This is a genomic window from Nocardia rhizosphaerihabitans (assembly GCF_014646295.1).
In the GTDB taxonomy this organism is placed as follows: domain Bacteria; phylum Actinomycetota; class Actinomycetes; order Mycobacteriales; family Mycobacteriaceae; genus Nocardia; species Nocardia rhizosphaerihabitans.
Genome location: NZ_BMNE01000012.1, coordinates 1 through 115,343, shown reverse-complemented (window position 1 = coordinate 115,343; position 115,343 = coordinate 1). Strand labels below are relative to the sequence as shown.

General features: G+C 68.6%; 104 protein-coding genes and 1 pseudogene (1 of these 105 running past the window's edge). 45 read left to right on the top strand and 60 right to left on the bottom strand.

The features are described from left to right. From IEY60_RS32835 to IEY60_RS32825, 3 genes are all read left to right on the top strand, one after another. Positions 1-686, top strand: the 3' portion of a protein-coding gene (locus IEY60_RS32835) for a crotonase/enoyl-CoA hydratase family protein (protein ID WP_189034425.1). 61 nt of this gene lie to the left of the window's left edge; the window shows 686 of its 747 coding nt (coding positions 62-747); the start codon falls outside the window, past its left edge; the stop codon is at positions 684-686. 171 nt (positions 687-857) lie between these two features. Next, positions 858-1,964 (top strand): glycoside hydrolase family 183 protein, encoded by a 1,107-nt coding sequence (locus IEY60_RS32830; RefSeq protein ID WP_189034424.1) that lies wholly within the window; start codon positions 858-860, stop codon positions 1,962-1,964. A gap of 24 nt (positions 1,965-1,988) precedes the next feature. After that, positions 1,989-2,678, top strand: a complete 690-nt coding sequence (locus tag IEY60_RS32825) for a class I SAM-dependent methyltransferase (protein WP_189034423.1) — start codon at positions 1,989-1,991, stop codon at positions 2,676-2,678. Here the strand turns inward: IEY60_RS32825 and IEY60_RS32820 are convergent. Together IEY60_RS32820 and IEY60_RS32815 are read right to left on the bottom strand one after the other, a co-directional pair. Next, a complete protein-coding gene (locus tag IEY60_RS32820) occupies positions 2,658-3,122 on the bottom strand; it encodes a flavodoxin family protein (protein ID WP_189034422.1) in 465 nt (154 codons plus the stop codon). The genes IEY60_RS32825 and IEY60_RS32820 overlap by 21 nt on opposite strands. 38 nt (positions 3,123-3,160) lie before the next feature. Beyond that, on the bottom strand, positions 3,161-3,754 hold the full coding sequence (locus IEY60_RS32815) for an alpha/beta hydrolase family protein (RefSeq protein WP_189034421.1): 594 nt from the start codon (positions 3,752-3,754) through the stop codon (positions 3,161-3,163). A 233-nt stretch (positions 3,755-3,987) separates the two neighbouring features. Between IEY60_RS32815 and IEY60_RS32810 the strand changes: the two genes are divergently transcribed. Further along, entirely contained in the window at positions 3,988-5,823 is a 1,836-nt protein-coding gene (locus IEY60_RS32810) for an acyl-CoA dehydrogenase (RefSeq protein WP_189034514.1), read from the top strand. A gap of 397 nt (positions 5,824-6,220) precedes the next feature. After that, positions 6,221-6,934 carry a helix-turn-helix domain-containing protein gene (locus tag IEY60_RS32805; RefSeq protein ID WP_189034420.1) on the top strand — a complete coding sequence of 238 codons (714 nt, stop codon included), beginning with the start codon at positions 6,221-6,223 and terminating at the stop codon, positions 6,932-6,934. A 77-nt stretch (positions 6,935-7,011) separates the two neighbouring features. Here the strand turns inward: IEY60_RS32805 and IEY60_RS32800 are convergent, their stop codons facing one another. The 3 genes from IEY60_RS32800 to IEY60_RS32790 form a co-directional block, all read right to left on the bottom strand. Then, complete coding sequence (locus IEY60_RS32800; protein ID WP_189034419.1) at positions 7,012-7,281, bottom strand: hypothetical protein; 270 nt, start codon at positions 7,279-7,281, stop codon at positions 7,012-7,014. 545 nt (positions 7,282-7,826) lie between these two features. Continuing rightward, complete coding sequence (locus tag IEY60_RS32795) at positions 7,827-8,078, bottom strand: hypothetical protein (protein ID WP_189034418.1); 252 nt, start codon at positions 8,076-8,078, stop codon at positions 7,827-7,829. 286 nt (positions 8,079-8,364) lie between these two features. Beyond that, complete coding sequence (locus tag IEY60_RS32790; RefSeq protein WP_229740329.1) at positions 8,365-9,405, bottom strand: GlxA family transcriptional regulator; 1,041 nt, start codon at positions 9,403-9,405, stop codon at positions 8,365-8,367. Positions 9,406-9,431: 26 nt separating this feature from the next. Between IEY60_RS32790 and IEY60_RS32785 the strand changes: the two genes are divergently transcribed. After that, a complete protein-coding gene (locus tag IEY60_RS32785; protein WP_189034417.1) occupies positions 9,432-10,022 on the top strand; it encodes a cysteine hydrolase family protein in 591 nt (196 codons plus the stop codon). Positions 10,023-10,094: 72 nt separating this feature from the next. Here the strand turns inward: IEY60_RS32785 and IEY60_RS32780 are convergent, their stop codons facing one another. From IEY60_RS32780 to IEY60_RS32755, 6 genes are all read right to left on the bottom strand, one after another. After that, positions 10,095-10,592: a hypothetical protein gene (locus tag IEY60_RS32780; protein WP_229740328.1), complete on the bottom strand. Its 498-nt coding sequence runs from the start codon at positions 10,590-10,592 to the stop codon at positions 10,095-10,097. A 491-nt stretch (positions 10,593-11,083) separates the two neighbouring features. Beyond that, on the bottom strand, positions 11,084-11,446 hold the full coding sequence (locus tag IEY60_RS32775) for a hypothetical protein (protein ID WP_189034416.1): 363 nt from the start codon (positions 11,444-11,446) through the stop codon (positions 11,084-11,086). A 425-nt stretch (positions 11,447-11,871) separates the two neighbouring features. After that, positions 11,872-12,258, bottom strand: coding sequence for a hypothetical protein (locus tag IEY60_RS32770; RefSeq protein ID WP_229740327.1), 387 nt, complete (start codon positions 12,256-12,258; stop codon positions 11,872-11,874). 5 nt (positions 12,259-12,263) lie between these two features. Further along, entirely contained in the window at positions 12,264-12,500 is a 237-nt protein-coding gene (locus tag IEY60_RS32765; protein WP_189034415.1) for a BrnT family toxin, read from the bottom strand. 130 nt (positions 12,501-12,630) lie between these two features. After that, positions 12,631-13,500, bottom strand: a complete 870-nt coding sequence (locus tag IEY60_RS32760) for a MaoC family dehydratase (protein ID WP_189034414.1) — start codon at positions 13,498-13,500, stop codon at positions 12,631-12,633. Further along, the gene (locus tag IEY60_RS32755; RefSeq protein WP_189034413.1) at positions 13,500-14,855 is read right to left on the bottom strand and encodes a 3-oxoacyl-ACP reductase; all 1,356 of its coding nucleotides are present in this window, start codon (positions 14,853-14,855) and stop codon (positions 13,500-13,502) included. Before IEY60_RS32755 ends, IEY60_RS32760 begins: the two co-directional genes overlap by 1 nt. Positions 14,856-14,956: 101 nt before the next feature. Here IEY60_RS32755 and IEY60_RS32750 point away from each other — a divergent pair, with 101 nt between their 5' ends. Continuing rightward, positions 14,957-16,279: an acetyl-CoA C-acetyltransferase gene (locus IEY60_RS32750; RefSeq protein WP_189034412.1), complete on the top strand. Its 1,323-nt coding sequence runs from the start codon at positions 14,957-14,959 to the stop codon at positions 16,277-16,279. Positions 16,280-16,346: 67 nt separating this feature from the next. Here IEY60_RS32750 and IEY60_RS32745 read toward each other — a convergent pair whose 3' ends face one another. The 4 genes from IEY60_RS32745 to gnd form a co-directional block, all read right to left on the bottom strand. Further along, positions 16,347-16,574 (bottom strand): hypothetical protein, encoded by a 228-nt coding sequence (locus IEY60_RS32745; protein ID WP_189034411.1) that lies wholly within the window; start codon positions 16,572-16,574, stop codon positions 16,347-16,349. A gap of 117 nt (positions 16,575-16,691) precedes the next feature. Beyond that, positions 16,692-17,648, bottom strand: a complete 957-nt coding sequence (locus IEY60_RS32740) for an alpha/beta hydrolase (RefSeq protein WP_373291799.1) — start codon at positions 17,646-17,648, stop codon at positions 16,692-16,694. A 132-nt stretch (positions 17,649-17,780) separates the two neighbouring features. Continuing rightward, positions 17,781-18,482, bottom strand: a complete 702-nt coding sequence (locus IEY60_RS32735) for a hypothetical protein (protein ID WP_189034409.1) — start codon at positions 18,480-18,482, stop codon at positions 17,781-17,783. Positions 18,483-18,763: 281 nt separating this feature from the next. Beyond that, the gene (gene gnd / locus IEY60_RS32730; protein ID WP_189034408.1) at positions 18,764-19,795 is read right to left on the bottom strand and encodes a phosphogluconate dehydrogenase (NAD(+)-dependent, decarboxylating); all 1,032 of its coding nucleotides are present in this window, start codon (positions 19,793-19,795) and stop codon (positions 18,764-18,766) included. A 334-nt stretch (positions 19,796-20,129) separates the two neighbouring features. On the opposite strand from gnd, the gene IEY60_RS32725 reads away from it, so the two are divergent. Next, on the top strand, positions 20,130-21,992 hold the full coding sequence (locus IEY60_RS32725) for a VanW family protein (protein WP_189034407.1): 1,863 nt from the start codon (positions 20,130-20,132) through the stop codon (positions 21,990-21,992). Positions 21,993-21,999: 7 nt separating this feature from the next. Here IEY60_RS32725 and IEY60_RS32720 read toward each other — a convergent pair whose 3' ends face one another. Next, positions 22,000-23,178, bottom strand: coding sequence for a DUF5685 family protein (locus IEY60_RS32720; RefSeq protein WP_229740326.1), 1,179 nt, complete (start codon positions 23,176-23,178; stop codon positions 22,000-22,002). Positions 23,179-23,311: 133 nt separating this feature from the next. Here IEY60_RS32720 and IEY60_RS32715 point away from each other — a divergent pair, with 133 nt between their 5' ends. Then, a complete protein-coding gene (locus IEY60_RS32715; RefSeq protein ID WP_189034405.1) occupies positions 23,312-24,505 on the top strand; it encodes an RNA-guided endonuclease InsQ/TnpB family protein in 1,194 nt (397 codons plus the stop codon). Positions 24,506-24,545: 40 nt separating this feature from the next. Here IEY60_RS32715 and IEY60_RS32710 read toward each other — a convergent pair whose 3' ends face one another. Continuing rightward, positions 24,546-25,145, bottom strand: coding sequence for a TetR/AcrR family transcriptional regulator (locus tag IEY60_RS32710; protein ID WP_189034404.1), 600 nt, complete (start codon positions 25,143-25,145; stop codon positions 24,546-24,548). Between the two features lie 84 nt (positions 25,146-25,229). Beyond that, positions 25,230-26,399 carry a glycoside hydrolase family 3 N-terminal domain-containing protein gene (locus IEY60_RS32705; protein ID WP_189034403.1) on the bottom strand — a complete coding sequence of 390 codons (1,170 nt, stop codon included), beginning with the start codon at positions 26,397-26,399 and terminating at the stop codon, positions 25,230-25,232. A 113-nt stretch (positions 26,400-26,512) separates the two neighbouring features. On the opposite strand from IEY60_RS32705, the gene IEY60_RS32700 reads away from it, so the two are divergent. The 4 genes from IEY60_RS32700 to IEY60_RS32685 all read left to right on the top strand — a co-directional run bounded on the left by IEY60_RS32700 (position 26,513) and on the right by IEY60_RS32685 (position 32,754). Continuing rightward, complete coding sequence (locus tag IEY60_RS32700; protein ID WP_189034402.1) at positions 26,513-26,980, top strand: universal stress protein; 468 nt, start codon at positions 26,513-26,515, stop codon at positions 26,978-26,980. A gap of 57 nt (positions 26,981-27,037) precedes the next feature. Next, positions 27,038-28,216 carry an isochorismate synthase gene (locus IEY60_RS32695; protein WP_189034401.1) on the top strand — a complete coding sequence of 393 codons (1,179 nt, stop codon included), beginning with the start codon at positions 27,038-27,040 and terminating at the stop codon, positions 28,214-28,216. A 67-nt stretch (positions 28,217-28,283) separates the two neighbouring features. Then, on the top strand, positions 28,284-28,454 hold the full coding sequence (locus IEY60_RS32690) for a DUF2613 domain-containing protein (protein ID WP_022566695.1): 171 nt from the start codon (positions 28,284-28,286) through the stop codon (positions 28,452-28,454). Next, a complete protein-coding gene (locus tag IEY60_RS32685; protein WP_189034510.1) occupies positions 28,435-32,754 on the top strand; it encodes an alpha-(1->3)-arabinofuranosyltransferase in 4,320 nt (1,439 codons plus the stop codon). Before IEY60_RS32690 ends, IEY60_RS32685 begins: the two co-directional genes overlap by 20 nt. 32 nt (positions 32,755-32,786) lie before the next feature. Here IEY60_RS32685 and IEY60_RS32680 read toward each other — a convergent pair whose 3' ends face one another. Continuing rightward, positions 32,787-33,989 carry an acyltransferase family protein gene (locus tag IEY60_RS32680; RefSeq protein WP_189034400.1) on the bottom strand — a complete coding sequence of 401 codons (1,203 nt, stop codon included), beginning with the start codon at positions 33,987-33,989 and terminating at the stop codon, positions 32,787-32,789. Between the two features lie 146 nt (positions 33,990-34,135). Between IEY60_RS32680 and pgfA the strand changes: the two genes are divergently transcribed. After that, positions 34,136-35,338, top strand: a complete 1,203-nt coding sequence (gene pgfA, locus IEY60_RS32675) for a cell envelope lipid trafficking protein PgfA (RefSeq protein WP_189034399.1) — start codon at positions 34,136-34,138, stop codon at positions 35,336-35,338. Between the two features lie 286 nt (positions 35,339-35,624). Here pgfA and IEY60_RS32670 read toward each other — a convergent pair whose 3' ends face one another. After that, complete coding sequence (locus IEY60_RS32670; RefSeq protein WP_189034398.1) at positions 35,625-36,983, bottom strand: polysaccharide biosynthesis protein; 1,359 nt, start codon at positions 36,981-36,983, stop codon at positions 35,625-35,627. 389 nt (positions 36,984-37,372) lie between these two features. Here IEY60_RS32670 and IEY60_RS36115 point away from each other — a divergent pair, with 389 nt between their 5' ends. After that, on the top strand, positions 37,373-39,622 hold the full coding sequence (locus IEY60_RS36115; RefSeq protein WP_229740325.1) for an MmpA family trehalose lipid delivery protein: 2,250 nt from the start codon (positions 37,373-37,375) through the stop codon (positions 39,620-39,622). Here the strand turns inward: IEY60_RS36115 and IEY60_RS32660 are convergent. Further along, positions 39,588-40,757 (bottom strand): glycosyltransferase family 4 protein, encoded by a 1,170-nt coding sequence (locus tag IEY60_RS32660; RefSeq protein ID WP_189034397.1) that lies wholly within the window; start codon positions 40,755-40,757, stop codon positions 39,588-39,590. The two genes, IEY60_RS36115 and IEY60_RS32660, sit on opposite strands and share 35 nt — an antisense overlap. Before the next feature lie 153 nt (positions 40,758-40,910). Between IEY60_RS32660 and IEY60_RS32655 the strand changes: the two genes are divergently transcribed. Beyond that, the gene (locus IEY60_RS32655) at positions 40,911-41,783 is read left to right on the top strand and encodes a class I SAM-dependent methyltransferase (protein WP_189034396.1); all 873 of its coding nucleotides are present in this window, start codon (positions 40,911-40,913) and stop codon (positions 41,781-41,783) included. 435 nt (positions 41,784-42,218) lie between these two features. Then, positions 42,219-43,667, top strand: coding sequence for an aldehyde dehydrogenase (locus IEY60_RS32650; protein WP_189034395.1), 1,449 nt, complete (start codon positions 42,219-42,221; stop codon positions 43,665-43,667). Here IEY60_RS32650 and IEY60_RS32645 read toward each other — a convergent pair. Both IEY60_RS32645 and IEY60_RS32640 read right to left on the bottom strand, forming a co-directional pair. Continuing rightward, positions 43,664-43,843 (bottom strand): hypothetical protein, encoded by a 180-nt coding sequence (locus IEY60_RS32645; protein WP_189034394.1) that lies wholly within the window; start codon positions 43,841-43,843, stop codon positions 43,664-43,666. The genes IEY60_RS32650 and IEY60_RS32645 overlap by 4 nt on opposite strands. A 282-nt stretch (positions 43,844-44,125) precedes the next feature. Continuing rightward, positions 44,126-45,076 (bottom strand): GlxA family transcriptional regulator, encoded by a 951-nt coding sequence (locus tag IEY60_RS32640; RefSeq protein ID WP_189034393.1) that lies wholly within the window; start codon positions 45,074-45,076, stop codon positions 44,126-44,128. 114 nt (positions 45,077-45,190) lie between these two features. Between IEY60_RS32640 and IEY60_RS32635 the strand changes: the two genes are divergently transcribed. Beyond that, entirely contained in the window at positions 45,191-45,946 is a 756-nt protein-coding gene (locus tag IEY60_RS32635; RefSeq protein WP_189034392.1) for an HD domain-containing protein, read from the top strand. A 55-nt stretch (positions 45,947-46,001) separates the two neighbouring features. On the opposite strand, the gene IEY60_RS32630 is transcribed toward IEY60_RS32635, so the two are convergent. The 3 genes from IEY60_RS32630 to IEY60_RS32620 all read right to left on the bottom strand — a co-directional run bounded on the left by IEY60_RS32630 (position 46,002) and on the right by IEY60_RS32620 (position 50,706). Then, positions 46,002-47,831: a phosphoenolpyruvate carboxykinase (GTP) gene (locus IEY60_RS32630; protein ID WP_189034391.1), complete on the bottom strand. Its 1,830-nt coding sequence runs from the start codon at positions 47,829-47,831 to the stop codon at positions 46,002-46,004. A 252-nt stretch (positions 47,832-48,083) separates the two neighbouring features. Further along, on the bottom strand, positions 48,084-49,610 hold the full coding sequence (locus IEY60_RS32625) for an amino acid adenylation domain-containing protein (protein WP_229740324.1): 1,527 nt from the start codon (positions 49,608-49,610) through the stop codon (positions 48,084-48,086). Further along, positions 49,597-50,706 (bottom strand): hypothetical protein, encoded by a 1,110-nt coding sequence (locus tag IEY60_RS32620; RefSeq protein WP_189034390.1) that lies wholly within the window; start codon positions 50,704-50,706, stop codon positions 49,597-49,599. The genes IEY60_RS32625 and IEY60_RS32620 overlap by 14 nt, the downstream gene beginning before the upstream one ends. Before the next feature lie 167 nt (positions 50,707-50,873). On the opposite strand from IEY60_RS32620, the gene trmB reads away from it, so the two are divergent. The 3 genes and pseudogenes from trmB to IEY60_RS36700 all read left to right on the top strand — a co-directional run. Continuing rightward, positions 50,874-51,731 (top strand): tRNA (guanosine(46)-N7)-methyltransferase TrmB, encoded by an 858-nt coding sequence (gene trmB / locus IEY60_RS32615; RefSeq protein WP_189034389.1) that lies wholly within the window; start codon positions 50,874-50,876, stop codon positions 51,729-51,731. 23 nt (positions 51,732-51,754) lie between these two features. Beyond that, complete coding sequence (locus IEY60_RS32610; RefSeq protein ID WP_373291798.1) at positions 51,755-52,450, top strand: NYN domain-containing protein; 696 nt, start codon at positions 51,755-51,757, stop codon at positions 52,448-52,450. Continuing rightward, positions 52,451-54,691 (top strand): annotated as a pseudogene (locus IEY60_RS36700) (MMPL family transporter); the annotation flags it as partial. Between the two features lie 3,012 nt (positions 54,692-57,703). Here the strand turns inward: IEY60_RS36700 and IEY60_RS32600 are convergent. From IEY60_RS32600 to IEY60_RS32575, 6 genes are all read right to left on the bottom strand, one after another. Then, complete coding sequence (locus tag IEY60_RS32600; RefSeq protein ID WP_189034387.1) at positions 57,704-58,552, bottom strand: LLM class flavin-dependent oxidoreductase; 849 nt, start codon at positions 58,550-58,552, stop codon at positions 57,704-57,706. Positions 58,553-58,713: 161 nt separating this feature from the next. Continuing rightward, on the bottom strand, positions 58,714-60,336 hold the full coding sequence (locus IEY60_RS32595) for a DUF2339 domain-containing protein (RefSeq protein WP_229740341.1): 1,623 nt from the start codon (positions 60,334-60,336) through the stop codon (positions 58,714-58,716). Between the two features lie 680 nt (positions 60,337-61,016). Beyond that, complete coding sequence (locus IEY60_RS32590; protein WP_189034385.1) at positions 61,017-61,682, bottom strand: DUF1707 SHOCT-like domain-containing protein; 666 nt, start codon at positions 61,680-61,682, stop codon at positions 61,017-61,019. A gap of 67 nt (positions 61,683-61,749) precedes the next feature. Further along, a complete protein-coding gene (locus IEY60_RS32585; protein ID WP_189034384.1) occupies positions 61,750-62,406 on the bottom strand; it encodes a response regulator in 657 nt (218 codons plus the stop codon). Positions 62,407-62,420: 14 nt separating this feature from the next. Further along, positions 62,421-63,599 (bottom strand): MacS family sensor histidine kinase, encoded by a 1,179-nt coding sequence (gene macS, locus IEY60_RS32580; RefSeq protein ID WP_189034383.1) that lies wholly within the window; start codon positions 63,597-63,599, stop codon positions 62,421-62,423. Next, entirely contained in the window at positions 63,580-64,818 is a 1,239-nt protein-coding gene (locus IEY60_RS32575) for an AI-2E family transporter (RefSeq protein WP_189034382.1), read from the bottom strand. The genes macS and IEY60_RS32575 overlap by 20 nt, the downstream gene beginning before the upstream one ends. 72 nt (positions 64,819-64,890) lie before the next feature. On the opposite strand from IEY60_RS32575, the gene IEY60_RS32570 reads away from it, so the two are divergent. Together IEY60_RS32570 and IEY60_RS32565 are read left to right on the top strand one after the other, a co-directional pair. Further along, the gene (locus IEY60_RS32570; protein WP_189034508.1) at positions 64,891-66,411 is read left to right on the top strand and encodes an adenylate/guanylate cyclase domain-containing protein; all 1,521 of its coding nucleotides are present in this window, start codon (positions 64,891-64,893) and stop codon (positions 66,409-66,411) included. 4 nt (positions 66,412-66,415) lie between these two features. Continuing rightward, positions 66,416-67,498 (top strand): lysylphosphatidylglycerol synthase transmembrane domain-containing protein, encoded by a 1,083-nt coding sequence (locus IEY60_RS32565; RefSeq protein ID WP_189034381.1) that lies wholly within the window; start codon positions 66,416-66,418, stop codon positions 67,496-67,498. 7 nt (positions 67,499-67,505) lie between these two features. On the opposite strand, the gene IEY60_RS32560 is transcribed toward IEY60_RS32565, so the two are convergent. Next, positions 67,506-67,862 (bottom strand): DUF3054 domain-containing protein, encoded by a 357-nt coding sequence (locus IEY60_RS32560; RefSeq protein ID WP_189034380.1) that lies wholly within the window; start codon positions 67,860-67,862, stop codon positions 67,506-67,508. 84 nt (positions 67,863-67,946) lie between these two features. Continuing rightward, positions 67,947-69,626: an NTF2-like N-terminal transpeptidase domain-containing protein gene (locus IEY60_RS32555; RefSeq protein WP_229740323.1), complete on the bottom strand. Its 1,680-nt coding sequence runs from the start codon at positions 69,624-69,626 to the stop codon at positions 67,947-67,949. 398 nt (positions 69,627-70,024) lie between these two features. Here IEY60_RS32555 and abmR point away from each other — a divergent pair, with 398 nt between their 5' ends. Together abmR and aroQ are read left to right on the top strand one after the other, a co-directional pair. Next, the gene (gene abmR, locus IEY60_RS32550) at positions 70,025-70,603 is read left to right on the top strand and encodes an ATP-binding transcription factor AbmR (protein WP_189034378.1); all 579 of its coding nucleotides are present in this window, start codon (positions 70,025-70,027) and stop codon (positions 70,601-70,603) included. A 19-nt stretch (positions 70,604-70,622) separates the two neighbouring features. After that, complete coding sequence (gene aroQ / locus IEY60_RS32545) at positions 70,623-71,072, top strand: type II 3-dehydroquinate dehydratase (RefSeq protein WP_189034377.1); 450 nt, start codon at positions 70,623-70,625, stop codon at positions 71,070-71,072. On the opposite strand, the gene IEY60_RS32540 is transcribed toward aroQ, so the two are convergent. Next, on the bottom strand, positions 71,069-71,515 hold the full coding sequence (locus IEY60_RS32540; protein ID WP_189034507.1) for a nitroreductase family deazaflavin-dependent oxidoreductase: 447 nt from the start codon (positions 71,513-71,515) through the stop codon (positions 71,069-71,071). The two genes, aroQ and IEY60_RS32540, sit on opposite strands and share 4 nt — an antisense overlap. Positions 71,516-71,695: 180 nt before the next feature. Here IEY60_RS32540 and IEY60_RS32535 point away from each other — a divergent pair, with 180 nt between their 5' ends. From IEY60_RS32535 to IEY60_RS32525, 3 genes are read left to right on the top strand one after another with little or no spacing between them, the layout of a single operon-like run. Beyond that, entirely contained in the window at positions 71,696-72,625 is a 930-nt protein-coding gene (locus IEY60_RS32535) for an ABC transporter ATP-binding protein (RefSeq protein WP_189034376.1), read from the top strand. Then, a complete protein-coding gene (locus IEY60_RS32530; RefSeq protein WP_189034375.1) occupies positions 72,622-73,458 on the top strand; it encodes an ABC transporter permease in 837 nt (278 codons plus the stop codon). The genes IEY60_RS32535 and IEY60_RS32530 overlap by 4 nt, the downstream gene beginning before the upstream one ends. Beyond that, positions 73,448-73,684 (top strand): helix-turn-helix transcriptional regulator, encoded by a 237-nt coding sequence (locus IEY60_RS32525; RefSeq protein WP_189034374.1) that lies wholly within the window; start codon positions 73,448-73,450, stop codon positions 73,682-73,684. The genes IEY60_RS32530 and IEY60_RS32525 overlap by 11 nt, the downstream gene beginning before the upstream one ends. A gap of 46 nt (positions 73,685-73,730) precedes the next feature. Here the strand turns inward: IEY60_RS32525 and IEY60_RS32520 are convergent, their stop codons facing one another. Beyond that, positions 73,731-74,660, bottom strand: coding sequence for an NAD(P)-dependent oxidoreductase (locus IEY60_RS32520; protein ID WP_268241501.1), 930 nt, complete (start codon positions 74,658-74,660; stop codon positions 73,731-73,733). 93 nt (positions 74,661-74,753) lie between these two features. Between IEY60_RS32520 and IEY60_RS32515 the strand changes: the two genes are divergently transcribed. Beyond that, on the top strand, positions 74,754-75,137 hold the full coding sequence (locus IEY60_RS32515; RefSeq protein WP_189034372.1) for a winged helix-turn-helix transcriptional regulator: 384 nt from the start codon (positions 74,754-74,756) through the stop codon (positions 75,135-75,137). A 25-nt stretch (positions 75,138-75,162) separates the two neighbouring features. Here the strand turns inward: IEY60_RS32515 and IEY60_RS32510 are convergent, their stop codons facing one another. Further along, positions 75,163-76,290, bottom strand: a complete 1,128-nt coding sequence (locus tag IEY60_RS32510) for a glycerate kinase (RefSeq protein WP_189034371.1) — start codon at positions 76,288-76,290, stop codon at positions 75,163-75,165. Positions 76,291-76,446: 156 nt separating this feature from the next. Here IEY60_RS32510 and IEY60_RS32505 point away from each other — a divergent pair, with 156 nt between their 5' ends. Beyond that, positions 76,447-76,758, top strand: coding sequence for a GNAT family N-acetyltransferase (locus IEY60_RS32505; RefSeq protein WP_189034370.1), 312 nt, complete (start codon positions 76,447-76,449; stop codon positions 76,756-76,758). Here the strand turns inward: IEY60_RS32505 and IEY60_RS32500 are convergent. Beyond that, positions 76,752-77,513: a lysophospholipid acyltransferase family protein gene (locus tag IEY60_RS32500; protein ID WP_189034369.1), complete on the bottom strand. Its 762-nt coding sequence runs from the start codon at positions 77,511-77,513 to the stop codon at positions 76,752-76,754. The genes IEY60_RS32505 and IEY60_RS32500 overlap by 7 nt on opposite strands. Positions 77,514-77,619: 106 nt before the next feature. Here IEY60_RS32500 and IEY60_RS32495 point away from each other — a divergent pair, with 106 nt between their 5' ends. The 3 genes from IEY60_RS32495 to IEY60_RS32485 all read left to right on the top strand — a co-directional run bounded on the left by IEY60_RS32495 (position 77,620) and on the right by IEY60_RS32485 (position 79,531). Further along, a complete protein-coding gene (locus tag IEY60_RS32495) occupies positions 77,620-78,258 on the top strand; it encodes a YqgE/AlgH family protein (RefSeq protein ID WP_189034368.1) in 639 nt (212 codons plus the stop codon). A 68-nt stretch (positions 78,259-78,326) separates the two neighbouring features. Then, positions 78,327-78,836 (top strand): sigma-70 family RNA polymerase sigma factor, encoded by a 510-nt coding sequence (locus IEY60_RS32490; protein WP_189034367.1) that lies wholly within the window; start codon positions 78,327-78,329, stop codon positions 78,834-78,836. Beyond that, on the top strand, positions 78,833-79,531 hold the full coding sequence (locus tag IEY60_RS32485; protein WP_189034366.1) for an anti-sigma factor family protein: 699 nt from the start codon (positions 78,833-78,835) through the stop codon (positions 79,529-79,531). Before IEY60_RS32490 ends, IEY60_RS32485 begins: the two co-directional genes overlap by 4 nt. A 160-nt stretch (positions 79,532-79,691) precedes the next feature. Here the strand turns inward: IEY60_RS32485 and IEY60_RS32480 are convergent, their stop codons facing one another. From IEY60_RS32480 to IEY60_RS32470, 3 genes are all read right to left on the bottom strand, one after another. Further along, positions 79,692-80,474, bottom strand: a complete 783-nt coding sequence (locus IEY60_RS32480; protein WP_189034365.1) for an ABC transporter permease — start codon at positions 80,472-80,474, stop codon at positions 79,692-79,694. After that, a complete protein-coding gene (locus tag IEY60_RS32475) occupies positions 80,471-81,430 on the bottom strand; it encodes an ATP-binding cassette domain-containing protein (protein ID WP_189034364.1) in 960 nt (319 codons plus the stop codon). Before IEY60_RS32475 ends, IEY60_RS32480 begins: the two co-directional genes overlap by 4 nt. A gap of 112 nt (positions 81,431-81,542) precedes the next feature. Beyond that, on the bottom strand, positions 81,543-82,070 hold the full coding sequence (locus tag IEY60_RS32470; protein WP_189034363.1) for an EXLDI protein: 528 nt from the start codon (positions 82,068-82,070) through the stop codon (positions 81,543-81,545). 165 nt (positions 82,071-82,235) lie between these two features. On the opposite strand from IEY60_RS32470, the gene IEY60_RS32465 reads away from it, so the two are divergent. From IEY60_RS32465 to IEY60_RS32450, 4 genes are read left to right on the top strand one after another with little or no spacing between them, the layout of a single operon-like run. Beyond that, on the top strand, positions 82,236-83,921 hold the full coding sequence (locus IEY60_RS32465) for a thiamine pyrophosphate-binding protein (RefSeq protein ID WP_189034362.1): 1,686 nt from the start codon (positions 82,236-82,238) through the stop codon (positions 83,919-83,921). Further along, complete coding sequence (locus IEY60_RS32460) at positions 83,918-84,577, top strand: SRPBCC family protein (protein WP_189034361.1); 660 nt, start codon at positions 83,918-83,920, stop codon at positions 84,575-84,577. The genes IEY60_RS32465 and IEY60_RS32460 overlap by 4 nt, the downstream gene beginning before the upstream one ends. Further along, on the top strand, positions 84,574-85,593 hold the full coding sequence (locus IEY60_RS32455) for a 3-oxoacyl-ACP synthase III family protein (RefSeq protein WP_189034506.1): 1,020 nt from the start codon (positions 84,574-84,576) through the stop codon (positions 85,591-85,593). The genes IEY60_RS32460 and IEY60_RS32455 overlap by 4 nt, the downstream gene beginning before the upstream one ends. Continuing rightward, complete coding sequence (locus tag IEY60_RS32450) at positions 85,590-86,618, top strand: pyridoxal phosphate-dependent aminotransferase (protein ID WP_189034360.1); 1,029 nt, start codon at positions 85,590-85,592, stop codon at positions 86,616-86,618. Before IEY60_RS32455 ends, IEY60_RS32450 begins: the two co-directional genes overlap by 4 nt. Positions 86,619-87,126: 508 nt before the next feature. Here the strand turns inward: IEY60_RS32450 and IEY60_RS32445 are convergent. From IEY60_RS32445 to IEY60_RS32430, 4 genes are all read right to left on the bottom strand, one after another. Next, entirely contained in the window at positions 87,127-87,507 is a 381-nt protein-coding gene (locus IEY60_RS32445) for a hypothetical protein (RefSeq protein ID WP_189034359.1), read from the bottom strand. 108 nt (positions 87,508-87,615) lie between these two features. Next, positions 87,616-87,918 carry a hypothetical protein gene (locus tag IEY60_RS32440; protein WP_189034358.1) on the bottom strand — a complete coding sequence of 101 codons (303 nt, stop codon included), beginning with the start codon at positions 87,916-87,918 and terminating at the stop codon, positions 87,616-87,618. Between the two features lie 31 nt (positions 87,919-87,949). Then, a complete protein-coding gene (locus tag IEY60_RS32435; RefSeq protein WP_189034357.1) occupies positions 87,950-88,246 on the bottom strand; it encodes a hypothetical protein in 297 nt (98 codons plus the stop codon). Positions 88,247-88,320: 74 nt separating this feature from the next. Next, positions 88,321-88,728, bottom strand: coding sequence for an SdpI family protein (locus tag IEY60_RS32430; RefSeq protein ID WP_189034356.1), 408 nt, complete (start codon positions 88,726-88,728; stop codon positions 88,321-88,323). A 159-nt stretch (positions 88,729-88,887) separates the two neighbouring features. Here IEY60_RS32430 and leuS point away from each other — a divergent pair, with 159 nt between their 5' ends. Next, positions 88,888-91,734 carry a leucine--tRNA ligase gene (leuS, locus tag IEY60_RS32425; protein ID WP_189034355.1) on the top strand — a complete coding sequence of 949 codons (2,847 nt, stop codon included), beginning with the start codon at positions 88,888-88,890 and terminating at the stop codon, positions 91,732-91,734. 91 nt (positions 91,735-91,825) lie between these two features. On the opposite strand, the gene IEY60_RS32420 is transcribed toward leuS, so the two are convergent. The 4 genes from IEY60_RS32420 to IEY60_RS32405 all read right to left on the bottom strand — a co-directional run bounded on the left by IEY60_RS32420 (position 91,826) and on the right by IEY60_RS32405 (position 95,656). After that, positions 91,826-92,695, bottom strand: coding sequence for an SGNH/GDSL hydrolase family protein (locus IEY60_RS32420; RefSeq protein ID WP_189034354.1), 870 nt, complete (start codon positions 92,693-92,695; stop codon positions 91,826-91,828). A gap of 108 nt (positions 92,696-92,803) precedes the next feature. Beyond that, positions 92,804-93,949, bottom strand: coding sequence for a transposase domain-containing protein (locus IEY60_RS32415; protein WP_189034353.1), 1,146 nt, complete (start codon positions 93,947-93,949; stop codon positions 92,804-92,806). Between the two features lie 41 nt (positions 93,950-93,990). After that, positions 93,991-94,767, bottom strand: a complete 777-nt coding sequence (locus IEY60_RS32410; protein WP_189034505.1) for a polysaccharide deacetylase family protein — start codon at positions 94,765-94,767, stop codon at positions 93,991-93,993. A gap of 199 nt (positions 94,768-94,966) precedes the next feature. Further along, a complete protein-coding gene (locus IEY60_RS32405) occupies positions 94,967-95,656 on the bottom strand; it encodes an SDR family oxidoreductase (RefSeq protein ID WP_189034352.1) in 690 nt (229 codons plus the stop codon). Between the two features lie 146 nt (positions 95,657-95,802). Here IEY60_RS32405 and IEY60_RS32400 point away from each other — a divergent pair, with 146 nt between their 5' ends. Both IEY60_RS32400 and ggh read left to right on the top strand, forming a co-directional pair. Next, positions 95,803-96,306, top strand: a complete 504-nt coding sequence (locus tag IEY60_RS32400) for a DUF6069 family protein (protein ID WP_189034351.1) — start codon at positions 95,803-95,805, stop codon at positions 96,304-96,306. 54 nt (positions 96,307-96,360) lie between these two features. Next, positions 96,361-97,701 carry a glucosylglycerate hydrolase gene (gene ggh / locus IEY60_RS32395; RefSeq protein ID WP_189034350.1) on the top strand — a complete coding sequence of 447 codons (1,341 nt, stop codon included), beginning with the start codon at positions 96,361-96,363 and terminating at the stop codon, positions 97,699-97,701. A gap of 1 nt (position 97,702) precedes the next feature. Here ggh and IEY60_RS32390 read toward each other — a convergent pair whose 3' ends face one another. From IEY60_RS32390 to IEY60_RS32375, 4 genes are all read right to left on the bottom strand, one after another. Beyond that, entirely contained in the window at positions 97,703-98,392 is a 690-nt protein-coding gene (locus IEY60_RS32390) for a pentapeptide repeat-containing protein (protein WP_189034349.1), read from the bottom strand. A gap of 108 nt (positions 98,393-98,500) precedes the next feature. Next, a complete protein-coding gene (locus IEY60_RS32385; protein WP_189034348.1) occupies positions 98,501-100,555 on the bottom strand; it encodes a PhoX family protein in 2,055 nt (684 codons plus the stop codon). Between the two features lie 132 nt (positions 100,556-100,687). Then, the gene (locus IEY60_RS32380; RefSeq protein ID WP_189034347.1) at positions 100,688-101,488 is read right to left on the bottom strand and encodes a hypothetical protein; all 801 of its coding nucleotides are present in this window, start codon (positions 101,486-101,488) and stop codon (positions 100,688-100,690) included. A 41-nt stretch (positions 101,489-101,529) separates the two neighbouring features. Beyond that, a complete protein-coding gene (locus IEY60_RS32375) occupies positions 101,530-102,042 on the bottom strand; it encodes a lipoprotein LpqH (RefSeq protein WP_189034346.1) in 513 nt (170 codons plus the stop codon). 145 nt (positions 102,043-102,187) lie between these two features. Between IEY60_RS32375 and IEY60_RS32370 the strand changes: the two genes are divergently transcribed. The 4 genes from IEY60_RS32370 to IEY60_RS32355 all read left to right on the top strand — a co-directional run bounded on the left by IEY60_RS32370 (position 102,188) and on the right by IEY60_RS32355 (position 107,841). Then, positions 102,188-103,588: a hypothetical protein gene (locus IEY60_RS32370; protein ID WP_189034504.1), complete on the top strand. Its 1,401-nt coding sequence runs from the start codon at positions 102,188-102,190 to the stop codon at positions 103,586-103,588. Next, the gene (locus IEY60_RS32365; RefSeq protein ID WP_189034345.1) at positions 103,588-104,964 is read left to right on the top strand and encodes a hypothetical protein; all 1,377 of its coding nucleotides are present in this window, start codon (positions 103,588-103,590) and stop codon (positions 104,962-104,964) included. Before IEY60_RS32370 ends, IEY60_RS32365 begins: the two co-directional genes overlap by 1 nt. A gap of 97 nt (positions 104,965-105,061) precedes the next feature. Then, positions 105,062-106,576 (top strand): tetratricopeptide repeat protein, encoded by a 1,515-nt coding sequence (locus IEY60_RS32360; RefSeq protein ID WP_189034344.1) that lies wholly within the window; start codon positions 105,062-105,064, stop codon positions 106,574-106,576. A 47-nt stretch (positions 106,577-106,623) separates the two neighbouring features. Further along, a complete protein-coding gene (locus IEY60_RS32355) occupies positions 106,624-107,841 on the top strand; it encodes a CHAT domain-containing protein (RefSeq protein ID WP_308426151.1) in 1,218 nt (405 codons plus the stop codon). A gap of 1 nt (position 107,842) precedes the next feature. Here the strand turns inward: IEY60_RS32355 and IEY60_RS32350 are convergent, their stop codons facing one another. From IEY60_RS32350 to IEY60_RS32330, 5 genes are all read right to left on the bottom strand, one after another. Then, the gene (locus IEY60_RS32350; RefSeq protein WP_189034342.1) at positions 107,843-108,910 is read right to left on the bottom strand and encodes an alpha/beta hydrolase; all 1,068 of its coding nucleotides are present in this window, start codon (positions 108,908-108,910) and stop codon (positions 107,843-107,845) included. Positions 108,911-109,063: 153 nt separating this feature from the next. Next, the gene (locus IEY60_RS32345) at positions 109,064-109,363 is read right to left on the bottom strand and encodes a hypothetical protein (protein WP_189034341.1); all 300 of its coding nucleotides are present in this window, start codon (positions 109,361-109,363) and stop codon (positions 109,064-109,066) included. A gap of 105 nt (positions 109,364-109,468) precedes the next feature. After that, positions 109,469-110,194, bottom strand: a complete 726-nt coding sequence (locus IEY60_RS32340) for an amino acid ABC transporter ATP-binding protein (protein WP_308426150.1) — start codon at positions 110,192-110,194, stop codon at positions 109,469-109,471. Between the two features lie 70 nt (positions 110,195-110,264). Beyond that, positions 110,265-112,058, bottom strand: coding sequence for an ABC transporter substrate-binding protein/permease (locus IEY60_RS32335; RefSeq protein ID WP_189034339.1), 1,794 nt, complete (start codon positions 112,056-112,058; stop codon positions 110,265-110,267). Between the two features lie 71 nt (positions 112,059-112,129). Beyond that, positions 112,130-112,924, bottom strand: coding sequence for an LLM class F420-dependent oxidoreductase (locus IEY60_RS32330; RefSeq protein ID WP_189034338.1), 795 nt, complete (start codon positions 112,922-112,924; stop codon positions 112,130-112,132). A 144-nt stretch (positions 112,925-113,068) separates the two neighbouring features. Here IEY60_RS32330 and IEY60_RS32325 point away from each other — a divergent pair, with 144 nt between their 5' ends. Next, on the top strand, positions 113,069-114,151 hold the full coding sequence (locus IEY60_RS32325; protein WP_189034337.1) for an ABC transporter ATP-binding protein: 1,083 nt from the start codon (positions 113,069-113,071) through the stop codon (positions 114,149-114,151). 40 nt (positions 114,152-114,191) lie between these two features. On the opposite strand, the gene IEY60_RS32320 is transcribed toward IEY60_RS32325, so the two are convergent. Both IEY60_RS32320 and IEY60_RS32315 read right to left on the bottom strand, forming a co-directional pair. Continuing rightward, on the bottom strand, positions 114,192-114,542 hold the full coding sequence (locus tag IEY60_RS32320; RefSeq protein WP_229740322.1) for a MerR family transcriptional regulator: 351 nt from the start codon (positions 114,540-114,542) through the stop codon (positions 114,192-114,194). A 393-nt stretch (positions 114,543-114,935) separates the two neighbouring features. Beyond that, positions 114,936-115,151: an Rv3202a family protein gene (locus tag IEY60_RS32315; protein WP_189034336.1), complete on the bottom strand. Its 216-nt coding sequence runs from the start codon at positions 115,149-115,151 to the stop codon at positions 114,936-114,938. Positions 115,152-115,343: the final 192 nt, after the last annotated feature.

The window sequence follows — 115,343 nt, the reverse complement described above, 5'->3', positions numbered from 1 at the left end:
CCGGCAAACACAATGGGCTCACGCTGGAAATGCTGCGCGATCTGGTCGCCGCGGCCCGAAAAGTGGCCGAGCACAAAGAAACCCGGGTCGTCATCGTGAGCGGCAACGGGCCGAGTTTCAGTAGCGGACTCGATATCGCGGCCGCCACCCGCGACCCTCTGGCTATCGTCCGCGAATTCCTGCCACGACCGTGGCGCGGCACCAACACATTCCAGGAAGCCTGCTGGGCCTGGCGACGCCTGGACGTTCCGGTGATCGCCGCCGTGCACGGCCGCTGTTTCGGCGGCGGATTGCAGCTCGCGCTGGCCGCCGATTTCCGCATCGCCGCGCCGAGCGCGGAATTCTCGGTCATGGAGGCCGCGCACGGCCTGATTCCGGACATGTCGGGCGCCGCCTCGTTGTCCCAGCTCATCGGCATCGACCAGGCCCTGCTGCTGACCATGACCGCCGACCCCGTCGACGCCGCGCACGCTCGGAAAATCGGCCTGATCACCGACATCGCGGACGACCCGCAGGCGGCGGCGGAAATCCTCGCCGACCGGATCACCGCCCGCGATCCGCGCGCCGTCGCCGCGGCCAAGCGCCTATTCGACCGCTCCTGGCAGCGGAATTCTCGCGCGACCTTCGCCGCCGAACGAGCGGCCCAGGTGCCATTGCTGCTGCGTAAGGCACTGACTGGTAGCTAGCGCCAGGCAATTGGACAATTGTTCATGCCGACTCACGAATCGAGGTAGCCCACACGGCTCCTATCCACTGTTAACATCGCTGCGATTCATCCATCAGTCGAAATGTGGTACGCGACACAGCTGAACCTGGAGCGTCCCCGATTTCGGCGTGACCTGGAGGCGCCGACGACCGTGAACAAGACCGGTTCCATCCTGCTGGCCGCACTGGCGGGTGCCACGGCCTTGCTGGTGAGCGGAGCGACGCCCGCCGTGGCAAATCCGAACGCGATCAACCCGATTCCCGTCCTCAACGGCACCCACGGCTTGCCAGCGCTGCACGGGCGCACGCAAGCCGTCTTCCAGGTCACGGGCATGGCGAGCCCGAACAACACCCAGAACTACAACGTCCTCGGCACCGACCTCGGCATCATGTGGGACAACGGCCGCGGCGAGATGCTGACCGCCTTCGGCGACACCGCCGGCATCGGCTTCCCGAACCTGCTGGCGGGCAGCACCTGGGCGTGGCGGTCCAACATCCTGGTCCGCAGCCACACCAAGGACCCGGCGAGCGGCATCTTCTTCGACAGTGTCGTGCGCGATGTCATCGGCCAGGCGCGCGATCTCATCCCCAGCCCGAAGATCCCGTTCCTGGAGATCAGCCGCATCCCGACCGCGGGCATCTCCGCCAACGGCGTGCAGTACCTGTCGCTGATGTCGGTGAAGACCTGGGACGCGCCGGGCGAGTGGACAACGAGCTACTCGGGCCTGGCCGCCTCCGCCGACAACGGCGAGACCTGGGCCGATCTCGCCCACACCCGCCGCCCCGACGAGGGCGGCAACAGCAACTTCCAGATGAACGCCTTCCTCAAGGACGGCGGCTTCGTCTACGAGTACGGCACCCGCTCGGGCCGCAACAACGACGCGTTCATCGCGCGCGTCCCGGAAGCCGAGATCGAGAACCTCGGCGCCTACGAGTACTGGGACGGCAGCGGCTGGAAGCTCAACGACGTGAACGCCGCGGCCCCGATCATGGGCGGCGTCGGCGAGCTGTCGGTGATGTACAACGAGTACCTCGGCCAGTTCATCTCTCTGACCACCGACCCGTTCAACTCCGTGGTGATGCGCCGCGCGCCCTCTCCGGCAGGCCCGTGGAGCGCCCCCGAGGTCCTGATCGACGCCCGCGAACTCCCCACCGCCTACGCCCCGTCGATCTTCCCGTACCAAACCGGCCGCGACCTCTACTTCATGACGACCATCCACACCCAATACAACGTCGTCCTGATGCGTACCCGCCTGTAGCGTCGCCCCCATAGACTGCATGGCATGGACGCGGCGGAGTGGGATGCTCGATATGCCCAGAGTGAATTGGTTTGGGGCGCACCGCCGAACAGCACGGTGGTCGAGTATGTCTACGGCCTCGATCGCCGCGTTCCCCTACTGCCCGACGAAACCGGTGGCACACCACCTCCCCTGCCACGCGCACTCGACCTGGCCTGCGGCGAGGGCCGCCACGCGCTCTGGCTGGCCACCCACGGCTGGCACGTCGACGCCGTCGACTTCTCCCAGGTAGGCATCGACAAGGGCAGAACGGTCGCCGCGCGCCTGTCCCGCTCGGTCCGCTCCCGGGTGAACTGGCACTGCGCCGACATCACCGACCTCGCCGCAGCCGGGATCACCGGCCCGTACGAGCTGATCCTGATGGTGTTCGTGCACCTGCCCGCCGAGGAGCGCGGCGCCCTGCTGCGCGAACTCGCCGCCATGATCTCCCCCGGCGGCATGCTCCTGGTCCTCGGCCACGACACCCGCAACCTCACCCAGGGTTACGGCGGCCCGCAGGACCCGGCGATCCTGTTCACGCCCGAGGACATCCGGGCCGAGCTCGGCGCGGCGGGCGACCATCTCACGATTCGCATCGCCGACGCGGTTCTGCGCCCGACCGAGGGGCCCGACGCGATCGACGCCCTGGTGGTCGCCGAACGCGACCTGCCGGAATCAGGCGAAGCGTCCGCGTAGCTGCTCGGCGAATTCGCGCGCCGAAGTCAGGTCGTCGGCGCTGGGCCGCCCCTTGTTCAGCCCGCCGACGAGCCCGAGCGGCCCCATCGTGTCGAGCCCGCGGCAGGCGAAGCCACCGACCACCTCGAACCCCTTGTCGACCAGCTGGTCGCCGAGATTGCGCAGGTAGGGGCGAAATCCCGGCTCGGGCAGCCCGCTGGAGGCGAAGACGAACGCCTCCTGGCCTGCTCCGACGGGCAGCGCGTCGACGAACTCGCGCAGCCGTGCGTCGAGCGTCATCCAGTACACCCCCGACCCGAAGCCGACCAGGTCGTACTCGCCGAGCTCGGCCGCGCTGATCTGCGCCGGGTCGACCACCCGCGCGTCGAGCACCGACCCGATGGCCTCGGCGACTTTCCTGGTGTTGCCGTGCGACTTGGACGTGCACACGATGAGCGCTTTCATGGTCCCCCTGCCTCTCGAACGAAGCTGTCCGCAGAAGCCTAGCGCCAGCGGGCGAACCAGGGTTCCACTGTCGCCGCGATCACGTCGAACCCGGTCCGGAACGAATGCGCCTGCTTCGGAATCACTGTCACCTCGGCCGCGTCGGCGGCATCGGGCACCCCGAACGGGTCGCTGCCACCGTTGATCACCACGACCTCGATGTCACCGGGCGCGAGCAGCTCCTCGCGCCTGCTCTTCTCCGGTTTCCCGGGCGGATGCAGCGGGAAAGACAGCGCGATCACCCCGCGCGCACCCACCGCGACGGCCGTCCGACACGCCACCCGCGCCCCGTTGCTGCGACCCCCCTGGACAACCGGCACCCCGGCAAACCGATCACGCAACGCGGCGACGATCTCGAGCCACGCCTCGTCCTGCTTGTCCGCCGACCCCGGCGCCCGGCGCCCGGCGACCCGGTACGGCTGCACGACCCGAGCGACCGTTCCACCGGCCTCGATCGCCGAATCTCGCACCGCCAGAATGTCTTTCGCGTCGACACCGCCGCCGGCGCCGTGCGTGATCACCAGTAAGAAGGCCGGCTCGGCGATCTCGTCGAGCTCGATCTCGGCGGGTCCGGCACTCGTCTCGATGCGCACACCTCACGGTAGCCCCGCGCCCGCGGCGAGCAACATCTCCGCGCTCGCGCGTGTTTTTCACGTCACATTGCTCCCAGCCCCTTTGCCGAGAGGATTACCCACCGGTAATATGGTCGGTAAGTTACCCGCGAGTAGCATGCGGAAAACCGGCAAGGCTACCCCGGTGGACGTCAGACGGGCGGGAACGGCGCACAACCGACCGCACCAGAACTCAACGGAGAGTGAGTACTCACATGGGCCACTACAAGGCAAACGTTCGCGACCTCGAGTTCAACCTCTTCGAGGTCCTCGGCATCGACAAGCTGCTCGATGCGGGCACCTTCGGTGACCTGGACACCGACACCGTCAAGGAGATGCTCTCCGAGGTCCGTCGCCTGGCCGAGGGCCCGCTGGCCGAGTCGTTCGCCGACGCGGACCGCAACCCGCCCACCTTCGACCCGAACACCCACACCGTCACCCTGCCCGAGTCCTTCAAGAAGTCCTACAAGGCGCTCGAAGAGGGCGAGTGGGCCAAGGTCGGCGTCGTCGAGGAGCTCGGCGGCCTGAACGCTCCCTCCGCCATCACCTGGGCGCTGTCCGAGATGGTTCTCGGCGCCAACCCGCCGATCCAGATGTACGCCGCGGGCGCCGGCTTCGCCCAGGTGTTCTTCAACAACGGCACCGACGAGCAGAAGCAGTGGGCTGCCAAGATCGCCGACCGTAACTGGGGCGCCACCATGGTGCTGACCGAGCCGGATGCCGGCTCCGACGTCGGCGCGGGCCGCACCAAGGCGATCAAGCAGGAAGACGGCTCGTGGCACATCGAGGGCGTCAAGCGCTTCATCACCTCGGGTGACTCCGACGACATGTTCGAGAACATCATGCACCTGGTGCTGGCTCGCCCCGAGGGCGCGGGCCCGGGCACCAAGGGCCTGTCGCTGTTCTACGTCCCGAAGGTCCACTTCGACTTCGAGACCGAGACCTACGGTGACCGCAACGGCGTGTTCGTCACCAACGTCGAGCACAAGATGGGCATCAAGGCCTCGGCCACCTGTGAGGTCACCTTCGGCGGCCACGGCGTTCCCGCCAAAGGCTGGCTGGTCGGCGAGATCCACAACGGCATCGCGCAGATGTTCGACGTCATCGAGAACGCTCGCATGATGGTCGGCACCAAGGCCATCGCGACCCTGTCGACCGGTTACCTGAACGCGCTGGAGTACGCCAAGACCCGCGTCCAGGGTGCCGACCTGACCCAGATGACCGACAAGGCCGCGCCCCGCGTGACCATCACCCACCACCCGGACGTGCGTCGTTCGCTGGCCATGCAGAAGGCGTACGCCGAGGGCCTGCGCGCGATCTACCTCTACACCGCCGCCCACCAGACCGAAGAGATCGCCGCCGCGGTCTCGGGTGCCGACAAGGACGTCGCGTTCCGCGTGAACGACCTGCTGCTCCCGATCGTCAAGGGTGTCGGCTCCGAGCGCGCCTACCAGTACCTGACCGACTCGCTGCAGACCTTCGGTGGCTCCGGCTTCCTGCAGGACTACCCGATCGAGCAGTACATCCGCGACGCGAAGATCGACTCGCTGTACGAGGGCACCACCGCCATCCAGGCGCAGGACTTCTTCTTCCGCAAGATCGCGCGTGACCGCGGTGTGGCCCTGGCCCACGTGGCAGGCCAGATCCAGAAGTTCATCGACGCCGACTCCGCCAACGAGCGCATCAAGGGCGAGCGCAAGCTGCTCGCCACCGCCCTCGAGGACGTCCAGACCATGGCCGCCACCCTGACCGGCCACCTGATGGGCGCCCAGGAGCAGCCGACCGAGCTGTACAAGGTCGGCCTCGGTTCGGTCCGCTTCCTGATGGCCGTCGGCGACCTGTTCATCGGCTGGCAGCTGCTGCAGCAGGCCGAGATCGCCCTCGCCGCCCTGGACAACGGCGCCACCGGCTCCGATGTCGCCTTCTACACCGGCAAGGTCGCCTCGGCGCAGTTCTTCGCCCGCAACGTCCTGCCCGAGCTGACCGCCACCCGCGCGATCCTGGCCAACCTGGACAACGACATCATGGAACTGGACGAAGCCGCCTTCTGAGCTGTTCCGCCTCTCCGCGTATTCAGGCCAGACCCAGGTGGGTGATCGGCCTGGTACGCGGCCGGCGGTGAGGGACGTGGGGAGTTAGCCGGTTCCCGGTGAGTTACCCATGTTCTTACGAGACTGTTCTTACGAGACCAGTTGAACGGTCCGGAGTCTCTTGACTCCGGACCGTTCGTCGTTGCGGTCTATTGGGCGAACCAGCCGGAAGGGCCCGCCGAATGGCAACGCCTGCAGCATGTTCGCGACACGCACCACCCGGCCGGGTGCGGGTGGCCGCGCACGCCGTGGGCTGACACCGATCCGGCGACGATGTCGCGCGAACGAGGGGTTCGCGCGACATTCCACGGCGTACCCTGGGAATTACCGTCGGTGCGGGGTGAGCTCGGGGGTCGTGATGGGTGAAAGTACTGCGCTCAGTGTGTATTTGCGCGAGCGGCGGATGGCGGCGGGTCTGGCGCGCACCGAGCTCGCGGTGCGGGCGCAGATGGCGCCGTTGCTGATCAGTCAGATCGAGTCGGGTGCGCTGGTGCCGAATCCCGCTATGTTGCAGCGACTTTTCGATTCGCTGGATGTGCCGCTCTGGTATCGCAAGCACATCCTGGTTCTCGGCCTGCCCGCCCTCGATTCCGGCACGGCGCCTGCGACACCGTCCGCGGAGGACCTCGCCGATCTGGCCAGCCTCACCCATCCGGCCTGCCTGCAGCGCTTCCCCACCATGGACCTGCTCGCCGCGAACGCCGACTACCAGCGTCTGTTCCCCGGCCTCGGTGCGGGCGTCAACATGCTCGAGTGGATGTTCCTCGATCCGGCGGCGAAGAAGGTCTTCATCGACTGGACCACCGAAGCCCAGATCCTTGTCCATGCCTTCCGCATGCTCGCCCCGCTCTCGCCCACCCAGCGCGTCACCGCGATCACCGAATCCTGCGGCCAATCCCCCGACTGGGATCCCGTGTGGACCAGCGACGTCCGCCCCCAGGACATCGCCCGCCGGCACCTGCGTGTCCGCGAACGCAGCACCGGCATCGAACGCCGGTTGCTCCTGCGCATCTACGACCCGGCCTTCCCCACCCGTCCCTGGTGGCTCTACCGCCTGATCCCCGCGCGGTAACCCACCGCGGAAACGAAAAACCGCCGCAGAGATGCCAGCAGGCACTAACCACGGCGGCTTCGCACGCGTGTGGCTGATTACGGCAGCGGCTTGGTCTCGCCCGAGCCGGAGCTCAGCAGGTTGCTCAGACCGGTAACCAGGTTGGCGGAGCCCGAAACGACCTCGTCGTCGGCAACGGCGGTCGGCAGCGGCTTGGTCTCACCGGAGCCGGAGCTCAGCAGGTTCGACAGGCCGGTAACCAGGTTGGCCGAGCCCGAAACGGTCTCGTCGGCCGAGGCGACACCCGTGCCGCCGAAGATGATGCCCGCCGCGATGGCGACAATGCCGAGGGTACGCATCTTGCGCATTGATAATCTCCTGAAGTTCTGTCACCGAACCGGAAATCGGCTGGCGCGAATATGTTTAGCAGACCAGATGTTCGGGTACATACGTGTCTATGAACACGAGTGAAACGTGAGGCGTCCAATTGCCTTCGCTCACTTTCACCGACCAGCGAATACATCGCCAGAAGTAGACCTGCGTCACACCTAGGCATTTCGCGCATAACAATCGCCGTGCGGAAAACTATCGCCGGAATCCATCCCGAGCACTATCGGGCAGATTTCCCCTGCACACAGCACCGGCGCCCGCCGAGTATTCGACGGGCGCCGGTGAAGCCTGACTCAGGCCAGCAGCAGGCTGCCCGAGGCCGAGGACATCAGACTCAGGAAGTTGACGATGTCCAGCAGTTCGGTTGCGGAACCGGTATCGGCGATGATGGCGTTGTTCACATTCTCTCCTTCAGACGTATCGCCGAATTTATATCACGAGAGAATTACGGAAGCAGCGCCTGAAGTGAACAGCAAGAAAACTCGGCGCCCGCCGACCAGCGACGGGCACCCGCGCATCCGCATTACTCGGCCGGAGCCTCACCCGAGCCACTGGACAGCAGCTCGAGCAGCGCGGCCAGATCCAGACCCTCGAGCGAACCGGCGGGCTCCTCGGCGACCGCGTCGGTCTCCGCTGTGCCCGTGGTCAGCCCGGACAGAAGCGCCTCGGCCGAGCCGGTGGTGGGCTCATCCGCGGCCACCGCGACTCCCGCGCCGAGCAGCGAGATGCTCGCCGCCGCTGCCACAGCCGCCCCGAAGACACGAATCTTGCTCATTGTGAACACCTCATATTTCAGATTTCCGGCGGAGTTCATTCCGCCCATACGAGATGTCTAACAGCGGCCGCACGGCACCCGGGAGACCGATGAAATGGGGGCAAGACAGCCCACACCGAGCCGACGCGCTCAGCCGCCCTCGCCCGACCAGCGTCTATACGACATATCGACCACTCCCCAACGACTCACGAGCCCGACCACCCCTGGCCGTTCGCCGAATTCCGGACCTACCGGCCCGAGCCGTCGATACAGTTCGCAGCACTTCTGTGCCTATCGCCCCGGCGCCTCATCCGCCGATCCGAAACCTGTTGCGATACTCCGCCGGAGTCGTATCCAGCCGTCGCCGGAACGCCCGCGTCAAGGTATCGACCGTATTGAAACCACAAGCGGCAGCGACACGTTGGAGTGTTTCGTCCGTCGTTTCCAGCCGATGCCGAGCCACTTCCACCCGCGCCGATTCGATGTAGGCCGCAGGCGTCATACCGAGCTCGGTGCGAAAGATCCGCGTGAGTTGCCGTTCACCGACATGCGCATGCTCGGCCAGATCCGTCACTGTGAGCTGACGCGCGATATTTCCGGCGATGTAGAGCCGCAGATCGTCGATGCGCCGCGTAGTCGAGACCGGCTCGAGCGAAACACTGAATTGGCTTTGACCGCTCGGCCTTTTCAGATACATCACCAACTGCCGCGCCACCCGCAGAGCGATCTCGTCCCCGAAGTCATCGGCGACGAGCGCCAGCGTCAGATCGAGGCACGCCGTGAGACCCGCTCCGGTCCAGATGTTTTCGTCCCGAATGTAGATCGGATCGGCATCCACCTCGACCGCCGGATGCTCGGCCGCGAGCTGCTGCGCGGTCGACCAGTGCGTGGTGGCCCGCCGCCCGTCGAGCAGCCCGGCCGCGGCCAGAATATGCGCACCGACGCACACCGACGCCACCCGCCGAGCCCCCTTGGCCAGCACCGACACCGCGTCGACAACCTCGGCATCGACCACCGCCCGCACCCGGCGACCACCGTCCGTCTCCACCGCCCCCGGGACAACCACCGTGTCGATCCGCCGCCCCGAAACCTCCGCGAACGTCACATCCGGCAGCACCCGAACGCCCGCCGAGGTGGTCACCGGCTCCATACTCTCGGCTGCCAGCACCACCTGATACCCCGTCGGCCCGTCCATCTCCCGCTGCAACAACGAGAAGACCTCCGGCGGCCCGGTGACATCGAGCAGATCGACCCGATCGAACAACACGATCACGACAAGCCGATCCGTCGTCGCCATCAGCCCTCCTCGGCATGTCCGAATCTGCAGGTTACATGACATTGCCGACATCCCCGCCGCTCCATACCGTGAAGATCATGACTTCGACGACCCTCCGCCAGCTCAACGGCTTCGACGAAACCCCCGCCACCCTCGCCGACTCCACCCTGATCCTGGTCGACTACCAGAACACCTACACCCAGGGCATCATGGAACTCACCGACTGGTCCCCCGCCCTCGACGCCGCCGCCGAACTGCTCAGCAAGGCAAGAGAATCCGGCACCACAGTCATCCACGTCATCAACGACGGCGGCAAAGACACCCCCTACGACATCACCGCCGAAATAGGCCAGATCCACCCCGAAGTCGCCCCCACCCCCGACGAAAAAGTAGTAGTCAAAACCGTCCCCAACGCCTTCGTAGGCACCGACCTCGGCGACCTGGTCGACGCCGCAGGCAACGACACCGTCATCATCGCCGGCTTCATGACCCACATGTGCGTCACCTTCACCACCGAAGGCGCCTTCCTCCGCGGCAACAAACCCACCGTCGTTGCCAACGCCTGCGCCACCCGCCCCCTCCCCACCTCAGCAGGCGATATCCCCGCCGAACAGCTCCACCGCAGCGCCCTCGCGACCCTGACGGACCTCTACGGCGTAGTCGTACCAAGCAGCGCAGACCTGAATTGAGCGCACCACCCCACGGAAATGCAGAATGCCCCGCCTTCAGCGGGGCATTCGCTGTTTCACGCCCGGATCACCCTAGGACGGGCAGTTGACCGTGTACTCCCATTGGGTGTCGTCCATGCCGCTGACGCGGACGGTCACTGTCGTCGTCGAGCCCGCGGGGAGGGAGACGACTGCGGAGCCGGTGCCCTGGTTGATGTTGTCGCCGATGTAGCCGGTGTCGAGTACCTGGCCGCCCTCGTAGAAGACCTGGATTCGGTCGGGGATGTTCAGGGTTTCGTAGGACAGGACGAACGAGGTCGGGCCGGTGACGCCGAGCTGGTGGGTGGTGTTGGTGACGCCCTCACCGCCGGACTTGGTCGAGGTGTTGCACGGCTGGACGGTTTCCGACGAGCCGCCCGAGCTTCCGCCGAGAATGCCGCTGCCGGTGTCGAGTAGGTCGCCGAGGATTCCGCTGCCGGTGTCGATCACGCCGCTTCCTGTCGTGCCGCTGCCGGTGTCGGCGCCGGCCAGGCCGGGCACCATCATCAGCGACCACGACGCCGCCAGTGCGATAGCTACTGTCTTTTTCAACGCTTCCTCCACACCACTTCTCGCCAAAGGATCATCAGGTGAAACGCGTTGGGCGGCCGCATGTTCGCCACCCGAGCGGGGGTTTCGAAATTCCCTGTTTGCCAGTCCCGCGGACTGGGCACAGAAGTTCTAACACGCGTTTCGGGCGACGAGGAGCGGCAGGAATTCGGGCAGTGGGCTGTTCAGATGCCGGTGAGTTGCCGCATTTTTCCGGCCGGAATGTTGGCGCCGTGGCAACACTGGATCGGCCGCCCAGAATGGGTCAGGCAACTTCTTAGCTCGTGGAACAAAACACTGGTCGGTAGACCAAATCGGCGCCAAATCGACTGTGCCGCAATGGTTCAGCAATCAGTGTTGTCGGAAATGAGTAATCTCACAGCGAATTCGCGTAACGGCGGGTCGGAATCCACCGATCGGGGCGCGATGAATCCGCTGCCCGGAACCGACGAATGCCCCGCCGAGTGGCAGGGCATTCGATGTACAGCCGGTTATCAGTCGACCGGGTCGGTCTCCGGCTCCTCGGCACCTCCGGAGCCCGTGGTCAGGGCCTCGAGCAGGGCGGCGAGGCCCGAAGCGGAACCGGTGTCGGTGCCGGTCTCGTCCTCTTCCTCGTTGATCGCCGTCGCGTCCTCGGTCTCGGTGTCGGTACCGGCCGAGCCGGTCGCCAGGGACTCGAGCAGCGCGGCCAGTCCGTCCGCCGAACCGGTGGTGGTCTCCTCCTGACCGCCACCGGTCTCCGGCTCCTGGGCGGTAGCCACGCCGGTACCGAACATTGCCAGACCTGCCGCGATGGCGATGCCGAAACCGAGCGTGCGGAACTTCTTCATGAAGTGAAACCCCTTGGTAGTAAGCATGATTGCCGACGTTGTTGCCGACTGGAAAGTTTTAACACGACCTACCGACACCACCCCAGCCCGTGCAATTCGGGGCATTAGCCAGACGTGCGCCGAAAGTTTGCCGGGACCGATCAGGGCGACCAACCCGGAGTGAGGATTGCACTTCGGTCCTTCGTCACGTGATACTCGGAGCCACACCGAGCGGCTTCGACCGCGGTAAACCCGCTGGATAGCAAGTCGAGAGCGAGGGTGCGTGGACTACACACGCGGATGAACGGCAGGGGAGAAATGTCGACTCAATGCCGAACATCGGTGATTACCCAGCTATCCCTGCTCTAGGCCATGATTGATCTCACAGCGAAAAGGTGTAACGCGCAGCCGCCGCGAACACGACATCTTCGCAATACTTTGCGGGCACACGGATTAGATAGCACGAATCCAGCTCAGTCCTTGCCGAACCGCTGAAAGGCTGCTTGGCGCGACGTGTCCAGCGCCATTCCGATAACCGTCCAGGAATCACCTGCCGCATGCGCAGCTTTCACCGCATCACGCAACTCGGCTTCTGCTGCTGCAACTTGTTTGCGGGCTTCGATGATTCGTCGAAAGTGCTTGGCGTCCCGAGCAGGAGAGCCTTGCGGTTCGAGGCCTTCCAAGCCGGAGCTCGACTCCTCGATCACAGTCTTCGACTTGGGTTCAATTGCGTGGGCAGCACGAGACTTAGCCGGCTGCCGCGTGACACGGGGCTTGATCGTCTTGACGTGAGATACCGCACCGATCGGAGTGCGCACCGGGCGCTTGGTCGTCCCCTTCTTGTTCTTGGTCGTAGACATATGCATCACCTCAGATAGTCGTGAAACTTGGGCCGCAGCCTGTCAGCGTGGATGATCCGGCTCGGTCCCGCCACCGGAACAGCCACGAGCTCGAGTAGCCGCCCGGCCATGTCAGGGCCGATGACCAATACGCGGTCTTCACCGTCGTACTCGAACTCCACGAGTCGCAGAGCGTTGTCCCATGCGTGAATGATGTCCGCGTCGGCCACTCCGTGCTTGCGGGCCGATTGCGTAATCTGCACGTGTCAAGACTACCTTTACAGCGAGCACTGTCAAGACTGTCTTTACAGCCACTGTCCGGCGGGGTCGAGCGCCACCAAACGCAACGGGCCGCACACCCTTGCGGATGTGCGGCCCGTTGGGACCCTGGGCTCAGCGCAGGGTTGCGGTGAGGTGGGGGTAGCCCTTTTTGGGGTTCAGGATGGAGAGGTCCCAGCCGGATCCGACCTGGTCGGCGTAGACGTTGACCGAGGACGGGAGGAAGATCGGCTTGCCGAATTTGACCGCGTAGGTGGTCTTTTCGGGGACGCGGCCCTCGATCGTGGCGAGGATGTTCGCGGCCGACCACATGCCGTGGGCGATGGTCTTCGGGAAGCCCATCGCTTTGGCGCCCAGGCTGGAGACGTGGATCGGGTTGCGGTCGCCCGACGCGGCGGCGTAGCGGTTGATCATCTTCTGATCGACGCGCTGCACGCGCAGCGGGGGCGGGGGGACCTCGTCCGGCGGGGGCGCCGACTTCGGGCCGCCCGAGAGCGAGGTGCGCTGCTGGTGCAGGAGGGTGGAGACCTGACGCCAGACCAGCTCGCGGCCGACGCGGATCTCCGTGACCGCGTCGACCAGCAGGCCTTTCGGGTGCTCGCGGAGGTTCTCGATGTGGGCGGTGAAATCGAGAGGCTCGGCGACCGAGATCTCGCGAGTGCGTTCGATGACGTTCTCGAAGTGCACCGCGCCGACCGCGGTGAACGGGAAGTCCCGTGCCACAACCAGTTCCATCATCAGCGGGAACGCCAGGATGAACGGGTACGTCAGCGGCAGGGTGTCGCTGAAACGCAGGCCGGTAGCGTGGCAGTAGGCCGCCAGGTGATCGGGATCGACCTGGAAGCCGTCCAGCACGACCCGGCGGTCGGGCAGGACGGGCTTGCGACCCGACAGCGGGCCGGGCAGCGGGACGGCGCCCAGCGCCGCCTTCGCGTAGAGCCCGCCGTTCTTCGGAACCTCGGTGAGGGTGATCGTCTGGGTCATCAGGCGCCGATCAGGCTCTGCCCGCAGACGCGAACCACGTTGCCGGTCACCGCGTTCGACGCCGGGCTGGCGAAGTAGGCGATGGTCTCGGCGACGTCGACGGTCTGGCCACCCTGCAGCAGCGAGCTCATCAGGCGGCCCGCCTCGCGGGTGCCGAGCGGGATGGCGGCGGTCATCGCGGTCTCGATGAAGCCGGGGGCCACCGCGTTGATGGTGACACCCTTCTCCGCCAGCAGCGGGGCCTCGGCGTCGACCATGCCGATGACGCCGGCCTTGGAGGCGCCGTAGTTGGTCTGGCCGCGGTTGCCCGCGATGCCCGCGATGGAGGACACGTCGATCACGCGGCCGCCCTCCTTGAGCACGCCCTTGGCGACGAGGCCGGAGGTGATGCGGTGGGGCGCGGCGAGATTGACGTTGATGACCGAGTTCCAGCGGCCCTCGTCCATGTTCGCGAGCAGCTTGTCGCGGGTGATGCCGGCGTTGTGCACGACGATGTCGATGCCGCCGAAACGCTCGGTGGCGAACTCGGCGAGACGCTCGGCGGCGTCGGGGGCGGTGACGTCGAGGGCGAGGGCGGTGGCACCGACCTTGTTGGCGGTCTCGGACAGGGCCTCGCCGGCGGCGGGGATATCGGCGACGATGACGGTGGCGCCGTCACGGGCGAAGACCTCGGCGATGGTGGCGCCGATGCCGCGGGCGGCGCCGGTCACGACGGCGACCTTGCCCGCGAGCGGCTTGTCCCAGCTGGCGGGGGCGACGGAATCGGCCTTGCCGACCCGGATGACCTGGCCGTCGACGAAGGCCGACTTGCCTGAGAGCAGGAAGCGCAGGGTCGACTCGAGGCCGGTCGCGGACGCGCCCGCCTCCGGGTGCACGTAGACGAGCTGGCCGGTGGCGCCGCGCAGCAGCTCCTTGGCGACCGAGCGGGTGAAGCCCTCGAGCGCGCGCTGGGCGATCTGCTCGTCGACCGAGCCGACCAGTTCCGGGGTGGTACCGATGACCACGACACGCCCCGAAGGTGCGAGGTTACGCATCGCGGGCTGGAAGAATTCGAACAGCTGCGAAAGCTTGTCGATGGAGTCGATGCCGGTGGCGTCGAAGACCAGCGCGCCGTACTTGGTGCCCGAGTCGAGCGAGTCCGCGACGGTGTAGTCGGAGAGCAGCGCGCGGACCGGCTCGGCGAGACGGCCCTTGCCGCCCAGCAGGACCGGGCCGGGAAGTGCGGGCTCGCCTGCCTTGTACCGGCGCAGCTCCGCCGGCTGGGGCAGGCCCAGCTTGCTCGCCAGGAACGCGCCGGGGGCGGAGTGGATGAAGGATCCGTAGAGGTTGGGTGCACCCTTGCTCTTGGCTGCCACTGTTCCTACCTTCACATTTGCGGGTTCGGTGTCGACAATGAACTTACTCCAGAGTAAGTTATATGTAAACCGATCACCCGACGAGACCATGGAGAACTCGAGTGACAAGCAAAGCCCGCTCGGCGAAGGCCCCGGCAAAGACCGCGAAGACCCAGCGCCCGGTCGCGATCGTCGGCGGTAACCGAATCCCGTTCGCTCGCTCCGACAAGGCCTACGCGAAGGCGTCGAACCAGGACATGTTCACCGCCACCCTGGACGGGCTGGTCAGCCGGTTCGGGCTGCAGGGTGAGCGCCTGGGCATGGTCGTCGGCGGCGCGGTGCTCAAGCGCGTCGGCGAGCACAGCCTGATCCGCGAGAGCGTGCTCGGCTCCAAGCTCTCGCCCTACACCCCGGCCCACGACCTGCAGCTCGCCTGTGGCACCGGCCTGCAGTCGGTGGTCACCGTCGGTGACGCGATCGCGATGGGACGCATCGAGTCGGGTATCGGCGGCGGCGCCGACACCACGTCCGACGCGCCGATCGGCGTCAGCGAGGACATGCGGGAGTGGATGCTCACCGCCAACCGCGCCAAGTCCAACAAGGACCGGCTCAAGCTGGTCGGCCAGCTGCGTCCCTCGATGCTGGGCATCGAGATCCCGCGCAACGCCGAGCCGCGCACCGGGCTGTCGATGGGTGAGCACGCCGCCATCACCGCCAAGGAGTTCGGCATCGCCCGCGAGGCGCAGGACGAGCTGGCCTACCTCTCGCACAAGAACATGGCCGCCGCCTACGACCGTGGCTTCTTCGACGACCTGATCACCCCGTTCCTCGGCCTGACCCGCGACGACAACCTGCGTCCCGGCTCGACCGTGGAGAAGCTGGCCACGCTGAAGCCGGTGTTCGGCACCAAGCTGGGCGACGCCACCATGACCGCGGGCAACTCGACCCCGCTGACCGACGGCGCCTCGGCGGTGCTGATGTCCAGCGACGAGTGGGCCGCCGAGCGCAAGCTCCCGGTGCTCGCGCACCTGGTGGACTCCGAGGTCGCCTCGGTCGACTACATCCACGGCCCCGACGGCCTGCTGATGGCGCCCACCTACGCGGTGCCGCGCCTGCTGGCCCGCAACGGCCTGACCCTGCAGGACTTCGACTACTACGAGATCCACGAGGCCTTCGCCTCCGTTGTCCTCTCGACGCTGGCCGCGTGGGAGTCCGACGCCTACTGCAAGGAGCGTCTTGGCCTGGACGGCGCGCTGGGCTCGATCGACCGCAGCAAGCTCAACGTCAACGGCTCCTCGCTCGCCGCGGGCCACCCGTTCGCCGCGACCGGCGGCCGCATCGTCGCCTCGACCGCGAAGATGCTGGCGGAGAAGGGATCCGGCCGCGCGCTGATCTCCATCTGCGCCGCGGGCGGCCAGGGCGTCGTCGCGATCATCGAGCGCTAGTCACTCGCTGACATACGAGAACGGCGGGTGGTTTCCGGTTTCGGAAGCCACCCGCCGTTCTACGTTCTCAGCGGCACATCGGGTTGGGGTGCGGCTGGCTGGAGCCCCAAGGCCCGCAGATGAGGAGCTTGAGGAAGCCGAGAGGGAAGTCGACGAGGGCGGAACCCGTACCAGCGGAACCCGATTCGGCGATGACTGCTGGGGTCGCGGGGGCGGCGACGGCAGGGGACGCGCCTGCGGCGATTCCGGCGACGGCTGCGGTGGCGACCAGGATTCGGACCATACGACGTTGCATGACGAGCCTTTCGAAACAAGCTGAGCAGAACTAACAACTAGATCGGGTCACTCGACCAGTTCGTTATGCACTACTTTTCGGGGCTTGACCAACCGAATTCCCTTGCGCTATAGGCGATTATGACGCGCCGATGGCCGCGGCGAGCAGCGGCCAGGAGTTGTGGAGGTCTTGTTCCCAGTACTTCCAGGTGTGGGTGCCCGCGGCACGGAAGACGGTCTGGGCGGGGATGTTCAGTTCCTGGAGGCGAGTGGCCAGGCGCTGGGTGCAGAGGTTGGTGGCGGCCTCGATGGCGCCGCCGAGGAGGATCTGGTCGGTCATGCCGATGACCTTGCCGGGGCTCGCGCCCGGGGGAAGGGTCTCGGCGATGCCGGGGAGGCCGGTCGCGCTGGAGAGGTAGATTGCCTTGCCGCGCAGGCGTTCCGCGTTGAGGTAGGCGTCGTTGGCGCGCCAGGCCGGGTCGCCGGGCGGGCCCCACATGTTGGCGGGGTCGGCGCCCGCGCGGGCGAAGACCAGATCGACATAGGCGCGGCCCATCGGGTCGGCGACCGAGGCGCAGCCGCTGTAGGCGCCGACGGCGCGGTAGCGGTCGGGGGCCGCGATCGCCAGGTTGAGGACGGCGGTGGCCGACATCGACAGTCCGGCAATGGCATTGACACCCGTGGTGTTCAGCGTGGCGTCGATGATCGGCGGGAGTTCCTCGGTGAGGAAGGTCTGCCACTTGTTGCGGCCGAGTTTGGGGTCGTCGCGCAGCCAGTCGGTGTAGTAGGAGAACTTGCCCGCGGCGGGCGTGACGACGTTGACGTTCTTGTCGGCGAAGAACTGCACGATGTCGGTCTGGTTGTACCAGTTCGCCTTGTCCTCACCGCCACCCGCGCCGTTGAGCAGGTACAGCGTCGGCGCAGGCACGCCGGCGTCGGGCGCGGTGATGACCTGCAGCGGGATCACCCGGTCCATCGACGCGGAGTACACGTGCAGCGTCTGCTGACGCTGGCCCGGCCGATCGATGCGGTCCAGGCGCGAGGCGTCGGCGCCCGCGGTGCCGATCGAGGCGACCGACAGCAGCACCAGCGCCATGGCCGACACCGCGACCGCGCGGGTACGGGTGAACACGAACATGAATCCTCACTACAGATGGGGCGATATCCGGCGAACCCGGAACGCCGGGACGGCAGCGCGAGACCGTCCCGGCGACCAGGTGCTACGCGATCAGCTACCGATCAGATTGCGCAGCACGTCGGAGATGATGTCGCTCATCGAGCCGGTGGAGCTCAGCTGACCGTCGGAGGACCCGAGGCCGTTGTCGCCGAGGCTGCCGATCACGGTCTCGCCCGCATTGGCGCCGCGCGCGGTGAAACAGGCGGTGAGACCGGGCATTTCGTTGCTGACACCCACGGTGCCCGCGACACCGACGCCGCCGCTGGTGATCATCTGGCCCGCCTTGACGCTGTCCGGCACCGGGTAGGTGATGGTCAGGGTGACCGGGTTGCCGGAGTTGACGAACCAGCCCGTGCTGGTGACCTTCCAGCCGCCCGCGTTCGGCTCGGGGGTGACGTCCTCGGTCACCTGGCCGCCGACCGCGTGGTAGGCGGTGATGGTGGTTTTGGTCGGGGCGCCGAAGCCGATCGGCGGGAAGTCGGTGATGGTGTTGACGTAGGGGTTGCCGATCCCGGTCGTACCGACGACCACCTTGTAGGTCACCGAGGTGCCGACGCCGATCTGCTCGGCGCTGGCGGTCTTGTCGTAGACGTGCGTGACACCCCAGGTGCTGACGTCCTGCTTCTCGGCGTGGCTGCTGACCGCACAGGTGCCCTCGGCGGCGGCGACGCCGGAACCGAGGCCGACGCCGACACCGGCGACGACCAGAGCGGTGGTGGCGACGCCGGCGGCGATACGCGAAGTCCGGAACATGATTTTCCTCCAAGCCCCGGCATTCTCGGCCGGGACGAATTCCTCATCGAGTGGTCTATCCCCCCTCTGACCAGAAGGTATCCGGTGGACTGGACGGTTGTCCTGGAAAAGAAGAACGTGTTCCTATTTTTGTGGAACATTGTCGTTTTACTCTTTGGGCGGGCGTTTGGCGGGTACCATCCGGACTTTTTCGGCCGATCCGGAAGCCCCCCGAACAGCGACCACCGGCCTCCCGTCGGACGACGGAAGGCCGGTGCTGAGCGTCAAGCGCCCTCGACGGACTACTGCTGCGGCAGCTCGTTGTGGCCGCCGAACGCCTGGCGCATCGCCGAGAGCATCTTGTCGGCGTAGAGGGCCTCACCGCGCGAGGAGAAGCGCTGGAACAGGGCCGCCGACAGCACCGGGACCGGCACGGCGGTGTCGATGGCGGCGTCGATCGTCCAGCGGCCCTCGCCGGAGTCCGAGACGCGACCGCTGAAGCCGTCCAGGTTCGGGTCGGCGTACAGGGCGCCCGCGGTGAGGTCGAGCAGCCAGGACGCGACGACCGAACCGCGGCGCCACACCTCGGTGATGTCCGGAATGTCCAGGTCGTACTGGTAGTACTCGGGGTTCTCCAGCGGGGTCTCCTCCGCCGAGTGCTCGCCGCCGCCGTGGTCGGCGCCCATGTTCGCGTGCTGGAGGATGTTCAGGCCCTCGGCGTAGGCGGCCATCGCGCCGTACTCGATGCCGTTGTGCACCATCTTCACGAAGTGACCCGCACCGGCCGGACCGCAGTGCAGCCAGCCCTGCTCAGCCGGGGTCGGCTCGCCGGTGCGGCCGGGGGTGCGCGGGGCGGCGTCGACACCGGGGGCGATCGACTTGAACAGCGGCTCGAGGTAGCGCACCTGTTCCTCCTCCCCGCCGATCATCAGGCAGAAGCCGCGCTTCAGGCCGAAAACGCCACCGGAGGTTCCGACATCTAGGTAGTGGATGCCCCTGGGCGCCAACGCCTTCGCGCGCTTGATGTCCTCGTGGTAGCGGCTGTTGCCGCCGTCGATGATGATGTCGCCCGGCTCGAGGAGATCGGCCAGCTCGTCGACGACGGCACCGGTCGCACCGGCCGGGACCATCACCCAGACGGTGCGCGGCGCGTCGAGCATGGCGACGAATTCCTTCAGGTCGGTGCTGCCCTTGAAGCTGTCGCCGAGCTCTTTCTCCAGCTCGTCGATGTGACCCTGATGGCGTTCGTGACCGACAGCGGTGTTCCCGTCCCGCACGATGCGGCGCACGATATTGGCGCCCATCCGGCCGAGGCCGATCATTCCCAGCTGCATCAGTTCTCCCTCGTTGTCCGGTACCTGGTGTCGAGTCTCACGTCAGATTGTCCCGGGTGGGCCCACCAAGCCGCAGGGCGGCGTCCGTGCGCGCCGCGAAACTCCTCGGAAACAGGCTGTAACGCCCCGGAACGGGCCGCGATAAACAGATCGGCTCCGTGTAGTTGCCAGACCCCCGACCCGGCAACTACGCGGAGCCTTCCTGCTGTCCATCCACTGTTGCCAGGGTGCCGAGGGCGACGAACACCATTACCCTTGGCCGGGGCCCCGCAAACACCAGGGCCGGGCGCACCTGATCCAGGACGACGCCATAACACCCAACGGAAGGACCTCCGTGCCCAGCGAGTCGAACGCCGGACAACCGGCCGACCGGAGGGGCGAGGTCGGACTACGCAAGCTGCTCGAAGCAAATCGCACTTTCGATGCCGACACCACCGCCCTGCCCACCCAGCCACTCACCACCGTGACCCGTGATCGCTGGTCGCCCGCGCCCCCACCCACCGGCGCGCAGCCGCCGACCGGCTCGGACATCCCCCTGCTGACCAAGCGGATCGGCATCGCCGTCGGTGCCGTACTCGCCCTCGGCACCGCCGCCTACCTGGCCGACCTGGCGCTCAGCGCCGGTGACGTGCCGCGCGGCGTCGTCGTCGCCGGCGTCGACGTCGGCGGCATGGACAAGGCCGAGGCCGACGCCTTACTCCACTCCCAGCTCAGCCCCAAGGCCGATCGCCCGCTCCCGGTCCGCATCGGTGACGTGCAGGCGACCATGGTGCCCTCCGCCGCCGGTCTGGCGGTGGACTGGGACCGCACCTGGGACGCCGTCGGCGACCAGCCGATCAACCCGGTGAGCCGGCTCGTCTCCCTGTTCGGCTCCCGCGACGTCCAGGTGGCGAGCACGGTCGACGCGGCCGCGCTCGATCAGCAGCTGGCCGGCTTCCGGGTGCACGACAACCCGACCGTGGAGGGCACGGTGCGGTTCGAGAACGGCAGGCCGGTCGCGGTCGCGCCGGTACCCGGCCGGGTACTCGACACCGAGGCCGCCCGCACCACGATCACCGAGCGCTGGGCTTCGAGCGACGAACTGGACCTGCCCGTGGTGGCCGCGCCCGTCGCGGTGCGCAACGAAGCGGTGCAGGCCGCGTTGCGCGATATCGCCACCCCCGCCGTCGCGTCGCCGATCACGGTGAGCGGCAAGGATTCTCGTGCCGTGCTCACCCCCGAGCAGATCGCCAGCGTGCTCAGCTTCGTTCCCGACGGGAACGGCGGCCTGGCGCCGAAGATCGACAACGACGCCGCGATCGCTGTTCTCGCACCGCAATTGGTGGCCTCCGAGGTGGAGCCCAAGGACGCCACCTTCACCGTCGGCGCGGGCAAGCCGACCGTGGTGCCCGCCGTGGTCGGCAACAAGGTCGACTGGCCCAAGACGCTGGAGAAGCTGCCCGCGCTGCTGGCCCAGCCCGGCGACCGGACGGCCGAGGCCGTCTATCAGCGCATCGAACCGAAGCTCACCACCGAGGCCGCCAACGGGCTCGGCATCAACGAGATGGTCGGCCAGTTCACCACCGGTGGCTTCAGCGGCCCGTCCGGCGTGAACATCCGCACCGTCGCCGCGAAGGTGAACGGCGCGGTGGTGAAACCGGGAGAGACGTTCTCGCTCAACGAGTTCACCGGTCCGCGCACCGCCGCGGAAGGCTATGTCGAGTCCGGCATCATCGACAAGGGCAGGCCGAGCACCGCGGTCGGCGGCGGCATCAGCCAGTTCGCCACCACGCTCTACAACGCGGCCTACTTCGCCGGCATGGAGGACGCTGGCCACACCGAGCACAGCTACTACATCTCGCGGTACCCGGCGGCACGCGAAGCCACCGTGTTCGACGGGGCGATCGATCTGGCGTTCCGCAACAACAGCCCGTCCGGCATCTACATCGAGACCGTCGCGACGGGCTCGGACATCACCGTGCGGCTGTGGGGCACCAAGACCGTCGAGGTGGAGTCCATCACCGGCGAGAAGTCGAAGCCGACCGAGCCCACCGAGATCACCCTGCCCAAGGGCAAGGACTGCATCGCCTCCGAGGGCGCGCCGGGGTTCACCATCTCCGATACGAGGGTGATCACCGATCGCAAGACCGGTGCCCAGGTGTCGCGGCACACCAGGACGGTGAAGTACGACCCGATCCCGATCGTGAAGTGCGAGTGAGGGTTTCCTAGCAGCTGCAATCGCAGCCGCAGTCGCCGCAGCAGCCGTCCTCGCCACCGCAACTGCAGCAGTTGCCGCAGCACTCGCCACAGTCGCCGCAACCGTCGCAGCCGCACCGCTTGGCCCAGGCTTCCTTCTCCTCGCCGGTGCACGGGCTGGTGTGGTCGGCACAGCAGGCCACACCGGTGCAGTAGACGCCCAGGATCAGCCCGCCCGCCTTCAGTGGGCCGGGCCGGTTCGGGCGCCGGCCCGGCGGGGACGGGAACTGGTAGGGCGAATGCTGCTGGGCGACAGGCGAAGTGCGGCAGACATGACCGACAGCGAGGCCGAGTCCCTGGCCGAGGCGGCGCAGCAGGGCCGACAGCGGGTCGAGTAGTGCCCAGCGCACCGTCGGCAGCTGGTCGAGCTCGGCCTCGGCGGCGGCGTGGCGGATGGCGGTTTCGCTCTCGCGGACCAACTGGTAGGCGCGGGGCATGTCGGTGCCGGTGGCATCGAGTGGGTTGAAGCGGCCGCGGGCCCGGTCGCGTTCGAGGTCTTCGATGGCGTCGGCCAGGTGGGCGATGCGGCCGACATGGCGGCCGATCTCCTGAAGTGCGACAACGTTTTCCGGGCGGCCCGCGAGCGTCGCGGTATGGCCGAACAGGGTGGCGGCGCAGAGTTGAGTCGGGCCGGTCAGCTCATCGAGCGTGCCGAGGGAGTCTGCGTCGGACGCGGCCTTGTCCTCGAGCGCCGACTGCGTGGCGATCGCGGCCAACATCGGCTGCACGTCGAGGCCGATCTGCGCGCCCTGCTCCTGCGCACGGGCCGCCCAGGTGGACGACACCCGCCGCATGGGCCCGCGGGCGAGCGCGGCGGCGTCTCCGTCATCGATATGATCGCGAATCTTGGCCGCGCCCAACAGCAGTGACGCCGTCGCGGCCAGCTGCACGCCCGGCGCGTTCGCCGCGACCACCGATGCCCGGCGCATGCCGCGCAGCGGGCACGGTCCCGCGGTGGTGCGCGCACCGGAATCGCCGGTTTGGGCTTCGGTGAGCACGCTCAGCACGATCGCGTCGGTATTGGTCGCGGCGCGGGCCAATTGACCGTGCCCGTCGCGCAGACCCAGGCAGAGGCCGCACATATGCGCCTGCCACTGCCCCGGATCGATGCCATATTTCGCCGCGCCGTGCGCACACGGCTTCAACACACCGAACACTTCCCACCCCGTCTGTCATGGAACATCTAGCCGTGCACCTTCGCAGGCCATCGGGGCAACCGCAACCGATGCTGGGTCGTCCATCCCATTGGGAACACTCATTCGAATTGGCTATGATCCCGGCGTGCAACTGCGATACCAGTTCCGCGTATATCCCACGCTCGGCCAGCAGGATTCGCTGGCGCGCGCATTCGGGTGTGCACGGGTGGTGTACAACGATGCGCTGGCGGCACGCGAACAAGCGCTGCGTGACGGCGCACGCCGTATCTCGGATGCAGAGTTGTCGAAACAGCTCACCGCGGCGAAGAAGACACCCGAAAGGGCTTGGCTCAGCGAGGTTTCGTCGGTCGTGTTGCAGCAGGCATTGGCAGACTTGAACACCGCTTACCGCAACTTCCTCCAATCCAACGCCGGGAAACGGAAGGGCGCAAAGCTGGGCGCACCGAAGTTCCGATCCCGCCACGACAGCCGCCAAGCGATCCGGTTCACCCGAAATGCCCGTTTCAGCATCACCGTCGGCCGAAAATTGCGGTTGCCGAAGATCGGAGACCTGCGAGTGAAATGGTCGCGGCAGCTGCCGTGCGAGCCGTCGAGCGTGACGGTGATCAAGGACAGCATGGGTCGCTATTGTGCATCGTTTGTCGTTGATGTTTCGAGCGATCCACTGCCCGAACGGGATTCAGAGGTCGGGATCGACCTCGGCTTGACGACCTTCGCGACGCTCTCCGATGGCAGGAGAATCGCGTCGCCGAGATTCTTCCGCCGGGCCGAAAGAAGGTTGTGGAAATCGCAACAAGCACTGTCCCGCAAGGAGAAGGGCTCCAAGAACCAGGCGAAGGCTCGACGCAGGGTCGCCAGAGTTCATGCCTCGATCGCTGATGCGCGTCGCGACTTCGCGAACAAACACTCAACCGCGATCATCCGCGAAAACCAAGCGGTATACGTCGAGGATCTGTGTGTAAAAGGACTCGCGCGGACTCGATTGGCGAAGTCTGTGCACGACGCAGGGTGGTCGATGTTCACCAGGTTGCTGGAGGAGAAGGCGGCCCGATATGGGAGGTATTTCGCGAAGGTTGACAGGTTCTTCCCGTCGTCGCAGTTGTGTTCGGACTGCGGAGTGTTCGACGGGAAGAAGCCGCTGTCGGTGCGGTCGTGGACGTGTCAGTGTGGCGCGATCCATGATCGGGATGTAAACGCGGCACGAAACATTCTCGCCGCCGGGCAGGCGGAGAGACGAAATGCTTGTGGAGCGCGGGTAAGACCGGAACCCGTTCCGGCGCTGTGCGGTGAAGCAGGAACCCACCGAGAGCGCCGTTAGGTGCTGGTAGGAATCCCCGGCGACTGGTCCGGGGAGGATGTCAATCGGGCTTCTTGCGGCCGGCCAGACCGCGCCAGGCCAGATCGTCGAGCAGGTCGACCGCCTCGGCCACTTCGATCCGGCCGCCGGCGACCCGGTCGGCGATCGCCTCGCCCGCCCCGATCACCGCGGCCGCGACAACTTCGAAATTGGTCCCAGGGTCGGCGTGCTTGGCACTGGATTCGAGCAGTTTCGCGGTGAGCTCGATGACGCGTTCGCGCGCGTTGTCGATTTCCGAGGCGAAAGCTTGCTGGCCGATTGCCTGCCGGTAGAGCACCTGCCAGGACTGGCGGTTGCGGTCGACGAAATCGAGGAAGCCCTCCAGCGCCGTGCGGACCTGCTCATGCGGGGTGAGATGCGGGTTGCCCGCCGGCGCAACGGCCTCGATGAAGCGGAGCCCCTCGCGCTGGATGCAGGCGCGGAACAACTCGTCCTTGGAGCCGTAGTACAGGTAGAGCATGGGCTTGGAGATCTTCGCCTCGGCCGCTATCGCGTCCATCGAGGTGTCGTGGAAGCCTTTGCGCGCGAACACCTCGACCGCGGCGTCGAGCATCTGTTGCTCACGAACCGCCCGGGGAAGTCGCTTCGTCCCGCCTGCCATCCACTCTCCTACCGCAGGGTGAACCCCTATCTTACTCCAAGGTAAGATCGGGGGTGCCCATTTGCCACATAGTCGCCGGACGCCTCAGCAGCCCAGCGGTGCGCCCTTGTAGCGCGCCATCCGCAGCACGGAGGCGTCGACCCGGTCGGCGGGCAGTTTGCCACTCGCCACCGACTGTTCCAAACGGTCGAGCACCTGGGGTACCGCGTCGGTGCTGATCCACAGGGCATTGTCGGCGCCCGCGACCAGCGAGGCCTCGACCGCCTCGGCGATCGACATGCGGGCGGTGATGGCCGCCATGCCACCGAGATCGTCGGTGAAGATCGGACCGTCGAACGGCGGCGCGCCGTAGCCGGTGCCCTCACGCAGCAGCGTCATCGCGGCCGGGCTGATGCTCGCGGGCACATCGGGTTCGGTCAGCCCCGGCACGTCCAGGTGACCGACCATCACCGCGGCGCCGGAGTTCACCAGTTCGCGGAACGGGACCAGATCCCTGTCCTGCAGCTCCGACAGCGGCGGCGTGCGGACGGCGCCGGTGTGCGAGTCACCCGAACCCGAGCCGTGACCGGGGAAGTGCTTGATCACCGAGCCGAGGCCGACCTCGTTGGCCGCGCGGATGTAGGCGCCGGCGTACTCGGTCACCACCTGCGGGTCGTCGCTGAAGGAGCGGTCACCGATGACGCTGTCGTCGGGCTGGCTGCTCACGTCGACACTCGGGGCGAAGTTCACCGTGATACCCAGGTCTTTCAACGACTCCGACCTGGTCAGCGTGTTCTGGTAGTACTGCTCGGACGTCTGGGTCTGCGCGATCACGCGGGCCGACGGGATCGCGCCGATCACGTTCTTCGCGCGCGAGACGCGGCCGCCCTCCTCGTCGATGGTCACCATCAGCGGCGCCTTGGCCAGCGCCTTCACCGCGTCGAGCTGGGCCTTGTCCATCAGCCCCGGATCGGTCCAGCTGCCGATGAAGATGCCACCGACCTGCTCGGTGCTCACCACATTCGTGGCGTCGGCCGAGCCGGTGATGCCGACGGTCAGCAGCTGGGCGAGTTTCTCGCGCTGGGTGAACTTCGCGAGATAGTCCGTGCCGCAGGGGCTTTGGGCTGGGGTGCCCGGGGCGGGCGAACCCGCGGGGGACGACGTGGGGAGGCCGGTGCCGGTCGCCGCGGTGGTCGTCTCAGGCGACGAACCTCCCGAACAGGCGGTGGCGACGGCGGCCAGGACTGCGAACACGACCACAGGCGATTTCCGCATGTGCTCCACGGTAGCCGGATCGGCCCCCGAACCGCGCCACCGGTGTGCGATTGAATCGCCGAACGCGGGGGTAATCTGTGGGCACAGTCGCTGGACCAGCGCAGGAGGTCGTCATGGCTTGCGATCGGATGCTCATCGCCTACGACGGTTCCGAACATGCCAAGCGCGCCATCCAGTACGCGGGCCGCTTCCTCGCCGCCGAGCGCGCGATCCTGCTCACCGCCTGGGAGCCGATGGTGCGCCAGGCCGCCCGGATCTCCGGGCTGGCCGGGGTGATGCAACCGGACTGGGTGCCCGACGAGGAGATCGAGGACATCGCCTACACCGATGCCCGCAAGATCAACGCCGAGGGCGTGCACCTGGCCAAACTGGCCGGAATCGATGCCGAGCCACGGACTGTCGAGTGCACGACCACGATCTGGAACGCGATCGTCGACTGCGCCGACGAACTCGATGTCGACATCATCGTCGCCGGTACGCGCGGCGCGACCGGGCTGCGCGCGCTGCTGCACAGCAGCGTCGCCGAGGCGGTGCTCAAGCACGGGCACCGGCCGGTCTTCCTGGTGCCGCCCGAGCACTGAGAGTTCGATCGCTCTGCCGACCGGCGGGGGTGGGGTCGGCGTTATGGTCGAAGCACCATGGAACCGTTCCTGCTCGCTCGACCTGACGCCGTGCTGGTGGCTACGGGCGTGCGCGCGACCTACTCCGACGCCGGGCAGGCGGTCGCGGCGCTGCGTGCCTGGCGCGACGGCGCGTCCGGAGCTGACGACAGCGCGACGGCCCAGACGCGCGCGGCCGAGTCCACACCGCGATCCGGCGAGTCGCCGGCGCCGCGGCTGATCGTCGGCGCACTGCCTTTCGATCCGCGGGAGCCCGCTGCGCTCTGGCGGCCCGAAACAGCGATGCACACCGCGGGCCCGTGGCGGCCCGCGGCGTTGCCGGAGCTGCCGGGCGTGCGGGTCATCCGCGAAATGCCCAGTGCCGCAGAGCACATCGCGCGAGTGACCAAGCTGGTCGAGCAGCTCGGCGATCCCGCGAACGAGCTACGCAAGGTCGTGGCCGCACGCAGCATGGTGCTCGAAGCGCAGGAACCGCTCGATCCGGAGGTGCTGGCCGGGCACCTGCTGACCAGACATCCGTCGGCGAGTGTGTACGTGGTCGACCTGACGGTGGCGGGCAGGCCCGGCGAGATCCTGCTCGGCGCCACCCCGGAGGTGCTGGTCGCGCGTCATGGTGATCGCGTCAGCCTGCATCCGCTGGCAGGCACCCTCCCCCGGCGCGCCGATCCGGATGCCGACGCCGCGCAGGCGCGCGAATTGCTGTCGAGCGTCAAGAACAACGACGAGCACGCGTTCGTGATCGAGTGGATCCGGCAGCAGCTGGAACCGGTCTGCGCCGAACTCCATATTCCGGACGCGCCGGAACTGCTGAGTACCGAACAGGTCTGGCATCTGGCCACGCCGATTCACGGCGTGCTGCGCGACCCGTCGACAACAGCGCTGGATCTGGCGTTGCTGCTGCATCCGACACCGGCCGTCAACGGGACGCCCTTCGGCGCCGCGCTGGACGCGATCCTCGCCGACGAACCACACCGCGGTTTCTACGGCGGCGCTGTCGGCTGGTGTGCCGAGGACGGCGACGGCGAATGGGTGGTCGCCATCCGCGGCGCCGAGCTCGCGGCCGACCGGCGCACGCTGCGGGCGAGCGCGGGTGGCGGGATCGTCGCCGCCTCCGATCCGCGGGCCGAGCTCGCCGAGACCACCGCCAAATTCCGGACGCTGCTCGGCGCGCTGGATTGCCACGTCCCCGAAGACTGACCTGACGGGCCGCACCTGCTAGGTTGGCCGGAGTACCACCCCGACGTCGAGCGTATTGGAGTGCGCGATGAAGTTTGCTGTTCCGGCTGTTGCCAGCGCGGTCGGCGGCGCCCTGCTGAGCGCAATCGCCGTCTTCGCGATCACGGCAGCGGTGCAGCAGAACACGGCGCCCTCGATCGACCGCAGCGGTGACAAGGACTCCTCGCTGCTCAACGCCCCTGAATACGGCAGCCGCTGAGTCCGACGCCGGCGCGTCACGCCCCCTAGCGGGGCAACCGGACACGGCTCCACTGGGTTGGCGCTGGTTCGTCGGCACGGTCGTAGCCGCCTTCGTCCTGACGTTCGCGCAGGCGCCAGGGCTCACCGTCGCGGACACCAAGTACGACCTCGCGCAGAACCCGCTGGGTTTCCTCGCGCGGGCTTCGCACCTGTGGAGCAGTCAGGCTCCGATGGGCCAGGTGCAGAACCAGGCCTACGGCTACTTCTTCCCGCACGGCACCTTCTTCTCCGCCGGGCATCTGCTGAACCTGCCCGCGTGGGTGACTCAGCGCATCTGGTGGGCGCTGCTGCTGCTCGCCGGGTTCTGGGGGATCGTCAAGCTGTGCGAGACGCTGGGGATCGGCGCGCGCGGGTCGCGGGTGATCGCCGGTATCGCGTTCGCGTTGTCACCGCGGGTGCTCACCACGCTCGGCTCGATCTCCTCGGAAACGCTACCGATGATGCTGGCGCCGTGGGTGCTGCTCGCGCCCGCCGCGCTCGGTGTTGCGGTACGGAATCGACGGGGCACGGGGGCGACTGAAACGAGCGCGCAGGGCGACCGGGGCGCGAACCCGGCCGCGCGCGGCGATCAGGGTGGGGGTGACCCGGGCCGCACGGTAAGGCGCGGTGGCGCGCTCTCTCCGGCCGGTAGTGCGCTCGCGCTGGCGCTGATGGGGTCTGTGAACGCCGTCGCGACCGTGGCCGCGTTCCTGCCCGCCGCGCTGTGGTGGGCCTCGTACCGGCCGAATCGGCGGTGGTGGCGGTTCACGGCGGCCTGGATTCCGCTGCTGGTGCTGGCGACCTTCTGGTGGGTGGTGCCGCTGCTGCTGCTCGGCAAGGTGAGTCCGCCGTTCCTCGACTACATCGAGTCCTCGGGGGTGACGACGCAGTGGGCCTCGCTGAGCGAAGTGCTGCGCGGCACGGACAGCTGGACGCCGTTCGTCTCGCCTGAGCGCATCGCGGGCGCGGTGCTGGTCACCCAGCCCGCCGCGGTGCTGGCGACCGGGTTGCTCGCCGCGGCGGGCATGGCCGGGCTTGCCCGCTCGTCCATGCCGTACCGGGGCCGGTTCGCGCTGATCCTGCTCGTCGGCCTGGCCGGGATCTGCGCCGGATACGTGGGCGAGCTCGGTGGCCCGTTCGCCGAATCGGTGCGGGTGTTCCTCGACTCGAGCGGCGCGCCGCTGCGCAATGTGCACAAGTTGGAGCCGCTGATCCGGCTGCCGCTGGTGATCGGCCTGGCGCACCTGCTCGGCCGGGTGCCCCTGCCCGCCTCGGTGCCGCTGCGGGAGTGGCGCAACACGTTCGCCCACCCGGAGCGGGATCGGCTCGTCGCCGTCGCCGCCTTGATCCTGGCCGCGCTCACCCTCGCCACCTCGCTGGCGTGGACGGGCAAGCTCGCGCCGCGCGGCGCCTACGACGAGGTGCCCGCGTACTGGACCGAGACCGCGGACTGGCTGGCCGACAATGCCGCCGACACCCGTGCGCTCGTCGTGCCCGGCGCTCCGTTCGGCAGTCAGATCTGGGGACTCACCCGCGACGAACCCTTGCAGGCCTTGGCGAGTACGCCCTGGGCCGTGCGCGATTCGGTCCCGCTGAATCCGCCGGGCACCATCCGCGCGATGGATTCGGTGCAGCGGCTCATCGCCGACGGCAGGCCGTCGACCGGGCTGGCCGCGACCCTCGCCGACCAGGGCATCGGAGTTCTGGTGCTGCGCAACGACCTCGACCCCGAGACATCGCGGTCGACCCGGCCGATGCTGGCGCACCGCGCGATCGAGGGTTCACCGGGGCTGACGAAGGTGGCCGAATTCGGTGACCTGATCGGTCCGCGCGCGGCGGACGCCGGGCTGGTCGTCGACAACGATCTGCAGCCCGCCTATCCGGCGATCGAGATCTACCGGGTCGAGGTGCCCCCGCCGGGCACCCCGGTCGACGTGCGCGGCGGCATCGGCGCTCCGGCCGGCTTCCCTGGCGCGTACACCGTCGCGCTGGATTCGGTGCCGGTCGTCCAGGGCGGTCCCGAAGTGCTCGAGCGCATCCGGCGCGATACCGGAAACCCCACGGCCCCTGTGCTTCTCGCCGCCGATGCCGCGCGGGCCGGGTTGCCGCCGAAGCCGACGCTGCTGACCGATACGCCGATGGACCGCGAGGCGGACTTCGGCCGGGTCGACAATCACAACTCCGCGGTCCGCGCCGCCGACGACGCGCGCCGCACCCACAATCTGGTGCCCGACTACCCGGTCGACGGCACTCCCCTGGTGCGTGGCGAGTGGTCGGGCGCGAAGGTCACCGCGTCCAGCTCCGCGGCCGATGCCACCCAGATCGGCGGCTCGGCGCCCGGCAGCTCCACCGCCGCCGCGGTCGACGGCGATCCGAGTACCGCCTGGATCAGCAACGGCGCCGAATCCGCACTCGGACAGTGGCTCCGGCTCGATCTCGACAAGCCGATCACCACCGGGTCGCTGCGGTTCACCACCACGGCGGCCGCCCTGGGCGATCCGGTGAAGTGGGTGGAGGTCCGCACCTCGCGTGGCACGGTGTCGGCGCGGATCACCGAACCCGGTGCGCCCGTGACGGTTCCGCTGCCCGCGGGCAAGACCGACTGGGTGATGATCACCGCCGCGCGGACCGAGACCGGCACCAGTGGTGGGCAATTCGGGATCAGCGAGCTCACTCTCGATGACTACACGGTGCGGGACTCGCCGGTGCGCGTCGATATCCGGCATCGCGTCGTGCTGCCCGAGGTCGCGCCGGGCACCACGATCACCGGCTGGGATCTCGGGCAGGAATTCCTCGGGCGCAGTGCGTGTTTCGACGGGCCCGATCGGGTGCACTGCAGCAAGGGCCTGGGGCTGCCCGCCGAGGAGCCTGGCGTCTTCGGCCGCACGCTCTCGGTTCCTGAGCCGCTCACCGCCACCACCGAGCTGACCGTCCGTACCCGGCCAGGCCCTGCGCTGGAGGCGCTGCTCACCGATCACACCCGGCCGGTGGCGCGCGGTAAGGCCGATGTCGGTGACCTGCGCGGCGCCGCGTTCGCCGCCACCGACGGCGATCCGAAGACCACCTGGACCGCGCCCGAATCCACCGTCCGCGGTCTCGCGGGCGCCAAACCCACACTGGTGCTGGAACTTCCGGAGCCCACCGAGGTCACCGGGCTCGACCTCACCACCGCGCTCGGCGGGCTGCCCGCGACCGCCACCGCCGTCATGGTCAACCTCGGCAACGGTCCGCAGTTCCGCGAACTCCCCGAGCGCGAGCACGGCGAGCCCGCGCGGATCTCGCTGTACCCCACGGTCACCGACCACATCGAGATCAGCATCCAGAGCTGGAACGAGGTGCTCGACCGCACCGCGCTCGGCTTCGTCCTCTCCCAGCCGTCCGGGTTGGCCGAGGTGGAGGTGCTCGGTCCCGAGTACCCGGCGCCCGCCGCGGGCGATCGGCTCGTCACCATCGACTGCGCGGACGGACCGGTGATCGCGATCGGTGGCCGCACCGTGCACACCACCATCACCGCCACCGCCGACGAACTCCGTTCCGGCGCACCGGTTTCCGCGCGGGCCTGCATGGCGGACGCGGCCGATATCGAGCTGCTGCCGGGGCACCCCGATCTCACCGTCGCGCCGACCGAGCTGTTCACGGTCGACCGGCTGCGGTTGATCCGCACCGATCCGATCGCGCCCGCGCCCACCGCGCCCGGCACGCAGCTGCTCGTCCTGCCGCTCAGCACGAATGTCGGCTGGGAGGCGCACACCGCCGACGGCCGGGAGCTCTCGCCGGTGGTGGTCGACGGCTGGCAGCAGGCGTGGGTGGTCCCGGCGGGCACGACCGGGGAGATCACCGTGTCGTTCCCGGCCGACCGCTGGTACCGACTCGCGATCTTCGGCGGTCTGCTGCTGTTGATTCCGCTGATACTGCTGGCGATTCCGCGGCGACGCGAGGTGCCCGATGCCGGGCCGGCGCCGGTGACGTGGGGTGTTCGGTGGGCCGCCGCGGTCGGGCTGACCGGTGTGGTCACCGTCGTGTCGGGGCCGGTCGGCGCGGTGTTCACGCTGATCGCGCTGGGTTGTAGTCACTTCCGGCCGGCGATGACGGCCAAGGCGCTGCCATGGGTGGCCGGGCTCGGGACACTGATCTCGGCGGCCGCGCTGTCGACGGGGACGTGGCGGTCGGGGACGCCTTATATGGGCGGCTCGCTGTGGGCGCAGGCGCCCGCCGTCATCGCTGTCATCGCGGTCGGCGTCGCGGCACTACCGCGCCGCAGCGCCAACCGGCGCGACTAGGACCTGTCACGAAGTAGACGGCCGACCTGCGCTCACCGGGACGTGGTTGCCGCTGCGGCGGCGGCCTTCTCCTGGTCCCGACGGGAGCGGCGGGCTGCCGCGGCCTTGTCCCAGCGCCGGGCCAGGCGGCGCGCCGGGTCCTCGATCAACGCGAAGCTCGCGGCGGCCAGCGGCATGGTCAGCGCGGTGGTCAGGACGAGCACGTAGACGAACTGGCCGCTGAACGGCAGGATGCCGAACACCGGGAAGACCATGGTCAGCACGACCAGATGCCACAGGAAGATGCCGTAGGACCAGCGGCCGAGGGTGAGGGCGGTCGGCGATTCCAGCCAGCGATGCGGTGCGGCGTCGGCCGGGCGCAGGACCAGCGGGGCCAGCAGGCCGAACCCGATGATCATGCCGAGCAGCATCTTCATCGCGTACTGCCACGGCTCGGCGCGTTCGAGACCGGCCGGACCACCGAATTCGGTCGCCGAGACGAGGAAAGCGGCCAGCGCCAGCGCCCACATCAGCGGCTGCGACGAGAACAGCCTGCCCCACCAGGCGCCGGGCCTGACCTGGTGGATCAGTTCGGCGAGCACCATGCCCGCCGCGAACCACGGCAGATAGCCGGGCAGCCAGTTGTCGGCGTGGATGGCATCCGGTGTCGGCACCGGCCACAGATTCCAGGTCAGGCTCACCGCGATCAGCCCGCAGAGCACCGGCACCCGCCTGCGCGCCGACGGACCGCGCAACCACACGATCGACCAGGCCAGCAGCGGCAGCACCAGATAGAAGGCCACCTCCACCGACAGGCTCCACATCTGGGTGAGGCCCTCGGTCAGCGTCAGCGGGACGAAAACCTGGAGCAGGAACAGATTCGACACCCACACCCGCAGGTTCGCCGACTGCGCGGCGCCGGGCAGCAACAGCAGCACGAACACCACGACCGCCCAGTACGCGGGCACGATGCGCATCAGGCGATGCAGCAGGTAGCGGCCGGTCGTCGGCGCGGTGCCCATGCCGTGCGCCACCGCCGCGTGCGGGCGCCACAGCAGGAAACCCGACAGCGCGAAGAACACCGCGACCGCCATGTCGAAGCGCTCCAGGATCGGACCGAGCACCGCGATCCCACCGGCTCCGGTCTGGAAGGAGACGTGGGTGAGCAAGACACCGAGCGCGGCCATCCCACGCATGCCTTCCAATGCGGGAATGAAGGCGCGCGGAGCGGGAACGGGAGCGGTGGCGGTTGTCATCGCTCCCCATTTTGCCCGGTCGGCGATTTACCGGGCGCAGCGCCGCACTCTATCGGGCCGGGCTGTTAGTGTCGGGGCTCACGAGGGCCTAGGGTGCAATACCAGACCACCGGAGGATCCGTGTTCGAACGACGAGGAGAGTTTGCATGGCACTGAGTGCCGGTACCAGAAGGACGGTCGCCTGCGTGCTCGTGGGTCTGGGCGCGGCATTACTCGTCGCCGCGCTGATGATCCCCACCTACACCGTGAGCAAGGTGGCCAAGACTCCGCTCGACCTCGAGATCACCACGATCGCGGAGAATCAGAAGGGTGAGGACAGCCTCGTCCTCGACTCCAAGTCGCTGACCACCGGCGACGGGCCCGCCGTCGTGAACAAGGACGTGCCGCTGGTCTCCCAGCGCTTCGTCACCGTCGAGGAGCCCTCCGACGCGAACGAGATGACGCTGCAGGCAGGCCAGACGCTGCGCCGCACCGACGTGCAGGGCGACACCGGCCTGCTCACCGCGACCATCGACCGGGTCACCATCTCGCGCACCGACGGCATGCCGGTCGACACCGAGCCCAACGGCTCGATCGCGGTCACCGTCAACAAGGACGGCAGCGTCATGGAGCCGGTGCAGCACACCGGCCTGGGCTACCGCTTCCCGATCGGCACCGAGAAGAAGACGTACCCGTACTTCGACATCAACGTGCGTAAGTCCTTCGACGCGAACTTCATCGAAGAGACCGAGATCAACAACACCAAGGTCTACCACTTCCAGATGACCGCGCCGGTCACCAGCACCTGGGACGTCGTGCAGGCGCCCGCCAACCGGCTCACCCTGCCCGCGTCGAAGTGGGGCGTCACCGACGTGCCCGCCGACACCCCGGTCACCATGACCCGGTACTACACCAACGTGCGTGACCTGTGGGTCGAGCCGCAGACGGGCACCGTCATCAAGGGCGGCGAGTCGATCCACCTGTTCTACGCCCGCTCGGCGGACAAGCCCGAGGTGACCGCGCTCAAGTCGCACATCGTGTTCGACGAGGCGACCGTCGAGTCGCAGATCGCGATCGCCAAGGAGAACACCGACAAGCTGTCGCTGTTCGGCCGCATCGTGCCGATCGTGTTCGGCATCCTCGGCGTGATCGCCCTGCTCGCCGGCCTGTTCCTCGGCCTGCGCGGCGGCACCGCCCCGGCCCACGCCAGCCCGCGCGGCACCCGTCCGACCCCCGCTCCCACTGCGGCCCCGGACGACACCCCCACCTCGCGATGGAACGCCGACGACGACGCGCCGACCACCCAGTTCCCCCGCGGTGATTACGACGCGCCTACCGAACAGATCGACATCGACAAAAAACGTCCCTGAGGACACTGCTCCGAGAACGGCCCCGGTTTCCCAACCGGGGCCGTTCTTCGTTCGTGTGACCGGTCGCCAGGTGAGTGTGGCGGATTGTCCACAACCATAGGCAGGGATGTGGATACCTGTGGAGCCGGCCTCAGACGTCAGCTGCACCCGAGCTGGGATAGCCACCGGGATGGTGCGGGACGGCGGGGTGAACCGGCTGGCAGCCTGGATATTCCGCGCGAATCGGCGTCGTCCGAAGGCGGCGTGAGCAGGATCGCGGCAGTGCAGGCGAGCGGAATCCGTGGACCTACGAGGCGGTTCCGCTGGTGACGGTGGGCGCCGCACCCGGGGCGGTGCCGCGCGCGGCGGTGCGCAGGACGACGACCGCGACGATCACGGTGGTCACGGCGGCTACCGAGACCGCGGTGGTGATCAGGGTGCCGATCGTGCGGGCGAAGGTGAGCATCAAGGTCACCTCGAGGGCCAAGCCGATCCAGGTGACGGTGGCAAGGGCGGTGCGTTCCACGGCGATCGCGGACAGCAGGGCCCCTTGCAGGACCGCGAGGATCGCACCGTGCAGGGCGAACAGCCACAGCATGCCCTGGATGGGTGCGTAATCCTGCCCGGCGAACAGCGGTGCGAGTGGAGCTGCCACCGCGGCCCCGATCACCGCGACGACACCGATCACCGACAACACCGAGAGGGCATCGCGAATGGCGCGGGCCGAATGCGCGGGCTGGGCCATGCGCGGATACAGCACAACGCCGACCGCCTGGGGCAGCCAGAAGGCGATCTTCGTGGCGATGGTGCCCAGGGAGTAGCGGCTCGCGTCGACGTCGTCGAGGACGATGCGGACCACGATCAGGTCCACCGAGGACAACGCCATCAACGCTGCCTGCACCTGCACCGCACGCAGCACCGGAAGAACACCGATGGCCCTGCGCGCACCGGGCGCTGCCGGTCCGCGCTTCGATCCGCCCGCGCCGGTGTGCGCCGACCGACCGCGATCCGGGGTCACCTCCGCCGACAGGGCGCCATCGATTCCGCCCGCGCCTGTATGCGTGGGTGCCCCAGGCAATTCGCCCGATTGCGCGCCGGACCCGGCAGGGGTTGACCTTGCGGTTTCCACGCCGAGATCGTGCGCTCGCGCCGTCGATCGAGTGATGCGACCGGCGATGATCGCCGCGCAGACGATGCCCGCCGCGCCTGCCCACAGCGCGCCGGCCGCGCCGCCGCCGAGGGCGAGTGCGACCAGCGCGGGTGCCACGCGCGCCGTCCCGGCCATCGCGAGCACCGTGGCCAGGGCACGGAAATGGTTGCCGCCCTGGAGAATTCCCTGTTCGCCGGACAGCACGACCAGCGCGGGCGCGGCGCCGAGTGCGGCGGCGGCAGCCCACACGCCCACGTGCAGCACGCCGGCGACCACCGGCACCAGCACCACGGCGACCGCGGCGACGAGCGCGGCGCAGCGCCACTGCATCGACCGCACCGCGCGCAGATCTGCACCGAGGACCACCTCGCGCGCCACCACGTTCTGCATGGCCAGGGCCGGGACCGCGCACAGCAGCTGCACCGCGAGCAGGCTCGCGAACTCGCTGTACCCGGCGACGCCGAGCCAGCGGCCTGCCAGCAATTGCAGCAGGTACCCGGCGACGTTGGCGGTCATCGCGCCGGCCGTCACCCAGGTCAGGTCAGCAACGACAGGGGGGCGACGGACCGAGGACACGCCCCATCGTCGCACCTCGACGCCCTTCGCATCACCACTACCCCGAAAATGTGAGTCCGACCGGACTCACCTTGGCCACCGCGGGCACGTGACCCCCGAGAACGGGGCCTCGGTCGCTCGCGAGCCGCCTCCGCATAAGGCAGGCACGGCGGCACCTGGGCGCGGCGCCCCACTACGGCCCGGCGGACCGACAGACCGGCGGACCGACAGACCGGCGGCCCAACAGACCGGCGGACCGACAGACCGCCGGACCGACAGACCGCCGGACCGACAGACCGGCCCTGCCCGCCGGGCCCCTGGGCGATCGACGGGACGTAAGGTGCAGTGGCGTGACGGGAGATAGGCGTGCGAGGGCCTGGGTGGCCGGATATTGCGCACTGCTCGCGCTGATCATCGTCGGACCGCTGGCCGGGTCGGGATACCTGCTGCTCCGCGACGCCGTCAGCACCCCACGCTCCTACCTCACCGATTCCGCCCTCAGCCTCGGCGCCGCAGCCCCACGCGCCGTCCCCCAGGACGCCCTCCTCGCCGTCCTGTCCCCGATGATCGACGGCGGCCTCCTGGTGAAGGCAATCCTGATCGTCGCCCTGTGGGCAGCCGGCTACGGCGCCGCGGTCCTCACCCGCGAATTCCTCACCGCATCGACCCCGGCTCAACTAGTCGCCGCCACCCTCGCCCTCTGGAATCCCTTCGTCGCCGAACGCCTCCTCCAGGGCCACTGGAGCCTCCTCGCCGGCTACGCCGCCCTCCCCTGGACAGCGCTGGCAGCGGCCCGCGTCAGGCAAGCGACACAGCGCCACCGCCCACATACCGTCGTCAGAAAGGCCACAACCGCAGGCACGGACACCCGAACTCCGACAGGTGATCCTGGGAATGCGAGCGCAGATGCCAGCGCGAGTGCAGACATCGGCACGAGTGCGAGCGTGGGCGCGACCGAAAGTGCCGACGCCAGCGCGAGCGGGGGCGCGAACGCGGGTGCGAGCACAGGTACAGGCGCCGTTACCAGCGGGGGTGCGGACACCGACGCCGATCCAGGTGCAAGAACCGAGATCCAACCGGGCGCAGATGCCGCCGCCCATGCGAGTGCAGGTGCGGACACCAGCGAGGGGACGAGTTCCGGCACACATGCCGGTACGCGCAGCGCTGGATCGTCGAGGCCGGCCAGGTCCGGCGGCCGTGGCAAGCTCGCCGTCGGCCCGGGTTCGTTCGGCGCGTGGGCGGCGCTTGCTGCGAGTTTTGCGGCGGCCGGGTTGACGCCGACCGGATCGCTGTTGGCCGCGATCGTAGGGCTCGCGCTGGTCGGTCGCCGCGCGTTCCTACCCGCGACTCTCTTGTGGATCGCCACCTGCGCGCCGTGGTTGACGGCGACGGCGCTTGGGGCAGGTGCGGAGCCGTCTGATCCGGCGGGAGTGTCGGCGTTCGCGGCCAGGGCCGAACCGTGGCTCGGCACGTTGGGCAGCCTGGCCGGGCTGGGTGGGATCTGGAACAGCGAGGCGGTGCCTGCGACAAGGACGACCCCGTTGGCGCTGGTCGGGACGGTGTTGTTGCTCGGTATCGTCGCGCTCGGTGTGCGTGCCGTGTGGGCGCTGGGGCGGGATGGCCGGACATTGCTGGTGATCGCGGCGGTGGCGATCGTGCTGCCCGCGCTCGGTGCGACCAGCGCGGGGCTCGCGGTGGGCGAGTGGCTGGTGGTGAATGTGCCAGGGGCCGGTCTGCTGCGCGATACGCAGAAGTACGTGGCGCTGGCGATGCCCGCGTATGCGCTGTGCGCCGCGGCCGCGTGCCGGACAGTGGTGACGTGGTGGCACCGATACGCGGTCGATCACTCCGCGGCGGAACTCGATCGCGCGGCAGAGCCAGATCGCGCGGCAGAGCCCGGTCGTGCGTTGGATCCCGGTCCTGCGGCCGATACCGGTCTTGCAGCGGATGTCCGATCAGGCACTGCCGGAACCTCCGCTGTGGCACTTGTCTTCATCGCACTGCTGATCCTGCCGCTGGCTGACCTGGCATGGGGGGTCGGCGGCAAGATGCGGCCGGTGCATTACCCGGCAGGCTGGGCGCAGGTCGTCGACCACATGGACGCACCCGGTGACGTCGCCGTCCTCCCGACCGGCATGTTCCGCCGGTTCCCGTACAGCGGAACAGCTCCAGTCCTCGACCCGGCCCCACGCATCCTCCCCAACGACGTCCTGCAAACCGGTGAACTCCGGGTCCGCGGCTATGCCGTCACCGGCGAGGGCAATCGGGCTCGCACCGTCGAGGACGCACTATTGCGTGGCGCGACACCTGCCGAGATCGCCGCACTCGGCGTCGGCTGGATTCTCGTGGAACGCACCACCCCCGGCCCACTCGGCGACTCCGAAAAGACCCTGGCAGCAGCGGAATCGACCTATCAGGACACCGAACTGGCCCTGTATCGCATCCCGGGCCACACTCCCACCGACATCGCCACACCCACACAACGGTGGATATCCGCAGCGGCTCACATCCTGTGGGCAGCCCTGCTGGTCGGCGGACTACTCACCGCCGCGCTGCTACGCCGCGTCAGCCCTGCGCGGGCGGCGCGACCAACCCGGTGACGAAGTCCCCACGAGCGGCAGCGGAAAGCACTTCGTAAACCCCGGACCCGGTTTGCTCCCAGGAGAATTCATGGGCACGCGCCCGCGCCTTCTCACCCATCATCAGCCGGGTCTCCGGATCCGCCAGCAGGTCACCGGCCGCCTCGGCGAGTGCGGGCGCATCGTCGACGAGCAGTCCGGTGACACCGTCGACGATGGAATCGGTGAGCCCACGTGAGCTGCGGTAACCGATGGTCGGCACCCCGTGCTGGGCGGCTTCGATGACGGCAAGCCCCCAGCCTTCCTTGCGGGAGGGCATCACGTGGACCCACGCGGTCGACAGGATCTCATGCTTGCGGCGTTCGTCGACGTGCCCGTGGAAGGTGACGGCGTCGGCGATGCCGAGCTCGTCGGCGCAGGCACGCAGATTCGGCGCCCACCAGCCGTCGCCGATGACGTCGAGGTGCACGTCGGGGAACCGGTGACGCAGGGCGGCGACGGCGGTCAGCGCGTCCTCGATCTGCTTGTGCGGAACCAGGCGGGACAGGACGGCGATGCGCGGATGGTCGGCGCGGGTGGCGTCGGCGCCGGGCACGACCTCGGCGGGCACCGGTTCGGCGCCGTTGCGGACGACGGCGATGCGCTCGCGGTCGACGCCGAGCACGGCCAGCTCCTCGGCCGAGGGCAGCGACACGGTGAGGTACTGGTTGGCGCGGTGCACGCGCGGCGACAGGCGCGACTCGATCCACCAGCCGATCCGCCCGACCAGCTTGCCCGCGACCGGCCACTGCTCGCGGTGGCCGTGGTGCACCAGCACCACCGAGGGCACGCCGGTGGCGCCCGCGAAGAACGGGATCCCGTTCTGGGTGTCGATCACGACGTCGGGGCGCACATCGCGCAGCGGCCCGATCCCGAGCCGACCGGCCATGATGGCGACCAGCGCCCGCGGATACACGGTGAACCGGCCACCGGCGCGGCTGATGTCGATGCCGTCGATCCGCTCCCGCCGTGGCGCACCCGGATAACCGGCCGTACGCAGGGTGACCTTGATGCCGCGTGCGGCCAGCTGGGCGCCGACCTGCTCCAGGTACCGCTCGCTGCCGCCGCCCTGCGGGTGCCCCGTGTCACGCCAGCACAGCAGGAGGACTTCACGCACGGTCGGGCTCGCAATCGGGTCGGTCGAGGACAAAGGCCGGCACCCACCCTAGCGGGTGTGTTCTGCGCGACACATCGATATCGGCACGACCGTCCCGCTGTGTCCGGCGGACCACGCGAGCGCCCTCGCTGACGCTGCCCATAAACTCTGCCCGTGCCGACCGCATTCCTGCCGAGAACCGAGCAGCACGTCCTGCGCCGCGACCAGTCCAGGTTCGCGCGCCGCGCGACGCTGCGCCGCTCGCTGCGGCTGCTCACCAGCTTCCGGTTCGAGCAGTCCGACCCGGCCAGGTTCTACGGCGGCATCGCCACCGACAGCGCCGACCTGATCGGCGACTTCTACGCCGACATCGCAGGCCGCGACCTCACCGGCACCGTCGTCCTCGACGTCGGCGGCGGGCCGGGCTACTTCGCCGACGAGTTCACCGCGGCAGGCGCGCGCTACATCTCGGTCGAGCCGGACCCGTCGGAAATGCACGCGGCCGGCCTGCGGGTCTCCGGTTCGGTTCGCGGATCGGGGATGGCATTGCCCTTCCGCGACAACGCCTTCGACGTCTGCTTCTCCTCGAACGTGGCCGAGCACGTGCCGCAGCCGTGGGTGATGGCGGAGGAGATGGTGCGCGTGACCAAGCCCGGCGGCCTCATCGTGTTCTCCTACACGGTGTGGCACGGGCCGTTCGGCGGTCACGAGACCGGCCTCTGGCACTACCTCGGCGGCGAGTACGCGGCCCGCCGGTACCGTCGCAAGCACGGGCGCGAACCCAAGAACAGGTTCGGCAGGTCACTGTTCGCGGTGACCGCTGCCGACGGCTTGCGCTGGGCGGCAACGACTTCGGCCGACGTACGAACTGTGTTCCCTCGCTATCACCCGCGCTGGGCGTGGTGGCTTGTCCGAGTTCCGGTGATCCGCGAGCTACTGGTGAGCAACCTGGTGGTCGTCGCCACCAAGGTCGATCAGCCCAGCCAGCTCAATCGACGCGACCTGCGGGCAGGTTCCGGTAGCGCGCTGGCCCACGGCGACTCCTGAATCGCAAGGCCGACGGTCTCCAGCGTGGTCAGTCCGACCTGATCGGCCAGCACCCCGACCATCGCGACCACCTCGGCCGCCTGGATAGCGGCAGTTGCCTGCTCGATCGTGAGCGTGCGGCCCGGCAGGAATGACACAACCCATCCCCCGCTGCCCACACTCTTCGCTTGATGGTCGGTCTGGTCGCTGGTCATCAACGATCGGCCGATCACTTGCACAGCCATGAGTCGGTCTCCCCAATTCGCTGTAAAGGTCTGATGAATCGAGCGAGCTGATCAGTAGCTAAAGCATCCCCTTTTCAACAACAGAACGCAATAGTGCGTTTACCCGAAAACCGAACCGACAGGTTGGAATTCGCCCTGTTCACAGTCGTTGCGGGGCAGCGAATTAGAACGTGTTGCAGACAACGCGGCGACAAAACTGTAACGTGTTCTTATGCACTACGACAGTCTGTTCATCGGCGGGAAGTGGACCACCCCTGCCGGTAGTGACCGCATTTCCGTGGTCTCACCCGCAACGGAGGAGACCGTCGGCAGCGTGCCCGCGGTAACGAAGGCCGATGTGGACGCCGCGGTCGCCGCGGCCCGCGACGCCTTCGACAGCGGACCGTGGCCATCCACACCGCCACTGGAACGAGCAGAGGTGCTCACCAAGGCGGCCCGACTCATCGAGCAGCGTTCGCCCGAATTGCTCGCCGCGCTCACCGCGGAGATGGGCGCGCCTTCGTTAGCCGCCTTGACACTCAACCAGATTCCGGCCGTCGCCGCGCTCGACGCATGGGCGGCACTGGCTAAGACGTTCCAGTGGAACGAGACTCGCACCGGTCTGTTCGGAACCTCCCGTGTCTCACGGGAACCGCGCGGTGTCGTCGCGGCGATCACCGCCTGGAATGTCCCGTTGTTCCTCGCCGCGAACAAGCTCGGCCCCGCCCTGCTGGCCGGCTGCACCGTGGTGCTCAAGCCGTCGCCGCTGACCCCGCTGTCGGCCAACCTCATCGCCGACATATTCACCGAGGCCGGTCTCCCGGACGGCGTGCTGTCGGTCCTGCCCGCCGACGCTGCGGAGAGCGAATACCTCGCCGGCCACCCCGGCGTGGACAAGGTGACCTTCACCGGCAGCACCGCGGTCGGCCGCAAGCTGGCCGCGATCGCGGGCGAGCAGCTCAAGACCGTCTCGCTGGAGCTGGGCGGCAAGTCGGCCGCCATCGTGCTCGAGGATGTCGACCTGGCCGCGAGCATTCCCGTTCTTGCGTTCTCCGGGTTGATGAACAGCGGGCAGGGCTGCGTCGCGCAGACGCGCATCCTCGCGCCGCGCAGCCGCTACGACGAGATCGTCGACGCGCTGGTCGCCCACGTCAAGACCATGCAGACCGGCGACCCGACCGATCCCGCCACCCAGCTCGGCCCGCTGATCAGCGAGAAGCAGCGCGACCGGGTGGAGAGCTACATCGCCAAGGGCAAGGAAGAGGGCGCGCGGCTGGTGCTCGGCGGCGGCAGGCCTGCCGGCGTCGAGCGCGGGTGGTTCGTCGAGCCGACGATCTTCGCCGACGTCGACAACTCCAGCACCATCGCCCAGGAGGAGATCTTCGGCCCGGTGCTCTCGGTGATCCCGTACGAGACCGAGGAGGAGGCGATCGCCATCGCGAACGACTCCGACTACGGCCTGGCCGGTTCGGTGTGGACCACCGACATCGAGCACGGCGTCGAGATCGCGGCCAAGGTGCGCACCGGCACCTACGCGATCAACTGGTACGCCTTCGACCCCACCGCACCGTTCGGCGGGTACAAGAACTCGGGAATCGGCCGGGAGAACGGTCCCGAGGGGCTCGACGCGTTCTGCGAGCAGAAGTCGGTGCTGATGCCGATGGGCTGGACCGCCGACTAGTTCTCGGGCATCACGACCCGGAGGACCGGCTGTCCGGCAACCTGCCCCCGGGGCGGTAGGTCGACCACGTCGACCCGCCACCCCGGCGGCAGGGCCCGCTGCAAGCGGCCCGCCACTCGTTGCAGTGGCGTACTCGAGTAGGCGTCGGACTTGTATCCGGTCACCAGATCGGTCATGCGTCAACCACCTCTCAGCGTCGATTCGTCGGGGCCGCGTCCGCGGCGCACGAGTCTCGAAAGGGAGTTAGCTCGGATGGTGCGACGTGCTGCCCTGGAATATAGGTGACATCGCCCGTCCGCAGTCAGCGACCCTCTGACATCGACAGATATACCCCGAATCGAGCCGGGGAAATCGTCCGCGACGGAAGTGATCGGGAAACCCCGGGTTCGCTTGCCCGGCTCCACACCGCCCACCGCCCTGAAAACGGCTCCGAAATCGGCGCTGCGCCGAATCAAGGTTCAGTGCCGCAGCGAGCGCCGATACGCCGACGGCGAGAGCCCGGTCGCGGCGCGCAGGTGATCGCGCAACGCCGTCACGCTGCCGAACCCCGACCGCTGCGCGACCGTGTCCACCGGTAGTTCGGTGCGCTCCAGCATCTCGCGCGCCCGGCCGAGCCGTTGGGCGTCCAGCCAGGCGCGCGGGGTCGTGCCGACTTCGGCCTTGAACCGGCGGATGAACGTCCGCTCGCTCATCAACGCGTGCGCGGCGAGCGCGGAAACATCCTGGGCGCCTTCGGGATTCGCAACCGCCCAGGTCAGCGTCGCGGCCAGGCCGCCGTGTGGATCGGTGCCGCCCATCGGCTGCGGGATGTACTGAGCCTGGCCGCCCTCGCGGTGCGGTGGCACGACATTCCAGCGCGCGAGGTCGGCCGCCGCCGCCGCGCCGAGCTCGCGGCGCGCGATGTGCAGGCACAGGTCGAGGCCCGCGGACAGGCCCGCGGAGGTGAGGATGGCGCCGTCGTCGATGTAGAGGGCCGACGGGTCGAGTTTCACCGCGGGATAGAGCTGGGCGAACTGGTCGCAGTAGCCCCAGTGGGTGGTCGCGGGGCGGTCGTCCAGCAGGCCTGCCTGGGCCAGGACGAACGCGCCGACGCAGATGCTCGCGATCGTCGCCTCGCGGTCCGCCGCCGCGCGCAGGGCGTCGAGGACGGGTTCCGGGGTGGGCAGTGTCGGCAGGCCGATACCGGGGACGACGATCAGATCGGCCTCGGCCAGCAGCTCCAGACCGTGTTCGACATGCAGGTCGAAGCCGTTCGGCGTCCACACCGGACCCGGCCGGACGCCGCAGGTCCGCATCTGGAAACCCGCCGGCTCGCCGGTGACACCGGGTCCGTGCCGGAACGCCTGGACGGCACAGGCCAGGTCGAAGGTCATCACGCCGTCCAGCGCCAGCGCGACAACCTCTATCATGTCTTCAGTTTGGCACGTATCCACGCATTGCTGGCATTTCCGCCACTTCACCGTGACTGCCCGCTCAACGACACTCGACGGGCAGCCGAAACACCGCGTCGGAGGAGATCGACCATGCTCACCGTGACACCCGCCCTCGACTGGGAATGGGCCACCCGCACCGGCGGAAATCTCACCGCCGCCCAGCGCCGCGCCCTGACCTTCGGGTTGCTGCGCACCGCACCCTCGCTGGTGCTCGGCCGGATCCGCCATGGGCTCGGCCGCCGCGGCGCCGGGCGGCTCGACCTCGCCGAGCTGCGCCTGCCGGATACCGCACTCGCTCGCGCCGCGGAAGTGGAAGCGCGCGAGCAGCTTTCGAATACCGTGCTGGCGCACTCCTTCCGCACCTACTTCTTCGCCCGCGCGCTCGCCGAGCTCGACAAGGTCGACTACGACGACGAGATCGCCTACGTGGCCAGCCTGCTGCACGACCTGAAACTCGAAACACCGACGCCGGGTAGGTGTTTCGCCGTGGCAGGCGGCGAGTCGGCGAACGCGTTCGCGCTGCGCCACGGCGCACCGGCCGAGCGCGCCGAGTCGATCGGCGCCGCGATCGCGGCGCATATCAATCCCGACGCGGCCGCAAACCTCAGCGACCCGGGTGGTTTCGTCTCGGCGGGCGCGTCGGTCGACGTTCTCGGCAGGCGCCTGTCCGACCTCGACGCCGCCTTCGTCGGCGACCTGCTCGCCCAGCACCCTCGCCACCACCTCAAGCAGCACCTCATCGACTGCTTCGACGCCGAGGCCGCCGCGGTACCCGACGGCCGCATCCACTGGCTCAAGAGCACCGGCTTCCTACAGCTGATCAAACTGGCGCCGTTCGCCGAATAGACGAAACCGCCCGTACCGAATGCGGTACGGGCGGTTTCGTTGTTTCAGGGGGCGATCAGCCCAGGCGCTCCTTGAGTGCCTCGAACTCGTCGCGCACGCCCGAGGGGAGCCTGTCGCCGACGAACTCGAACCACTCCTCGATCGACGGGATCTCGTTGCGCCACTCGTCGACGTTCACCGCGAGCGCCTCGTCGACGTCGGCCACGACCACGTCGAGGCCGTCCAGATCGAGGTCGGCGGCCGAGGGGACGTTGCCGACCGGGGTCGCCTCGGCGCCCGAGCGGCCCTCGATGCGGCCGACGATCCACTCCAGCACGCGGGAGTTCTCACCGAATCCGGGCCACAGGAAGCGGCCGTCCTCGCCACGACGGAACCAGTTGACGTAGAAGATCTTCGGCAGCTTGTCCGCGTCGGCGTTCTTGCCGAGGTTGATCCAGTGGTTGAGGTAGTCGCCCACGTGGTAGCCGAGGAACGGCAGCATCGCCATCGGGTCGCGCCGCACGGTGCCGACCTTGCCCTCGGCGGCAGCGGTCTGCTCGGAGCCCATGGTGGCGCCCATGAACACGCCGTGCTCCCAGCCGAAGGACTCGGTCACCAGCGGGACGGTGGTCTTGCGGCGACCGCCGAACAGAATCGCCGAGATCGGCACACCCTGCGGGTCGTCCCACTCGGGGGCCAGGATCGGGCACTGCGACATCGGGGTGCAGTAGCGCGAGTTCGGGTGGGCGGCGTGGCCCTCCGACTCGGGCGTCCAGTCGTTGCCCTTCCAGTCGATCAGGTGCTGCGGGTCGCCCTCCAGGCCCTCCCACCACACATCGTTGTCGTCGGTCTGCGCCACGTTGGTGTAGACGGTGTTGCCCGCCTCGATGGTGGCCATCGCGTTGGGGTTGGAGCTGCGGTTGGTGCCCGGCGCGACGCCGAAGAAGCCGAACTCCGGGTTCACCGCGTAGAGGCGGCCGTCCTCGCCGAAACGCATCCAGGCGATGTCGTCGCCCAGGGTCTCCGCGCGCCAGCCCGGGATGGTCGGCTGGATCATCGCGAGGTTGGTCTTGCCGCAGGCGCTCGGGAACGCGGCGGCGACGTAGTAGTTCTTGTTCTCGGGCGAGATCAGCTTGAGGATCAGCATGTGCTCGGCCAGCCAGCCCTCGTCGTGGGCCATCGCCGAGGCGATGCGCAGCGAGTAGCACTTCTTGCCGAGCAGGGCGTTGCCGCCGTAGCCGGAGCCGAAGGACCAGATCTCGCGGTCCTCGGGGAAGTGGGTGATGTACTTGGTGTCGCTGCACGGCCACGGCACGTCGGCCTGGCCGTCGGCCAGCGGCGCGCCGACGGAGTGCAGCGCCTTCACGAACGGGCGGTCGGCGCCCAGCTTGTCGAGCGCGGCCTGACCCATGCGGGTCATCACGCGCATCGAGACGACGACGTACTCGGAGTCGGTGATCTCCACGCCCAGCTTGGGGTCCTCGGCACCGAGCGGGCCCATGCAGAACGGCACCACGTACATGGTGCGGCCCTTCATCGAGCCGCGGTACAGCTCGGTCATGGTGGCGCGCATCTCGGCGGGGTCGACCCAGTTGTTGGTCGGACCGGCATCGGCCTCGGTCTTGGAGCAGATGTAGGTGCGCGACTCGACGCGGGCGACGTCGGACGGGTCCGACAACGCCAGGAACGAGTTCGGTTTCTTCTTCTCGTCGAGCTTCTTGAAGGTGCCCGCCTCGACCAGCTGCGTGGTCAGGCGATCCCATTCCGCATCGGAGCCGTCGGCCCAGACCACGCGATCCGGCTGAGTGAGCTCTGCGACTTCCTGTACCCAGGCGAGCAGTTCACTATGCTCGGTCGGCGCCGTGCCGTCGGATCCACGAAGACCAGGAATGGTCGCTGAGGTCATGAAAACTCTCCTGAGATGGGCGGTTTTTCGATGCGAAGTCCATCGATCGCCACCGGGCGGGAAGGCGTCCGCAGCGAACCAACCACCGCACAACCCCAAATGGACGGCGTACAGCGCCGTCCACGGACGGAGGCCGCGCATCGACTGGCACGGAGCGGACGCCCAGGTTCCTGGTTAAAGGTTAACGCGATATGACGATCGAGACGGAATCGGGTTAGGAATCGGGTCCCCTGATAACTACCCACAGGTCGATCAGCCAATCGTGGCCGCACAGCGGTCGAGCACGGCGACGTCGCGCTCGCACGCCGCCAACTGTGCCGGGCGCTCCGCGACGAGCCGCCGAGCGAGAACGTCCAGCTCCGCGACGCGACGGTCGACAGCCACCGCCCGTGCCGTCGATTCGCGGATCACATGCTCGGCCAATTCTGCCTCCACATCGACCAGAACCGCGGCGACACGCTGCTCGAGCAGGGCTTTTATATTCACCAGCGCCTCGGCAACCCACTGCGACAGGTGATTGCGCTCGGCCAGCTGGGCCCGCGCACGCACCACCCAGTAGGCCGCGCCCGCGCCGAGCAGCAGCGTCACCGGGACGCTCGCGACGTCCAGAGTCGGCACCAGCGACAGCGGTGCGACGACCAGTCGACCGAGGCCGACACCAGCCGACGCGCCGAGCGCGATCATGAGGTGATCTTCGACACCGCGGTGTCTCGGGGCGGGATCCGGGCCGAGTCGCGGGGCCGGATCGCGCCTGCGTGCGGCGGGTGCGGCGGTGCCGACCCGGCGGGCGGTCTCGATCACCCGGTCGTCGATGACGGTGTCTACCGCGGTCGACAAGTCAGCCGCCGCCTGCTGGAGGCGCTGCGGGTAGGCGCGCAGTTCGTCGCGGTCGCACCGGTCGAGTTCGGCGCGGGAACGGGTGTGCAGGGCGCGTACCAGCGCGCCGACCTCGGTGGACAGGTCGACGCGCGCCAGCTGGACCTGGCTGCGCACCGCCGACAGGCCGGTCTGGCGGCCGCCGTCGCGCTCGGCGAGCAGGGCGACCCGTTCCTCCCTGATCCGGGCGGAGTCGGTGCCAGAGCGCAGCGCGGTGATCTGTTCGGTGATGCGCGCCTTGGTGTCGGCGAGCACCCTGGTCAACACGGCCGACCTGCGCTGGGCGCCGTCGGCGGGACCCTGCGCGGTCGCCGCGGCCAGCGCGGCGTGCAGGGCGGCCAGGCCGGAGCGGTCGAGCAGGGCGGAGTCGTCGGCGGCGCGGGCCGCGGCGGCAAGGCGCGCCGACACCGGGAGAACGTCGAGGTCGACGATGCCGCGCGCGGCGAGCAGGGCGCGGCTGCGTTCGCGGATCGCCTGCCAGTCCTGATAGGCGTGGAAGCCGTTCATGGCCAGCACGATCCGCTGGTCGGCGGCGCGCAGGCGCTCGATCAGGGCGAGCATGTCGGCGCCGAGCACGCTGCCCGCGTCGAAGAGGATCAGGGCGGCGGGCCGGTCGTCGGCCGACATGGGCGCGGCCGGGTCGGCCAGGTCGATGCGCGGTTCGAAGCGGGCCAGCTCGGTGCGCAGCAGGGTGGTGTTGGCGTCGTCGACCGCGTAGAGGACGACGCGCGCGCCGGTGCCCGGCTGTTCCATCGCCCGCAGCAAGGCCACACCCTGCGGATTCCACCGTTCCACCACAGCCACGGCCTCCGCGGGAAGCGCCGGACCTCCGATCTCGGAGTGGACCGCGCCGGTCGACGACGCATCCGCGGGCAGAACGCCGGGACTGTCAGAGTCCGGCACTGCTCATCCGTTCCCAGGCGCGGATATAGCCGTTGTGCACGCGCAGGGCCGCGCGGCGGGCGGCGGGCGGCATGTCGCTGGAGACCACGGCGCGCCAGCGGGTCGCGCGGGCGAGGGCTTCGTCGGCATCGGCCGGTGCCGGTGACGGGTAACCGGCGGCGAGGTGCGCGACCTGCGGACAGGCCAGGCCCGCGCACAGTCCGGCCCACAGCGCGTCGTCGCCGATCAGGTAGTTCTCGATGAGTTCGCGGGCGTGGCCACCGTCACCGGGGACGGCGCGCGCGGCGAGCCTGGTCAGCTCGTCGAGCAGTTCGCCGCCGCGGATCGCTTCGACCTGCTCGTAGCGGCGGTGCACCAGCCGGTGCAGCGGGTCGATGCCGCCCGCCGAGTGCAGGATCTGGATCAGCGCGGCGGCGCTGAGGTCGGGGTCGGCGCGCAGGGCGGTGAGGGCGCAGTCGACGCCGTACAGGTCCCAGCGGGCGATCAGCCGTCTGCGCGCGTCCTGGTCGGAGCCGGTACCGACGAACAGATCGGCCGACAGCACCGACGGCACATCGGGGCCGACCGCGAGTCTGCGCAGGTCGGTGAGGTCGGCCGCGTCGACCGTGCCCGCCCTGGTGTGGGCGGCCAGCGACGCGACGACCGGCACGATCGGCAGGCCGAGCTCGCGCGCGTACCGGTCGGCGGCGGCCACCGCCTCGCCCCAGCGCGCGCCCACCGCGTCGGCCTTGTTGAGCACGACCACACCGCGGCCGGGGGGCAGCGTGGCGAGCAACCGCTGATCGGCGGCCTGCGGCGCACCGGCGAGGACATAGATGACGAGATCACCGTCGAGAACCGGATCGGGCATTCCCGGCTGATCGACCGGCGAGGTCTCCTCCGCCGACAGCAACGCCAGCGCGCGCAGCACCGTGCTGCGCCCGCTCAGCGCCCGCCCCGCCACCTGGATGTGCAGCGGACGCCGACGACGCGCGACAGCGGCGGCGAGCCGGTCGGCGATCGCCGGATCACCACCCCGACCCGCGGCGAGCGCGGAGATCAGCCGGTCGAGCTGGTCGGATGCCCGTGTCTGTATGGACTCGGTGGCTGTCGACATTCTGCCCACCCCCTTTTTCCGAGGGCATTCTGTCAGATCCGCGGGGCGGCGGCCGTCGCGAACCAACTGCCGGCCAGGGGCAACACCGCCGCTACATGCCACGATCCGACCGCGCGTCGCCCGGCCCGCCGCACTCGGCTGCGACGTAGCTCGGCGCATGCTGGACAATGGACGTCGTGAACGACGCCGCCAACCACCCTGTCGAGTCGGTTCCGGGGCAGCCGTCCACCGCCTCGGCCCACGCGGATCCGCTCCCGCCGACCCGCCCTGCCCTCTCCGAGATCCCGCACGAGGCGGGCCGTCGCTCGACCACCGGCTCGCGCCTGTACCCGCGCGTCACGAGCTTCCGCTCGCGGCGCGGCGCGCTGACGCCGAATCAGCAGGTCGCCTGGGAACGCACCTGGCCGGTGATCGGCCGCGACGTCGCCAACGAGCCGATCGACGCCGACGCCTGGTTCGGGCGCAGCGCCCCGCTGGTCATCGAGATCGGCTGCGGCACCGGCACCGCGACGGCCGCCATGGCCCAGGCCGAACCACACCTCAATCTGATCGGCATCGAGGTGTACCAGCCGGGGCTGGCCCAGCTCGTCTGCCAGATCGAGCGCGAGGAGATCGGTAACATCCGGCTGCTGCGCGGCGACGCCGTCGATGTGCTCGAGAACATGGTTGCCCCGGAGTCGCTGACCGGTGTCCGGGTGTTCTTCCCCGACCCATGGCCCAAGGCACGTCACCACAAGCGCAGGCTGCTCCAGGCGCCGACCTTCGCGTTGATCGCCAGCAGGCTGAAGCCGGGCGGCGTGCTGCACGTCGCCACCGACCACGCCGATTACGCCGAGCACATCCTGGAAGTAGGCTCGGCGGAACCGCTGCTCACCGGCCTGAACGACACCACCGGCGGGGACAGCGCCGCCAACCGCGTCACCGCGCCGATCGGTTTCGAACGGCCCGTCACCAAGTTCGAGGGCAAAGGCCTGCGTGCCGGTAGCGCCATCAACGAGTTCATATGGGGGAAGATCGACAGATGAGCGTGAGTGAGATCGCCACCGAGATGCCGGATATCGCCCAGGGAGCAGCCGGCAGCGAGGCGCTGGGCAGTTCCGGCCCCGATGTCCGACGCGTCCTGCTCGTCTGGGACGCGCCGAACCTCGACATGGGACTTGGCGCCATCCTCGGTGGACGTCCCACCGCCGCTTATCGCCCCCGCTTCGACGCGCTCGGCCGCTGGCTGCTCGCGCGCACGGCCGAACTGTCGGTCGGCGCGAAGGGCCGCGTCGAGCCCGAGGCCACCGTCTTCACCAATATCGCGCCGGGCACCGCCGACGTGGTCCGGCCGTGGGTCGAGGCGTTACGCAACGTAGGTTTCGCGGTCTTCGCCAAGCCGAAGATCGACGAGGACTCCGACGTCGACGCCGACATGCTCGCCCACATCGCGATGCGCGAGCGCGACGGCGGCCTGGCAGGCATCATGGTCGCCTCGGCCGACGGCCAGGCGTTCCGCGAACCGCTCGAAGCGATTGCCGCCAAGGGAGTCCCAGCTCAGGTCCTCGGATTCCGCGAGCACGCGAGTTGGGCGGTGACTTCCGATACGCTCGAGTTCGTCGACCTCGAGGACATCCCGGGCGTATTCCGGGAGCCGCTACCGCGGGTGAGCCTCGAATCGCTGCCCGACGAGGGTGCCTGGCTGCAGCCTTTCCGGCCGCTGTCGGCACTACTCACGTCTCGCCCTGGTCAAGGAGTCGCTTAAGTGTTCACCCGCTGGGGCGATCTGGTCTATCGGTTCCGCTTCGCCGTCATCGGTGTTGTCGGTGCTGCGTTGCTGGCGCTGGGCGCCTACGGCACGGGGCTCGGCGATCGCCTGACCCAGAGCGGCTGGTTCGACCCCGGCTCGGAGTCTGTGCAGGGCGCGGAGCTCGCCGACAGCTCGTTCGGGCGCGACCACATGGCCGACGTGATCGTCATGTACAACGCTCCCGCGGACACGACGATCGATGACCCGGAGTTCAGCCGGAAGATCGTCGACAATCTGACCGCGGTCGTCGCCGACCATCCTGATCAGGTCAGCAAGATCAACGGCACCTATTGGAAGGTGGGCGACGCCCCCGCGGTGCCGTCGGCGTTCGGATCCAAGGACAAGAAGCACGCGTTCGCCTCCATCGCCATCGTCGGTGACGACGACACCACCATCATGGCCAACTACCGGGCCGTGGCGGACGTCTTCTACATTCCCGGCGTCGATGTGGAGGTCTCGGGCCTGCAGCCGCTCGCGGTCACGCTCAACGACACCATCGCGCACGACACCAAGCGGATGGAAGTACTGGCGCTGCCCGCGGTGGCGATCCTGCTGTTCTTCATCTTCGGTGGCATCATCGCGGCCGCGCTGCCGCTGGTCATCGGTGGTCTGACGATCATCGGCGCCACCGGCATCGTCATGACGCTGACCAACTTCACCGAGGTCAACTCGTTCGTCACCGGCGTCGTCTCGATGATCGGTCTCGGCCTCGCGATCGACTACGGCCTGTTCATAGTCAGCCGGTTCCGCGAGGAACTGGCCGAGGGGTACGACACCAAGGCCGCCGTCCGGCGATCAGTGGTGACGGCCGGGCGAACGGTCGTCTTCTCCGCGACGATGATCATCGCCAGCCTCGGCGGCGTCCTGCTGTTCCCGCAGGGCTTCCTGCGTTCGGTCGCCTACGGCACCATCGCGACCGTCTCCCTCGCCGCGCTGACCGCGGTGACGATTCTGCCCGCCATGCTGGCCGTGCTCGGACCGCGCGTCGACATGCTCGGTCTCAAGCGTTTCCGCAAGAACAAGACCGCCGAGCAGATCGAGAACGGTTTCTGGGGCAACCTCACCCGCTGGGTGATGAAGCACCCGCTCAAGATCGCGATCCCGGTGACGGTCGGCCTGCTGTTGCTGATCATCCCGGTCAAGAATCTGTCCTTCGGCGGCATCAACGAGAAGTACCTGCCGCCGGACAATGCGACCCGTGCCTCGCTCGAGCACTTCTACGAGGTCTTCCCGCAGAAGAAGACCGACCCGATCCAGCTGGTCTTCGTCTCGGACAACACCACGGCGATCGGCAAGGTCTGGAAGGAAGCCAACCAGGCTCCCGGGCTGGTCGGCCCGTTCGAAGTGCCGGTCAAGTCGCCGACCGACCCCGAGGTGTTCCGCACCTCGGCGACCCTGGTCGATCCCACCGGCAACGCCGAGCCGACCATCGACTATCTGCGCTCGATCGAAATACCCGACGGCGTCACGATGTACGTCACCGGCCAGCCCGCGCTCATGGCCGACAGTATCGACACGCTGCTCGAACTGATGCCGTGGATGATCTTGATCGTCCTGCTCAGCACCTTCGTGCTGATGTTCCTCACCTTCGGCTCGCTGGTGCTGCCGATCAAGGCGGCGCTGATGAGCGCGCTCGGACTCGGCTCGACGCTGGGCATCCTGACCTGGATCTTCATCGACGGCAATGGTTCCGGGCTGCTGAACTTCACCCCACAATCGATCAGTGCGCCGGTCCTGATGCTGATCATCGCGATCATCTACGGCTTGTCGACCGACTACGAGGTCTTCCTGGTCTCCCGCATGGTGGAGGCACGCGCCCAGGGTGCGTCGACCACCGAAGCCGTGCGGATCGGCACCGCGCAGACCGGGCGGATCATCACCGCCGCCGCCTTGATTCTGCTGGTCGTGACCGGTGCGTTCGCGTTCTCCGACATGGTGATGATGCAGTACATCGCCTACGGCATGATCGCGGCGCTGTTCATCGACGCCACCGTGCTGCGCATGCTGCTGGTGCCCGCGATCATGAAGCTGCTCGGCGACGACTGCTGGTGGGCGCCGAAGTGGATGAAGCGCATCCAGGAGAAGATCGGCCTCGGCGAGCCCATCCTCGACGACGAGCGCCCGCAGAAGGGCGCCGTAGTCGACCTGGTGAAGACCACCCCGATCACCGATCCGCCGACCATGCAGCTGACGGCCGTCCCCGACAGCAAGCTGGCCAAGACCCCGCGCCGCCCGCGCACCGTCGCCGAGATCGAGGCCGAGGCCCCGACCGCGCACCTGGACAAGATCACCGAGCACACCGACCCCGCCGAGCCTGCCCGGCCGCGGCCACAGATGTCGCCGGATCCGACCCGTCCCCGCGCGCCGATGTTGTCCTCGGGCGAGCCGACCCGAGTGCTCCCCGTGGTGAAGCCGGGCGCGGAGGCCCCCAAGTCCGATCAGGGACAGGCTGATTCGTCCACCACTCAGCCGGAGACCCCTTCGGCAGAGCTGTCCTTGAACACCGGCGGCGAGCCGACCCAGGTCCTGCCGATCGTCAAGCCGGGTGCCGAAGCCCCGAAGACCGATCAGGGACACAGCGATTCGACGTCGGGTCCCGACAACGGACAGCCGACGCCGCGCAGCGATCTCCGCTCCGGTACGCCTGGCACCTCGGGCCTCGATTCCCCAGGCGCCAACGCGCCCGGCTTCGCCACGCAGGGCGAACCTGGCCCCGGTACGCCGAACCTCTCCGGCATCAGCACGCCCAGGAACCCCAGCTTCGGCACGCAGAGCGACCCTGCCCCCGGCACGCCGAACCTCTCCGGCATCAGCACGCCCAGGAACTCCGGCCACAACACCCCGGGTAGCTCCGGCTTCGGCACGGCGGGCGACCCCGGCACCGGCGCACAGGACCGCTCGGGTTTCGGCGCACCGGGCGACTCCGGTACCAGCGCACCGGGGCGCTCCAGCCTCAGCACGCCCGGTGACGCCGACCCCATCACACAGGGGCGCTCCAGTTTCGGCACGTCCGGCGACGCCGGCACCGTCTCACACGACCGCACCGGTTTCGGCACGGTGGGAGACGCCGAACCCGGCACGCAGGGGCGCTCCAGTCTCGGTGCGCCAGGCGACGCCGGCACCAGCGCGGGTCCGCAGGACTTCTCCGGCCGTGGTGCTTCGGGCGACGCCGGGATGGGTTCGCAGGGGCGTTTCCGGCTCGCACCCGAAAGCACCAGTGGTGCTGCGGGTTCCAGCATCAATGAGTCCGGCGTCATCGGTGGTCACGACGCTTCCAGCGCTGACACGCCCGGCGTCATCGGTGACGGGCGTGTCCCCGGCGTCGACGTGCCCGGTAGGAGCGCGCGCGAATCCGCACCGCGCGGGTCGCAGCGGGTGCAGCCGCCTGCGGGTTACACGCCGCCTGCGCGCGGGGGCGACACGTCGGCGCCGCGGGTGTCGACGCCGTCCGAGGCGCCCGAGTTCGGTACGCCCGCAGAGGATTCCGACTCGCGGCCGAGCATCGTCAATCCGGCACGGCCGAGCATGGTGAACACGCCGCCGCCCGGTGTCGTGCCGCCGCCTGCGCCGAGCATCGTCAACACGCCGCCGCGGGTCGCTCCACCGTCCCGGCCGAATATCGTCAACCCGCCGCCGAGCATGGTCACGCCGACGCCGCGTCCGGTCGAGCCGCCCGCCGGTGGCACGTTCAGTGGGTTCACCCCGCTGACCGGGTACGAACCCGCGCCGGGCTCCGACGCGACCGAGCAGTCCGCGCCGGAGCCGGAATCGCGCGGCACCGAACCGGAGTCGCGCGGCTTTGCGCCGCCGACCGATCTCTCGGTCGCGCCGGGAGCGCATCGCGCCGAGTCGCCCGCGAACAACGGCGTCGTGCGTCCCGCGCCCGACGCACAGCGTCCCGCGCCCGACTCGCAGCGTTCGGCTCCCGACGCACAGCGTCCTGCACCGAATGCACCTCGCCCCGTGGCTGACGCACAGCGTCCCGCGCCGAACGCACCGCGTCCCGTGGCCGACGCACAGCGTCCCGCGCCGAACGCACCGCGTCCCGTGGCCGATGCCGCGCGCCCTGTGGCCGACGCGCCGCAATCCGCGGACGAGCCCTCCACGCGTGGCGTTTTCGGCACTTCGGTGCCCGTCGAGCCGCAGCCGAGGTCTCCATGGAGCCCGGCCGAGCCCGCCGCGCCGAGTGGTTCCCGCGCTCCCGAGACCGATGGTGGACAGCGGTTCTCCCCGGTGACTCCCGCGCCGAACCCGGATTCGGCGCAGCCCGAAGTGGTGCGCCCGCAGGTCGCCCCGCCCGGGTTCACCGCCGTCACACCCGGCGAGGCCACTCCCGCACCGTGGCAGCCCGAACCCGCCACCGAGCAGGATGACCCTGCGGATACTCCTGCATCGTGGCGGCCCGAATCCGCTGACCCACAGGTCAACCCGGCGGCTACCCCCGCCTCGTGGGCCGAACCCGCCACGCAGGACAGCCCTGCCGCCACTTCCACATCGTGGCAGCCCGAGCCGGACACCACGCAGGACCGCCCTGCCGCCGCTCCCGCATCGTGGCAGGCCGAAACCGCTGCCGCACAGGACAACCCGGTGGCCACCCCCGCCTCGTGGGCCGAACCCGCCACGCAGGACAGCCCTGCCGCCACTTCCACATCGTGGCAGCCCGAGCCGGACGCCGCGCAGGACTACCCTGCGGACGCTTCCGCATCGTGGCGGCCCGAACCCGCTGCCGCACAGGACAACCCTGCGGGCACTCCCGCATCGTGGCAGCCCGCACCCGCCGCCACGCAGGACAACCCTGCCGCCGCTCCCGCATCGTGGCAGGCCGGAACCGTCGAGCCGCAGGGCAACTCTGCGGATGCACCCGGTCAGTGGCAGGCTCCCGCCGGTTTCACGGCCGTGCCCGCCCCGAGCCAGGGCGAGCCGACCGGGCCCACCTCGGCGCCGAACAACAATGGCTCTCCCGCACCGGAATCCGACGAGCCGCAGGCGGACAGCCGCAACGAGATCGAGAACTGGATGGCGCAGCTGCGCTCTTCGCGTCGCGGGTCAGCAGCCGACGAGGGGCGTCACCAGCACGGCGGCGAGGGTCGCACGGTCAGTGTGAACGAGCTGCTGCGTCGCCGCGAGGACGACAGCGACTGACGGCAGCGGACCCGAACACGACGAAACCCACGGCGAGATTCCGCCGTGGGTTTCGTCGTTCTGCGTTCAGAGCACGGTGTCGGCGATGCGATCGACCTGGTCGGGGTCGGTGCCGTAGCAGTACAGGATTGTCTCGTCGGCGCCGAGGTCTTCGAATTGCTTGATGGCGGAACGGATCTGGTCCGGGGTGGTGAGCAGACCGGCGGCCATGTAGTCGGCGCGGCCGCTGAACTCGTAGTAGTCGAGGATGGCGGTGCGGGCGTGGTCGATCAGGGGTTGGGCGCCGAGGACGGCGTTGAGCTGGGCGACGATGCGCGGTGCGCCGGAGCGGTTGTGGTCGGTCCAGGAGCGTCGGGCGAGGTCGAAGAGGCCGCCTGCCCAGGTGGGTGCGGCGGCGGCGAGGAAGCCGCCGCCCCAGCGGCCGACACGGTCGATGGCGGCGGGTTGGAAGCCGCCGAAGAGCAGGTCGGGGCCGTCGGGTGCGGTGGGTGCCGGGCCGATGGCGCCGCAGGTCTGGCTGAACGGCTCGCCGGACCAGAGGCGGCGCATGATGGCGAGCTGTTCGTCGAGGCGGCGGCCGCGAGTGCGGAGATCGGTGCCGGTGGCTTCGTGGTCGTCGTCGCGACCGCCGACACCGAGGCCGAGCGCGAAGCGTCCGCCGGAGAGGCGGTCCAGGGTAGCGGCCTGCTTGGCAAGCAGCGCCGGGTCACGCAGGGGTGCGATCAGTACCTCGGTCTGCAAGTGGATGTGGTCGGTCACCCCGGCGAGCATGGCCAGGGTGACCAGTGGTTCGGGGTTGTCGTAGACCATGCGGTCGAGCAGGCCGAGTGTCGAGAACCCGGCGGAGTCGGCGCGACGGGCCCACTCGGGCAGCGCGATGGGGTCGGCGATGGGAAGTCCGAGACCGATGTGCATGGAAATCCTCCAGTGGATATGGGCGTGTGTCATCAAGCCGCCCACTCCACGCCTCGACGAACGAGGCGGGGCTCCCACACTGCGACATATTTCTGGAGAGCGCCGATCGGATTGCGGTCACCGTAACGATCCACCCGGAAGTCCGCAACTGCGAGGCGGACCTAAGGGGCAGGATCGGAAGGCCGCGAATCCGCGAACGCTCGCGCGTAGCGAGTCCCGGTTAGCAGCAACAGGATTCCGACGACCAGGAATGCGGCGACCCGGACCAGACCGGACAGCGTAGACAGGTCGAACAGGAAGAGTTTGGCCAGCGCGGCGGCGGCGACGAGCAGACCCGACACCAGGCACACCTTCGCGACGGCCGGCGACCGGGACAACCTGCGCAGCCCATAGAACAGCGAGGCCGTAGCCGCGACCATCCACACGATCGTCGCGAGACTGTGCCCGAGGATGAATCCGTCTGCCCCACCAAGGGATACGCCCAGCGACACCGCTGCGACGAGCACGTAGTACAGGCCGACGACACTCACCGCGATCCACACACCGGTGACGAGCGCCTGATCGGCCCAGCCGGGAAGCCGGGGCACCGTCCACGCCACCATCGCCGCGACACCGAGCCCCAGTACCGCCGCCGCAGCCGTCGCGATGTCGAGACGCGAATCCGCGAGGCGGTGCAGCGCAAGGGTTTCCGGTGATGCGATTATCAGCAGCACCAGTCCGCCGAGCACTGCGAAGCCGATGCCGACGTAGGCTCCCACGCGGGTGCGGCTCGTCGCGGCCACGGCGAGGAATGCCAAGGCCACCGCGAACAGCGCCGTCGGCAGGAGGTGCGGTTCGCTTCCGGTAGCGCTGACGCAGGTCAGCAAGAGGGAAACGGCACCGGTCAGCGCCGACACCAGCGCGGTGTGCCGGGGAATCCCGAGCCGATCCGCCAGGCCGGGAACGAGCGTCGTCGCGGCCAGACCGAGCAGCACCGCCGCCAGCGCGCCGGTGATCGACGCCGTCACCACCCGATCGAACAGCATCGCCGCGGCGAGAACCGGCAGTGCGGTGAGGGCGATGGTGATGCTCGCGGTGATGTCACCAGCCCTGCGGCGCACCACGAGCACCGCCCCGACCAGCCCGACCACGGCACACGCGACCGCCGCGACCAGCAATCCACCACGCTGCTCCACCTCCTCATCGGAGATGGCCGCCGAGAGGCCACCGATCGCGATCACGCTCGACGCGGCGAGCACCACAGGCAACGTGCGCGCCACGTGCAGAACCGGCCACTCCTTGCGCATCTGCACGGGCACACCCGCAGCCTGCAAGACCACAAGGAACCCCAGCAGCATCAGCTCGGTCGTCAACGCGGGCGACAACACCGCCGCCCCGAGCACAACCCCCACCGCCAACGGTTGCGACTGCCACCGCATCGCGATCCCGACACCGACCAACGCGACCACCAGCGCCACCGCGAGCCCTACCCCGGGCGCCACCCAGCGGTAATACCCGGTCACCGCAACAACATCCAGATACGCACCAGCAATACCCGTGGCCACCAATGCGATGCCACCGACGCGTCCACCCGGACGACCGAACACTCGCCACCCCGCACCGACCAGCCCAGCCGAAAGAACCCCACCGGCAACAACTCTCGCCACCGGTCCGAAGAACCCAGCCTGCGCAGCCAGCACCAACAGCATCAGCACACCGATCAGCGTCACCCCGACCCCGGCCACCGCCAGCACCCGCGAGATCACCCCTTCCCGCTGCCACCACGGCGTCCGAGGCCCCCGCACCGGCGGCGCAACCCACCCGGTCCCCCGCTGCCCCACCCCAGCCACCCGACCCCCCGGGCCATACCCAGGAGCCCCGGCCCAACCCCCATACCCCGCCGCAGGCGGCGGAACAGACTGTGCCGCAGCCATTTGCGTAGCAGCCCCATACCCCGGCGCCCACCCCGCAGGGATCGGCGCGCCACCAACAGGCACCCCACCCGGAACCGGCGCGCCGCCAACACGAGTTCCCCCAGGAACCGGCGCACCACCGAAAGGCACTCCCCCCGACGGACCACCAACCGGCATTTCCCCTCGGACTGGCACACCCCACGCGGACACACCACCAGGCGCCGGCGACCCACCAGTCGGGACACCACCGGACGCACCTGCATCGGTCATATCCACAGGCGCCCCACCCCCAGCGGCCGCGCCACTCTGACCCGAGGAAGCAGCCGAAGCACCAGCGGCAGCCTGCGGATCGACGGCGGACCGACCCACCTCCCCCTGCAACTGTGCGCGCAGCACATCCAGCGCGCCGCCCAGCCGCCCCATCTGGGCGCCGAGCGTGGTGAACTCACCCGAGAGTCGCGCGACGAGCGCGGGATCGATCGACGTACTCATGCCTTCATCGTCGACGCGCGGGTCGCGTGGGGCATGAGTAGAAACACCCGGTTGGGTGCGGGACTCCTACGTGAAATCGGTCAGGAGCCGAGGAAGCGGCGCCATTGGACCATCAGCGGGTACTTCGCGGTGACCGAACCGAAGCGGACGCGGCCGTGGACGACCAGGTGCAGCGGGCCGATGGGCGGGCCGGTGCGGACCTTGTTGTTGACGCTGGAGCCGATCAGGTCGAGGCCGTTGAGGTCGACGGTGGCGGCGGCGGGGACGAGCAGGGTGAGGCCGGTGCAGTAGTCGTCGACCTTGATCTCGACGATCTGGGTCTGCATGACGGCCTCGGTGAAGTCCAGGGTGACGCCCGACATCAGGTTGTTGAGGTGCAGTACCGGCGGCACCTGCCACGGTCCGCGACGGTGTACGCCCGAGAGGCGGCTGCGGATCAGGCCGGGGGTCGAACCGCCGGGCGGGACCGGCCGCGGCCGTGGCATGGCGGCGGGCTGGGGCGCGCCCGCCACCCGCATGCCGGGCAGGTCGACGAGCACGGCGTTGAGTTCACCGCGGGTCTTCGCGGCGAGCGCGGTGTCCATGCGTTCGGTGAACTCGCCGAGCGAGAGCATGCCGAGGCCGACGGCACGCTGCAGCAGCTGACCGACGTGTTCGCGTTCGGCGTCGGAGACGCGCAGGTCCCGGTCGCCGACGGGACCGAAGGTCGTGGCACCGGGTACGGAGAGGGATTCGGGACCGCCCATACCATCGAGAGTGCCAGGAAATCCGGCACCGCACATCAGGGCAAACCCCCAATTGGGCAAACCCCAATTACTCGAGGCCCTGTTCGATGGCGTAGCGGGTGAGCTCGACGCGGTTGGCCAGCTGCAGTTTCCGCAGCGTGGCCTGCACGTGGTTCTCGACCGTGCGATGCGACAGGCCCAGCCGCGACGCGATCTGCTTGGCCGAGAGCCCTTTGGCGACCATCCGCAGCACCTCGGTCTCCCGCTCGGTCAGCGACGGGCGGTGCGGCTGATCCGCCGCGACGGGCGCGGTCGCCATCCGCCGGTATTCGCCGAGCACCAGACCGGCCAGACCGGGCGTGAACACGGGCTGACCTGCGGCGGTGGCCCGCACGGCGTCGATCAGCTCGGCCGCAGACGCGCTCTTCACCAGGTACCCGCTGGCACCCGCCTTGATCGCGTCGAGCACGTCGTCGCGTTCGGCCGACGCCGAGAGCACCAGCACCCGGCTGTGCGGTGACACCCGCAGCACCTCGGCGGTGGCGGCGGCCCCGTTGCCGTCGGTGAGCTGCATGTCCATCAGCACCACGTCGGGCTGGACCGCGGCGGCGCGGCGGGTGGCCGTGCCGACCCCGTCGGCGGTGGCGGGCACGGCGAACCCGGCCTCGGTGAGGTCGCGGGAGACGCCCTCGCGCCACATCGGGTGGTCGTCGACCACCATCACCGTGATGGCCTGGTCCGCCATCGCTGCTCCTTCGCTCAGCGCGCCGGGTGGCGCGGAATCCGGAATTCCCATTCGGTGCCGAGGTCCTCGCCCTCGGTCAGCAGTTCGGCGGTGCCGCCGAGCGCACCGATGCGCCCGACGATGGATCGCGAAACCCCCATCCGCCCTTCGGCTTCGGCCGCGGCGAGCCTGCCGGCCGGAATCCCCACTCCGTCGTCGCGCACGCTCACCACCAGCATGTCACCGGTGTCTTCCAGCAGCACATACGCTTTCGCCGTCGGCCCCGCGTGCAGTTCGACATTCGACAGCGCGGTCGCCACGGCGGCGGCGATCTCGTGCGCCGCGACCCGACCGACGCGCACCGGATCACCCGGCGTCGCCACCGACACGGACGGCGTGGCCAGCGTGGTGAGCAGCGGACGCAGATCCACCTCGGCGTCACCGGAATCCGGTCGCTGCGCCTGCTCGGACAGCAGAACCCGCAGCGCCACTTCCTGTTCACCCGCTCGCTGCGCGAGTTCCGCAGCGGGCCCGCCTATTTCGGTGCCGCGCCTTTTGATGAAAGCCAGCACCTGGAGTACACCGTCGTGCACCTCACGGGCCAGCCGTTCCCGTTCCTGCGCGGCGGCGGTGATCCGCAGCGCGCGTTCGAGCTGCACCTGGGCGCGCCGCGCCGTATTGGCGGCCAGCCCCAGCGCCAGGCCGACCGACACCAGCACCGGCGCGGTGGCATCCCCCCACACATCCTGTCCCCACTGGTCCCGCACCGTCACGACCACCGCCGACATGCCGAGCCCAGCGACGACACCGGCCACCGGCCCACGCAGGATCGCCATCGAGATCACCGAGTTGGCGATCCACAGCGTCGTCGGCAGGGTCTGATGCCCGTGGTACCAGTCGTAGTCGGCGACGAGCCGGGTCGAGGCGATCAGCAGGACCGTCACGACCTGGTCGCCGAAGACCACCCAGCCGCGGATCCGGCCGGTCGCGATCGGGAAATACCACTGCGAGAGCAGCAGCGCGGAACTGCCGGACCAGATCGCCATCAGCGCGATCAGCACCCAGCTCAGCCGCGGATGCTGGTAGTAGGGCACCGAGGCGATCTGCTGGCCGATCGCGTACAGCAGCGTGACCAGCCGGAAAGCCTGGGCGGCCCGCCACAGGGGCGCGGTCGCCGCGTCGGCCGAGCTCAGCTCAGCTGTGTGCGTCCGCATCGCCGGACTCCGCCTCGGCCTTGCGCAGCGTGCGCGCGATGTCGAACCGGCCTGGCTCGGGTTTGTCCGGCTCGGCGGAGAACAGTCTTCGGTCCTCACCACCGGCGAGCTCGCCGTAGACCTCCTCCGGACTGTCGGCGAGCAGGTACCGGATCGCGGTATTGCCGACCGCGATCAGCGGAACCGCCAGCAGCGCGCCCGCGATCCCGCCGACCACCAGGCCCGCGGTGATCGCCAGGACGACGGCCAGCGGATGGATGCTCACCGCGCGACCGAGCAGCAACGGCTGCAGCACATGGCCTTCCAGCTGCATCACCGCGATGATGATGCCGAGCACGATCAGGGCCGTCACCAGGCCCTTGGTGACCAGCGCGATGAACACCGCGACGAACCCGGCGAAGAACGCGCCGATGATCGGGATGAACGCGCTGATGAACACGAGCGAGGCCAGCGGCAGCGCCAGCGGGACGTGCAGGATCGCCAACCCTGCTCCTATCCCGATCGCGTCCACCGCGGCCACGACGACCGTGGCGCGCACGAACCCGACCAGCGTGCCGAAGCCCAGCTCACCGGCGGTGCGGACCTTCTCCCGGTGCGCGGTGGGGATGATCCGGGTGACGAAGTGCCAGATCTGGTCGCCGCCGTAGAGGAAGAAGATGAGGATGAACAGGATCAGGAACGCGCCGGTGAGGATGTGCCCGATCGCGGTGGCGGTGGTCAGCGCGCCGCTGGTCAGGCTCTCGCGGTTGTCCTGGATGGTGCGCACGATGGTGTCGCCCGCGCTGCGGATCTGCTGATCGCTCAGGTGCGGCGGGCCGTTGATCAGCCAGTCCTGCACCTTGTGCACACTGTTGGTGACCTCGTTGGACAGCCCGGGCACACCGTCGACGAACTGCTCCACGACGAAGGTCATGATCCCGGCGAGCAGCCCGATCGACCCGACCAGCGCCACGAACACACCGAGCGATCGCGGAATCCCGACCCGCTGCATCCAGTCGACCAGCGGCGCGAGCAGCGCGGCCGCGAGCAGCGCGATCGCCAGCGGAATCACCACGGTGGCGAACTTCTGCACCAGCATCCCCACCGCGAGCAGGGCGGCGAAGATGATCAACAGCCGCCAGGACCAGGCTGCGGCTTTGCGGACCAGCGGATGTACCGACTCGGCGTCCGCGCGCCACGGTGCGGGCGTTGGCACGGAATCTACCTTCTGGTCGGTCACCCGAGAGAGCCTATCGGTCCGAACGCTAGATTGGTGGTCGTGTCGGCGCCTCTGGAAGCGGTCAAACAGACCATGCGAACGCGCTGGCCGCTGTATCTGACCTCGGTACTGCTGGCCAACGCCTTCGGCGCGGTCCTGGTGTGGGCCTTCATCCAATACGGCCTGCCCGTACCCGAGGGCGATCCCGGTGGCGTGCGCAAGACCGGATTCCTCGCGCCGGTGCTGGTCTTCGGCGCCGCCGCGGTGCTGAGCATCGTCGGCGCGGCGCTGATGTTGCGGCCGGTGATGCGCTGGCAGATGCGCGGCGGCCCGCCGAGCAGGCAGGAACAGATGGCCGCGCTGCACGTGCCGCTGCGCCAGTCGATCCTGCATCTGGTGCTGTGGATCATCGGCGGCGGCATCCTGGCGGCGCTGATCATCGTCGATTCGCCCGAGCTGGCCGGCGCGGTGATCGTCACCGAATGTATGGCCGCCACCATCGTGTTCGGGTTCACCTACATGCTCGGTGAGCGCATCCTGCGCCCGGTCGCCGCCGAGGCGCTGACCGAGGGCACCTTCGACCACACGCTCACTCCCGGCGTCGGCACCAGGATGGCGATGACCTGGGGGATGGGCACCTTCGCGCCGACCATCGCGATCGTGCTGCTGTGCGTCACCCAGATCTCCTCTGATGTGAAGTTCTCGGCGAAATCGCTGGCCATCTCGATCCTGCTGCTGTGCGGCGTGGTGATCATGCAGGCGCTGGCGCTGTCGATGCTCACCGGATCCTCGATCTCCGACCCGGTGCGCCAGCTGTCCCAAGCCATCAACAGGGTGCAGGGCGGCGCGCGCGACGTGCAGGTGGAGGTCTACGACGGCAGTGAGATCGGCCTGCTGCAGGTCGGCTTCAACCGGATGATGGAGGAGGCGGCCAAGCGGCGAAAACTCCAGGAGCTGTTCGGCCAGCACGTCGGCGAGGACGTGGCCCAGCGAGCCCTCGACTACGGCACCGAACTGGGCGGTGAGACCAGGTTCGTCGCGGTGCTGTTCGTCGACATGGTCGGCTCGACGGCCGCCGCGGCCGAGCGCCCGCCGACCGAGGTCGTCAGCCTGCTCAACGAGTTCTTCCGGGTGGTGGTCGACGTGATCGACCGCCACCACGGTTTCGTCAACAAGTTCGTCGGCGACGCGGCGCTGGCCATCTTCGGCGCGCCGCTGGACCGTCCCGACGCACCGAGCGCCGCGCTGGCCGCCGCCCGCGATCTGCGCGAGGCATTGCGCGAAGTCACCAGCCTCGACGTCGGCATCGGCGTCTCGGCGGGTCTCGCGGTCGCCGGAAACATCGGCGCCGCAAACCGTTTCGAATACACCGTGATCGGCGACCCCGTCAACGAGGCGTCCCGGCTCACCGAATTGGCCAAAGATCAACCCGGCCGCGTTCTCGCTTCGGGCAGCGCGCTCTACTTCGCCGACGAAAGCGAGCAAGACCATTGGGAAACCGGCGACGAGGTCCAGCTGCGTGGCAGACGCAGGAAAACGCGCCTGGCCTGGCCGAAGCCGGCAAACGCCACGGACGACGCGGACCAGGAAGAACAGCTGCGTTCGTTAGGCTGAGACGGTGACGGCCGACGGCGACCTAACAGGTGAACCCGCCTCGCCCCCGGCCGAGCGCCGCCGCCGGTTCCGGTGGGTGAAATGGGTGCTCGGCGCGGTGCTGCTCGCCCTGCTCGTCGGCGAAGGCATCTACCTCTGGCCGCGCCTGCACGAATCCTGGCGCACGCTCACCGAGATCCACTGGGGTTGGGTGGTCCTGTGCATCGTCTTGCAGGCGATGTCGATGAGCGGGTTCGGCGGGGTGCAAAAGCAGCTGCTGCACGCGGGTGGGGTCGACGTCAGCCAGCGCAAATCGGTGTCGGTGGTGTACGGCGCGACCGCCATGTCGGTGACGCTACCCGCCGGCCAGGTCTTCTCCACCGCGTTCACCTACCGCCAGACCCGGCGCTGGGGTGCCAGCCCGATCGTCGCGTCCTGGCAGCTGGTGTTCTCCGGCGTGGTGGCCGCGGCCGGGCTGGCGCTGCTCGGCATCGCCGGTGCGGCGCTGGTCGGGAACCAGATCGGGGTCAAACTCATCGGGTCGGTGGTGATCCTGGCGGCACTGCTGTTCGCGGGCAACTATCTCGCCCGGCATCCCGGCACGCTGGAGGCGATCCTGCGCCGCCTGCTCGCGCGGGTGAACCGGATCCGCAAGAAGCCCGCCAAGCACGGCATCGCGAAGCTGGCCGAGATCAGGGCCCAGCTCGAATCGGTGGACCTGGGCAAGAAGGACGCGGCGCTGGTCGGCTGCTGGGCGCTGGTGCATCGGTTCGCCGACGTGGCCTGTCTCGGCGCGGCCTGTTTCGCGGTCGGCGGCGATCCCAAGTTGTCCGGTCTGCTCATCGCGTTCACCGCGGGCAAGGCCGTCGGTTCCATCCCGTTCGCGCCGGGCGGCATCGTCTACGTCGACGCGACCCTGATCTACAGCCTCACCGCGGCCGCGGGCCTGCCCGCCTCGCAGGCTGTCGCCGCCGCGTTCGTCTACCGGTTCGTCAGCTTCATCCTGGTCGCCATCGTCGGCTGGATCGTCTTCGCGTTCCTGTTCCGCACGCCGCAGGCCGACGACGCTGAATACGAGCAGGAGTTCAAGCAGCAGCGCCGGATCTGAACGAGGTTCAGCGCAGCGCGCGGATGGCGGCGCGCCAGCCGAGCAGGAACAGCGCGAGGACGCAGGCCGCCACGAGCACGAAGCTCACGGCGACACCTTGACCGCTGACGGCGCGCAGCACCATGCCGCCGACGAGGGTGCCGAGCCAGATCAGGATTCCGCTCGGCCACAGCGCCGTCGCGTCGAAACGGGTGTCGCGCGCGACCAGCACCGCCAGCGCCCAGCCGATCAGTAAACCGATACCGAAAGGCCACACCGTCTTCACGAGACCGGCGATGACCGCTTCGTCGTGGCTCCGCCTCCCGATCGCGCAGAAGACGATCACCAACAGGGCATCAGCGATGAACGGCACGAACTTCTTCACTGGAGCAGCCTAACCGTTCATGATCAACACCAAGCCCGGCACAACGCCCACTGATCAGGGCATGAACTGCACGCACACCTGCTCTTACGGCTCGGGCGCTGCCAGCGATTTCAGCAGCACCGCGGCGAGTCGCGAGGTAGCGTCACCACTGTCGGCATCGGCGATGTGCACCGCGAAGACCAGATCGCCCATGGTGGCCAGCAGCCAGCCGTCGGCCCCGCCGGTCGCCGCGAACGCCGTGACATCGCGGAACCCGCGCAGCGCGGTGGTTTCCGGCTTGCCGATGCCCTCGTGCAGCATGGCGCGCAACCGGTCGACCGCGGGCTGGGTGAGCGCGGGAATCGGGGTGTCGGTGGTGCTCGGCTTGCCGTTCTCGATCATCGGCGGAACCACCGAGCCACGCGAGATCGCGGCCGCGGCGATCGCCATGCCGAACGGGCTGGCCAGCACCGCGTCGGCGCCGGCGCCCTGGCGCACCTGCTCGGTGCTGCGGCCCGGCGCGCTGATCCGGCCGGTCACCTCGTCGAGCCCGTGCACCTTGAAGTCGACGCCGACGCCGAGCGCGGTGGCCGCCTCGGCGGCTTCCTGCACCGAAACATCCTGTGGTGCCTTGTTCTTGGCGGCCGCGGCCACCGCGCGGAACAGTTCCATGGTGCCGCCGGCCGGGAACAGCCCGGTGAACGCGATCGGACCCTTCTCGGTGGCGTAGCTGTTCTGCGCGACCGCGACGACCGCGCCGGTCGACGGCTGGATCGCGACGACCGAGGCGGGCGTGCCGACGCTGACCACCGCGTCCTCGGCCGCGCGCTGCAACCGCTGGTCCATGGTGGCGGAGATGTCGGGCCCGGCCGGGCCCTGATAGCCGGCGACCTGGCTGACGAACCGCCCGTCGGCCTCGAAGATCTGCACGCCCCAGCCCGAGGTGGTCTCCTGGCTGTCCTTCCACACCTCGCGCAGCGCGTCCAGCATGGGCGACCAGGTGCGGCGATCGGCCGAGATCAGCTTGGGCTGCTTCTCCATCACCACGCCGGGCACCGCGGCCATCCGCGGCTCCAGGATCGCGAAGTCGCCCTCGCGCAGGTTGACCGCGACGACCGGCTTGCCCTGCGACGCGGCCAGCTGCTGCATCAGCGACGGGCCGGTGATCAGCGGCGCGACCGGTTCGATGGCGTCGGCCAGCGCGTTGGTCGACCCGACGAGGTCGCCGGTGCGGCTCGGATCGATCTTGATGACATTGATGGTCTGCTCGGTCATCAGCGCTTCACCGGACAGGTCGACGACCCGCGGCGGCGGCTTCGCGGTGGTGCGCACGAGCTTGACGGTGCGATTGCCTGCCAGCTGCGGCATGATGACCGCGGGATCCCAGGAGATCCGCCAGCCGATGGCGAGCTTGCGGACGGTGCCCTGCAGTGTGTAGGTCCAGTCCTTGTGCTCGCCGAAGTTCCAGGCGACGTCCATGCTGAAGATCGCCGACTGCGCGTCGAGATCGATGACCTGGGTCTCCTCGTAGTCGACCGTGCCGGTCGCCAGGCCCTCGAACATTTGCTTCATGGTTGCCGAAGCGGCGGCGGGGTACGAGGTCAGGTCGGCAGCCTTGGTGTAGTCCTGCTCGTCCAGCAGGTCGGTAAACCGCTGGACAACCAATTCCGACTCACTCGGCTTCCCACCCACCCCGCACGAGCACAGCGCGATGGCGAGGGTCGCAACCCCCGCGATCGCCATTGCGCCCCGGACGCGAAAGCGGCGGGATCCCCACACATCCATATCGCCCACTCTTCACTCTTGCCACTCCGGTAACAAATCCACCGTACCGGAAGTTGACCCGTCTCCGATGCCCCGGTATCACGGGACGCTACCCATCCTCAGCACCTTGATTGTGCCCGAAATCTTGCCCCGGTGAGGGGGTGTTTTCGAACCTCGCCCAGCCAGTGGCAACAACTGGCGCACTTACCGTACCGGCAGTCCCGCCGAGTCGCGCGGAACTCATATCGTCCCGGCGATTCAACGCGAGGGTACCCAGGCCCGCTGTCACCCAACCCCGGCGACGTCGGCGCGGATCTCCCCGGAACGCATCGTTCTCGCAGAGCATAAACCGCAACGCATATATCGGCGTAATCTTGTAATCATCGCAACGTGCGCAACAGAGATAGCAGGTGATTTCCATGCGGAACGCCCATCGCGAACGCGGATTCGGCCGGCCCGGCGGCTGGCAGCAAGCAGATCTCCCCGACCCGGCCGACGCCCCGGACTGGTTCGCCGGACGATTGCCCGCGGACTGGTTCACCGGCCCGCCCGAGATCACCATCGACCGCGACGAGATCGTGGTCGTCGGCGAGCTCCCGATTCCGCAGCCCAAATCCGCCGACGCCGACGCACCGCCGGTATCGACGGCGACGAAAGAAGGTGCGCTCGCGCGCTTCCGCGAGTCCACCCGCCCGGCCAGGATGCAGATCGCCGACGAGGCCCAGCGCCGCTACGGACGCAGTGTCGCCTGGGGCGTGCGGGTCGACGGTGAGCGAATCCTGTTCACCCACCTCGCGGTTCCCGTGATGACCCGGCTGCGCCAGCCCGAACGCCAGGTCCTCGACACCCTGATCGACGCGGGCGTCGCCCGTTCCCGCGCCGACGCGCTGGCCTGGACGGTGAAACTGGCGGGCAAGCACGCCGAGAGCTGGCTCGCCGAACTGCGCGAGGCCATGCGCAAGGTCGACGACCTGCGCTCGGAGGGCCCGCAGGGCTGAGTGAATTAAGGTGGCCTGCATGGCAGACACCGTGCAGGCCACCGGCCCGATTCTCGTGCTCAACGGGCCGAATCTGAACATGCTCGGCACCCGTCAGCCGCAGATCTACGGCGCCGACACCCTCGACGACGTGGTCGCGCTGTGCGAGCGGACGGCCGCCCGGTTCGGGCGCGAGGTCGTCGCGTTCCAGTCGAATCACGAAGGCGCCCTGATCGACCGGATCCATCAGGCCCGCGGCGCGGTCTCGGCGATCGTGATCAATCCGGGTGGGCTCACCCATACCTCGGTGGCGTTGCGTGACGCCCTGGTGATTCCCGAGGTGCCGATCGTCGAGGTGCACATCAGCAATGTGCATGCCCGCGAGGAGTTCCGGCACCATTCGTTCGTCTCCCCGATCGCGACCGCGGTGATCGCGGGCCTCGGCATCCAGGGCTACGCCGCGGCGATCGAGTTCTTGAGCAAGGCCTAGGCGAGCCGGAAGACCGGGAAACCCGGTGCGATCGCGGCGAGTTCGTCGTCGGTCGAGTTTTTGGTGACGCCCTCGAAGAACTTACCGACCTCCCAGCCCCACTTCTCCAGGTAGAGCCGCAGCAGCGGGATCTTGTCGGCATCGGCGACCTCGGTGGCGGTGAACTCTTCGACCTTGCGGCCCAGGCGCAGTTCGCCGTCGCCCGCGACGCGCAGGTTGCGCACCCACTGGGTGTGCCCGCGCGGGGCGACCAGGTAGCGCGCGCCGTCGGCGCCGGTCATCACGTTGACCATGGTGGTGCGCCATTCCCCGCTCTTGCGGCCGCGCACGGCCAGCAGCCGCGAACCCATGACGCTGATCCCGAGCTTGGGCAGCAGGTTGGCGATCTTGTTCATGATCGGGTCGAAGCCGGTGGGGCCGAGGTAGCGGGTGGCGTTGTCCATCTTGATCACTCCTGAACTGTGAGCACTGCTCTCTGTTGAGTACAAGCATGCGCGGCGCGCGATCGCTTGTCAAGAGCAGTGCTCTCGTTTTCCGAAATCTCCATTTCTCCCGAAGTATTGCCGCGATGAAATGTAGTACGTATGCTACATCTCATCGAAGGTCGATGACTGGGAGGACTCATGGCTTCGAGTAACGGCGTTGTTCTCGACGTCCAGCAACTACGGATGCGGTACGACGACACCGACGTTTTGCACGATGTGACATTTCAGGCCGAGCGCGGGGAGGTGCTCGTCATGCTCGGGCCCAACGGCGCGGGCAAAACCACCACGATCGAGATCCTCGAGGGGTTTCGCAGGAGGTCGGCCGGCCGGGTCGACGTGCTGGGTACCGATCCCGAACATGGTGACGAACAGTGGCGCGCGCGCATCGGCGTTGTGCTGCAATCCTGGCGTGATCACGCCAAATGGCGGGTACGCGAACTACTTCAGCATCTCGGCTCGTTCTACGTTCCCTATTCGACCCAGCACACCCAACGGCCCTGGGACACAGACGACCTCATCGCACTGGTCGGCCTGACCGAACAGGCGGACGCCAAGATCGCCACGCTCTCCGGCGGCCAGCGCCGCAGGCTGGACGTGGCGATCGGCATCGTGGGCAGGCCCGATTTGCTGTTCATGGACGAACCGACCGCGGGCTTCGATCCGGCCGCGCGGCGCGACTTCCACGATCTGGTCCACCGACTGGCCGACTTGGAGGAGACCACCGTCCTGCTCACCACGCACGACCTGGACGAGGCGGAGAAGCTCGCCGACCGAATCCTGATCCTGGCCGGTGGTCGCATCATCGCCGACGGATCCCCGGACGAACTGGCCCGCTCGATCGCAGGCGAAGCCCAGGTGAGCTGGACCGTCGACGGTCAGCGTTTCGTGCACACCACCACCGAGTCGACCAAGTACGTGCACGAGCTGTTCAAGCAGCACGGCGAGGCGATCGCCGATCTCGAGGTGCGCCTCGCCTCGCTCGAGGACACCTACATGACCCTGGTCCGGCGCGCGGAATCCGGCGAGGACACCGCCGCCGTCCACACTCTCGCGGAGGTCACCCGATGAGTCCCGTCCGGATCGGCATCACTCGCGGCCTGATCGAGCTGCGGCAGCACTACACCAATGCCCCCGATCTGATCGGCCAGTTCCTCACGCCCGCCATCAGCCTCGGCGTGCTGTTCCTGCTGCGCAACCGCATGTACGGCGACTCCGGACTGTCGATCGCCGAGCTCGCCGTCCCCGGCTTGCTCGGCAGCATCATCGCGTTCAACGGCATGTACGCGCTGCTCAACGTGTTGGTGCTGGATCGGGAGGACGGCACGCTACTGCGCGCCAAGGCGATACCGAAGGGCATGGTCGGCTATTTCACCGGCAAGATCGTGTCCACCGCGAGCTCGGTGATCGCGCAGGTCGTTATCGTGCTCGGTGTGGGCATGGTGATCATCGGCGGCTCCTCGCTGAGCGGACTCGGCGCGGTGGCGACCTTCGCGTGGGTGGTGGTGCTCGGCCTACTGGCCGTGCTGCCGTTCGGCGCGATCCTCGGCAGCATCCTCGACACTCGCACAGCGTTCCTGCTGACGATGCCGCTGATGGGCCTGATCGCGATCTCCGGCATCTTCTACCCGATCACCGCACTGCCAGGCTGGCTGCAAATGGTGGCTCAGCTGTTTCCGATGTACTGGCTCGGCCTCGGTATGCGCTCGGCGTTGCTGCCCGCCGACGCGGCGGCCATCGAGATCGACCAGTCCTGGCGACATCTGGAAACCGTCGCGGTGCTGGGTTTCTGGGCGGTTGTCGGCCTGATTCTCGCCCCGATAGTGCTGCGGCGCATGGCCGGTCACGAATCCGGCTCGGCCATGGCTGCCCGCAGGGACAAGGCGATGCAGCGTGCCTTCTGAGGTCATCTACAACCGCATCGCGATGCTGCGCGCCGAGCGCGGCATCTCGCGGCGGGACCTGGCCGAGGCGCTGGGTGTGCACTACCAGACCGTCGGTTACCTCGAGCGGGGCGAATACAGCCCCAGCCTGCATCTCGCCCTGCGGATCGCGGCCTATTTCGAGGTGGCGGTGGAGGTGGTGTTCTCCACCGAACCGTTCCCGCGGTTGGGCGCCGAGACCGCTTGACACGGCACTCGCCCGGCACATCATGTGCCGGGCGAGTGTCGTCGGATCAGTCTGTGCCGCGCATCAATTCGTAGGTCGAGACCGCCTTGCCCGCTGCCTCGCTGGCCTCGACCGCCTTGCGCCAGTACTGCTGCGACAGGTGCGAGAACCCCGCGTCGACGCCGACCTCCTCGCTGGCGTCGATGATGTGCTGCGCGCCGGCGACCATCATCTTCAGCGACGCCAGATCCGCCCAGCCGCCGTTCTGGTTGGCCACCGAGAACTGCTCCATGAAGTACGGGTACGCCTCGCTCGAGCGGACAGCGAACGGCACGAACTGGGCGATATCGTGGCCGGACTTCGCGATCATCGCGGTCGCCTGGTCGAAGGCCAGCAGCCAGGGGTGGAAGACGGTCAGTAGTGCCTGGTAGAAGACCTGCGCGAGGCCGTCGTCGGCGCCGAGGTACTCCTGCGGGCTCAGCGGGCGCAGCAGCTCGGCGTTGGCGTCGAACACTTCCTTCGGGCCGCTGTAGAAGATGTAGGACGCGGGATGTTCGATATTGTCGCCCGCCGACATCACCCCGCCGGAGAGGAACTGGGCACCGCGTTCGCGGACCCAGGCCGCACCGGCTCGCGCCTTCTCCGGCGAATCCGAGGACAGATTGGCGATCACCTTGCCCGCCAAGGCTTCCGGTGCCTGGCCGAGGACGTCGTACATGGCGGCGTAGTGGGTCAGGCTCAGTACCGACACCTCGTTCGCGGCGAGCGCCTCGGCCACCGAGTCGGCGCGTTTCGCGCCGAGCTCCACCATCGCGTCGACCTTCGCCGCGCTGCGGTTCCACACGGTGACCTCGACGCCGGCCGCCAGGAACGCCTTGACCATGGCCTGGCCCATCGGGCCGAGACCGAGGACGGAGACGGAACGGGTCTTGCTCTGTTCGGACATGTGCTGCCCCTTCGGTTCTCGATGCTTGCTGGTTGCGGCGCCGAGATCCATGGTTGTCGCCCGGGTATCGTCGGGGAAGACCGAACGTCGACGTGCGGTTGCTTACCCAGAGGTTCGAAATACGGTCAGAAGGGTGCACCGGACATGAGCAGTGACGCAGATCACGATGTGTGTGGCATGAGCCTGGCCATCGACGTTGTCGGCGGCAAGTGGCGACTGCACCTGATGTGGGTGCTCGGCAGCGGACCGCAGCGGTTCGGCCAGATCAGGCGCATGCTCGACGGGGTGAGCGAGAAGGTGCTCGCGGAGAACCTGCGCCACCTCGAGAGCACGGGCGTGGTGCACCGGGAGATCTATCCCGAGATCCCGCCGCGGGTGGAGTACTCGCTGACCGACCTCGGGGAAACCCTGCGGCTGGCGCTGGTGCCGCTCGAGCAGTGGGGCGACGCGCATCGCGCCGAACTCGCCGCGAACACCCGCACGCAGGCACCGGCCGCGCCGGTGCGCACTGCCTCAGTCGCGATGTGACGCAGCGCGCGGGTCCGCTATGGAATCACCAGCGCTCCGAGGCGATTCGCTCGCCGACCCGTTCGAGCAGCGCCGCCGCATTCCTGATCGACAGGCGCGGGTTGGGTTCGAGATCGCTGAGCGCGTAGCACCCGGCGAATCCGGCCGCACGAATCTCGCCGGGAGACAACAGCGTTCGCCCGACGGCGGCGACCACCGGGACACCGGCAGCCTTGGCCGCCGCGGCGACACCGACCGGCGCCTTGCCGTGCATGCTCTGATGGTCCAGTGATCCCTCACCGGTGACCACCAGCGTCGCGCCGCCCACCAGGGCAGGGAATTTCAGCAGGTCGAGCAGCACATCGATACCGCTGCGAACCTGCGCGCCGAGGACGGCCAGCACCCCGAATCCGGTACCGCCCGCCGCGCCCGACCCACCGATCTCGGCATAGCCGGTGCCGAGCACGGCGGCCCAATTGGTCAGTGCCGCTTCCAGTTCCCGCATCTGCGCGTGGTCGGCGCCCTTCTGCGGCGCGTACACCGCCACCGCACCCGCGGGCCCGAGCAGCGGATTGTCCACATCGCAGGCCAGCGTGAACCTGGTCTGCGCGATCGCCGGGTGCAGCCCGGCCCGATCGACCGCGACCACGCTGCTGAGCAGCGCGACCGCATCGCTGGGTTCACCGCCCAATTCTCGCCCGTCCCGGTCGAGCAGCCGCAGTCCGAGCGCGCGCAGCAGGCCCGCGCCACCGTCGGTGGACGCGCTGCCGCCGAGCCCGAGCACCACCTCGCGGGCGCCGTTGTCGAGCGCGTGCGCGACCACGACGCCGAGGCCGAAGGTGTTCGCCCCGATCGGGTCGAGCCTGCCGCCGGGCAGCTTGGCAACGCCGACCGCGGCCGCGAGTTCGACGACGGCGGTGTCGCCGCGGACGGCGTAGACCGCGCGCTCCGGCGCACCGGTCGGGCCGGGCGCGGCCACTTCGACCCGCTGCCAGCCCGCCGCGACGAAGGCGTCGACCATGCCGTCCCCGCCGTCGGCCACCGGCACGCACTGCACGTCGGCGCCCGGCGCGCGGCGATGGATCCCGACGGCCAGCGCCGCGGCGACCTCGGGCGCGGTGAGCGAACCCTTGAACTTGTCGGGGGCGAGCACCACGCGTGGTCGGTCGGTCATGCTGTTTCCTCCTGGCGTGCTCGGGCGCCCTGCGTGGTTACGCGGGCTTCCTCGTCCGGGCGCTGACCGATCATGCCGACATTCTCCGGGCTCGGACCCGAACCCGCCATACGCGGACCCCAACGGCCCGGCCGCTGACCGGGGTAGTTTCGACGCATGGCGACCGAGGTCCGCAACAACACCGCGCTCGAGCGGTTCGAACTCACCGCCGACGGGACTCCCGCCGGCTATATCGAGTACCAGGACACCGGGGCCGAGCGCGCCCTCGTGCACACCGAGATCTATCCCCGGTTCGAGGGCCAGGGCATGGCGAACGTGGTCACCAAGGCCGCACTCGACACCAGCCGCGCCGAAGGATTCAGCGTGCTGCCGCTGTGTCCGGTGGTCCTGCACTTCGTCAAGACCCACCCCGACTACATCTCGCTGGTACCGCAGCGGGCCAGGGAGTTGTTCGGGCTGCCTCAGTAACTCGCGACGGCACCGTCGACGGCCAGCTGCAATTCCTCTTTGACCAGCCGGGCGATGTCGGCGGGCCGCTGCGGAAGTCCCAGCACCGGCTGACGGAACACGAACCGGGCCGAGACGGCCTCCTCGGCGGTGGGTTCCACCGTCGGATCGGGTCGCGGCCCGTAGCTCATCGCGATGGCTACCAGCGCGGGCGGCGCGTTCAGCTTGGCCGCGCGGAACGCGATGTGACCGATCCCGCTACCGACGGGCTGCACCTTCGCCGGATCGACGTGGTTGCAGGTGCCCTCGGGGAAGACCGCCAGGTGATCACCGGCGGCCAGGCGCTGCGCGCAGATGTCCATCATGCGCTGACCTGCGGCGTTGACGGCCCTGATGCCGTGGTCGCGGCCACGGAAGACGGGGATGCCGCCCATCATGTCGACCTTGCGGCGCTGTTCGGGATCGATGAACAGTTCGTCCTTGGCCAGCACGCGCACCCGGCCGATCCGCGAGCGCAACGGTGAGCGCCACGCGGTCGCCGCGACGGTGTACGGGTCGCTGTTGGACAGGTGATTGATCGCGTAGACGACCGGGCGCCCGCTGCGGATCAGCGCCTCGAGCTGTTGTTTCGCGCCTTCGACGAAGGCGACCCGCGGCCGGTACCGGCGGGCCAGGATGGCATAGCCACCCAGCGCCTTCCAGCGATTCTGCTGATGTCGCAGGTAGTAGTCGTACACGGCGTCGCTGTTCTCGAGCAGGACCTCGGGCGAGTGCATGCCGCGACCCTACCGGGCGCGCCCGCGGCCGTTTCGACGAGAATATTTCCGGTCTCGAGCGGTCCGCGGGGAGCGCGCGACACCGCACCAATGCGATGATGGCTCGGTGGCACGCGGAGACGACCCGGACGAGCGCCGGACTCGCGACGGGCACGGCGATGACCGGCGGCGCGGGCACCCCGCGGTGGGCGTTCGCGCCGGCAATCTGCTGGTGTCGGCGATCGACCTGGTGGAACCGACTTTCCGGCGGACCGTGGTGTACGTCATCGAGCACAACGACGCGGGCAGTCTCGGCGTGGTGCTGAACCGGCCGAGCGAGACCCCGGTGCGCGATGTGCTCCCGCTGTGGGCCGAGCTGGCCGCCGCCCCGACCGACCTGTACATCGGCGGGCCGGTCAAACGGGACGCCGCCCTGTGCCTCGGCACGCTGCGGACCGGCGCCGACATCACCGATGTGCGCGGGCTGCGCCGGGTCGACGGCCGGGTGGTGCTGGTCGACCTCGACGCCGATCCCGCCGAGATCGGCCCGCTGCTCGAGGGCATCCGGATCTTCGCGGGCTATGCGGGCTGGTCGATGGGCCAGCTCGACGGCGAACTCGACAACGACGACTGGATCGTGGTCTCGGCGCTGCCGTCGGATCCGCTCGCCACCGACCGCCACGACCTGTGGGCGAGCGTGCTGCGCCGCCAGCCGCTGCCCCTTGCCCTGCTGGCGACGCACCCGATTGAACTCGAACGAAACTGATCCCGTTACTCCTTCGACAGAGCAGGAGTGACACCATGAATATCGACGAGCAGTGACCCGGACCGCCGATGGACGACGGTCGCGACGAACTGATGCGCGCGCTCTACGCCGAGCACGCTCCCGCACTCTGGCGTTTCACCCTCGGCCTGGTGCGCGATCCCGGCCGGGCCGAGGACATTGTGCAGGAAACGTTGCTGCGGGCCTGGCAGCGGCCCGCGGTGCTGGAACAGACCGAGACCTCACCGCGCGCGTGGTTGTTCACCGTGGCACGTAACCTCGCCGTCGACGAGCACCGCAGCGCGCGCCACCGCCGCGAGTTCGGCACCGACACACCACCCGAGCAGGTCAGCCCCGACCAGTCCGACCGGGCGCTGGACGGCTGGCTGGTCGCCGACGCGCTGAGCAAGCTGAGCCCGGATCATCGCGACGTGATCGTGCGCGCCTACTATCGCGGACTCGGGATGGCGCAGATCGCCGACGAGCTGGGCATTCCGCCGGGGACGGTGAAGTCGCGCCTGCACTACGGCATGCGCGCGATGCGCTTGGCGTTACAGGAGATGGGGGTGACCAACAGATGACCGATCTCGCCGACGAGTACAGCACCTGGGATGCCGCCTACGTCCTCGGCTCCCTCGGCGCCACCGAGCGCCGCGAATACGAAGCGCACCTGCACGATTGCCCGCACTGCCAGGCCGCGGTCGCCGAGCTGGCCGGCCTGCCGGGCATGCTCGCGCTCGTCGATCGGGATACCGCGCTGTCGATGATCGAATCGCCCGAATCCGCTTCCCCACCGGTACCCGACCTGCTCCCCTCGCTGGCCACCGCGGCCGAACGGCGACGCAAGCGCCGCCGCTGGCTCGGGATCGGCGGCGCGGCCGCGGCCGCCGCCGCCACGGTGGCGATCGCCGTGCCGGTGACGGTCACCGTCGCCCGCCCCGACACCGCCACCGAACAGGTCGTCGCCCAGCAGCAGATGCAGGCCGTCGTGCAGACCCCGATCAGCGCCTCGGTGAAACTGGTCCGCGACGGCGACCGCACCCGCCTGGTGATGACGTGCAGTTACGGCGGCGTCGACTACGGCTACGGCGCCACCTGGACCTACGGCCTGGTCGTGACAGCGGACGACAAACGCATCCCCCTCGACCAATGGCCGGCGGGCCCCGGCACGGAACTGACGGTGGACCGCACCATCGACGCCCCACCGGAAGCCATCAGCACCATCGAGATCACCTCGATCGACTCCGGCCGCACCGTGCTGGTCGCCCAGGTCTGAACGAGGAATAGCCCCGGACAAATTCCGGGGCTATTCAACAGATTTGGCGAGAACATGGGTAACTCACCGGGTACCAGCCAACTCGCCAAACCTGCTACCGCCGGCCGCGTACCCGACTGTCAACGCGCTCGAGTCTGGCCTGAATACGCGGAGAGGCGGATCAGCTCGTCTGCTTGCGGAAGATGGACTTCGACCACAGGTAGCCGCCGCCCGCGATGACCGCGCACCAGGCCAGCGAGACCCAGCCGTTGGCGCCGATCTCGGTGCCCATCAGGAGACCGCGCAGGGTTTCGGTGATGGGGGTGAAGGGCTGGTACTCGGCGAACTGGCGCAGGCCGATCGGCATGGTGTCGGTGGCGACGAGGCCGCTGCCGAGGAACGGCATCATCACGATGGGAAACGGTGCGTTGCTTGCGCTTTCGGGGTTGGGCGAGAGCAGGCCGAGCGCGATGGCGAGCCAGGTGAACGCGAAGGTCACCAGGGTGAGCAGGCCGAAGGCTACCACCCATTCGACGAGGTTCGCGTTCGGCCGGAAGCCGATCAGCAGCGCGATGCCGGTCATCACGGCCATGCCGCCCAGCGCCTGGATGAGCGAGCCGAGCACGTGCCCGGTGAGCATCGACGACTGCGAGATCGCCATCACCCGAAAGCGATTCACGATGCCCTTGCTCTTGTCGGTGGCGATCGAGACGGCCACCGACACCGTCATGTACGCGGGCAGCAACAGCAGCATGCCCGGCGCGAGGTAGTCGATGTACTCGCCGCCGGAGGACTTCTCCAGCGCCCCGCCGAAGACGTAATTGAAGACGAGCAGCAGCACGGTCGGCATGATCAGGATGCCGAAGACCATGCTCGGGTAGCGCTTGGCGTGGATGATGTTGCGCCGCAACATCGTCATGGTGTCGGCGAAGGCGTGCTTGTTCGCAACGGTGTGGGTGCTCATGCCAGGGACTCCTGCTCGATGGTGGCGCGGCCGGTGAGGGTGAGGAAGACGTCGTCGAGATTCGGGGTATGCACGGAAATGCCGCCCGCTTCGATGTTTTCGGCATCGAGCAGATCGAGCACGGCGCGCAGCGAGCGCACGCCGCCGTCGCTGGGCACAGCGAGGGTGAGGCCGTCGCCGCCGTCGAGCACCCGCGCGGACGGGCCGAGCGCGTACTGCGCGGCGGCCAGGGCGGCCTGATCGGCGAAGTCGATGCGGATGTGCCCGCCGGGGATCAGCCGCTTCAGTTCCGCGGCAGTGCCTTCGGCGACGATGCGGCCGTGGTCGAGCACCGCGATCCGGTCGGCCAGCTGGTCGGCCTCCTCGAGGTACTGGGTGGTGAGGAAGACGGTGACGCCGAGTTCGTCGACCAGGCCGCGGATGATGTCCCAGATGGCGCGGCGGCTGCGCGGGTCGAGGCCGGTGGTCGGCTCGTCGAGGAAGATCACCCGCGGGTTGCCGACCAGCGTCATGGCCAGATCGAGCCTGCGGGTCATGCCGCCGGAGTAGGTGCTTGCCGGCTTGTCGGCCGCCTCGACCAGGTCGAAGCGTTCGAGCAGTTCGGTGGCCAGGCTTCGGGTGTCGCGGCGGGGCAGGTGGTTCAGGTCGCCCATCATGTGCAGGTTCTCGCGGCCGGTCAGCAGTTCGTCGACGGCGGCGAACTGCCCGGTGACGCCGATCAGTTCACGCACACCCTCCCGGTCGTGCGCCACGTCGTGGCCGCCGACCGCGATGTCGCCGCCGTCGGCGGCGATCAGCGTGGTGAGGATCTGCACGGTGGTGGTCTTGCCCGCGCCGTTGGGGCCGAGCAGGGAGAAGATCGTGCCCTCGGCGACGGTGAGGTCGATGCCGTCGAGGACCGTGTGGTCGCCGTAGGCCTTGCGCAGGCCTCGTGCCGTGATGGCCGAGTTGACCATGGTCGTCCCTTTCCAGAGAAATTCATTCATTACTGCGAATAAGTGCATGAGTCATCGACACAGCCCCCAGGGGCTGCGGTAGATGGTGTGGGTATGCGGTTGTGGCCGGGGCCTAGATGTCGAGTTCCTCGATCTGCGGATGCGAGTGGATGTCCTCGACCTTGCGGTACAGCTTGTCGGGGACGCGGCCCTTCAGATCCGAGACGTCGTCGAGAATCTCGTAGTCGTAGTCACCCCAGTCCCACGGCCGGTCGCCGATGCCGAACATCCGGCGCCAGTACTTCCAGTCCTTCAGATCACCGGCGGCGTCGCCGGTGGGGTAGTCCTTCCACAGCGCCTTGTGTGTGTGCAGCACGAGCTTGCCCTTGCGACTGCGGTAGACCCGCTGGTGCAGCACTCGCTCGTCGCCGACGTCGCGCCATTCGCCGAGCAGGGTGCCCTGGAATCGCACCTGCCGCACGCCGTCTCGGCCCACCTGCAGCACGATCTCGTCGAAACCCGCCTGGCGTCCTTCTTCCAGGTCGATGAATCGGCGCAGCGCGGCGACGACCGCGCCGGAGATGTTGCCGCCGACGAGCTCCTGCGCCCGCTGGAACAGGGGCAGATCGTCGTCGGCTACGTAGATCGTCTTGTTGGGCATGAACCCACTATACGTAGATGTATACGTACACACAAGAGGCGGATTTGGGCGGCCGGTGAACCAGTGCAGGAGCCACCCCGTATCCCTCGTGTACGCGACGATCCGTCCGTCGATACCCGCTGGCTTTCGGGGCAGCCGACGGATGGACGCGGAAGAGGAGGGCAGATGCCGGACAGAGTGGCCGACTACTTGACCGAGGCGGTGTCCGCGCTGGGGGTCACCCATATCTTCGGAGTCGACGGCGCCAATATCGAAGACCTCTACGACGCGATCTTCGAGGCGGGCGGCCACCCGGCGGGCATTGTCGCCAAGCACGAGTTCTCCGCGGCCACCATGGCCGACGGGTATGCGCGCAGCACCGGTGGACTCGGCGTCGTCGCCGCCACCTCGGGCGGCGGGGCGATGAATCTCGTTGCCGGGCTGGCCGAGTCCTACACCTCGCGGGTACCGGTGCTGGCTCTCGTCGGGCAGCCGCCGACGAGTTTGGAAGGTCATGGTGCCTTTCAGGATTCGAGTGGGCTGGCCGAATCCATCGACGCGACAGCGTTGTTCACCACCGTCAGCCGGTACTGCGCGCGGGTCACCGATCCGGCTGAGCTGCGCGAGCAGTTCGCGGCGGCCGTCGCGGCGGCGCAAGAAGGCGGACCGGCGGTGCTACTCCTGCCGAAAGATGTTCAACAGCAGGCGATGCCGGACGCCGCCACCACGCCGGTGACTACCGCACCCCCCGCGACACCGGCTACCACCTCGATCGACTCGATCGCCGAAGAACTCGCCGCCGCCCGGCGCACCGGCAAGGTGGTGATCATCGCCGGTGATCAGGTGGCTCGCGACAATGCCCGCGCCGAACTCGCCGAACTCGTCACCGCGCTGGACGCCTCGATCGGCCTGGCGCCCGACGCCAAGGATGTCTATGCCAATACCGGCCCCGGCTACTGCGGCGTCGCGGGCAGCATGGGCCACGCCGAGCTGCTCGAGGCGCTGACCTCGGCGAACGCCTGCCTGCTTGTCGGCACCCGGCTGCCGGTCACCGCCCGCGCCGGCCTCGAGTCGGTCATCGCCGACCTCCCGCTGCTCAGCATCGGCGCGCTGGCGCCCTATCCGGCCGCGCTCCACGTCACCGGCAGCGATCTCGCCGCGACCATCAGCGACCTGCTGACCCGCCTCGACGACACTCCGGCCGCCGCCCCCGCCCCGACCGCCGACCTCACTCCCATGCCGGTGCCCGGCGCCGCGGGCCCCGGCCTGCGCTACCGCACCGTCGTCGAGGCGATTCAGCGCGAACTCCCCTCCGGCGCCGATATTTTCGCCGATGCGGGTAACACCGGCGCGTCCGTGGTGCATTACCTGAGGGTGCCCGAGGACGGACGTTTCGTCGTCGCCCTCGGGATGGGCGGGATGGGCTACGCCTTCGGCGCGGGGATCGGCTCCGCGTTCGCCCGGCACGACGCCGCCGACGGTCCGCATCGCACGATCGTGATCGCCGGTGACGGCGCGTTCTACATGCATGGCATGGAACTGCACACGGCTGTCGAACACGATCTGCCGATCACCTTCGTCGTGTTCAACAACAACGCACACGCCATGTGCGTCACCCGTGAACAGCTCTACTACCGAGATCGCTACAGCTTCAACCGTTTCCGCCCCGCCCACCTGGGAGCAGGCATCGCCGCCATGTTCCCCGATCTACCTGCCCACACCGTCGACGACCCCGATGACCTCACCGAGGCCCTGCGCGCCAGTTTCGCCGCCACCGGCCCCTCGTTCCTCGAGATCCTGTGCGACCCCGACGAAATCCCGCCCTTCCTGCCCTTCCTGTCGACCATCGACGCCGCGAGGAGTACACCGTGACCACCAGCGCCCTGCCCGCACTCAGCGATATCCCCGAGGGGGTGATCCCCGGCGTGCTACGCATCGAGAATTCCGATCGGGAGGCGACCACGCCGATCATCATGGACATGCTGCGGTCGGTGTACCCGCACGACCAGATCTACGGCGACTACTGCCCGGTGCAGACCTACATCGCGGCGCCACCCCGCGAGGTCTACGAGTATCTCGCCGACACCCGCTCACTCGAGGAGTGGACCTACAGCCTGCGCGGATTCCACGAGACCGACGAGCCGGGACTGTGGCTGTCCTACGACCGGCTCGGCGATACGACCAAGTGTTTCACCAGGACCGTCGCCCATCCCGACGCGATGACCGTCGACTACCACTGCGCCTGGGACCAGTCCGAACACCTGTGGATGATCTACCTCATGCGGGTGGTCGACGCGCAGGTCGTGTTCGACAAGCCCGGCTCGGTGGTGCTGTGGGTCAACTGCAAGCACCCCTTCTACGACGAGAACGGCTATCCGGAGACCGCGCCGCCCAAGCGCCCGGTGTGGGTCGGCGATTTCTGGGAGATGTTCTCCGCGGGGCACCAGCTCGAGCTGGACAACCTCAAAGCCATCTGTGAGTACCGCGCGGCCAACGGGCTGCCGATCAAGCCGGAGTGGATGCAGTGAATTTCCCGCAGGTGAGTCTGGTCGACGTCGCGAGCTATCTGCCCGGCGACCCGGTCCCGACCGACTACTTCACCCAGTACTCCCGCTCCGAGCGGATGGCGAAGAACGTGATGTTCCGGTCTCCCACCGGACGCCATCACATCGCCCGCGACGAAACCGCCGTCGACATGGCCGAACAGGCCTTCGCCCCGCTGCGGGAACGGCACGGTGACGGCCTCGCGTCCGAGATCGACATCCTCATCACCCACACCCAGTTGCCCGACAATCCGGTCATGGGCGCCGGTCCCGAGCTGGCCCGGCGACTCGGTGCGAAGCCGGCGCACGTCCTGGATGTGCACAACGGCGGTTGCGCGGCCTTCGTGCACATGATGGCGCTGGCGCGCATGATCATGGCCACCAGCGACGCTCGCACCGCGCTGATCGTCGCCGCCCAGAACTGCGCGGGCCCGGTGTTCACCCAGCCCGACATCCGTAAACTCGCCCAGGCGCCGGTGCCCGGCGACGGCTGCGGCATCGGCCTGCTGCGCAAGGACGACTCGGCGCCGATCCTCGACATCGAATGCCGCACCTACCCCGAATTCGCCGGTGACATGGACTTCTCCACCAACGGCCCGCGCAAGTACTGGGAGCCGGGCGAGGGCCAGGGCTGTGTGAGCTTCACCGAATCGAAGATCACCAAGGTGTTCGCGCGCGGCAACCGGCTGGTCCCGGAGGTGGCGCTGGCGGTGTGCGATCACATCGGGGTGAAGGGCCGCGATATCGATACCTTCGTCACCAATCAGCCCAACCGGCTGTTCCTGCGCAACTGGCACGACGCGCTGGAACTGCCAGCCGAACGTCACCCCGATACCTTCGACGAGTGCGGAAACCTGTTCGCCGCGGGCATTCCGGTGACACTCGATGTGGAGAACCGGGCAGGCAGACTGCGCAACGGGTCGGTGGTGCTCATGTCGGCCTTCGCGCACGCGGGCGACTTCGCCGGTGCGGCCGCCGTGCGCTGGGGTGCGGCGCGATGACCATCCGCCTGGCGGAACCGACGATCCCCTCCCGTCGGTTCCGCACCCCGGCCACGCCGACACTGTTCGACTTGTCGCTCAGCGAGAACCCCTATCCCCCGCTGCCTGCCATCCTCGCCGCGGTGACCGACACCCTCGCCCAGGCGAACCGGTATCCGGAATTCCGGCCGGAGGAGTTGCCACTGACCATCGCCGAGCACCTCGGCGTGCCGTCCGGCGACGTGGTGGTCGGCGCGGGCGCCACCGGTGTCGCCATGCAGATCCTTCGGACGCTGACTGGTGGCGAACTGGTCACCAGCACACCGACTTTCGACGGCTATCCGATCATGGCGGAGATGGCGGGCATGCCGCTCGTGCCGGTGCCGCTCGACGGTCAGGGTGACCAGGATCTGAAGGCGCTGCGGCGTGCGGTGACCCGGCGTACCGCGCTGGTCGTGCTGTGCAGGCCGCACAATCCGACCGGGACGCTGCTCGAAGCGGCGGCCGTGCGTTCCTTCCTCGCCGCGGTACCGTCCCGGGTGCCGGTGCTGCTCGACGAGGCCTACGTCGAATTCCTCGACCAGGCCGACCGACTCGACCTGCACGGCCTGCTCCATCGGCATCCGAATCTGCTGATCCTGCGCACCTTTTCGAAGGCCTACGGGCTGGCGGGCCTGCGCATCGGGTACTGCGTCGGCCGCGGCGAGCTGATCGAACGCATCCACCGTCAGCAACTGCCCTACGGAATCCCGGCCGCCGCCGTCGCCGCGGTTCGAGCCGCCTACGCCGCCGAGGACGAGCTCCAGGACCGGGTCCATCGGATCACCATGGAACGCGATGCACTGCGAATGTCGCTGCGCGCCTGCGGCATCGATGTCCACCGCAGCCACGCGAACTTCCTGTATCTCCCTGGTCCCGGTGTAGCCACGGCACTCCGCCGCGCCGGCATCAAAGCCAAGTCGTACCCCGACGGCAGCGCCCGCCTCACGGTCGGTGATCCCGCCGCGGGCCGCGCCGTGCATGCGGCCCTCGTGAATTTACGGTGACAGGGGCACTGCCGAGCCGCTGCACCGGCCAGCACTGCCGGACGAGATCGGGGGCATGACCGCCAGGCAGCAGTACGCGGTGCCTTCGCCATCGGGCCCGTCCAGGTGATTCGATAGCGGTATGACCTGGTGGCGACCCCCGCCCTTCCGCCCCAACCCTGCCCCGGCGGTCGGCACCGCCAGCCGGACCCTGCTGCGCCTGCGCCTGGCGGGCCACGACATCGTGGTCCGCCGGACTCGCATCGCACCCGGCGGTACCAGCGGGTGGCACTACCACGACGGCACCCTGTTCGTGCTGGTCACCCGCGGCACCCTCGACCCCCCTACCTCGAACGCGGCCCCGCCGAATACCCCCGCGGCCACGTCTTCCGTGAGCCGAGCGGCCCCGTCAACGCCCACGTCGCCCGCAACCGCGGCCCCACCGAAGTCCGCATCCTCGTCCTCTACCTCAACCCGGCGGGAAGCCCCCTCTCCCACCAGGTCGCCCCACCCGACCAGCGCTGACCGCTCAGCAGCTGCTGCCGCCACCGCAGCTGCTCGAACTGCCACCACCGCAGCTGCTCGAGCTACCGCTGCTGCAACTGCTCCAGCTGCTCGAGCCGGAATCACTACCACCCGACCAGCTGCTGCCGCTGGACCAGCCGCTGCCGCTCGACCAGCTGCTGTCGGTCGAGCTCCAACCGCCCGACCCGCCTCGCCTGCCGCGGTTGCGTGTCCGCGCCTGCTGGGCGAGCGCCGCCCGGCGCGCGTGCCTGGTTCGGCTTCGCTCCGGCGACTCGTTCACCGCCCTGACGATGGCCACGACGATCATGACCGGCACCAGCACGACTGCCGCGAACCCCATCCCCAGAACGATGAAGGCGACGAATACCGCGATTACCTCAGCCATGAGGCCTCCCTTGCAGTGCCGGTCTTGTCGATGCCGAACGTAGGCGCGCGTCCTTGCAATCGGCTTTCGACCGGCCTGCACCGTCAGGTCAGCGCAGGTTTGGGGGCCTCACTCACCGCCACCGCCACCGCCACCGCCGCAGCTACCGCCCCCGGAATATCCGCCGTGGTCGTAGGAGTCGCTGAGCGAATCCGCGTCATCGATACCGCGGCGCCCCGGGCCGCCACCATCGTGGATGCGCCGAAACTGGCGCACGGTGCGCACGCGGCGATTCTCGACTCGATAGCGCAGGCCTCCCGCGGTGAGCAGAACCGCGGCGAGAACGAGCAGGACGATGCCGATCCTCATCGAGAGGTCCGTGGCGATCAGGCCGACGAGCGCGACGAGGAACGCCGCAGCGAACAATTTCATCGAACGATCCATGGGTCAGGCCTACGTCCGGTCAGCTGCCGCCACCGCAACCACCGCCGCAGCCTCCGCCACCACCGCCGCCGTCACCATGATGGCCGCCGCCGTCACCGGATGCGAAGAAGGTGAAACCGCCCGCACCGCCTGCGCCACTGGCACCGGCGCCCCAGCCACGCCGCCTGGTGCTACGCGTCGTCCGCCCGATGACCACGCACCCGACGGCGAACACGACCAGCGCGATGACGAGAACGGTGATGCCCACCGCGGGCCAGAAATTGGCGAGGATCAACCCGCCGAGAGCGAGCAGAACAGCGGAACCGAAGATCTTCATGAAACCCCCCGATCAGTCCTACCTCCAGTTGTACCGGAGGCGGGGACGGGCGGCCAGAGCCGAACGCGGAAGGCTCAGTTGGCGGGGGCGCAGGTGTCGCGCAGCGAGCAGCCGCCGCAGGAGGAGCCACAGCCACCGACCGGGGCGGGCGGCATCAGGGGCTCGACGGTGCGGGCCGCGGCATTGGCGCCGGCGCCCAGGGTGAAGATGGCGATCACGGCGACCACGACGGCGACGCCGAATCCGGCGAGACCGCCCGCGACGAGGGCGACCAGTCCACCGGCGAACAGCAGCGCGCCCGCGCCGACCGACGTGGGCGCGGCGATACGGTTGGCGATGCGGAAGTTGTCGTCGCTGTGCAGGGCGGCCTCGGTGGTGACACCGAGGAAGCGGTTGCGGGGCAGTTTGCCGAGCAGTCCGAGCACGCCGGTCGCGATGGCGACCGCGGCCAGCGCGAACAGCAGAGGAGCGACGACGACCATTCCTGCAGGCTAGCGCACCGGCAACGATGCCTGATCGAGCGCTCCCCGCCGAGGTGACCGCCCACACACCGCAGTGCCGGTGGGAAATCACCTGGCACCGACGTTCTACCCTGTTAGACGATGTTTACCGGGGATCGGCGAGAACAAGAAGGCAGGACCGTGCAGGACACTCGTGCAACCGAGAGTGACGTACCTCAGCACCGGTACAACGCCGAGCTGGCGGGACGGATCGAGCGGCGCTGGCAGCAGAACTGGACCGAGCGCGGCACCTTCCACGCGCCAAACCCGGTCGGCCCGCTCGCCGGCGAGACGCCGGCGGACAAGCTGTTCATCCAGGACATGTTCCCGTTCCCCTCGGGCGCCGGCCTGCACGTGGGTCACCCGCTGGGCTACATCGCCACCGACGTCTTCGGCCGCTACCACCGCATGCACGGCCGCAACGTGCTGCACGCGCTGGGCTACGACGCCTTCGGCCTGCCCGCCGAGCAGTACGCGGTGCAGACCGGCGCGCATCCGCGGGTGACCACCGAGTCCAATATCGCGACGATGCAGCGTCAGCTGGACCGGCTCGGCCTCGGCCACGACCCGCGCCGCTCCTTCGCCACCACCGACCCCGAGTACTACCGCTGGACGCAGTGGATCTTCCTGCGCATCTACAACGCGTGGTACGACCAGGAGGCAGGCAAGGCCCGCCCGATCGCCGAGCTGGAAGAGCAGTTCGCCACCGGCGCGCGCGTGGTCCCCGAGGGCGACTGGAACACCATGAGCGCGGCCGAGCGCGGCGCCCTGATCGACTCGTATCGTCTGGTTTACCAGTCGGATTCGATCGTCAACTGGTGCCCCGGCCTCGGCACCGTGCTGTCCAACGAAGAGGTCACCGCCGACGGCCGCAGCGAGCGCGGGAACTTCCCCGTGTTCCGTAAGCGCATGTGGCAGTGGATGATGCGGATCACCGCCTACTCCGATCGCCTGGTCGACGACCTGGACGAGCTGGACTGGCCGGACAACGTGAAGTCCATGCAGCGCAACTGGATCGGCCGCTCGCGTGGCGCGCAGGTGCGCTTCGACGCGCCCGACGGCGAGACCATCGAGGTGTTCACCACCCGCCCCGACACCCTGTTCGGCGCGACCTATCTGGTGCTCGCCCCCGAGCACGAGCTGGTCGACAAGCTGACCACCGCCGCCTGGCCCGACAGCACCGTGCCCGCCTGGACCAACGGCGGCGCGGCAACCCCCGCGGAAGCCGTTGCGGCGTACCGCAAGTCGATCGCGGCCAAGTCGGATCTGGAGCGCCAGGAGAACAAGGAGAAGACCGGCGTCTTCCTCGGCTCCTACGCGACCAACCCGGCCGACGGCAAGCAGGTGCCGATCTTCATCGCCGACTACGTGCTCAGCGGCTACGGCACCGGCGCGATCATGGCCGTGCCCGGCCACGACCATCGCGACTGGGAGTTCGCCACCACGCTCGGCCTGCCGATCATCGAGGTGATCGCGGGTGGCGACGTCACCGATTCCGCGCACGCCGGTGACGGCGAGCTGGTGAATTCCGGCTTCCTGAACGGACTTTCGGTCGACGAGGCCAAGGCGACCATGATCGGCCACCTGGAGGCCGAGGGCCACGGCACCGGCACCGTCCAGTACAAGCTGCGCGACTGGCTGTTCGCGCGTCAGCGCTACTGGGGCGAGCCGTTCCCGATCGTCTACGACGCCGACGGTGTCGCGCACGCGCTGCCGGAATCCATGCTGCCCGTCGAACTTCCGGAGATGGAGGACTTCGCGCCGGTCACCTTCGATCCGGACGACGCGGGTTCGGAGCCGTCCCCGCCGCTGGCCAAGGCCACCGACTGGGTGCACGTCGAGCTGGACCTGGGCGACGGGCCGAAGAAGTACCGCCGCGACACCAATGTCATGCCCAACTGGGCGGGCAGCTCCTGGTACCAGCTGCGCTACGCCGACCCGACCAACGCCGAGACGTTCTGCGCCGAGGAGAACGAGAAGTACTGGCTGGGCCCGCGCACGGCCGAGCACGGCCCGAACGATCCGGGCGGTGTCGACCTGTACGTCGGCGGTGTGGAGCACGCGGTGCTGCACCTGCTGTACGCGCGGTTCTGGCAGAAGGTGCTGTTCGACCTGGGTGACGTGTCCGGCAGCGAGCCCTACCGCCGCCTGTACAACCAGGGCTACGTGCAGGGCTACGCCTACACCGACTCCCGTGGCGCCTACGTGCCCGCCGCCGAGGTCGTCGAGCGCGACGGCAAGTTCTTCTGGACCGGCGCCGACGGCGTCGAGATCGAGGTCGCGCAGGAGTACGGCAAGATCGGCAAGTCGCTGAAGAACGCCATCTCGCCCGACGAGATGTGCGATCTGTATGGCGCCGACACCTTCCGCTTCTACGAGATGTCGATGGGTCCGCTGGACACCTCGCGCCCGTGGGCGACCAAGGACGTCGTCGGCGCGCACCGCTTCCTACAGCGGGTATGGCGCCTGGCGATCGACGAGGAGACCGGCGCGGTGAAGGCCACCGACGCCGCGCCGTCGGACGAGACCCTGCGCCTGGTGCACCGCACCATCGCCGGCGTCGACGAGGACCTGGCCGCACTGCGCGACAACACCGCGGGCGCCAAGCTCATCGAGCTGACCAACCACCTCACCAAGAACTACCCCGACGGCGCTCCCCGCGCCGCCGTGGAACCCCTGGTGCTGATGCTGGCTCCGCTCGCCCCGCACATCGCCGAGGAACTGTGGGAACGCCTGGGCCACACCACCTCCCTGGCTCACGGCCCGTTCCCGATCGCCGATCCCGCACTGCTGGTTGCGGATTCGGTCGAGTACCCGATCCAGGTGAAGGGCAAGGTGCGCAGCCGCATCCAGGTCCCCGCCGATGCCGATCCGGCCACGATCGAGGCCGCGGCGCTGGCCGACGAGAAGGTCGTCGCCCTGCTCGCGGGTCAGGCACCGCGCAAGGTGATCGTGGTGCCGGGCAAGATGGTCAACATCGTCCCCTGACTTCGCTCGCGCCGACGGCAGCTGCCCCTCGGCGACGACGAAGGCGGTCCCTGGTCGCCGAGGCTCAGCAGGGACCGCCCTTGTCGTGGTGTCAGCGGATCGCGGCCAGTACCTGGTCGGCCATCTTCTGCATACCGGTCGCGTTCGGATGAATCGGCACGAAGTTCAGACCCCACACCGCCGGCTCGACCCAGCGGGTGCCGATCGGCTTGCACGCGTCGTGGCCGACAGAACTCGACATGTCGACGAAGGTCGCGCCCGTCTCGTCGGCGGCGCGCTTGACGACACTGTTGAGCGTGCCCTGAATGTTGTTGATGTACGGGACATCTCCCTTGGCGATGGGCATCGTCAGGAAACAGTTGGTGTTGTCCGCCGGCATCACCTGGGGATATCCCACGATGGCGACCTTCGCGGACGGCGCCTTGGCGCGGATGTCGGTGAGCGCCTTCTTCACGTCGGGGAAGGTCTTGTTCAGGATGTCGTCGACGAACCGGGTGCCGTAGATTTCCTCGCAGGGGTTGCCAAGGCCGACGGTCGCCGATCCGGCGCTGATGCAGGCGGAGATCACCTTGATCAGGGTGTCGTTGTTGTTGCCCCCGATGGTCAGGGTGACCAGCTTGGTGTCCGCGGTGACGGCGTCGAGCTGCGGTGTCAGGCTCGGCCACTGCTTCTGGTAGAAGTGCGAGGTGTCGGCATCACCGCAGGTGACGTCGGTGAACGAGGCGAGACCGAGGGACTTCGCCACGAGGTTCGGGTAGTTGCGAGTGGTTCGCGCGCACACCGGGGTGACTGTGGGATCGAGCGGAATGATGCCAGATCCCGCACTGTAGCTGTCGCCCATCGCGACATACGGACTGAGGCCCGGTGTCGCCTGGACCGGGGCAGCCGCCACAAGGGCGAGGCCGGCCGTAATAGCCGTCGTGATAGCCGCAGCGATCTGCGTGCGAACAACATTGATCATGCAAAACTCCAGCTTCAAACATCTCTGTTACCCGTTGGTAACGATTGAGCGGAGGAACTGTGACACGTCACACGTGACGTACGCAACAGAAGGTTTCGAGGGGGTCGTTTACTTAACCGCGCCGCTCCACCGCATCATGCTGCGGACCGCGTAATGCACGCACAGGTAGCTGTAGAGCTCCTGGATCACGCCGTCCGGCGACTTCGACCGCAGTACCGCGCCCGCGCCTCGCCGATGGGTCGCGAGCACGCCGAACAGCGTCTCGACGTCCCGCTGCTCTGCGAGTACTCCGACCAGTTCGGCGGCGGGTGCGGCCGCGGAATCGGTGATGGTGGTCAGCAATCGGCCGGTTCGCGCTCCCCCGTGGACCGTGTCGACTGCGGACGTCGCCCGCGAATAGTCGATGACCCGCACATCGGCACACCGCTTTTCGACCGGCAACGCCGCATCCGACGCTGTTTGCCACAGCAGGTCCGCACCGGAAGATCGGCACAGGTCCCACAGCCGGTGGCACAGCAGCCCTTGATCGGCGAGCAGAAGCATCCCTGGGCGAAGTGACCGCACGAGGGATTCGATGAGGGTCTGCTCGTCTTGCCCGCAGGTCCCGAACGCGACGTCGATGACCGCGCGTGAACCGCACTCGATCAACCCGACGACCCGTATCCGGGGCAGCGCCGGGCCCCCGACCGCGGCCGGAGAACCGAAATGCTCGACATTCGTTTCGCTGGCGGGCAGCTCCAAGGTCGATCGGTCGATGCTCATCAGCCGCCAGGATCGGTAGAAACCCCCGGGAACGCCGGGATCGGCCAGTGGCACCGCCACCTTCTCGAACAGCACGCGCAGCGGTTCCGCACCCAAGCGCTTGCGCGCCTGGAACAGCGCGGCTTTCGTCGGAACCGCCCGCTGGTGCGGCCATCCCAATGCCCACTCGAGCCCCGCCATGACCTTGCGCATCACCTCGTCGTACGAGGAGGGAGCGAACAGCGCCAGCGACAGCACGTAATAGACCACGAACCGCGCAGGCAGCAGTCGGTCGCGGCGTTCGACCCGACCGCACTCGATCAGCGCCGCGTCGACGACATCGGGCGGAAATACCCTGGTCAACAAACCGAACGAGATGAAGTCGGGCCACCGTCGATCATCCGCCGGCCGCGCCGCTCCCACACGGGCCACAGCTCGAAGAATACTCGCTCTAAGTAAACTGAAATGCTTTCTGCCAGCGCCGATGACCGCTTCAGCGTCGGCGACAATCATAGCTATGGGCTATGAGCTAGCCGGTGTCACGGATTCCCGCCTCAGGCTTGCACCTGGAGCACATCGTTCAACGTCACCATCGACAGGTTGCGTTCTTTGATGATGTCGACGAGCCGGCCGTAGCAGTGGGTGACCGGCGGGAAGTTCGCGTGGCCGATGATGATGGACTGGGCCGCGAAATACTTTCGGGCGCACTCGATCAGGTATTCCTCGGTGATCAGGCCCGAGTCGGACAGGGAGCCGTACCACATGGCGGGGACAGTGTAGCCGAGGTCGGCGGCGACCTTGTCGACGGTGGCGTTGTGGTAGCCGAAGGGCGGGCGGTAGAACGGGGTGCCGTCGACGCCGAAGTTGTTGCGCAGGAAGTCTTTTGTGCGGCCGAGCTGGTCGGCGACGCCGCTCGCGCCGATCTTGGTGAGCGCGGCGTGGTTCCAGGTGTGGTTGCCGAGCTGGATCTGACCCGAATCGACCAGCGGGCGCAGGGCGTCGCGGTGGATCGTCCAGGATTCGTAGTAGCCGGTGACGAAGAAGGTGAAGCGGGCGCCGGTGTCCTTGGCCCACTGCACGTACGCGCCGACCACCTCGGGGCTGGCGCCGTCGTCGACGGTGAGGGCCATGCTGGTGCCCTGGCCGGGCAGCGCGGCGATGGTTCCGGGGCCGATGATCGACTTCGGGCCGCCCGGCGGGGGCGGCAGCAGTGCCCTGGTAGCGGGCGGCGCCGGGATATCACCGCCCGAACCGGCGTTCACGGCCTCGCCCTCCGCGGTCGCGCAGCCGGTCAGCGCCACGGCGGTACCCGCGGCCAGCAGCGCCAGCATTCGACGTCGTTCCACCTGCGAAACCCCTCCTCGCACCAGGTGCTCGCACGGAGCACGGACCAATCAGCGAGACCGTATCGGCGGAATCCGTCGATTCGCTGAACAGCTGGGCACTCGGCTCGGAACATACCGAACATCGCCGCGCCTGCGGCTCGTCGACTGGCGTAATCGGTGCAGTATTTCGGCGCCGATCGCGCGACTACGCCGGTCGAAGCACGATCTCGGTCGGGTGCCCGTCGCGCGGGGTGTCGACGGCGATCCGGACCGCCCCCGCCACCGTCTCCGGAGTGAGGAATTCCTCCGGCTTGTACTCGCGACCCTCGTCGGCGACGATCGCCCGCTGCATGTCGGTGTCGATGCGGCCGGGGAACAACGAGGTCACCCGCAGTGTCGGCTCCTCCAGCCGCAGGGCGTCGGCGAAGGCACGCAGGCCGAACTTGCTCGCCGCGTACGAACCCCAGCCCGGGTTCGCGCGCAGGCCGGCACCCGAATTGATCAGCACCACATGACCGTTCGCGGCGCGCAGCGCGGGCAGCAGCAGCCTGGTCAGCTCGGCGACCGCGATCAGGTTGACCTCGAGCGTGCTGCGCCACTGCTCCACCGACGACTCGGCGACAGTCCCGAGATCGGCGATGCCCGCATTGTGGACGAGCACGTCGAGCCGCTCGATCTCGCTCGCCGCGGCGGCCACGGCCGGATAGTCGGTGAGGGCGACGGGCCAGCCGGTCGCGCCGGGCAGTTCGGCGAGGATCGGCGCGAGCGCGTCGGCGGAGCGGGCGCCGAGCAGCAGGTCGCGGGTCGGCGCGAGTTCACGAGCGATCGCCGCGCCGAGGCCGCGGCTGGCGCCGGTGATCAGAGCGGTCGGGGCGGGAGTACTGGTCACCGTCATGCGTCCCACGCTAACCGGCCGCCCCGCTCGGCGGACCGGACCCCGTGCACCACTCATTTCCGGCAAACCGGGCGCAGCGCCGCCAAGATCTCGACACCATGGCCGTTTCCGCGCAGATCAGCGGCGGGCGCTAGTACCGTCGGGCTATGACCGATCCCCGGTACAACTACGGACAGGCAAACCCGCAGTATCCCCAGGTGCAGGACCAGCCGCCCGCACCGAAGGTCAATATCGGCAAGTTGTGGGCCGGTGGTATCGGCACCGCGGTGGTGGCCGCGCTGCTGGTCGTGGTCGCGATCATGCTGGTGCGCGGGGTGCTCGGCATCGCGATCCTCTCGCCCGAGGGTGCGGGCGCCTACGGCACGGTGTCGACCACTTCCTATGCCCTGGCGGCGGCGGGCGCGGCGCTGCTGGCGACGGCGCTGCTGATGGTGCTGCTGCTGGCCATGCCGAGCCCGCTGACCTTCTTCACCTGGATCTGCCTGCTCGTCACCGCGGTCGCGGTCATCCTGCCGTTCACCCTGGTCGCCGACATGGACGCCAAGATCGCGACCGCGGTGATCAATCTGCTCGTCGGTCTGTGCATCACCACCATGCTCAGCTCGGTCGGCTCGGCGGCCCAGAACGACCCGCGTCAAGCGGGGTACTGACCATCACAGCCGTGCCGAGATGCCATCGGCCCTGCTCCGCCGCAGAATAGACGGATGACCGACCCAGGGTTCACCCCCACGCAGCTCGCGGCCCGTGCCGCCTACCTCCTGCGCGGCAACGACCTGGGGACGATGACCAGCGCCGCGCCCCGCCTCTATCCACACATGTGGAGCTGGGACGCGGCGTTCGTCGCGGTCGGGCTCGCGCCGTTGAGCGTGGAGCGCGCGGTCGTCGAACTGGACACGCTGCTCTCGGCGCAGTGGAAGAACGGGATGATCCCGCACATCGTCTTCGCCAACGGCGTAGACGGGTATTTCCCCGGGCCCGCCCGCTGGGAGTGCCGCAAGCTGGCCGCCAACGCGCCCGACGGACCCGACACCTCCGGCATCACCCAGCCGCCGGTGCACGCGATCGCGGTCCAGCGCATCCTCGACCATTCCCGCAGGCACGGCCGCTCGACCAGGGCCGTCGCCGAGGAATTCCTGAACCGCCGCTGGCCGGATCTGGTGCGCTGGCACCGCTGGCTCGCACACGCCCGCGACCCGAAGGAGAACGGGCGGGTGACGCTGTACCACGGCTGGGAATCCGGGATGGACAACTCGCCGCGCTGGGACCGCGCCTACGCGAATGTGCTCCCCGGCGCCGACCTGCCCCCGTACCGGCGCGCCGACACCGTGGTCATCTCCGACCCGACCCAGCGGCCGAGCGATCGCGAATACGACCGCTACCTGTGGCTGGTCGAGCAGATGCGGCGGGCGAACTACGACGACTACCAGCTCACCTCGGTGATGAGTTTCGCCGTGGAGGACGTGTTCGTCTCGGCGATCTTCGCGCTGGCCTGCGAGGTGCTCGCCGATATCGGCGAGGAGTACAAACAGCCGCACGCCGATGTCCGCGAATTGCACGCCTGGGCCGAGCGATTCCGCAAGGGTGTCGTCGCCACCACCGACGAACGGACCGGCGCCGCACGGGATTACGACGTGCGGCTGCAACGCTGGATCGGCACCGAGACGCTGGCCATGTTCGCGCCGCTGCTCTCCGGCGGGCTGCCCCGCCATGCCGAGCGCGCGCTGCTCAACACCTTCGAGGGCCCGCGCTTCTGCGGTCACCCCGATCTGCGCTACGCCCTGCCGCCGTCGACCTCCCCGGTCGCCAAGGACTTCCGGTCACGCGAGTACTGGCGCGGCCCGGTCTGGCCGGTGATGAGCTGGCTGTTCTCCTGGGCCTTCGCCCGCCGCGGCTGGGCCGAACGCGCCTACATGCTGCGCGCGGAAGGCCTGCGCCAGGCCGCCGACGGCAGCTTCGCCGAGTACTACGAGCCGTTCACCGGCGCCCCGCTGGGCAGCATGCAGCAATCCTGGACCGCCGCTTCGGTTCTCGACTGGCTCGGCTGAGTCAGTACTCGCCCGCGGCGGTCGGCGACTCGACGGTGATGCCGAGTTCGCGGGCCAGGGTGGCGGCCAGCGATTCCAGGTCACCGCCCCGGATGGTGGCGCCGCGCAGGGCGGTCAGGCCGTAGACGCCGGTGAGGTCGCAGTCCTCGAAACGCAGGTTCTGCTGGGGACGGGAATCGGAGAACCTGGCACCGGTGAGATTGCACCGCTCGAAGCGGACGTTGCGGAACTCGGTGCGCTGGAAATCGGCCTGGCGCAGGTCGCAGTCGCGGAACACCACTGTGCGCAACCGGGACTCGGCGAACGAGGCCATGTCCGCGCGCGTCGAATCGATCAGCACATCGCGCAGAACGCCTGCGGTCCAGGACACTCCGGTGAGCCTGCCGTGCGCGATCTCGGTCTCGAACATCGACGAGTCGTCAGCCTGCACATTGGCGAGATCGCAGACACGCAGCGCGGATTCGGTGATCGTGGCCTGGCGAAGTGTGCTCGGAAAACGGACGCTGTCGAACAGACAGCCCTCGGCGCTGAACCCGTACGCGTGGACCTCGGCAAAGTCGGCGCCACGATATTCGGCATCCTCGACTGCGCGGTCGTCAGCCGGATCGTCGTCCGGCGATGCCGCTGGCCGCAACGCGCCGAGCGCCGCCACCGCGGGCTCGAACCGCACCTCACGCTTGCGCGCCGCCATGGTCCACCACTCCCGTCGTCCGATGTCGGCACCAACATACGGCCACCCACCGACGACAAAACCGTCACTCGCCCAGTCGAGTGACGGTTCCGTCAGCGGGGTTGCCGGTCAGACGCCGATGCGGCCGCTGTTCTTCTTCCACACGACCGCGACCGCGGGGCGGGGCTGGGCGGTGCCGCCGTCGGGCCAGTGGGATTGCGGGTTGTCGGGGGTGGCGTCGTCGGACTCGCCCGGGTGCTGGACCGAGACGATGACGCGCTGTTCGGTGACGATCGGACCGCAGGTCTCCGCGCCGCGGGGGACGGTGAGGAACTGCTTGGTCTCACCGCGGTTGGGGCCGTCGAGGATCACCGAGAACAGGCCGTCGTTGGCCTTGAGGGCGTTGCCGTCGGTGGAGATCCACAGGTTGCCGTACGGGTCGAAGGCCAGGTTGTCCGGGCAGGAGATCGGGCTGACCTTGGACTTGTCGAAGCCGGCGAAGTAGGTGTCGGCGGCGGCGGGGTCACCGCAGACCAGCAGCAGCGACCAGGTGAAGTCGGTGCCGGTGTGGTTGTCGGTGAGCTCGAGGACCTGGCCGTTCTTGTTCAGCTTGCGCGGGTTGGCCTCGTCGGCACCCGGCTTGCCGTCGGCACCACGATTGGAGTTGTTGGTCAGCGCCACATAGACCTTGCCGGTGGTCGGGTTCGTCTCGAAGTCCTCAGGGCGGTCCATTTTGGTCGCGCCGACCTTGTCACCGGCAAGGCGGGTGAACACGGCGACCTCCTCGGCGGACATGCCGTCGACCATCGACGTGCCCTTGCCGTCGGCACCGGTCCGCAGCAACGGAATCCACTGTCCCTTACCGGTGAATCCGCCGGTGGGGACCTTGCCCGATCCGTCGATCTCGGCGGCATGGTCACCGGTCAGCTTGGCGACATACAGCGTTCCCTCGTCGAGGATCGTCATATTGTGCCGCATGCTCGACGCGCCTGTACCCGGCTGCACCTTCTTGGCTGAGACGAATTTGTACATGTAGTCGAAGCGCTCGTCGTCACCGCTGTAGGCGACGACGCTGCCGTCACCGGTCACGTGGATGGTGGCGGCCTCGTGCTTGAACCGGCCGAGGGAGGTGTGCTTGACCGGAACGGAAGTCGCATCCCACGGGTTGACCTCCACGACGTAGCCGAACCGGTTGACCTCGTTCGGTTCCTGGGCGACGTCGAACCGTGGATCGAACCGCTCCCACTTGCGCTCGGAGGCCGCGCCTTCGATGCCGTAGCGCTTCAACCGGGCGGCGGCCGCCGGATCGCTGACCGTGGCGGCGTTACCGAAGTACTGGTTGAAGTTCTCCTCGCCGGACAGCACAGTGCCCCACGGGGTCACACCGCCCGAGCAGTTGTTCAGGGTGCCGAGCACCTTCGTCCCGGTCGGGTCTGCCTTCGTCTTGAGCAATTCGCTACCCGCGGCCGGGCCGGTGACCACGAACTCCGTCGTGGCGGTGAGGCGGCGGTTGTATTTGCCGAAGGCAGGCTTCAGCTCGCCCGAGCCGGACTCGCCGTGTACTTCGACGACGCTGAGACCGTGGCTGGCCAGCGCGATGTCGAACTGCTCGCGGGTCGGCTCGTCCTTGTTGTAGCCGCGGAACATCATCGGCTCGGTGCTGTACTCATGGCTTACCACCAGCAGGTACTTGTCGGCCGTGCCCTCTATCGGCAGCAGACCCGCGAAATCGCAGTTGTAGCCGAACTGTGCCGCCGCGGCCGCGGCCGTCTGCTTGTCGAAGTCGAATTGCGGCGCGCCCTCGAGCACCGGGTCACCCCAGCGGATCACTACCGACTGCTCGTATCCGTCCGGGATCACGACCGCGTCGTCCTTGTTCGGGGCGACCGCGGTGAATCCGGTGCCGGAGCCGGGCGAGCCAGTCGGCGCAGACCCCGTGCCGGAGCTGTCGTCGCCGCACGCCGCCAGAGCGCTCGCCGCGCCGACCCCGAGGACAACGGCGGCGCCACCCTTGATCAAGCCGCGGCGGTTGAGGGTCGCGACGATGTCGCCGAAGTACTCACCGGGCGAGGTGTTGGGCACCTCGTGGAAGCAGGCGTTGCCGCACTTGTATTCACAGGTCAGGGCGGCGCGTGCCGACTGACCGTCGTGCTTGACGAACAGGGCGAGCGGTTTCGGACTCACGGTGACTCCTGAGTAGATCGGACTCCGGGCACGGTAAGCAGCTCAGGCGAGCCGTCGGGAAAGCGAAGATGAACGCACGACCAAAACTCGGCGAGTGCTGTCCTCGCCGAGTTTCGGGTGGTCCGGTTGTCATCAGGCATTGACCGGGAGCGCGATCACCACCTCCTGCTCGTTGCCGGGCAGATAGTGCACCTGCAGTATCCGCCCGACCTGCACCAGCCCGACCGCCGACGGCGGCAGGTACTTCTCGGCGCGGGTCTCGAAGGTGCTGCCGTCCGGGCGGGTCACCACCAGGCCGAGCACGATCTCGGTGTACCCGCCGCGGATCCGGCCGGGGACGTCGAGGCTGCGGACGACCGCCTGGGCGGCCAGGCCGCGCTCGGCGATGTCGAGCTTGGCGCGGGTGGTGAAGCCCTTGCGGATGAGCGACTCGTTCATCGCCCGCTGCGCGGCGCCGGAGTCACCGGAGCGGTCGACCTCGACCTTGTCGATGCGGCCCGGCAGATACCGGACCGGCAGCACGACGCCGGGCTGCAGCAGCGCCAGCTCGGTGAGCGGCACGATCATCTTGGCGGCCGAGTCGAAGACCTTCCCGTCCGCGCCTTCGACCCGGAATTCGATCTTGACCTGCGGCTGGTCATTGACCGAGACGCCGGTCTGACGGAACGAGACGACAGTGCCGATGCCCACCTCGGCATCGCGGAACTCCGAGCTGTTGCGGCCGGTGAAGGCCTCCAGAATGCCGTCGCCGGTGAAGGCGAAGACCATCGGCACGATGGTCAGGGCGATGATCGGCAGCGCCATCTGCGGGCCGACCCAGCCGAGCATGCTGCCGGTGAACTCGTCGGGGGTGTAGGTGAGGCCGTAGTAGAGGTAGTAGCCGATGGACAGGATCCCGAAGGCGACCGCGGCCGCACGGAGCTTGGATTTCATGATTCCTCCTCGTGAAGTGATGCGACCGGGTCGCGACAGGGTCAGGCGATCGTGGTGCAGGCGAAGGTGATGTCGAACTTGGCGGTGGCCGGGCCCGCCAGCGGGTTGGTCATGTCGGGGGCGCTGACGCCCTCGCCGGTGATGCGGAAGGTGTTGCCGTCCTTGGCGAGCGTGGCCGAGCCGCCGGGCTGGCCGTTGCCGTAGCCGACGGCGTAGGGCAGGCCGTTCGAGCCGCCCTGGGTGCCCGCGATGGCCACCGCCTGGACGGTGTCGCCCTCGACCGAGGCGCTGACCGAGAGGTTGCCGTAGGTGGCGTTGGCCAGGTCGGTCAGTGCCAGCGCGAGGGTGCCGCCCTGCTTGGCGCAGGTGGTGTCGAACTTGGCGGTGAATTCCTTGCCGTCGACGCTCGCGGTGGACTTGCCCGCGGCCGGGGCAGGCGCGGCCGAGCCGGTGCTGCTCGGGGTCGAGCTGCTGCCGGAGTCGCTGCAGCCGGTGACGAACAGCGCGGTGGCGGCGGCGGAAGCGGCGAGGCCTGCGATCAGCTTGGTGTTCATGATGTTTTCCGTTCTCTCGGTGTGAGCGGGTCGATGACCCGTTGAGAGAAAGGTAGAAATCTCCCGGCGCCTACCGATCCCAACTTTTCGCCGGGTCACCTGCCGGAAATGCCGTTAACCTGGTCGAATGCGAAGACCCCGCGCCATGGCGCTCGACGAGGTGTGGCGCGGTCTCGACGGTGTCGAGGCGCTCAGCGGCCCCCAGGGCGGCCCGTTGCGGCGCACCGTCAAGTTGATCCTCGATCCGCTGGTCATCCGGCCGGTGCAGCATCCGCTGTGCGCGGGCACCGTGCTCTGCGCCGACGGTGTCACCCTGCTGACCTCGCTGGTCCTCGCCCACTCCGATGCGTTGCGCGCCTGCGCGGACTGGTTCACGGTGCTCAAACAGGTACGGCGCGCACTGCGGATCACCGAGGGCAATGCCCAGGACCTGTACTTCCAGCGCTGCTTCGAACTGGCCACCGTGCACGGAACGCCCGGCCTCGACGGGCGGGCCAGGGCCGAGGCGACGCTGCGCGAGATCCACGACAGCACCGGCGGGCGCACCACCACGGCCTTGAAAGCCCATGTGACCGAGCCGAATCGGCTGGTGGAGCTCACGGCGCTGCTCGATCTCGCCTGGCGCAGGCGACCACTGTCCGATTACGGTGCCCGCGATCTGTCATCCGCGCTGACCGAACTGCTCGAGGCGAGCACGCTGGCCCGCGACGGCGACCCGGCCGACGCAGGCCCCCTGCTCGACGAGCTGATCGAAGATCAAGTCGGCACCCATCGTGGCATCGCCCTGTGGCGATCACACCCGGCCGACGGCGCCGACGATCTCGGCCTGACTGTGCACACCTGTCCCCAACGCCCCGACCTGGGCGCCTCCGCGTCGACCGCCAATCTCGGCCTGCCGTTCGATCGGACCGTCTACGAGCGAGTCTTCACCGTGCTCCAGGGCAGCATCGACCGCACCGACCTGCCCGGCATCCCGGAATTGGTGACCACCGAGATCTCCCGCAGTTGCTCACCGTGGGGTCTGCTCGACGAGTCGCTGCGCGTGACTGCGGCAGCTGGATGCGAACTGGCACTGGGTCTCTCGCCGATCGGCGCGCCCTTCCCCAGCCCACGTGCCAACAGTAGAGCTGCGCTCGGCCACGGCGCCGATGCTCGCGCGGGCGGGATGACGGCCGGAAGCGAGGGTGGTGGCACAGCGCCCGACAGCGGGCCTTCGCGCGCGCACGAGGTGGTGAACAGTCGCTGGCGGCGGGAAGCGTATGTGCTGCAAGCTCGGCGGTACGCGGTGCATGTGGTCGACGGTGCGACGGGTCCGCTGGCTGCCGTCGCCGCCGAGCTGCACACCCCGTGGCGGCCGTATCTGCGCAGGTTGTGGGTCCGATTGCATGGGCGGGACGTGCGGGAGATGCCGGTGATCGAGCCGGGTGAGCTGTGGGATCTGCTCGACGGGGTCGCGCGCTCGGTGATCCTGGACCATCGGGCCAGGGTGAAGCAGGCGCTCACCAGCATGGGCGAGCATGCGGCGGCGGAAGCGAGGGCGAGCTGATGACGACGATCCGCATCCAGCGCGCGGCGGGCATCGTGACGCTGGTCCCGCCGGGTGCCACCGGCGGGCAACTCTCGGCGACGACGGGGGCACAGCCTGCGCCGACGGTGCTCGACGATATGCCCGACCTCGACGTTCTCGTGCTGGAAGTGATCGGCGGCCACCTGTCGTGGAATCTGTTTGCCGGACAACCCCTTCCGGCTGCCGTACTCGATGACCCGGAATCCGCGCAGGACTGGCTGTGGGCGGTCTACGGCGAAGACGTCGCGCTCGCCGTCGCCGACACCGCGCTCGCCCACGCCCACGCCGACGCCGACGCCGAGGCCACCCTCGGCGATGCCGACGCGAGTGCCGATGTCGATGCAGATGCCATGAGGCACCACATGCCCTCTGCCGTTCCTGCGCGACCGGAGTTGGTCAACGCCCTGCACCGACTCGCATACGCGCACTGGGCAGCTCGGTGGTGGCCGGCGTCGACCGTCGACGGGATCCCCGCCCTCGATCCCGATCTGCTGGCCGCCGAGATCACCGAGCTGACCGACGCGTGCGACACCGCACTCGACGGTGCCGACGCCGAGCCGTTCGCCCGACCCGGGTCCTCGACTCGATTCGATCTGCCGCCCGGGTTCGGCACCATCACGGGACACGAACCGCTCGATACCGGATCAGGAGCCGACCAGGGTCGGGGTGCCGTCCCGAGCGAACACCCTGGCGGCGCACCGAATCGCGAGACGGCCCGCGATGGTGACCACGGACCGAGCGAATCAACCAGCCGCACACCAGACCACGAAACCGCGCGCGATGGCACACACGAACTGAGCGAAACCTTGGGCCGCGCGGACGACTACGCGCTGGCGGCAGGCGGAGCGACGTCGATGGGCGGTGGGCTGATCATCGCGCGCGGTAGTGGCGAATGGGATTGGCGGCGTTGCCCGCCCGGAATTCTCGACCCGGGCGAGAACGCGGTGTCTTGGCAGGTGGCGCGGACTGCCGAGACATCGACGGTGCAGGTCAGTGTGGTTGCCGCCCCGGACTGTAGACGTGGGGTCCCCGAGCACCTGCGGCCGTACATGCGGGTGCGCACGGCCCAGCCCGCCCGCACGAGACCGTCACCCTCGGACGACGTGGAGTTCACGACGCCGTTGCACCTGCGGGGCGACGCCTGGACGGGATCCGTCCAGATCCCAGGCCCGCCTGAAACATCGCCTGAGGTGACCATTTTCGTTCCCGGCGTCGGTCCCGCAAATCCTCCGCACGAGGAGTCGGAGGTTCGTGCTCGGATCCGCCGGTTCGCCCGCCTTCGCCTCACCGAGCTCACCGGCGACTCGCTCCTGACCGCCGAAGCGGCGGCTGCCGGGGCGGACGAGGACTTCTGATGGCCATCACCTGCGCTGAGCGTCCACTGATCGCCACGGTGGTGCGGAATTCGACCGCGAGCGAAGACTGTGCGCAGAGCGCGGATCGGGGATAGGGATGGCAGCGACCGGTAGGCCCTCCGACCAGGACGACGCCCAGCTCACCGCGGGGTACGCGGCATATCAGCGTGGTGACGTGGTCGAGGCGATGGAGATCTTCGAGCGGGCCGCCGCTGGCGCCGCGCCGCGGTTGCGGAGTGCGGCGCTGATCAATGCCGCGAGTATGGCCGATGAGCTCGGTGATCATCGGCGGTCGGTGACGTTGTTCCGGACCGCGCTGGCCGTCATGCCTGATGACGCGGCGCATCAGCGTCCTGCCGCACTGGTCAATCTGTCGCAGGCACTGCAGCATCTCGGTGATTTCGATGCCGCGCAAGAAGTGCTCGAGGAAGCGCGGGCGCTGCTGGCCGAGGGAACCGATCAGGGTCTGTTGCGGGTGGCGTGCCTGCTCTCGCTGACCGCGGTCGCGCTACATCGGCAGCAGTGGGCGCGCGCGGGTGAACTCGCGACCGAATCCCTGCTTGTGACCGAGCGTTTCGCGCCGGAACTGGCCGGTCACCCCTTGATGAACTTGGCGGCGAGTTCGTTCGAGACCGGTCGCCGGGAACTGGCCATCGATTTCGCCCGGCAGGGTGTGGCCGCTTTCGTCGCGGCGGGCGATGCCGCCTCCGTCGCCGAGTCGCAGCAGAATCTGGCCACCATGCTGGTGCGCGCGGGGCGCCTCGACGAGGCCGACGAGCCGCTGCGCGCCAGTCAGCAGTTCTTCGAGGCCGCCGAGCTGGGACATTGGTCCGGGACCGGCGCCAAGACGATGGGCTTCCTCGCCGAGAACAGAGGCGACTTGGACACGGCGCGAACGTATTACGAGCAGGCCCTCCAGCGATTCGATGCGACCGGCGCCGTGGTGGACGCGGCGGATGTCCGGCTGCGCCTGGCCACGGTCGCCTGCGCCGAAGGGGATCTCGCGCAAGGTGAGGAACTGCTGGCGGCGGCGTTCGCGGTCTACTCCGCACACGGACTCGGCATGCACTGCGCCCAGCTCGACTACTGGCACGCCGAACTCCTGCACGCCACCATCGAACAAGCGCCGCAGCCCGATCCGGCAGTGCTCGCCCGCGCTGTCACCCTCGCGGTTTCGTCGGCACTGGCCATCGAGGCGGTGCGCCACACCCTCCCCAACGGCAACCAGCGCGAGCACTGGCACCGCACCGTAGCCGAACCGGCCATGCGCCTGGCCTTCCGCTGCTCTGCCCGCTCCGGCAATGGTCAGCTGGTGAGCGATCTGGTCGACAGCCTCTGCGCGGGAACAACTCTCGATCCCACCGCCTTCGCGGACACGACCGCCCCCACGCTGGAGTTCCAGCTGTTGGATCCCACGCCCATCGAACAGATCGCCACTCCCGCATTGCAGCTGGGCGCGGCACTCGCCGACGTGGCGGCCGCGGCCGGAATCCCCGTCGCTCCCCCACCGCGATTGACCGAGAACGGCCGAATAGTGCTGGCGGACTTCATCTCCTACGCCGAGCGGCGCTACGGTCGTCCCGTCCGCGACGAGCGGGTGATCGCACTATGACACCGCCAACTGTTCCGGCTTCCGACGCGCCTACCGCATTCATACGAATGGCCGACGCAGGCGATGTCTACGTGTCCTGGCGCTGGGACGATGAAGCGCTGGCGCGCGGCGTGGGCGTGATCCCCCAGGAAGACGTCCGGGCGACGCTGCGGCAGCTGGCCGACGCGGTGCCGAATCCATCGCGGCCCGACGAGCTGCGGCGAGTGATGACCACGGGCGCGCTCGCCGAGCCGAATGCGGAAACCCTGCTGGCGCAGGCGCTATCCCGAACCCTGCTGCCGTACGCGCTGGCTGTGCAGCTCTACGAGCTGTCGCAGCGCGGAGTTCGACCGCATCTGCGGATTCAGCCGTCACCACGGTTGGCGCAGGTGCCGTGGGAGATCATCGCGCCCGATCCGCAGATCCGGCTGCTCGATATCGCCGATGTCAGCTTGCTGGCCCCCGTGTCGGTGGTTCACTCGCCGGAGCGAATCGTGCGCCGCTGGAGCAATACTCGGGAGCTGCCGGTGATCGCGGTACTCGATCCCCGTGTTCCCGGGTTCAGAGCCGACTCCGAGCTCGGTTCCGTCCTCGGCAGGCCGAACGCGGAAACGCCGGTGACCCAGCACTTCCGGAGCTACGGCGACCGGGTGGTCCCCAGGGCCACCGACCCGGTCGACCTGTTCCGCCGAACCGATACCGATCGCACCTGGCTATCCGAGGTACTCAGGGCGGGCGCGAGCAGACTCGTCTACGTCGGCCATGTCACCTCTCCCGCACCGGAATCCGGCGAGAGCGAGCACGCCGAACTGCACCTGAGCTGCACCGCCGACACCCGTGGCTTCGCGGCACCGAATCGCACGCACCGCCCGCTCTCGGCCAAGGACCTCCTGCTCGGCACCTACACCATCGACCCGTCGCCGGTGCCGGGCCGAACACTGTGGCCGATGCCGAGCCGCGTCGCCCTCATCGCCTGCGAAAGCGGCGGCGACCTGCGCTTCACCGAAGCACTCGGGCTGACCACCGCGGCGCTGTCCGCCGGCGCCGAACTGGTGACGGCGACCCGCTGGCCGCTGCCCACCGACCACGCCTTCCACACTCTCACCGACACCACGGCCTACCCGCTGCAGGCCGCCATCTGCGCCGTGGACACCGCCCACGATTCACCCACACCCATCCCCACCCTGCTGACCTGGCAACGAGCACAACTGGCCGCATGGCGCAGCGACCCGGCCCCGGAGAACTCCCCGCTGCTCTGGTCCGCCTTCGCCACCGTGGCCGACTGACCTATTCGGGCAGGCCGAGCCCCGCGGCCAGGACCGGCCAGGACCGGTAGAAGGCATCGCGCCAGTAGCCCCAGGAGTGGGTGCCGGTGGCTTGACGGTCGAAGGTCGCCGGGATCTGCAGCTCGCTCAGCCTGGCCTCGAGATTGCGCGTGCACCAGTTGACCGCGGCTTCGATGATGCCCCCGACAACGAGCTGATTCGCCAGGCCGAACGGCGTCGGGTTCATCATGTACGGGTCGTCGATGCGATCGTGCGAACCCGGCAGGCCGGAAGCGTCGGAGACGAACAGCCTCGTGCCACGCAGTTTTTCGGCGTGCACGACCGGGTCGTTGGCGGCCCAGGCCGGATCGTCGTCGGCGCCGTACATGTTGCGGACGTCGCCGCCGCCGTAGGTTTCCACCACCAGTTTGGTGAACTGCTTGCCGATCGGGTCGGCGATCTGCGCGCAGCCGCTGTAACCGGCGACGGACTGGTAGAAGCCCGGCCTTGCCTCCGCCAGCTGCAAGACGGCCGTCGCGGTCATCGAGTTGGCGGCGATGGCGTTGACTCCGTTGGTGCCCAAGGCCTGATCGACCAGCGGCGGCAACTCGTCGAGCAGGAAGGTGCGCCATTTGTTGCGACCCAGCGCCGGGTCGTCTTGCTGCCAGTCGGTGTAGTACGCCCAGGCGCCGCCGATCGGCATCACCACGTTGACGTCCTTGGTAGCGAGGAAGTCACCGACATCGGTGTTCTGCCACCAGGTCGCCCGGTCCTCGCCACCGCCCGCGCCGTTGAGCAGATACAGCACCGGCCGCGGTTGCGACGCATCGGCGGGACGCTGCACCCGCACCGTGATGCCCCTGTTCATCGCGGCGGAGAAGACGAACATGGTCAGATTGCGATCATCGACCCTGCTGGAGATGATGTGCGATCCGTCGGCCGTGGTCGGCGAGGCGAGCAGCTTCTTCGACTCGATGATCGGATCGCGGCCCTCGGCCAGGCCGTTGCCCGCGCCGAAGGTGGCGACGCAGGCCGCCAGCATGCTGCCGGCGAGACCGAAAGCCATGGCGCGCCTGATTGATGTGCCCATCTGCCGAAACTCTCCACTTCGTGAATCGGCAGACATACCACTGGCCGCCAGAACACTCCAGAGAGTATCCGGGCAGATGATCGATCGTCGAGCCAGAAGTATTGCGGGGACGCGAAATCCACCCGGACGCGCGATCCGGGTGGAATCAGCCGGTCAGTGTTCGTCGTAGTGACCGTCGTGCGCCGCGTGGCGGTGGCCGTCGTGGATGTAGTCGACGTGGTCGCCGTGCGGGACCGCGACATGGCCGCAGCCGGGGCCGTGGACGTGGTCGTGCGCGGCGGTGTGCTCGACGTGTGCCGAGGCCTCGCACTCGTCGAAGTGGCCCGCGTGTTCACGGTGCAGGTGGCCGTCGTGGACGTAGTCGACGTGGTCGCCGTGCGGGACGGCGACATGGCCGCAGGTGGGGCCGTGGACGTGGGTGTGTTCGGGGTGCTCTACGTGTGCCGTTGTCATGCGGATCTCCCTGTACTCGTACCGGTCGATTGCAGCTGGAACACGTCCGACATTAGCAGTTGCGCATGCGTTGCTGCGACCTCGCCGACCGGCCGGAAGACCTGGTCAGAGGACCTGATCGAGGAAGCGGCGCAGTCGCGGGGTCTTGGCGTCGTCGAACAGCGCGTCGGGTGTGCCGGTCTCCACCACGACGCCCTGATCCATGAACACGACGCTGTCGGAGACGCTGCGGGCGAAGCCCATCTCGTGGGTCACCACGATCATCGACATGCCGCCCGAGGCGAGATCGGCCATCAGCGCGAGCACGCCCTTGACCAGTTCCGGGTCGAGCGCCGACGTGGCCTCGTCGAAGAACATCAGCTCCGGCTTCATGGCGAGCGCGCGGGCGATGGCGACGCGCTGCTGCTGGCCGCCCGACAGCGCGGCGGGCCTGGCGTCGGCCTTGCCTGCCAGGCCGACGATCTCGAGCTGTTCCAGCGCCAGCGCCCGTGCCTGCTCGGCGGACAGGCCGCGCAGCTTGCGCGGGCCGAGCGCGACGTTGTCGGCCACGGTCTTGTGCGGGAACAGGTTGAAGTGCTGGAACACCATGCCGATGCGCTGACGCAGCTTGTCGGGGTCCTCGCGCAGCACCGACTTGCCGTCGAGCAGCACGTCACCGGAGTCGGGCTCGTGCAGGCGGTTGAGCACGCGCAGCAACGTCGACTTGCCCGAGCCGGACGGGCCGATGACGGTCGTCGCGTGCCCGGCCTCGACGTGGATGTCGACACCGCGCAGGATGTGGTTGTTGCCCAGCGTCAGGTTCAGACCGGTGCCGGTCAGCGATGCACTCACGCTGTGACTCCTTCGCATGCTCGGGCGCCCTGCGTGGTTACGCGAGCTGCCTCCTCCGGGCGCTGACCGATCATGCGCCGCGTCCTTCCGTGATGACGGCCTGCTCGATCGGGTCGGCGGGCGTCGGTTTTCCGGTGCGCATCCGGCCGTCGATGTAGTTCACCAGGTGGGTGAGCGGGATGGTCAGCACCAGGTACATCAGGCCCGCCGCGACCAGCGGGGACAGGTTGCCGGTCTGGGCGTTGAGGTCGCGGCCGACGGCGAACAGTTCCCGCTGGGAGGCGAGCAGGCCGAGGAAATAGATCAGCGAGGAGTCCTTGATCAGCGCGATGAACTGGTTCATCAGCGCGGGCAGCACCCGGCGCACACCCTGCGGGATCACCACCAGCGTCATCGCCTGGCGGTAGCCGAAACCGATGGCGCGCGCGGCCTCGAGCTGGCCCGGTTCGACTGATTGGATACCGGAGCGGAAGATCTCGCCGATGTAGGCGGCCGCGAGCAGCGCCAGCGCGACCGCGCCGAGCCAGTACGGATTGCCGCCGGTGATTCCCCTGGTCACCGGACCGATGCCGAGGCCGATCAGCAGGATGATCACGACGGCGGGCAGGCCGCGGAAGATATCGGTGTAGACGCGGGCGGGCCAGCGCAGCCAGCGGGTGCGGGAGATCCCCATCACCGCGAGGATCATGCCGAGCACGGTGCCGAGGACGCCCGAGACCACCGCCAGGATCAGCGTATTCGGCAAGCCCGTCTTGATCAGGTCGGGAAAGGCCTTGCGGTACAACGACCAGTCGAAGAACGTGTCCTTCAACTGTTCGATGGTCGACTTCTGCGTCGCCTGTTCGGTCTCGCCGGGTCCCTGCTCGGCGGCGATCGCGGCGAAGTCCGGAAGTTGCGGCGCGGGTGCGGCTTTGGAGCCGGGCTTCCAGCCGGGTGGCAGTTCGCGCGGCACCCAGTCGGCGTAGAGACTGGCGTAGGTGCCGTCGGCGATCACCGCGTCCAGACCGGAGTTCAGCGCGTCGATGAGCGGCTGGTTGTTCTTGGCGACGGCGTAGCCGACGAAGTTGTCCAGGCTGAAGGTGTTCTCCGACACCACGATTCCGTCACCGGGCTTGATCGCGCCCTCGGCCTGCGCCGACGGCGCGACCCAGGCATCGACCTGACCGGACTTCAGGTTCGCGTAAGCGGTGTTGTAGTCGGGGAACTTCACCGGGTCCAGCCGCAGCTGGTTCACCACGAACTCGTCCTGCACCGTGCCCTGCACGACCGCGATGCGGGTGCCGGCGTTCAGGTCGCCGAAGCCCTTGATGGCGCTGCCCTGCGGCACCACCAGCGAGAAATAGCCGAAGTCGTAGCCGTTGGTGAAGCCGACCAGCTCGCGGCGGGCATCGGTGGTCGTGATGTTGGACGAGCCGACATCGAACCGCTTGCCCGACACCTGCGCGAGCAGACCGGCGAACTCGGTGCCCGAGAACTCGACCCGCAGGCCGAGTTTGGCCGCGATCGCCTTCAGCAGCTCGTTGTCGAAACCGGTGAACGAGCCCTGCCCGTTCACGCAGATGCTCGGCGGCGCGTCCGACAGCGTGCCGACGCTCAGCGTGCCCGGGGTGAGCAGGCCGAGCTTGCTCGTGTCGATCGACTCGATCGGGGCGGTGGTCTGCGTCGTGTACCGGTCGGTGCCCGCGGTCTCCGAGGAGGCGAGGTTGTTCGGCGCCGCCGAGGCGGCGCTCTGGCCCGGCGGGGAACACAGATCCCGCGGCGCCGTCTCGCTGTCCCCGCCACCACACCCGGTCGCGGCCACGCCGACGAGCAGCAACAACGCGGCGATCCGCGCCCGGGTTCGCACAGCACGCACACCAGCCATGGCGATAAACCCTAGCCGTTAGCTTGCGCAGCGACGGTTACGCGTGCCTGGTGGCGACGCGGATCACCTGGTCAGGCGAGTCCTTCGAGCGGCTCGGGGTTCACGTCGTCGCGCCACTCGATCGCCTGCTCGACCGTGGTGAGGTCGTAGTCGGGACCGGAAACGCCCACGGTGAACAGGGTGACGCCGGCCGTGTGCAACGCGTCAGCTTTCGCCCGGCCCGGCCACGGCACCGACCGTTCGATTCGCGACGCGTCGGCGCCGGCGGCCGCCGCGTGCTCGGCAAGGACCTTGTTCTTGTGCGCCAGGGCGTCGAGATCGGCGAAGGAATGCCAGATGTCGGCGTACTCGGCGACCAGCCGCAGCGTCTTGCGCTCGCCGCCACCGCCGATGAGGATCGGGATCTCCCTGGTCGGCGCCGGATTCAGCTTCGCGAGCCTGGCTTTGATCCGGGGCAGACTGTCCTTCAGCAGGTTCAGCCGGGTGCCCGGTGTGCCGAACTCGTAGCCGTATTCGTCGTAGTCGTGCTGGAACCAGCCCGCGCCGATGCTGAGGATGAGCCTGCCGTCGCTGATGTGGTCGACGGTGCGGGCCATATCGGCGAGCAGATCGGGATTGCGGTAGCCGCCGCCGGTGACCAGCGCGCCGATCTCGACCCGCTCGGTCTGTTCGGCCCAGGCGCCGAGCATCGTCCAGCATTCGAAATGCGCGCCGACCGGGTCGCCGGTGAGCGGGAAGAAATGGTCCCAGTTGAAGACGATGTCGACGCCGGCGTCCTCGGCACGCAACACCGCGTCGCGGATGAGCGCGTACTCGGGCGCGTGCTGTGGCTGAAGCTGGACTCCGATACGAACTGGACGACTCATACCGTGCTCCTCCGCACTCGGGTTGGCTCCGCGACCGAGGCTACCCGGAATCCGGCGCCGCCTCCCGGCGGCCGCTACGATCCCTGCGACCCTGTACTCGGATCGTCCGGCACGTTCCTGCCGGGATGGGATGTTGATCTACGCATGGCTACCGTGACCTTCGACCGCGCCACCAGGCTTTACGCCGGTGCGACAACACCGGCCGTCGACGCACTGGATCTGGAGATCGCCGACGGCGAATTCCTGGTCCTCGTCGGCCCCTCCGGTTGCGGCAAGTCCACCTCGCTGCGGATGCTCGCCGGCCTCGAAGAGGTCAACGGCGGACGCATCCTGATCGGCGACAACGACGTCACCCATGCCGAGCCCAAGGATCGCGATATCGCGATGGTGTTCCAGAACTACGCGCTCTACCCGCACATGTCGGTCGCGGAGAACATGGGCTTCGCGCTGAAGCTGGCCAAGGTGTCCAAGGCCGAACGCGACGAGCGGGTGCTGGCCGCGGCCAAGCTGCTCGACCTCGAGCAGTACCTGGACCGCAAGCCCAAGGCGCTCTCGGGCGGTCAGCGTCAGCGCGTGGCGATGGGCCGCGCGATCGTGCGCCAGCCGCAGGTGTTCCTGATGGACGAGCCGCTGTCGAACCTCGATGCCAAGCTGCGCGTGCAGACCCGCACCCAGATCGCCCAACTGCAGCGCAGGCTCGGCACCACCACCGTCTACGTCACCCACGACCAGGTCGAGGCGATGACGATGGGTGATCGCGTCGCCGTGCTCAAGGACGGGCTGCTGCAGCAGTGCGCGTCCCCGCGTGACCTCTACCGCGATCCGGCGAACATGTTCGTCGCCGGGTTCATGGGCTCGCCCGCGATGAACCTGTTCACGCTGCCCGTCGCCGACGGCGCCGTCACCATCGGTGGCTACCCGGTGCCGGTGCCGCGCGCGGTGGCCGACGCGGGTGCGGGCACGGTCGTGCTCGGTATCCGGCCGGAGCACCTCGAGGTGGGCGACGGCGGTCTGCGGATGGAGGTCGACGTGGTCGAGGAGCTCGGCTCCGACGCCTACGTCTACGGTCGCGCGGCCTCCGACGGCCCGAACGGGCAGACCGGGGAAACGATTGTGGCGCGGGTGGATTGGCGTAATCCGCCGGCCAAGGGCGAGCTGCTGCGGCTGACCGTCGATCCTGAGCACGTGTACTTCTTCGGCGCGCAGGACGGCCGCCGGCTGCGCTGAGCGGCGCGGGCCGGGGCGAGCCGGTCGGATTCCGGCCGGTTCAGTCGCCGCGGTGGTCGAGTTCGCGCTGCAGGGCGGTGTTGATGCGCTGGGCCTCGGCGAGCTGATCTTCCAGGATCACGATGCGGCACGAGGCCTCGAGCGCGTTGCCCGCGTCGACGAGTTCGCGCACGCGCGCGGCGATCCGCAGCTGGTAGCGCGAGTAGCGGCGGTGCCCACCCGCCGAGCGCTGCGGGGTCAGCAGCCGCGCGGCGTCGAGGCCGCGCAGAAACGCTTGGGTGACGCCGAGTATCTCCGCGGCGCGCCCCATGCTGTAGGCGGGGTAATCGTCGTCGTCGAGCTTGTCCGCGGCGCTGAGGCCGTCGGCGGGATCGATGTTCGGGTGCTGCACGAGACCTCTCGGATTCAACGCCGGAAGGCCCCGGCGCACTGGGCGCCGGGGCCTTGATTTCGACTGAGGGATTGATTCAACTGCTTTCACCGGCCGCGAGGGCCGATCTGAGACACCGCATCCGACAACTCCCGGGATGCGGGACTGGTAAATGACTGCTCAGTGACCACCACCTCCTGGATTGTCGGTCCTACCGGATCGATCGACAGTGACTGTATACCCAGCCGTCGAGAATGTCTACACCCGCCACGACAGATTTACTCCATCCGTCGAAGACGGCGCCGGGCGCCGCAGGGGGGCACACCGTCCATGACCTCGGTCCACCACGTGTCGAGGGGACTGGGTTCGGGCCAGCGGACCACGGTCGGCTCGCCGGTCACAGCCGGGTGCCGGTCAGTAGGCGAGGCAGGAGAGGTCGTCATCGTCGTCGGCATAGGGAACGCTCCATGCTTGGTCGATACGGTCGGCGAGGTCTGCGGTGTCGATGCCGTGCTCGGACTCGTCGGCGTGCACCGCGGTGACGTTCAGGCCGAGGTCGCGGTCGGAGTCGAAGACGAAGGTCTCCTGCTCGGCGCGATCAGCCTCGGCGGCGGTCGGTAAGACGGTCATCGGATCCTCCTCGAAACGGCTGTCGGGCAGGATGTGTGGCCGGCGGCCGGGCCGATCGGCCCGGCCGGCCCGCGGGTCAGGCGTTGATGGCCTGGCGTTCGCTGTCGCGGGCGATCTCGATCTTGCGCGGCTTGGCCTTCTCCGCGACCGGGATCGACAGGCGAAGTACCCCGTTGCGGTAGTCGGCGCGGA

Coding starts and splice junctions, on each gene's coding strand:
- IEY60_RS32405 (WP_189034352.1), bottom strand. CDS start 95,656: ATGACGGTGACCAGTACTCCCGCCCCGACCGCTCTGATCACCGGCGCC.
- IEY60_RS32345 (WP_189034341.1), bottom strand. CDS start 109,363: ATGACAACGGCACACGTAGAGCACCCCGAACACACCCACGTCCACGGC.
- trmB (WP_189034389.1), top strand. CDS start 50,874: ATGGACGTCGTGAACGACGCCGCCAACCACCCTGTCGAGTCGGTTCCG.
- IEY60_RS32325 (WP_189034337.1), top strand. CDS start 113,069: ATGGCTACCGTGACCTTCGACCGCGCCACCAGGCTTTACGCCGGTGCG.
- IEY60_RS32710 (WP_189034404.1), bottom strand. CDS start 25,145: ATGGCAGGCGGGACGAAGCGACTTCCCCGGGCGGTTCGTGAGCAACAG.
- IEY60_RS32360 (WP_189034344.1), top strand. CDS start 105,062: ATGGCAGCGACCGGTAGGCCCTCCGACCAGGACGACGCCCAGCTCACC.
- IEY60_RS32650 (WP_189034395.1), top strand. CDS start 42,219: ATGCACTACGACAGTCTGTTCATCGGCGGGAAGTGGACCACCCCTGCC.
- IEY60_RS32435 (WP_189034357.1), bottom strand. CDS start 88,246: ATGAAGATCTTCGGTTCCGCTGTTCTGCTCGCTCTCGGCGGGTTGATC.
- macS (WP_189034383.1), bottom strand. CDS start 63,599: ATGCGGACGCACACAGCTGAGCTGAGCTCGGCCGACGCGGCGACCGCG.
- IEY60_RS32570 (WP_189034508.1), top strand. CDS start 64,891: ATGCGAACGCGCTGGCCGCTGTATCTGACCTCGGTACTGCTGGCCAAC.
- IEY60_RS32390 (WP_189034349.1), bottom strand. CDS start 98,392: ATGGCGGCGCGCAAGCGTGAGGTGCGGTTCGAGCCCGCGGTGGCGGCG.
- IEY60_RS32485 (WP_189034366.1), top strand. CDS start 78,833: ATGACCGATCTCGCCGACGAGTACAGCACCTGGGATGCCGCCTACGTC.
- IEY60_RS32635 (WP_189034392.1), top strand. CDS start 45,191: ATGCTCACCGTGACACCCGCCCTCGACTGGGAATGGGCCACCCGCACC.
- IEY60_RS32785 (WP_189034417.1), top strand. CDS start 9,432: ATGACTTCGACGACCCTCCGCCAGCTCAACGGCTTCGACGAAACCCCC.
- IEY60_RS32745 (WP_189034411.1), bottom strand. CDS start 16,574: ATGCAACGTCGTATGGTCCGAATCCTGGTCGCCACCGCAGCCGTCGCC.
- IEY60_RS32410 (WP_189034505.1), bottom strand. CDS start 94,767: ATGCTGGCGCTGCTGGCCGCGGGTACCGCCGTGGCGCTGACCGGCTGC.
- IEY60_RS32465 (WP_189034362.1), top strand. CDS start 82,236: ATGCCGGACAGAGTGGCCGACTACTTGACCGAGGCGGTGTCCGCGCTG.
- IEY60_RS32400 (WP_189034351.1), top strand. CDS start 95,803: ATGACCGATCCCCGGTACAACTACGGACAGGCAAACCCGCAGTATCCC.
- IEY60_RS32530 (WP_189034375.1), top strand. CDS start 72,622: ATGAGTCCCGTCCGGATCGGCATCACTCGCGGCCTGATCGAGCTGCGG.
- IEY60_RS32740 (WP_373291799.1), bottom strand. CDS start 17,648: ATGGCGCTGGTGCTGCTGTCGGTCGCCTCGATCGGCACCGCGGGCGCC.
- pgfA (WP_189034399.1), top strand. CDS start 34,136: ATGGCACTGAGTGCCGGTACCAGAAGGACGGTCGCCTGCGTGCTCGTG.
- aroQ (WP_189034377.1), top strand. CDS start 70,623: ATGGCAGACACCGTGCAGGCCACCGGCCCGATTCTCGTGCTCAACGGG.
- IEY60_RS32735 (WP_189034409.1), bottom strand. CDS start 18,482: ATGTTCCGGACTTCGCGTATCGCCGCCGGCGTCGCCACCACCGCTCTG.
- IEY60_RS32365 (WP_189034345.1), top strand. CDS start 103,588: ATGACGACGATCCGCATCCAGCGCGCGGCGGGCATCGTGACGCTGGTC.
- IEY60_RS32450 (WP_189034360.1), top strand. CDS start 85,590: ATGACCATCCGCCTGGCGGAACCGACGATCCCCTCCCGTCGGTTCCGC.
- IEY60_RS32420 (WP_189034354.1), bottom strand. CDS start 92,695: ATGATCAATGTTGTTCGCACGCAGATCGCTGCGGCTATCACGACGGCT.
- IEY60_RS32800 (WP_189034419.1), bottom strand. CDS start 7,281: ATGCGCAAGATGCGTACCCTCGGCATTGTCGCCATCGCGGCGGGCATC.
- IEY60_RS32335 (WP_189034339.1), bottom strand. CDS start 112,058: ATGGCTGGTGTGCGTGCTGTGCGAACCCGGGCGCGGATCGCCGCGTTG.
- IEY60_RS32795 (WP_189034418.1), bottom strand. CDS start 8,078: ATGAGCAAGATTCGTGTCTTCGGGGCGGCTGTGGCAGCGGCGGCGAGC.
- IEY60_RS32590 (WP_189034385.1), bottom strand. CDS start 61,682: ATGGGCGGTCCCGAATCCCTCTCCGTACCCGGTGCCACGACCTTCGGT.
- IEY60_RS32620 (WP_189034390.1), bottom strand. CDS start 50,706: ATGTCGACAGCCACCGAGTCCATACAGACACGGGCATCCGACCAGCTC.
- IEY60_RS32640 (WP_189034393.1), bottom strand. CDS start 45,076: ATGATAGAGGTTGTCGCGCTGGCGCTGGACGGCGTGATGACCTTCGAC.
- IEY60_RS32520 (WP_268241501.1), bottom strand. CDS start 74,660: ATGGATCTCGGCGCCGCAACCAGCAAGCATCGAGAACCGAAGGGGCAG.
- IEY60_RS32600 (WP_189034387.1), bottom strand. CDS start 58,552: ATGCACATCGGTCTCGGACTTCCCATCGCCGACCCCATCGCGCTGCCC.
- IEY60_RS32355 (WP_308426151.1), top strand. CDS start 106,624: ATGGCCGACGCAGGCGATGTCTACGTGTCCTGGCGCTGGGACGATGAA.
- IEY60_RS32510 (WP_189034371.1), bottom strand. CDS start 76,290: ATGACCGACCGACCACGCGTGGTGCTCGCCCCCGACAAGTTCAAGGGT.
- IEY60_RS32670 (WP_189034398.1), bottom strand. CDS start 36,983: ATGACCGCCAACGTCGCCGGGTACCTGCTGCAATTGCTGGCAGGCCGC.
- gnd (WP_189034408.1), bottom strand. CDS start 19,795: ATGCAGCTGGGAATGATCGGCCTCGGCCGGATGGGCGCCAATATCGTG.
- IEY60_RS32350 (WP_189034342.1), bottom strand. CDS start 108,910: ATGGGCACATCAATCAGGCGCGCCATGGCTTTCGGTCTCGCCGGCAGC.
- IEY60_RS32480 (WP_189034365.1), bottom strand. CDS start 80,474: ATGAGCACCCACACCGTTGCGAACAAGCACGCCTTCGCCGACACCATG.
- IEY60_RS32770 (WP_229740327.1), bottom strand. CDS start 12,258: ATGTCTACGACCAAGAACAAGAAGGGGACGACCAAGCGCCCGGTGCGC.
- IEY60_RS32825 (WP_189034423.1), top strand. CDS start 1,989: ATGGACGCGGCGGAGTGGGATGCTCGATATGCCCAGAGTGAATTGGTT.
- IEY60_RS32490 (WP_189034367.1), top strand. CDS start 78,327: ATGGACGACGGTCGCGACGAACTGATGCGCGCGCTCTACGCCGAGCAC.
- IEY60_RS32515 (WP_189034372.1), top strand. CDS start 74,754: ATGAGCAGTGACGCAGATCACGATGTGTGTGGCATGAGCCTGGCCATC.
- IEY60_RS32500 (WP_189034369.1), bottom strand. CDS start 77,513: ATGCACTCGCCCGAGGTCCTGCTCGAGAACAGCGACGCCGTGTACGAC.
- IEY60_RS32505 (WP_189034370.1), top strand. CDS start 76,447: ATGGCGACCGAGGTCCGCAACAACACCGCGCTCGAGCGGTTCGAACTC.
- IEY60_RS32380 (WP_189034347.1), bottom strand. CDS start 101,488: ATGAAATCCAAGCTCCGTGCGGCCGCGGTCGCCTTCGGGATCCTGTCC.
- IEY60_RS32705 (WP_189034403.1), bottom strand. CDS start 26,399: ATGCGGAAATCGCCTGTGGTCGTGTTCGCAGTCCTGGCCGCCGTCGCC.
- IEY60_RS32680 (WP_189034400.1), bottom strand. CDS start 33,989: ATGACAACCGCCACCGCTCCCGTTCCCGCTCCGCGCGCCTTCATTCCC.
- IEY60_RS32630 (WP_189034391.1), bottom strand. CDS start 47,831: ATGACCTCAGCGACCATTCCTGGTCTTCGTGGATCCGACGGCACGGCG.
- IEY60_RS32430 (WP_189034356.1), bottom strand. CDS start 88,728: ATGGTCGTCGTCGCTCCTCTGCTGTTCGCGCTGGCCGCGGTCGCCATC.
- IEY60_RS32375 (WP_189034346.1), bottom strand. CDS start 102,042: ATGAACACCAAGCTGATCGCAGGCCTCGCCGCTTCCGCCGCCGCCACC.
- IEY60_RS32695 (WP_189034401.1), top strand. CDS start 27,038: ATGGAACCGTTCCTGCTCGCTCGACCTGACGCCGTGCTGGTGGCTACG.
- IEY60_RS32610 (WP_373291798.1), top strand. CDS start 51,755: ATGCCGGATATCGCCCAGGGAGCAGCCGGCAGCGAGGCGCTGGGCAGT.
- IEY60_RS32820 (WP_189034422.1), bottom strand. CDS start 3,122: ATGAAAGCGCTCATCGTGTGCACGTCCAAGTCGCACGGCAACACCAGG.
- IEY60_RS32315 (WP_189034336.1), bottom strand. CDS start 115,151: ATGACCGTCTTACCGACCGCCGCCGAGGCTGATCGCGCCGAGCAGGAG.
- IEY60_RS32700 (WP_189034402.1), top strand. CDS start 26,513: ATGGCTTGCGATCGGATGCTCATCGCCTACGACGGTTCCGAACATGCC.
- IEY60_RS32330 (WP_189034338.1), bottom strand. CDS start 112,924: ATGAGTCGTCCAGTTCGTATCGGAGTCCAGCTTCAGCCACAGCACGCG.
- IEY60_RS32810 (WP_189034514.1), top strand. CDS start 3,988: ATGGGCCACTACAAGGCAAACGTTCGCGACCTCGAGTTCAACCTCTTC.
- IEY60_RS32585 (WP_189034384.1), bottom strand. CDS start 62,406: ATGGCGGACCAGGCCATCACGGTGATGGTGGTCGACGACCACCCGATG.
- IEY60_RS32415 (WP_189034353.1), bottom strand. CDS start 93,949: ATGATTGTCGCCGACGCTGAAGCGGTCATCGGCGCTGGCAGAAAGCAT.
- IEY60_RS32445 (WP_189034359.1), bottom strand. CDS start 87,507: ATGGCTGAGGTAATCGCGGTATTCGTCGCCTTCATCGTTCTGGGGATG.
- IEY60_RS32790 (WP_229740329.1), bottom strand. CDS start 9,405: ATGTCGGCAATGTCATGTAACCTGCAGATTCGGACATGCCGAGGAGGG.
- IEY60_RS32805 (WP_189034420.1), top strand. CDS start 6,221: ATGGGTGAAAGTACTGCGCTCAGTGTGTATTTGCGCGAGCGGCGGATG.
- IEY60_RS32645 (WP_189034394.1), bottom strand. CDS start 43,843: ATGACCGATCTGGTGACCGGATACAAGTCCGACGCCTACTCGAGTACG.
- ggh (WP_189034350.1), top strand. CDS start 96,361: ATGACCGACCCAGGGTTCACCCCCACGCAGCTCGCGGCCCGTGCCGCC.
- IEY60_RS32370 (WP_189034504.1), top strand. CDS start 102,188: ATGGCGCTCGACGAGGTGTGGCGCGGTCTCGACGGTGTCGAGGCGCTC.
- IEY60_RS32555 (WP_229740323.1), bottom strand. CDS start 69,626: ATGGATGTGTGGGGATCCCGCCGCTTTCGCGTCCGGGGCGCAATGGCG.
- IEY60_RS32540 (WP_189034507.1), bottom strand. CDS start 71,515: ATGGACAACGCCACCCGCTACCTCGGCCCCACCGGCTTCGACCCGATC.
- IEY60_RS32775 (WP_189034416.1), bottom strand. CDS start 11,446: ATGCTTACTACCAAGGGGTTTCACTTCATGAAGAAGTTCCGCACGCTC.
- IEY60_RS32760 (WP_189034414.1), bottom strand. CDS start 13,500: ATGACCCAGACGATCACCCTCACCGAGGTTCCGAAGAACGGCGGGCTC.
- IEY60_RS32475 (WP_189034364.1), bottom strand. CDS start 81,430: ATGGTCAACTCGGCCATCACGGCACGAGGCCTGCGCAAGGCCTACGGC.
- IEY60_RS32470 (WP_189034363.1), bottom strand. CDS start 82,070: ATGCCCAACAAGACGATCTACGTAGCCGACGACGATCTGCCCCTGTTC.
- abmR (WP_189034378.1), top strand. CDS start 70,025: ATGCGGAACGCCCATCGCGAACGCGGATTCGGCCGGCCCGGCGGCTGG.
- IEY60_RS32535 (WP_189034376.1), top strand. CDS start 71,696: ATGGCTTCGAGTAACGGCGTTGTTCTCGACGTCCAGCAACTACGGATG.
- IEY60_RS32690 (WP_022566695.1), top strand. CDS start 28,284: ATGAAGTTTGCTGTTCCGGCTGTTGCCAGCGCGGTCGGCGGCGCCCTG.
- IEY60_RS32440 (WP_189034358.1), bottom strand. CDS start 87,918: ATGAAATTGTTCGCTGCGGCGTTCCTCGTCGCGCTCGTCGGCCTGATC.